The organism is Blautia caccae, from assembly GCF_040095955.1.
Lineage (GTDB): Bacteria > Bacillota > Clostridia > Lachnospirales > Lachnospiraceae > Blautia > Blautia celeris.
Genome location: NZ_JBBMFP010000022.1, coordinates 1 through 98,513, shown reverse-complemented (window position 1 = coordinate 98,513; position 98,513 = coordinate 1). Strand labels below are relative to the sequence as shown.

At 47.9% G+C, this 98,513-nt stretch carries 78 protein-coding genes and 1 pseudogene; 47 read left to right on the top strand and 32 right to left on the bottom strand.

The window, feature by feature from the left end; all coding sequences use genetic code 11:
- Positions 1-77: 77 nt before the first annotated feature.
- From WMO65_RS20390 to WMO65_RS20325, 14 genes and pseudogenes are all read right to left on the bottom strand, one after another.
- Positions 78-872: pseudogene (locus tag WMO65_RS20390) on the bottom strand (carbohydrate ABC transporter permease); the annotation flags it as partial.
- 20 nt (positions 873-892) lie between these two features.
- Positions 893-2,188: an ABC transporter substrate-binding protein gene (locus tag WMO65_RS20385; protein ID WP_148393283.1), complete on the bottom strand. Its 1,296-nt coding sequence runs from the start codon at positions 2,186-2,188 to the stop codon at positions 893-895.
- Positions 2,189-2,213: 25 nt separating this feature from the next.
- A complete protein-coding gene (locus WMO65_RS20380) occupies positions 2,214-3,878 on the bottom strand; it encodes a glycoside hydrolase family 32 protein (RefSeq protein ID WP_148393284.1) in 1,665 nt (554 codons plus the stop codon).
- A gap of 313 nt (positions 3,879-4,191) precedes the next feature.
- Positions 4,192-5,169 (bottom strand): LacI family DNA-binding transcriptional regulator, encoded by a 978-nt coding sequence (locus WMO65_RS20375; RefSeq protein WP_033139296.1) that lies wholly within the window; start codon positions 5,167-5,169, stop codon positions 4,192-4,194.
- 93 nt (positions 5,170-5,262) lie between these two features.
- Entirely contained in the window at positions 5,263-6,657 is a 1,395-nt protein-coding gene (locus WMO65_RS20370) for a glycine--tRNA ligase (RefSeq protein ID WP_033139295.1), read from the bottom strand.
- 238 nt (positions 6,658-6,895) lie between these two features.
- A complete protein-coding gene (gene recO / locus WMO65_RS20365; protein WP_148393285.1) occupies positions 6,896-7,651 on the bottom strand; it encodes a DNA repair protein RecO in 756 nt (251 codons plus the stop codon).
- The gene (gene era, locus WMO65_RS20360) at positions 7,648-8,553 is read right to left on the bottom strand and encodes a GTPase Era (protein WP_148393286.1); all 906 of its coding nucleotides are present in this window, start codon (positions 8,551-8,553) and stop codon (positions 7,648-7,650) included. The genes recO and era overlap by 4 nt, the downstream gene beginning before the upstream one ends.
- 13 nt (positions 8,554-8,566) lie before the next feature.
- Positions 8,567-11,485, bottom strand: a complete 2,919-nt coding sequence (locus WMO65_RS20355) for an insulinase family protein (RefSeq protein WP_148393287.1) — start codon at positions 11,483-11,485, stop codon at positions 8,567-8,569.
- A gap of 203 nt (positions 11,486-11,688) precedes the next feature.
- Positions 11,689-12,570 (bottom strand): hypothetical protein, encoded by an 882-nt coding sequence (locus tag WMO65_RS20350; RefSeq protein ID WP_148393288.1) that lies wholly within the window; start codon positions 12,568-12,570, stop codon positions 11,689-11,691.
- A gap of 12 nt (positions 12,571-12,582) precedes the next feature.
- Entirely contained in the window at positions 12,583-13,224 is a 642-nt protein-coding gene (locus tag WMO65_RS20345; RefSeq protein WP_148393331.1) for a phosphoribosyltransferase, read from the bottom strand.
- A gap of 164 nt (positions 13,225-13,388) precedes the next feature.
- The gene (locus tag WMO65_RS20340) at positions 13,389-14,105 is read right to left on the bottom strand and encodes a glycerophosphodiester phosphodiesterase (RefSeq protein WP_148393289.1); all 717 of its coding nucleotides are present in this window, start codon (positions 14,103-14,105) and stop codon (positions 13,389-13,391) included.
- A gap of 21 nt (positions 14,106-14,126) precedes the next feature.
- Complete coding sequence (locus WMO65_RS20335) at positions 14,127-14,519, bottom strand: PH domain-containing protein (RefSeq protein ID WP_033144042.1); 393 nt, start codon at positions 14,517-14,519, stop codon at positions 14,127-14,129.
- Between the two features lie 226 nt (positions 14,520-14,745).
- Positions 14,746-18,276 carry a pyruvate:ferredoxin (flavodoxin) oxidoreductase gene (gene nifJ / locus WMO65_RS20330; protein ID WP_033144041.1) on the bottom strand — a complete coding sequence of 1,177 codons (3,531 nt, stop codon included), beginning with the start codon at positions 18,274-18,276 and terminating at the stop codon, positions 14,746-14,748.
- Positions 18,277-18,420: 144 nt separating this feature from the next.
- Complete coding sequence (locus tag WMO65_RS20325) at positions 18,421-18,825, bottom strand: RrF2 family transcriptional regulator (RefSeq protein WP_033144040.1); 405 nt, start codon at positions 18,823-18,825, stop codon at positions 18,421-18,423.
- A gap of 304 nt (positions 18,826-19,129) precedes the next feature.
- Between WMO65_RS20325 and WMO65_RS20320 the strand changes: the two genes are divergently transcribed.
- The gene (locus WMO65_RS20320; RefSeq protein ID WP_033144039.1) at positions 19,130-20,761 is read left to right on the top strand and encodes an ABC-F family ATP-binding cassette domain-containing protein; all 1,632 of its coding nucleotides are present in this window, start codon (positions 19,130-19,132) and stop codon (positions 20,759-20,761) included.
- Between the two features lie 66 nt (positions 20,762-20,827).
- On the opposite strand, the gene lysA is transcribed toward WMO65_RS20320, so the two are convergent.
- Positions 20,828-22,078, bottom strand: a complete 1,251-nt coding sequence (gene lysA / locus WMO65_RS20315; protein WP_033144038.1) for a diaminopimelate decarboxylase — start codon at positions 22,076-22,078, stop codon at positions 20,828-20,830.
- Between the two features lie 121 nt (positions 22,079-22,199).
- Here lysA and WMO65_RS20310 point away from each other — a divergent pair, with 121 nt between their 5' ends.
- Positions 22,200-23,039: a LysR family transcriptional regulator gene (locus WMO65_RS20310; protein ID WP_033144037.1), complete on the top strand. Its 840-nt coding sequence runs from the start codon at positions 22,200-22,202 to the stop codon at positions 23,037-23,039.
- A gap of 32 nt (positions 23,040-23,071) precedes the next feature.
- Here the strand turns inward: WMO65_RS20310 and WMO65_RS20305 are convergent, their stop codons facing one another.
- Positions 23,072-23,683, bottom strand: coding sequence for a hypothetical protein (locus tag WMO65_RS20305; protein WP_148393290.1), 612 nt, complete (start codon positions 23,681-23,683; stop codon positions 23,072-23,074).
- A 398-nt stretch (positions 23,684-24,081) separates the two neighbouring features.
- Positions 24,082-24,873 carry a GNAT family N-acetyltransferase gene (locus WMO65_RS20300; RefSeq protein WP_148393291.1) on the bottom strand — a complete coding sequence of 264 codons (792 nt, stop codon included), beginning with the start codon at positions 24,871-24,873 and terminating at the stop codon, positions 24,082-24,084.
- Between the two features lie 270 nt (positions 24,874-25,143).
- On the opposite strand from WMO65_RS20300, the gene WMO65_RS20295 reads away from it, so the two are divergent.
- A complete protein-coding gene (locus tag WMO65_RS20295) occupies positions 25,144-25,569 on the top strand; it encodes a MarR family winged helix-turn-helix transcriptional regulator (RefSeq protein ID WP_148393292.1) in 426 nt (141 codons plus the stop codon).
- A complete protein-coding gene (locus tag WMO65_RS20290) occupies positions 25,570-26,925 on the top strand; it encodes an MATE family efflux transporter (RefSeq protein ID WP_033144034.1) in 1,356 nt (451 codons plus the stop codon).
- A gap of 70 nt (positions 26,926-26,995) precedes the next feature.
- Here WMO65_RS20290 and WMO65_RS20285 read toward each other — a convergent pair whose 3' ends face one another.
- From WMO65_RS20285 to metA, 8 genes are all read right to left on the bottom strand, one after another.
- Complete coding sequence (locus WMO65_RS20285) at positions 26,996-27,973, bottom strand: ROK family protein (RefSeq protein WP_148393293.1); 978 nt, start codon at positions 27,971-27,973, stop codon at positions 26,996-26,998.
- 265 nt (positions 27,974-28,238) lie between these two features.
- Positions 28,239-29,282 carry a ribonucleotide-diphosphate reductase subunit beta gene (locus WMO65_RS20280; protein ID WP_033144044.1) on the bottom strand — a complete coding sequence of 348 codons (1,044 nt, stop codon included), beginning with the start codon at positions 29,280-29,282 and terminating at the stop codon, positions 28,239-28,241.
- Complete coding sequence (locus WMO65_RS20275; protein ID WP_148393294.1) at positions 29,279-31,813, bottom strand: ribonucleoside-diphosphate reductase subunit alpha; 2,535 nt, start codon at positions 31,811-31,813, stop codon at positions 29,279-29,281. The genes WMO65_RS20280 and WMO65_RS20275 overlap by 4 nt, the downstream gene beginning before the upstream one ends.
- A gap of 251 nt (positions 31,814-32,064) precedes the next feature.
- On the bottom strand, positions 32,065-35,511 hold the full coding sequence (locus WMO65_RS20270) for a pyruvate carboxylase (RefSeq protein ID WP_103731960.1): 3,447 nt from the start codon (positions 35,509-35,511) through the stop codon (positions 32,065-32,067).
- Positions 35,512-35,738: 227 nt separating this feature from the next.
- Positions 35,739-37,247 carry a catalase gene (locus tag WMO65_RS20265; protein ID WP_033143771.1) on the bottom strand — a complete coding sequence of 503 codons (1,509 nt, stop codon included), beginning with the start codon at positions 37,245-37,247 and terminating at the stop codon, positions 35,739-35,741.
- 300 nt (positions 37,248-37,547) lie between these two features.
- A complete protein-coding gene (locus tag WMO65_RS20260) occupies positions 37,548-37,967 on the bottom strand; it encodes a YjdF family protein (RefSeq protein ID WP_118593799.1) in 420 nt (139 codons plus the stop codon).
- A 305-nt stretch (positions 37,968-38,272) separates the two neighbouring features.
- Positions 38,273-39,991: a DUF4091 domain-containing protein gene (locus tag WMO65_RS20255; RefSeq protein WP_148393295.1), complete on the bottom strand. Its 1,719-nt coding sequence runs from the start codon at positions 39,989-39,991 to the stop codon at positions 38,273-38,275.
- Positions 39,992-40,021: 30 nt separating this feature from the next.
- Positions 40,022-40,942: a homoserine O-acetyltransferase MetA gene (gene metA, locus WMO65_RS20250; protein ID WP_148393296.1), complete on the bottom strand. Its 921-nt coding sequence runs from the start codon at positions 40,940-40,942 to the stop codon at positions 40,022-40,024.
- A 213-nt stretch (positions 40,943-41,155) separates the two neighbouring features.
- Between metA and WMO65_RS20245 the strand changes: the two genes are divergently transcribed.
- Positions 41,156-42,028 carry a class II fructose-bisphosphate aldolase gene (locus WMO65_RS20245; protein WP_033143087.1) on the top strand — a complete coding sequence of 291 codons (873 nt, stop codon included), beginning with the start codon at positions 41,156-41,158 and terminating at the stop codon, positions 42,026-42,028.
- 106 nt (positions 42,029-42,134) lie between these two features.
- On the top strand, positions 42,135-43,382 hold the full coding sequence (locus WMO65_RS20240) for an MFS transporter (protein WP_148392401.1): 1,248 nt from the start codon (positions 42,135-42,137) through the stop codon (positions 43,380-43,382).
- Positions 43,383-43,405: 23 nt separating this feature from the next.
- Here the strand turns inward: WMO65_RS20240 and WMO65_RS20235 are convergent, their stop codons facing one another.
- Positions 43,406-44,299 carry an AraC family transcriptional regulator gene (locus WMO65_RS20235; RefSeq protein ID WP_033143089.1) on the bottom strand — a complete coding sequence of 298 codons (894 nt, stop codon included), beginning with the start codon at positions 44,297-44,299 and terminating at the stop codon, positions 43,406-43,408.
- A gap of 273 nt (positions 44,300-44,572) precedes the next feature.
- Here WMO65_RS20235 and WMO65_RS20230 point away from each other — a divergent pair, with 273 nt between their 5' ends.
- The 5 genes from WMO65_RS20230 to WMO65_RS20210 are packed head-to-tail and all read left to right on the top strand — an operon-like array spanning position 44,573 to position 51,125.
- Positions 44,573-45,868, top strand: coding sequence for an ABC transporter substrate-binding protein (locus WMO65_RS20230; protein WP_148392399.1), 1,296 nt, complete (start codon positions 44,573-44,575; stop codon positions 45,866-45,868).
- Positions 45,869-45,921: 53 nt separating this feature from the next.
- Positions 45,922-46,803, top strand: a complete 882-nt coding sequence (locus tag WMO65_RS20225) for a carbohydrate ABC transporter permease (protein ID WP_033143091.1) — start codon at positions 45,922-45,924, stop codon at positions 46,801-46,803.
- A gap of 10 nt (positions 46,804-46,813) precedes the next feature.
- Positions 46,814-47,638: a carbohydrate ABC transporter permease gene (locus WMO65_RS20220; protein WP_103731813.1), complete on the top strand. Its 825-nt coding sequence runs from the start codon at positions 46,814-46,816 to the stop codon at positions 47,636-47,638.
- A 22-nt stretch (positions 47,639-47,660) separates the two neighbouring features.
- Positions 47,661-49,577: a beta-L-arabinofuranosidase domain-containing protein gene (locus WMO65_RS20215; protein WP_148392397.1), complete on the top strand. Its 1,917-nt coding sequence runs from the start codon at positions 47,661-47,663 to the stop codon at positions 49,575-49,577.
- A complete protein-coding gene (locus WMO65_RS20210; protein WP_052099661.1) occupies positions 49,578-51,125 on the top strand; it encodes an MGH1-like glycoside hydrolase domain-containing protein in 1,548 nt (515 codons plus the stop codon). It begins immediately after the preceding gene.
- 59 nt (positions 51,126-51,184) lie between these two features.
- Here WMO65_RS20210 and WMO65_RS20205 read toward each other — a convergent pair whose 3' ends face one another.
- Entirely contained in the window at positions 51,185-51,589 is a 405-nt protein-coding gene (locus WMO65_RS20205; protein ID WP_052099662.1) for a DUF3783 domain-containing protein, read from the bottom strand.
- Positions 51,590-51,787: 198 nt separating this feature from the next.
- Here WMO65_RS20205 and WMO65_RS20200 point away from each other — a divergent pair, with 198 nt between their 5' ends.
- The 6 genes from WMO65_RS20200 to rd all read left to right on the top strand — a co-directional run bounded on the left by WMO65_RS20200 (position 51,788) and on the right by rd (position 59,907).
- Positions 51,788-52,450: a Crp/Fnr family transcriptional regulator gene (locus WMO65_RS20200; RefSeq protein WP_148392395.1), complete on the top strand. Its 663-nt coding sequence runs from the start codon at positions 51,788-51,790 to the stop codon at positions 52,448-52,450.
- A gap of 312 nt (positions 52,451-52,762) precedes the next feature.
- On the top strand, positions 52,763-55,627 hold the full coding sequence (locus WMO65_RS20195; RefSeq protein ID WP_148392393.1) for an ATP-binding protein: 2,865 nt from the start codon (positions 52,763-52,765) through the stop codon (positions 55,625-55,627).
- A gap of 218 nt (positions 55,628-55,845) precedes the next feature.
- Positions 55,846-57,381, top strand: coding sequence for a histidine ammonia-lyase (gene hutH, locus WMO65_RS20190; RefSeq protein WP_033143094.1), 1,536 nt, complete (start codon positions 55,846-55,848; stop codon positions 57,379-57,381).
- Positions 57,382-57,433: 52 nt separating this feature from the next.
- Positions 57,434-58,972 carry a Na+/H+ antiporter NhaC gene (gene nhaC / locus WMO65_RS20185; protein ID WP_148392391.1) on the top strand — a complete coding sequence of 513 codons (1,539 nt, stop codon included), beginning with the start codon at positions 57,434-57,436 and terminating at the stop codon, positions 58,970-58,972.
- A gap of 32 nt (positions 58,973-59,004) precedes the next feature.
- Positions 59,005-59,487, top strand: coding sequence for a hypothetical protein (locus WMO65_RS20180; RefSeq protein ID WP_033143096.1), 483 nt, complete (start codon positions 59,005-59,007; stop codon positions 59,485-59,487).
- A gap of 261 nt (positions 59,488-59,748) precedes the next feature.
- Positions 59,749-59,907, top strand: a complete 159-nt coding sequence (gene rd / locus WMO65_RS20175) for a rubredoxin (RefSeq protein ID WP_148392389.1) — start codon at positions 59,749-59,751, stop codon at positions 59,905-59,907.
- Between the two features lie 41 nt (positions 59,908-59,948).
- Here rd and WMO65_RS20170 read toward each other — a convergent pair whose 3' ends face one another.
- A complete protein-coding gene (locus WMO65_RS20170; RefSeq protein WP_033143098.1) occupies positions 59,949-60,872 on the bottom strand; it encodes a LysR family transcriptional regulator in 924 nt (307 codons plus the stop codon).
- A 195-nt stretch (positions 60,873-61,067) separates the two neighbouring features.
- On the opposite strand from WMO65_RS20170, the gene WMO65_RS20165 reads away from it, so the two are divergent.
- The 14 genes from WMO65_RS20165 to WMO65_RS20100 all read left to right on the top strand — a co-directional run bounded on the left by WMO65_RS20165 (position 61,068) and on the right by WMO65_RS20100 (position 77,367).
- Positions 61,068-62,702, top strand: a complete 1,635-nt coding sequence (locus WMO65_RS20165) for an FAD-dependent oxidoreductase (RefSeq protein WP_148392388.1) — start codon at positions 61,068-61,070, stop codon at positions 62,700-62,702.
- 79 nt (positions 62,703-62,781) lie between these two features.
- Entirely contained in the window at positions 62,782-63,735 is a 954-nt protein-coding gene (locus WMO65_RS20160; RefSeq protein WP_033143100.1) for a ferredoxin-like domain-containing protein, read from the top strand.
- A 208-nt stretch (positions 63,736-63,943) separates the two neighbouring features.
- Entirely contained in the window at positions 63,944-64,777 is an 834-nt protein-coding gene (gene dapF, locus WMO65_RS20155; protein ID WP_033143121.1) for a diaminopimelate epimerase, read from the top strand.
- Positions 64,774-66,132: an MATE family efflux transporter gene (locus tag WMO65_RS20150; RefSeq protein ID WP_148392386.1), complete on the top strand. Its 1,359-nt coding sequence runs from the start codon at positions 64,774-64,776 to the stop codon at positions 66,130-66,132. Before dapF ends, WMO65_RS20150 begins: the two co-directional genes overlap by 4 nt.
- Positions 66,133-66,314: 182 nt before the next feature.
- Positions 66,315-68,450 carry an anaerobic ribonucleoside-triphosphate reductase gene (gene nrdD / locus WMO65_RS20145; RefSeq protein WP_103731633.1) on the top strand — a complete coding sequence of 712 codons (2,136 nt, stop codon included), beginning with the start codon at positions 66,315-66,317 and terminating at the stop codon, positions 68,448-68,450.
- A gap of 165 nt (positions 68,451-68,615) precedes the next feature.
- Positions 68,616-69,908, top strand: a complete 1,293-nt coding sequence (locus WMO65_RS20140; protein ID WP_033143103.1) for a cation:proton antiporter — start codon at positions 68,616-68,618, stop codon at positions 69,906-69,908.
- 21 nt (positions 69,909-69,929) lie between these two features.
- Positions 69,930-70,157 (top strand): FeoA family protein, encoded by a 228-nt coding sequence (locus WMO65_RS20135; protein WP_033143104.1) that lies wholly within the window; start codon positions 69,930-69,932, stop codon positions 70,155-70,157.
- Positions 70,154-72,142, top strand: coding sequence for a ferrous iron transport protein B (feoB, locus tag WMO65_RS20130; RefSeq protein WP_103731632.1), 1,989 nt, complete (start codon positions 70,154-70,156; stop codon positions 72,140-72,142). Before WMO65_RS20135 ends, feoB begins: the two co-directional genes overlap by 4 nt.
- A gap of 105 nt (positions 72,143-72,247) precedes the next feature.
- On the top strand, positions 72,248-72,415 hold the full coding sequence (locus WMO65_RS20125; RefSeq protein WP_103731636.1) for a FeoB-associated Cys-rich membrane protein: 168 nt from the start codon (positions 72,248-72,250) through the stop codon (positions 72,413-72,415).
- The gene (locus tag WMO65_RS20120) at positions 72,412-74,205 is read left to right on the top strand and encodes a B12-binding domain-containing radical SAM protein (RefSeq protein ID WP_148392383.1); all 1,794 of its coding nucleotides are present in this window, start codon (positions 72,412-72,414) and stop codon (positions 74,203-74,205) included. The genes WMO65_RS20125 and WMO65_RS20120 overlap by 4 nt, the downstream gene beginning before the upstream one ends.
- The gene (gene nth / locus WMO65_RS20115) at positions 74,177-74,824 is read left to right on the top strand and encodes an endonuclease III (RefSeq protein ID WP_033143107.1); all 648 of its coding nucleotides are present in this window, start codon (positions 74,177-74,179) and stop codon (positions 74,822-74,824) included. Before WMO65_RS20120 ends, nth begins: the two co-directional genes overlap by 29 nt.
- A 5-nt stretch (positions 74,825-74,829) precedes the next feature.
- The gene (locus tag WMO65_RS20110; RefSeq protein ID WP_033143108.1) at positions 74,830-75,540 is read left to right on the top strand and encodes a 3'-5' exonuclease; all 711 of its coding nucleotides are present in this window, start codon (positions 74,830-74,832) and stop codon (positions 75,538-75,540) included.
- 135 nt (positions 75,541-75,675) lie between these two features.
- Entirely contained in the window at positions 75,676-76,665 is a 990-nt protein-coding gene (locus WMO65_RS20105; protein WP_033143109.1) for an AIR synthase family protein, read from the top strand.
- Positions 76,666-76,866: 201 nt separating this feature from the next.
- Entirely contained in the window at positions 76,867-77,367 is a 501-nt protein-coding gene (locus WMO65_RS20100; protein ID WP_033143110.1) for a tRNA (cytidine(34)-2'-O)-methyltransferase, read from the top strand.
- Positions 77,368-77,457: 90 nt separating this feature from the next.
- Here the strand turns inward: WMO65_RS20100 and WMO65_RS20095 are convergent, their stop codons facing one another.
- Genes WMO65_RS20095 through WMO65_RS20085 form a run of 3 tightly spaced genes read right to left on the bottom strand, consistent with a single transcriptional unit; the run spans position 77,458 to position 81,976 of the window.
- Positions 77,458-78,879: a sensor histidine kinase gene (locus WMO65_RS20095; protein ID WP_103732984.1), complete on the bottom strand. Its 1,422-nt coding sequence runs from the start codon at positions 78,877-78,879 to the stop codon at positions 77,458-77,460.
- Positions 78,876-79,580 (bottom strand): response regulator, encoded by a 705-nt coding sequence (locus tag WMO65_RS20090; protein WP_018592951.1) that lies wholly within the window; start codon positions 79,578-79,580, stop codon positions 78,876-78,878. The genes WMO65_RS20095 and WMO65_RS20090 overlap by 4 nt, the downstream gene beginning before the upstream one ends.
- Positions 79,581-79,597: 17 nt before the next feature.
- A complete protein-coding gene (locus tag WMO65_RS20085) occupies positions 79,598-81,976 on the bottom strand; it encodes an endonuclease MutS2 (protein WP_148392381.1) in 2,379 nt (792 codons plus the stop codon).
- 224 nt (positions 81,977-82,200) lie between these two features.
- Here WMO65_RS20085 and WMO65_RS20080 point away from each other — a divergent pair, with 224 nt between their 5' ends.
- The 9 genes from WMO65_RS20080 (at position 82,201) to zwf (ending at position 91,894) form a co-directional block, all read left to right on the top strand.
- Positions 82,201-83,544 carry a S1C family serine protease gene (locus tag WMO65_RS20080; protein WP_187370574.1) on the top strand — a complete coding sequence of 448 codons (1,344 nt, stop codon included), beginning with the start codon at positions 82,201-82,203 and terminating at the stop codon, positions 83,542-83,544.
- A gap of 75 nt (positions 83,545-83,619) precedes the next feature.
- Positions 83,620-84,570 carry a 3'-5' exoribonuclease YhaM family protein gene (locus tag WMO65_RS20075; protein WP_148392379.1) on the top strand — a complete coding sequence of 317 codons (951 nt, stop codon included), beginning with the start codon at positions 83,620-83,622 and terminating at the stop codon, positions 84,568-84,570.
- A gap of 117 nt (positions 84,571-84,687) precedes the next feature.
- A complete protein-coding gene (gene rlmD / locus WMO65_RS20070) occupies positions 84,688-86,055 on the top strand; it encodes a 23S rRNA (uracil(1939)-C(5))-methyltransferase RlmD (protein ID WP_148392378.1) in 1,368 nt (455 codons plus the stop codon).
- Positions 86,056-86,101: 46 nt separating this feature from the next.
- On the top strand, positions 86,102-86,458 hold the full coding sequence (locus WMO65_RS26585; RefSeq protein ID WP_353964001.1) for an FtsX-like permease family protein: 357 nt from the start codon (positions 86,102-86,104) through the stop codon (positions 86,456-86,458).
- Positions 86,459-86,668: 210 nt separating this feature from the next.
- The gene (locus WMO65_RS20065) at positions 86,669-87,025 is read left to right on the top strand and encodes a molecular chaperone Hsp90 (RefSeq protein WP_148392374.1); all 357 of its coding nucleotides are present in this window, start codon (positions 86,669-86,671) and stop codon (positions 87,023-87,025) included.
- A gap of 334 nt (positions 87,026-87,359) precedes the next feature.
- Positions 87,360-88,055 (top strand): ribose-5-phosphate isomerase RpiA, encoded by a 696-nt coding sequence (gene rpiA, locus WMO65_RS20060; RefSeq protein WP_148392372.1) that lies wholly within the window; start codon positions 87,360-87,362, stop codon positions 88,053-88,055.
- A 29-nt stretch (positions 88,056-88,084) separates the two neighbouring features.
- Complete coding sequence (locus tag WMO65_RS20055) at positions 88,085-89,062, top strand: beta-propeller fold lactonase family protein (RefSeq protein WP_148392370.1); 978 nt, start codon at positions 88,085-88,087, stop codon at positions 89,060-89,062.
- A gap of 11 nt (positions 89,063-89,073) precedes the next feature.
- Complete coding sequence (gnd, locus tag WMO65_RS20050) at positions 89,074-90,504, top strand: NADP-dependent phosphogluconate dehydrogenase (protein ID WP_148392368.1); 1,431 nt, start codon at positions 89,074-89,076, stop codon at positions 90,502-90,504.
- A complete protein-coding gene (gene zwf / locus WMO65_RS20045; protein ID WP_103732586.1) occupies positions 90,497-91,894 on the top strand; it encodes a glucose-6-phosphate dehydrogenase in 1,398 nt (465 codons plus the stop codon). The genes gnd and zwf overlap by 8 nt, the downstream gene beginning before the upstream one ends.
- A gap of 64 nt (positions 91,895-91,958) precedes the next feature.
- Here zwf and WMO65_RS20040 read toward each other — a convergent pair whose 3' ends face one another.
- Positions 91,959-93,704, bottom strand: a complete 1,746-nt coding sequence (locus tag WMO65_RS20040; RefSeq protein ID WP_148392366.1) for an FUSC family protein — start codon at positions 93,702-93,704, stop codon at positions 91,959-91,961.
- Between the two features lie 154 nt (positions 93,705-93,858).
- Between WMO65_RS20040 and WMO65_RS20035 the strand changes: the two genes are divergently transcribed.
- The 7 genes from WMO65_RS20035 (at position 93,859) to WMO65_RS20005 (ending at position 98,440) form a co-directional block, all read left to right on the top strand.
- Positions 93,859-94,305 carry a MarR family winged helix-turn-helix transcriptional regulator gene (locus tag WMO65_RS20035; protein WP_033140747.1) on the top strand — a complete coding sequence of 149 codons (447 nt, stop codon included), beginning with the start codon at positions 93,859-93,861 and terminating at the stop codon, positions 94,303-94,305.
- A gap of 279 nt (positions 94,306-94,584) precedes the next feature.
- Positions 94,585-95,094 carry an RNA polymerase sigma factor gene (locus tag WMO65_RS20030; RefSeq protein ID WP_033140749.1) on the top strand — a complete coding sequence of 170 codons (510 nt, stop codon included), beginning with the start codon at positions 94,585-94,587 and terminating at the stop codon, positions 95,092-95,094.
- Positions 95,084-95,752: a signal peptidase I gene (gene lepB / locus WMO65_RS20025; RefSeq protein ID WP_187370572.1), complete on the top strand. Its 669-nt coding sequence runs from the start codon at positions 95,084-95,086 to the stop codon at positions 95,750-95,752. The genes WMO65_RS20030 and lepB overlap by 11 nt, the downstream gene beginning before the upstream one ends.
- A gap of 9 nt (positions 95,753-95,761) precedes the next feature.
- A complete protein-coding gene (locus tag WMO65_RS20020) occupies positions 95,762-96,586 on the top strand; it encodes an ATP-binding cassette domain-containing protein (protein ID WP_148392363.1) in 825 nt (274 codons plus the stop codon).
- Positions 96,573-97,301 carry a hypothetical protein gene (locus WMO65_RS20015; RefSeq protein WP_148392361.1) on the top strand — a complete coding sequence of 243 codons (729 nt, stop codon included), beginning with the start codon at positions 96,573-96,575 and terminating at the stop codon, positions 97,299-97,301. Before WMO65_RS20020 ends, WMO65_RS20015 begins: the two co-directional genes overlap by 14 nt.
- A gap of 20 nt (positions 97,302-97,321) precedes the next feature.
- Positions 97,322-97,852: a dihydrofolate reductase family protein gene (locus WMO65_RS20010; RefSeq protein ID WP_148392359.1), complete on the top strand. Its 531-nt coding sequence runs from the start codon at positions 97,322-97,324 to the stop codon at positions 97,850-97,852.
- A 27-nt stretch (positions 97,853-97,879) separates the two neighbouring features.
- The gene (locus WMO65_RS20005) at positions 97,880-98,440 is read left to right on the top strand and encodes a DUF3795 domain-containing protein (protein WP_148392357.1); all 561 of its coding nucleotides are present in this window, start codon (positions 97,880-97,882) and stop codon (positions 98,438-98,440) included.
- Positions 98,441-98,513: the final 73 nt, after the last annotated feature.

Below are 98,513 nucleotides of genomic sequence, written 5' to 3'. Positions count from 1 at the left end.
ATTTGATTTCTCAAAGTAATAGTTCTAAACAGCACTTGCTGTCTGCCTAGCCTTTTCAGCTAGGAACGTTTCACACAGTTACGCTTCTGGAAGCCCTGTTCATACACGTAATATACCATGGTCCTGGTAGAATTCTGGGGGCCGCCTTTTGTCATGACATATGGCTGTGTGAACAGTTTCATTGCCTGGATGACTGTGATCATGATCACGTATTTGATCACATTTTTCAGACCCGGCAGGGTGACATAGAGGAAGCTTTTTAATCTGCCTGCACCGTCAATGGAGGCTGCCTCATACTGTTCTTTCGGAATCCCCTGAAGCCCGGCTAAAAAGATCATCATCTGGTAACCGGCTCCCTGCCATGCTGACATGAAGATAATGGAGTTCATGGATGTCTTTGGATCATTCAGGAATCCGCAGGGCTCCATTCCCAGTTTTACCAACAGCGCATTTAAAAGTCCGCTGTCCGGGTTAGAGTTGTAGAGCACGGTCCAGAGAATCGCCACAACAACCATGGAGGTGACCTGAGGACTGAAATATGCTGCCCGGAAAATGGAGACACCTTTTCTTTTGGACGATATGAGCATGGCCAGCGCCAGTGCCAGAACCGTCTGAAAGGGTACGACCAGCGCGGTAAAATAAAGAGTATTGGTAACCGCCTTCCAGAAATCCCCGTCCCCAAACAGCTCTGTAAAGTTGTTAAATCCACAGAACTTAATATGGTCGGGCCTCATAATATTGTAATCGGTAAAGGCATATCTGACTGTCTGCAGTGCAGGATATATCAGAAATGCCGCCAGCAGGATCACTGCCGGAATGACAAACAGGTATGCTGCTTTCTTTTCACTGCGTTTGTTAATGGCTTTTTCCATCTTTCTCCTCCTCCCCGGAATCAATCTTCATCCGCATAATACTTGTTGTAATCCTTATCCGTATCTTCCGCCACCTTATCAAGCGCTTCTTTCGGGTCCACACCTGTGAAAATGTTCACCATGGCCTCTGAAAATCCTGCGGAGAGCACACTGTAGGAAGGCGTTCTCGGCCTTGGATGTCCTGTCTCCATAAGCTGCTCTTTAAAAAGAGAGCGTGGGTATTCGTTATACTCTGTGAGCACTTCATAGCTTGACTGTCTTGTGGGCGGTTTCGAGATTGCCTTGGCGTAGGTGGTCACATTGTCCTCTGAGAACAGGTAATTCATAACCTCCTGCACTGCCTCTCTGTTCTGTGTATCCCTGGTCACGGCTGCTGCCCAGTCACCTGTGGGAGAAGTAGGTGTTCCGCCGTTGTCCGCAACGGGGAAATAAGTAACTCCCCAATTCAGATCCGGATAATCCTTTTCCAGTGTAGCGACTTCCCAGGAGCCTCCCAGCATTGTGGCTGCCCTTCCGTTGTGGAATTCCTTCTGGATGGGGTCCAGATTGGCATATCCGTTCTGAATCAGTTCATTCAGAAACGTGGCTGCCTCCACACCGGCCTGGCTGTTGATATAGCCATCCGCTTTGCTGCCGTCCTCACTGACAAAATCCGTGCCGTTGGAGATCCAGAACTGCTCCAGCACATAAGGAAGACCTTCCCCTTTATCCATAATGATGTTGGTGCCCATCACACCGTCTTTTGTAAGCTTCCCGGCTACATCCGCAAACTCGGACCAGGTCCAGGCATCCTCCAGCTTATCCGGTGCCTTAATCCCTGCCTCGTCAAGCATATCCCGGTTGTAATAGAGGGCTACGGAACTTTCTGTTGCGCCGATGGCGTAGATTTTCCCATCGTAAGTACCCTGATTTTTAGTGGAATCCAGAAAGTCATCCCAGTCCTCTTTTGCAAACATATCATCCAAGGGGATAATAATATCATTGGCCGCGTATACGGAAACCGTCGGTCCGTCCACATACAGGATATCCGGCAGGTCCTTTGAGGTAATCGCCGCGTTTACCTTGTCCTCATAAGCATAGGAATCCGCACGAACAATAGCTTCCCTTTTCAGATGGATCTCTCCCTTGTGCTCCGCATTAAAAGCATTGATTTTTTCTTCCCACCACTCTTCAATGGCCGGTTCGTCACTGGGACTCCAGATGGTGATCACAGACTCTCCGTCTTTATTCACCCGTTCCTTTGCATTTCCACAGCCGGATATCATAGTAGATACCACTGTCGCTGCAAGAAGTATGGCAACTGCCCGTTTTTTCATTTCCCTCTCTCCCTTCTCACTGCTGTTACTGCCAGACTGACTGCATCTTTGTAACTTCTGCCCGTGTTACTGCCTCAGGTCTCTCCGCTTCCAGTACAAAACACCCTTCTGTGCCGGAGTTGTAAAACAGCTTGGTGCCTGCTGCCTCCCCGCCGTTTATAAAGATTTCCACTGCTCTTCTGTCCACAAATATCTCCATATCCCTTACCATATCCACGTCTGCGGGAAACGAGATTCCCTCACTTTTCACACCGGATGTGCAGATTCCCGCAAAGTCTTTTTCTTTTATAAAACGTATCTCTTTCTTCCCATCCCTGCCCAGCAGCAGGTTAAAATCCGTATTCTCCGAAAAGGTGATCTCCGAATAAAAACTGTTTCCCGCTATGTGTTCCAGATGGATATTTTCCTTTTCTCCCGTATAGAGCCGCTCACTCTTCAGCGTATAGATCTCCTCCGCCGGAGTCATATAAAGCCTGTCATTCTTTACATGCAGCACTCTTGGAATGGTCATGCTCCCATAGGCGCCGTTCTCCACTTCCACATGTTCGCCGTAAAAATCTGAGATCCAACCAATGGCGATTCTTCTTCCCTCGTGCTCAAAGCTCTGCATGGCATAGCAGTTGCTCCCGAAATCAAACCATCCTGTGCTCTTCACGGTAAAATTCTCATCCCTGAATTCTCCTATGTAATAACGGGACATCTGATATCTGCCGTACACATCCCTGTGGCACATAAGTGCTCCCCACGCAGTAAAACTTCCATCCAGAGGGAAAAAGTCAGGGCATTCAAAGCAGCGCACACCTTCTTCCGGCTCCGTAACCAGGGGTTTCACGTAATCCCAGTGCTCCATATCTTCAGACCGGTACAGCAGTATGGCTGCCTGCCCATCCACAGCACTTGCCAGGACCATGTACCACACATCACCGACTTTTAATACCTTAGGGTCCCTGAAATCAAAGGATGCTCCCACGGGATGCTCCCCGATCACCAGCTTCTCCGGTTCAAATTCCAGCATATCCCGGCTTCTGGTCATCCACTGCTGCTGCACGGTCTCCTCTCCGTCCTCCATGGGTCCCAGATGTCTGGTCAGATAGAAAACCGTTTCATCGTCCAGCACCACCGCACTTCCGGAAAATGCTCCCCCTTTTCGTATATCTGCCTGTTCCAACACCTCCTTCTGTGGCTCCAGAACAACGGGAAGATGTGTCCAGTGGACCAGGTCCGGGCTGGCTGCGTGCCCCCAGTACATGTTGGACCATTCCTGACCATGGGGGTTGTACTGATAATACATATGATAATATCCCTGATACCAGCAAAGGCCATTGGGGTCATTCATCCAGTTCTTCCACGGCGCAAAGTGATATTGTTCCCGATAGGGTGTGTCATAATAGGCTGCCGCTTCCCGGCTGCTCAGACTAATTCCCCCGTCTGCAGGTTCTATGAAGCAGATCCCCTTTTCCAGGATATTTTCACAGCCGCTTAAATACGCCAGTGATATTTCCGCATCCCGGCTTGTCAGTTCGTAACTGCTCTGTCTTTCCACAGGGATTTTCAGCCACTGATAATACTTCTTCCCTGCCTCATATCTGTTCTCTCTGCCCTCTTTGTCTCTCAGAACCACATATCCTTTTTTTCCTTCCACTGTTCTGGTCATGATCTCCAGACATGTATACTCACCTGTTTGTATCATATTTTCGCCTCCTGTATGGCACTTTATAAAACCGGTTCTATAATTCTTTCCCTTAATGTATAGCATTTTTCGCCTATTTATATAGGTATTATTGGAACATTTTATGGAACCCGTTCCATGTATATGAGTATAGGACGGTTTGACGGTTTTGTCAAGTGCTTTTCTGTACGAATCCATAAGACACAAAAAAAGGCCCCCGTTTTTATTGTGCAACATGCACAAACGAAGGTCTCTTCCCATTTTTTATATGAAATTTATCCAAAACCCAAAAGTCGTTTTTATGAGTTATCCGCAACACCAATTCAGAACTTTGTCACAGTGTCGTCCCGCCGAACTGCATTTCCACATCCAAAACCTGTCTGTGAGGCACGCCTTTCCTCTCCTCCACCAGATCGAGAAGGGTATTCACACAGAGCTCCGCTAATAATTGTACATTCTGCCGAACAGCTGTCAGTCTTGGATATACCATGCGTGTCACATCCATGCCGTCAAATCCTATGATTTTTATATCCTCCGGCACCCGGATCCCCTTCTGCAGCACTGCGTTCATACAGGCAATGGCAGCCATATCCCCGCCGAACACACCGTCAATGTCAGGGTGTTCCTCCAGAAACTTTTCCATTCCCGTATAATGGGCGTTCCAGTCAAACACATTCCAGTCCATAACCATGTTAAGTATCTCCACGCCCTGTTTCTGCATGACTTCTTTAAAGACACTGTGGCGCTCCTGGGCGGCAACGCCCGGGGCAACACCGGATATCTGCAGCACTTTCCTGCATCCGTTCTTTAAAAGCAGTTCTGCCGCCATGCGCCCTCCCATGGCATGATCACTGCCGATAAGAGGGATACCGGGGCCAAATTCCCGGTCTACGGAGACAATGGGTTTCTTCCGCTTCAGGTATTCCTCCTCGTCCAGGGAATGGGCTGCTGTGATGATGCCGTCCACAATATTCCTGTCCAGCATATCCAGGTAATCCTTCTCTCTGTCGCTGATGCCTATAGTATTGCAGATCATGGTCTTATACCCCTGGCGGTAAAGCTCCATCTCTATATGTTTTGCCAGGCAGGAGAAAAAAGGATGGTCCAGGTCAGGGACCATGACTCCTACAATGCCGGTCCGGTTCCTGTACAGATTTCTCGCAAGCTCATTGGGCGTATACCCCAGCTTCTCGGCTGCCTTTTCAATTTTCTTTTTCGTATCCGGCGATACGTAACCGGTTCCATTCAAGGCCCGGGAAACAGTTCCCACGCCCACACCGGCCTGTTTTGCCACGTCTCTGATACTGGCCATTTTTTCTGCACCTCTTTCCCCGTATATAACAGAAGCTGCTGTACCGCCCGTCACCGGCCGGATACAGCAGCATATCTATTCTTTCAGCAATCGTTAAAAGGCCATTTTTTCCTCAAAATAAGCTTTCAGGTCTTCGATCTTTACTCTCTCCTGCTCCATGGTGTCACGGTCACGCACAGTAACCGCTCCGTCTGTCTCAGATTCAAAGTCATATGTCACGCAGAACGGTGTACCGATCTCATCCTGACGGCGGTAACGTTTGCCGATATTACCCCTGTCATCGTATTCACAGTTATACAGTTTGGACAGCTCCTGATAGATTTTGGTTGCGCCCTCGTTCAGCTTTTTGGACAGAGGCAGAACACCAATCTTCACAGGTGCCAGGGCCGGATGGAAGTGCAGCACGGTACGCACATCATTTCTCTCTGCATCCAGAACTTCCTCATCGTATGCACTGCACAAGAATGCCAGAACCATACGGTCCGCTCCCAATGACGGCTCAATCACATAAGGAATATATTTTTCATTTGTCTCATCATCAAAATATGTCATATCCTGGCCGGATACATTCTGATGCTGTGTCAGGTCATAGTCTGTTCTGTCCGCAATACCCCACAGCTCGCCCCATCCGAAGGGGAACAGGAATTCCACGTCTGTGGTAGCCTTGCTGTAGAAGCTCAGTTCCTCTTTGTCATGGTCGCGGTAGCGCACTTCCTCATCCTTCAGGCCCAGGCTGTGCAGCCAGTCAAGGCAGAACTGTTTCCAGTAAGCAAACCACTCCAGGTCTGTATCAGGCTTACAGAAAAATTCCAGCTCCATCTGCTCAAATTCACGGGTACGGAAGGTAAAGTTTCCCGGTGTGATCTCGTTACGGAAGGATTTTCCCACCTGACCGATACCAAACGGCAGTTTCTTTCTGGAGGTTCTCTGTACATTCTTAAAGTTTACGAAAATACCCTGTGCAGTCTCAGGTCTTAAATATACTGTATTCTTTGCATCCTCTGTAACGCCCTGGAAGGTCTTAAACATCAGGTTGAACTGACGGATATCTGTAAAATTGTGCTTGCCGCAGGTAGGACATGGAATCTGGTGTTCCTCAATGAACTCCATCATCTTCTCCTGGCTCCAGGCATCCACGCTGCCCTCAATGGCGATCCCTTTTTCGGCACAGAAGTCCTCAATGATCTTATCCGCGCGGAAACGCTCATGACACTCTTTACAGTCCATCAGCGGATCGGAAAAACCGCCCAGATGACCGGAGGCCACCCATGTCTGCGGGTTCATCAAGATCGCGCAGTCCACACCTACATTGTAGGGGCTTTCCATAATAAACTTTTTCCACCAGGCCTTTTTCACATTATTCTTCAGCTCCACGCCAAGGTTGCCGTAATCCCAGGTGTTGGCAAGTCCGCCGTAAATTTCAGAACCCGGATATACGAATCCTCTGGATTTGGCAAGTGCTACGATTTTTTCCATGGTCTTTTCCATCGTGTTATCTCCTCGACTTTCATCTATTTCTGCTGCCTCTGCTCTCAGGCATGGTCAGCAGTTACCTATTTCTTTTCGATTCAAGGCTGTCCGCCTGCCATAGTCTTATAAACTGTATTATGGCGCTGCGGTTCACGGGCTGTCTCATACAGCGCTGCGAATAGTAACATTATAACCGTAATATTCCTTCTTTTCAACCTCTATCTGCCTGAAAATGTGTTAAAATAGGGATTTCTTGCTATATTCCCTCCATCACTTCCAGTACCTGCAGGCTTTTCATCTTTTTGTCTATGTATTTTCCTGTGTATTCCCGCATGACCTTCTGCATGGTTTTCAGTACCTCCGGCCTCACCGTGAAGGTATAGAGTCTGGAAATCTCAGATGCCGCAATAAACTGCAGGGCATACAGAGAGGATGCATCCAGGCGGATACTCTTATATCTGTCCTTCTGGTCTATGCAGTTATCGCAGAAGACACCTGATCTTTCTGTCGAAAACCAGTAAATCTCCTCTTTCTTTCCGCATTTCATGCACTCAAACAGGTTGGGATATTCTCCGTTGATCACCATTGCCTTCAGTTCAAAAATGCAGCGTATGAGTTTATTGTCAATCTTCCCGCTGACCAGAGCCTTTAACGTAACATAGAGCAGATTCAGCATTTCCTTCTCATCGATATATTCTCTGGCATAGTAATCCGCAAATTCCAGAAAGTAAAATCCATAATAGACCCCCGGCTGCCTGGAAGCCAGCTCCGTGAAGTAATGCAGCACAGAGGCTGATTTCATCTGATAACTGGTCCTCCCCTCATAGACAGAGAAGGTGCCGAATACAAAGGGATTTGCCACGGCAAGAAGGGAGCTGTTCTGCCGCCTCGCTCCCTTTGCAAATACCGTTATTTTTCCGCGTTCTCTTGTGAGAAGCACCAGCCTTTTATCAAAATCCCCCACCGGCATGGAGGATAACACCATGCCGGTCACCTGCACTGTATCTGTCATATCTCTTTTTTATCGTATCCGAAATTCTTGATCAGATAGTCACTGTCTCTCCAGTCTTTTTTCACTTTTACCCAGAGCTTCAGGTTCACCTTCTGCTCCAGCATCCGTTCAATCTCAAAGCGTGCCGCGCTGCCGATTTTCTTCAGCATAACCCCCTGCTTGCCAATGATGATTCCCTTGTGGGATTCCCGCTCACAGATGATGGTTGCTTCTATATCCACCAGATTCCCGCCCGGACGTTCCTTCATAGTATCAATGGTAACAGCGATCCCGTGAGGAATCTCCTCCTCCAGCGTCCGCAGCGCTTTCTCCCGGATCATCTCAGCCACGATCTGCCGCTGAGGCTGGTCTGTAACAGTGTCTTCATCATAGAACTGCGGCCCGTAAGGCAGATATTTAAAAATACTCCGGATCACGGTTTCCAGGTTCTGCCCTCTCAGTGCAGAAGCGGGTATGATCTCCGCAAAATCCATGATCTTCCGGTATGCGTCGATAAAACTCAGCACTTCCTCTTTCTTTACGGTGTCCACCTTGTTGATAACCAGGATCACCGGCAGTTTACAGTTTTTCAGCTGCTCTGCAATGTGGCGCTCCCCGGCTCCGATAAAAGTGGTGGGCTCTACCAGCCAGAGAATCACATCCGCGTCCTTGAAGGTGCGCTCCGCCACATTTACCATATATTCACCCAGCTTGTTTTTTGCCTTGTGGATTCCCGGGGTATCCAAAAAGACGATCTGGCCCTCCTCACAGGTGTAAACAGTCTGGATCTTATTTCTGGTTGTCTGAGGTTTCCTGGATGTGATGGCAATCTTCTGTCCGATCAGATGGTTCATCAGTGTGGATTTACCCACGTTTGGCCGTCCGATGATCGCCGCAAATCCTGATTTGTAGTCTGTTTTCATATATTCTCCTTCGTTACAGCAGGTGTTTCACTTCCAGAAACAGTTCTTTTTCCTGCTCGATTTTCTCTTCACTTCCGATAACACAGATACGGTTCTGATCCAGCACACACGCTACCACGTCCCCCAGTGCACGGATATCCTCCGGCTGGGCGTTCAGGATCTGCATCCGCTCTTTTTTCAGATCCTCCTCCGTGATGCCGCTGAACCATGCTTCCAGGGACAGTACACCTTTTGAGGATGGGGTCATGGGCGTATCCAGTTCGCTGACCGTACCGATGATATATTTTGTCATCTCTCTCTCATCTGCTTCAAAACCGCGGATAAAGTCCGGGGTATTGCGGAACACTTCCAGTGTTTTGGATAAGTTCGGGTCCCTGTAGGAAACCAGGAAGCTGTCACCGCTCCTTCTGAAATTGCTCATGCAGCCATAGGCGCCGCCTTTCACGCGCACATTCATCCAGAGATACTCATAACTGAGGATCACCTTTAAAATACGCAGACAGCCTGTGTATTCAAAGCCGCCCTCCCGGAAATTGCCTGCTGCTGCCACGTACTGCACCTGGCCTGATGTTTTAAAGCCTTCATTCTTCACCTGATAATCCGGCTTTTCTTCTGCCAGTTCCACCTTCTCGGTGTGCAGCATTTCTTTCAGACCGCGTACCTCTGTCTCAAGACCTTTATAACCCTCCCGGTCCGCCGTATAGCTGACTGTCAGATTTTCAGGACGGAAGATCATCTTCATAAGAAGCTTCAGGTTTTCTATTACTTTTCCCTTTTCCTCCTCAAAATGGCTTTCAATTTTGTCAATGAACTGGTAAAAGTCGATTCCCGCAATCTTCTCCTGGAAATACGCGTTTCCTGAGAAATAGGACGTAGCGCGCATTACTGCCGTGCTGTGTCCGGCGCTGGTCATGCTCATCTGAAGCCTGGATTTCATTTTTGCAATGATCTCATAGAGACGCTTGGTGTCATCCATTTTCGATGTGCAGATAATCTCTTTGATCATGGAGAAGACAAAGGGCAGTCCGCTGTACAGTGTTTTTGCCTTGATTCCCAGCATCTGTCTGGTATTCTGATTATTCTTGGAATCTCCGAATACCTGCAGGCCAAATAAAATCCCGCCGCTGTTGGCATTGATCTCATTAAACAGGTCTGCATAGCTGTAGCTTTCCGTGTCCACATATCCCAGTACGGACTTCAGGATTCCCATATAGGGGATCAGCTCCTCCGGTACTTTTTTCACATCAAAGAGCAGTGTCAGATAACCGATTCCATTGGTGTACAGGTCATGGTGCAGAACCAGTGTGTCATCCACATATCCCGGTTGATTGTGTATCTTAACCGTCTCGGTTCCTATATCTGAGCGCTCCAGCATGGGGATACTCTTGAGAGCCTCTTCCGTCTCCGGTTCATCCTGGTATTCTTTCAAATGTTTTGTGTCTGCCGCAATCTTTTCCACTGCTTCCGCAGGCAGAGATGCCTTATAAGCGGCAAGCTTTTCTTCCAGCTCTTTATCCCTTTGGGCGGCAAGTCCACGTTTCGGGTTGACTACCACAACAGACGCGTGGGGATTGTCCAGCAGATACTCTTCTATCAGCGTTTCAAAATATCCCTCTTTTGCCTTCTGCTTCAGACTCTCAAAGATATCCAGTTTCTTCAGATGGTCAAAAGGCATATCATCATCATACAGCCAGCTGTCAAACACATCAATGCCATACATAAGCCCCTTGGGGAAGGAAGAAAAATCCGCCTCACGGAAACGAAATTCCAGGAAATTGATTCCCGCGGCAATGGCTTTTTTGTCAATTCCTTCTTTTACGATCTTTCTGAGTGTATCCTGAATGAGATTTACAAAAGCCTCCTTATTTTCCGGTTTCGCATTCTTCGCCACAATGGAGAAAAACGGCTGGTAAATCCCGTCATCGTAAGAGCCAAGGATATCTTTTCCCATACCTGCATCCAGAAGCGCCTGCTTCAGCGGTGCTCCCGGTGCTGAGAGCAGGGTATAATCCAGGATTTCAAATGCAGTGCACTGTTCCACATCCAGACTGTCCCCCACTACCACATTGTAGGAAAGATAAGAATTTTCCTCCACAGGCTCATTTTCAGAGATGGGGTACTCCATGATGATTTCCTTTGCCTGATCAAAGGGCTTTTGTCTCGGGATCGCTGAATTGACGGGAATCTCATCGTATTTAGACAGATACTCCCTGTCCATCCAGTTCATCCGCTCCTCCATATCCATATTTCCATACAGATAAATATAACTGTTAGCCGGATGGTAATAGCGGCTGTGAAAAGAAAGAAACTCGGAATACTTCAGTTCCGGGATCACAGACGGGTCTCCGCCTGACTCCACACCGTAAGGTGTATCGGGAAACAGGGAATTGAAAATCTCCCGGTCCAGCACTTCCTCCGGTGAGGAGAATGCCCCCTTCATCTCATTATAAACAACGCCGTTTAATTTAAGAGGTCCGTCCACATCCTCCAGCTCATAATGCCAGCCTTCCTGTCGGAAGATTTCTTCTCTCTCATAGATATTCGGGAAAAAGACAGCGTCCAGATATACATGCATCAGATTCTTAAAATCCGCATCATTGCAGCTTGCCACCGGATACATGGTCTTGTCCGGATAAGTCATAGCATTTAAAAAAGTGTTCAGAGAGCCTTTCACCAGTTCAACAAAAGGGTCTTTTAAGGGGAATTTCTGGGAACCGCACAGGACACTGTGCTCCAGAATATGGGCCACACCGGTACTGTCAGCAGGCGGCGTGCGGAAAGCTATATTGAACACTTTGTTTTCATCATCATTTTCCAGCACCATAACTCTGGCACCGCTTTTTTTATGTCTCCATAGTGAACCTTTGGAGTGAATATCCGGAATGTCCTGGCAGGAAACCAGTTCGTATGCCGGCACATTTTCTTTTTTCATGGTCAACCTCCTTGATGGGTTATATTTACTGCCTATTTACGGCAGTGTACGTTCTATTGTTTATATTACCACATTTATTGAAATTATAAAACGGAAAAAGAACAAAGATTGCAGCTATTCCAACTGAGTGTGATAAAAGCAGCAAAAAGAAGCTGCTGTCAATGCCTCTGCATTCTGACAACAGCTTCTGTCCTGATTCCCAGTCACGCCGCATCCAGCGCTTCCTGAGGTATTTCCACTTCCACCGCTTCGCCACGTGATTTTACGGTAACAGCCAGCTCAAATTTATCAATGTTCATTGTCTGGCCTGTACCTGCCTCGGCAGTTAGATCTGACATCATCTTTTCCATAAGCTGTTTCATATCAATTCTGGTCCGGATGATTTCTTTATCTTTCTTGTCAACATATAAATCCAGATTTACTTTTTCATCATTCACCTGGAAATCTCCCAACACATCTTCCTGACCCGGAACCTGACTGGCCATATCAAACAGACTGTTCAGCACCTCACCGCCTATGGATGCGTGGATCACATAGCACTCAGTGGAATTTTCAGTGTCCAGCTCCAGCGTCTCCTCGGTCATGGACAGAGACTCCTCCTGGATTCCCTGATAGAGTTCCTGGCCGGTGAACACAAGAGCACCCATATTACCGCTGGAAGCATCCATCTCCGTCTTCTGCCATTCCTCCCCGTTTTTTGTATACGTGATGTATTTGTCTTCACTCTTCACCGTATAACTCTCAATGGGGACCGGAATCTGCATGGACATGATCTGCATATTCAATTCTCCGTCCATGCGCATACGCTCTTCCTGGAACTCCATATCTGCATCCATATCCATCTGAAGAGCAGACTCCTGCACGTCACCAAGCAGCTCCTGCGCCTCCTCAAGAGGCACTGCAGCCTTAAAGTTCATGGTCATGTGAAGTTTCCCTGATTTGAACTGTTTCTGATTGGAAATCACTTCTTTCAGAAGTTCTTCCGGGGACTGCTCCTTTGCCTGCTCTTTGCCCTGCCCGCATCCTGCCAAAAGCAGAAGCGGTATCAGCACAGCCAGACATAGCTTTCTGAATTTTCCTTTCAAATTTTTCCCCCTTTACAATTTAGAATAACCGTACCCGTTTACAATGGCATCCAGTTTCTGGCCTGTTTTACACATGGGGCATTCACTGGCTTTTTGCGTCTGATAATTCGGAACATCTTTTTTATAGAACACAGCATTGATATCCAGCCCTGCTACTTTATTCACTGCGCTGAAGATTGCAGACACACCCTGAATGGTACCGCCGTAATAGAGAATACTCTCCATACATTTCCGCAGTGTCTCACCGGTTGTAATAGATCCCATCAGGATCACAACATTCCTGTTCCGTACCATATGCTGAATATTGTCGCGGAACATTAGCTGTCCGTTACCGTTAAATTCCGGGGTTACAATATAAATAGTTTTGTGCGCATTCATGGACAGAACACCGGCCTTTGCCAGCTCCTCCGCCAGAAATGCACCCACCACCTCCAGCCCGTCCAGACAGATGATCGAGTCCACAGGTGTGGAAGTCTCATATTTGGTGGAAAGATATTTTGCAATCCTGGAAGCCTCCGCACATCGTGTTTTCATTGTCGTCATCTCCAGATAATGACTGATGTGGGACTGCGGGGTTGCAAAATGTCCCGGAATCACCTTTAACTGAATTTTCTCATCACCGGATGCATATACCTTAAACATTCTTTCTTCCATTTCCATAAATCATACCTCCTCTTATGAATCCCCAATTACTTTTTTTATATGCTTATTATACCATACTCCTTTTGAGGAAAAAAGAGAAGATTTCTGAAAATAGGTATTTTTTAACAAAATTGTGACTGTTCATTTCGCCTTCCATAACGCTTTTCGCCACACAATTACCAGTATGGTATATCCGGAAAATTGGTGATCACAACATCCACGCCGGCTTTCTGCATCTGCCGGAAGCGTTCTTTTGTATTCACGGTCCACACATGCAGAGGCAGCTTCTCCTCCCTGCACTGTTCCAGAAAACCGGGATGCTGCAAATGCGCATATATAGGATGAAGCGCATCCACACCCAGACGTTTCCCATAAGCAGGTGCATCCACGATTCCATCCTCAAAAAGCATTCCTGTGCGCGTTCCGGGATTTTTCTTTTTTATCTCCAGCAGCGTATAGTGGTTAAAGGAAGAATATAAAACCTTTTCCTCCATCCCCATACGTGCCGCAAGGTCCAGCACCTTATCCACCAGACCCTCATAAAATACAATACTGGTTTTCAGCTCCACATTCACAAGCATATCTTCTTTTTTCATAAGTTCATACACTTCTTTCAGTGTAGGAATCCTGGCACTTCCCTGTTCCGGAAAAGTCTTATTAAAGTTCAGCTTCCGCAGTTCTTTCAGTGTATAGTCCTTCACCCATCCTGTACCATTGCTGACCCTTTCCAGCTTCTCATCGTGAATCACCACGATCTCTCCGTCTTTGGTAAGCTGCACATCCAGCTCAATACCATCTGCTTTACGCCGCACCGCTTCGGAAAACGCCTCCATGGTATTTTCCGGTGCATACCCTGATGCCCCTCTGTGCGCCCAGATTTTCATTTTCTTCATAGCCTTCCCCTTGATTTTAAATTAATATTCGTCTTCCTCATCCACATTCTCATCCGCATAGGAGTGTTCCCCATAAAATTCTCTGCCCACCACATTTTTCCTCTGTCTGCTGTCCTCCACCAGTTCAGAGAGCAGGGAACGCACCTTCTTAGGCTCAGAAATATTCTTCAGCACAATCTCAGGATTGCTGTCCACCTTGGTCTTCACGATCAAATCCCCGGTCCCAAAGATTTTACCTGTCAGAGTCTGTACCATCGTCACATCCACGATCCTATACAAAAGAGTTTCATCCAGGGTAGTTTTCAAAAGTCCGGCTTCTATCATCAGTCTCTCATTCTCTATATAATATTTCGTAAATGACCATGGAAACCACATAAAATGCTTCCGGTCTTCCCATATCAGATTATCACCCATTGTGTGACCTCCTTATTATTTATACGTTTCAGTATAATATGAATCCAAAAGAATGACAAGGGATTGTTTCGGTTGGGATAGGGACGGGAAGAGGCAGGGAGAGGGAAGGGAATTACACACCCCCATCCCCCACCACCCACTTCCTTCCGTCCGCCCTAAATAAACAACAAAAAAAGCAGGCACCACCACCGTGATGCCCGCCATTTATTTCCCAAGAAACTATCAATTAGTTCTCTGCATCTCCATACAGAGTAACCAGTTTCTTCAGATATTCATATCTTTCCTTAGCCTGTTTCTCATTCAAAGCGAAGAGTTTAGCAGCCTTTTCAGGATTGGAACGTTTCAGAGAATTGTAACGAACCTCTCCATCCAGGAATGCCTGGTAATCTTCTGTCGGCTCTTTGGAATCCAGAGTGAATTTGCTTTCTGCTTCCGGATTGAAGCGGAAGTTGTGCCAGTATCCGGATTTAACAGCCAGTTCTTCCTCTGTCTGTGCTTTGCTCATGCCTTTCTTGATACCGTGGTTGATACACGGAGCGTAAGCGATGATCAGGGATGGTCCCGGATATGCCTCAGCCTCAGCAATTGCTTTTACAGTCTGGTTGAAGTCTGCGCCCATGGAAATCTGAGCAACATATACATAACCATAGCTCATAGCAATGGAAGCAAGGTCTTTCTTCTTCACTTCTTTACCGCCTGCAGCGAACTGTGCAATAGCACCTGTCGGAGTAGCTTTAGAAGACTGTCCGCCAGTGTTGGAATAAACCTCTGTATCGAATACCATAATGTTGATGTCTTTTCCACTTGCTAATACGTGGTCAACACCGCCGAATCCGATATCGTAAGCCCATCCGTCACCACCGAATACCCACTGGGATTTCTTAGCCAGGAAGTCTTTTTTCTTAACGATATCTTTGCAGGTATCGCAGTCGATTCCTTCCAGAGCTGCAACCAGTTTGTCAGTAGCTGCACCGTTAGTAGCACCGCAGTTGTAGGTATCTAACCATTCTTTGCATGCTGCTTTTACTTCTTCAGAAGCTTCTGCACTTGCCATTACAGATTCTACTTTTTCTTTTAAGCCGCCGCGGATCGCGTTCTGAGCCAGTAACATACCGTAACCAAACTCTGCGTTGTCCTCGAATAAGGAGTTATCCCATGCAGGACCCTGTCCTTTTGCGTTTACAGTGTACGGTGTAGACGGTGAGGAGTTACCCCAGATAGAGGAACATCCTGTTGCGTTTGCAATGTACATTCTGTCACCAAACAGCTGAGTAATCAGTTTTGCGTATGGTGTCTCACCACAACCTGCACAAGCGCCTGAGAACTCAAGCAGAGGCTGTTTGAACTGAGAACCTTTTACAGTTGTCTCTTTGAATTTTGCAACAACATCTTCTTTGACCGGAAGAGATACTGCGTAATCAAAGAATTTCTGAGATTCCACATTTGCTTCCATGTTCTCCATAACAAGGGCTTTTGCACCTTTCTTGCCTGGGCAGACATTTGCACAGGAACCGCATCCGGTACAGTCAAGAGCGGATACTGCGATAGCAAATTTATATTCTTTCATACCAGTCATGTCAAGAGCTGCCGGAGCATTTGCTGCCTCAGCTTCTGTCATAGCAACCGGACGGATAGATGCATGCGGGCAAACGTATGCACAACGGTTACACTGGATACAGTTTTCCGGCTGCCATACCGGGATATTTACTGCAATACCACGTTTCTCGTAAGCAGATGTTCCGGATGGAGTAGTACCGTCAACATATTCTGTAAATGCAGATACCGGCAGGGAGTTACCTTCCTGAGCTGTAACTTTAGCCTGAACGTTATTAACGAAGTCTACAACTTCTTTTCTTCCGTTCTCAGCATGAGTCAGGTCAAGACCTTCGTCTGCTGCAGATTTCCAGCTTTCCGGAACCTGAACTTCAACGATCTGTTTTGCACCTTCATCGATAGCTGCCCAGTTCTTAGCAACTACGTCATCTCCTTTACGTCCGTATGTAGCTTTTGCAGCAGCTTTCATTAAGTCGATAGCCTGAGCTTCCGGAATGATGTCTGCCAGTTTAAAGAATGCGGACTGCAGGATTGTATTGATACGAGTCGGGCCCATGCCTGTCTCAATACCGATCTTAACACCGTCGATCACATAGAATTTGATGTTGTGGTTAGCGATGAAAGCTTTTACCTGTCCCGGTAAATGCTTTTCCAGACCTTCCATGTCCCAAGGACAGTTCAGCAGGAATGTACCGCCGTCTACCAGTTCCTGAACCATGTTGTATTTTCTTACATAGGACGGATTATGGCATGCAACGAAGTTTGCTTTCTTGATCAGGTATGTAGATTTAATCGGCTTTTTACCAAAACGCAGGTGAGACATTGTAACACCGCCGGATTTCTTTGAATCATAGTCAAAGTAAGCCTGTGCGTACATATCTGTGTTATCACCGATGATTTTAATGGAGTTCTTGTTAGCACCTACTGTACCGTCAGCGCCCAGACCCCAGAATTTACAGTTGATGGTTCCTTCCGGTGTTGTAACGATAGGAGTACCAACTTCCAGAGACAGATTTGTAACGTCATCCACGATACCGACTGTGAATTTTTTCTTCTCTGTGTTCTCATATACAGCAACAATCTGAGCCGGTGTAGTGTCTTTGGAACCTAAACCGTAACGTCCTGTCATAATCGGAACTGCATCGAATTTGCTTCCTTTTAATGCAGCAACAACGTCTAAGTATAAAGGCTCACCCAGAGATCCCGGTTCTTTTGTCCTGTCTAAAACAGTGATCTGTTTTACAGTTTCCGGAATAGCTTCGATCAATGCGTCAGCACAGAACGGTCTGTACAGGCGAACTTTTACAACACCGACTTTTTTGCCGGCTGCCAGTAAGTAATCGATTGTCTCTTCAATTGTATCGTTTACAGAACCCATAGCAACGATTACGTGCTCAGCGTCTGCTGCTCCGTAGTAGTTGAACAGTTTGTAGTCTGTACCGATCTTAGCGTTTACTTTGTCCATGTATTCCTGAACGATTGCCGGTAAAGCATCGTAGTACGGATTACATGCTTCTCTTGCCTGGAAGAAAATGTCAGGGTTCTGAGCAGAACCTCTCTGGCACGGATGGTTAGGATTCAGTGCGCGTGCGCGGAATTCATCAACAGCGTCCATGTCTACCATCTCTTTTAAGTCTTCGTAATCCCATGTCTCGATCTTCTGAATCTCATGAGAAGTACGGAAACCGTCAAAGAAGTTGATAAACGGAACTTTACCTTTGATAGATGCCATATGAGCAACCGGTGTTAAGTCCATAACTTCCTGTACGGAAGATTCACAGAGCATAGCACATCCTGTCTGACGACATGCGTATACATCGGAATGGTCACCGAAAATTGACAGTGCGTGGCTTGCCAGTGCACGAGCAGATACGTTGAATACACCCGGTAACTGCTCACCAGCGATTTTATAAAGATTAGGGATCATTAACAGAAGACCCTGTGATGCGGTATATGTAGTAGTCAGGGCACCTGCTGCCAGGGATCCATGCACAGCACCTGCTGCACCAGCCTCAGACTGCATCTCAGTAACCTGTACTTCTTGTCCGAAAATGTTCTTTCTTCCCTGTGTTGCCCATTCGTCTGTAGCTTCTGCCATTACAGATGACGGGGTAATCGGGTAAATCGCTGCAACATCGGAAAATGCGTAAGACGCATGAGCCGCTGCATGATTACCATCCATGGTTTTCATCTTTCTAGCCATTTGTTTTTTTCCTCCTTGAAAATTGTTATAAACAATGTTCCACTTCGCTCCCCGAAGTCTATCAAAATTATATCACGATTCGCGAAGCATGTCCATTTTTTAACGAAAATAAGTCGAATGTTTTTCCAAAAAAACAAATCCTGACTACTCTTCTTCCATAATTTCTCGGATTGACCTTGAACCGAGCTCTTTCAGCAGGTTTTTCTGAATTCTGCACAGCTCTTTGTGTACCTTGCAGCCCTCCTCGTCCTGGTTTCTCACACAGGGTTTATCGGGATTCATACACTCGATCATGTAAAATTCAGGCTCAACCGCAAGGTAGATATCCAGCAGGGTGATCTGACCGATATCTTTTTTCAGAGCATACCCTCCGTTGCTCCCGCGGTAGCTCTTCACCAAATCTCCCTTTTCCAGTTTTTTGAGAATTTTATATACAAATGCAGGAGTCAGTTCCTCCTTTTCACATACCTGGTTCACGCAGAGTTTTTCTCCTCCGGCAAGTGCCCGGACGATCCGCACCGCGTAGTCGCATTCTCTTGTAATCAGCATTTTCCTGTGCTCCTTTCCTGTGCTCTCTGTGGTATTAACTCGCCATGCAAAGAGGCATAGCCGTCAGACACCAAGGTCTGCGGCAGTCATATCTGCCTGTTGTTTACTGTTCTCTTACTTATATTGCCAAACCGGCACCGGGCCGGGATTGCCCACTTTTTTCTTAACGCTGTTCATTATACCTTTGTATACTTAATTTATCAAGTATTTTAAAAGAAATGCTTGCAAATTCCACATTTTACTGTAAAATAGGAAGAGATTACGCAAAGAAAATTGTGAAATTTTTATAAAGTGAGGGATTAACATGATTGCAGCAAATAATGTTACTTTACGAATCGGTAAAAAAGCACTGTTTGAAGACGTCAATATCAAATTTACGGAAGGAAACTGCTATGGTTTGATCGGTGCCAATGGTGCCGGCAAGTCTACATTTTTAAAGATCCTTTCCGGTCAGCTGGAGACAACCAGCGGTGATATCACCATAACACCGGGACAGCGTCTCTCCTTCCTTCAGCAGGACCACTTCAAATATGATGCTTATCCGGTACTTGACACAGTTATCATGGGCAACAAACGTCTGTATGACATCATGAAAGAAAAAGAGGCGATCTACGCCAAAGAGGATTTTTCCGATGAAGACGGAATCCGTGCCAGCGAGCTGGAAGGTGAGTTTGCCGAGATGAATGGCTGGGAAGCGGAATCTGACGCGGCACAGCTCTTAAACGGCCTTGGCATTGAGACAGACCTCCACTATTCCATCATGGGAGATCTGACCGGAAGCCAGAAAGTAAAAATTCTTCTTGCACAGGCTCTGTTCGGCAATCCTGATATTCTTCTTCTGGATGAGCCTACCAACCATCTGGACCTGGATGCCATCGAATGGCTGGAGGAGTTCCTGATCAACTTTGAGAATACCGTCATTGTAGTGTCCCATGACCGTTACTTTTTAAATAAGGTATGTACACATACCGCAGATATCGATTACGGTAAGATCCAGCTCTATGCCGGTAACTATGATTTCTGGTATGAGTCCAGCCAGCTTCTCATCAAACAGATGAAAGAAGCTAACCGAAAAAAAGAAGAAAAGATCAAAGAATTACAGGAGTTCATTTCAAGGTTCTCCGCCAATGCCTCCAAATCAAAACAGGCCACTTCCAGAAAACGTGCTCTGGAAAAAATCCAGCTGGATGAGATGCGTCCTTCCAGTCGAAAATACCCCTATATTGATTTCCGTCCCAACCGTGAAATCGGAAATGAAGTGTTAATGGTAGATGGTCTGTCAAAAACGATTGACGGCGTAAAAGTTTTGGACAACATATCTTTTACACTCGGTCATGACGACAAGGTTGCCTTTGTCGGTGGAAACGAGCAGGCGAAAACCGTACTCTTCAGAATCCTTATGGGTGAAATGGAACCGGATGAAGGAACCTATAAATGGGGCGTTACCACATCCCAGACCTATTTCCCGAAGGATAATACAGCAGAATTTGATAATGATTTGACAATTGCTGATTGGCTGACACAGTATTCTGAAATCAAAGATGCCACTTATGTACGCGGTTTCCTTGGACGTATGCTGTTTCCCGGTGAGGACGGCGTGAAGAAAGTCCGCATTCTTTCCGGAGGTGAAAAGGTAAGATGCCTTTTGTCCAAAATGATGATCTCCGGTGCCAATGTGCTGATCTTCGATGAGCCTACCAACCACCTGGATATGGAATCCATAACAGCACTGAATAATGGAATGATCAAGTTCCCCGGCGTTATTCTGTTTGCTTCCCACGATCACCAAATCGTACAGACCACAGCAAACCGTATTATGGAAATCCTTCCGAATGGCGTACTGATCGATAAGATCACAACTTATGATGAATATCTGGCAAGCGATGAAATGGCAAGAAAACGTCAGGTCTATACCATGACAGAAGAAGACAATTAAATCAATAAGAAAAGGAGGATTCCACTCTGCCCTTCAGAGAGAAATCCTCCTTTTTCTATAAACCGTTTATGGCAGCAAAACATAATTTCCCGCCAAATCTTCAAACGTATCCCGTTTTCTGATAAGACAGACCTCCCCGTCCTCTTTTACCAGAACCTCTGCCGGTCTAAGCCTTCCATTATAATTAGAACTCATAACATGACCGTAGGCGCCTGCATCCAATACACCGATAACATCTTTTTCCCTCATAGAGGGAAGCATTCTATCCTTTGCCAGAATGTCTCCACTCTCACAGATATTTCCTACAACAGTAACCCTCTCCTTCTTCCCAGACATTTCCACGCTTTTTCCATATACCTCAATCTCATGATATGAATCATATAATACAGGACGCATAAGAACATTAAACCCAATATCTGTACCGATATATTTATTCTCATGATTGTTTTTTACTGCAGTTACAGTCCCCAAAAGAACAGAGGATTCTGCCGTCACATAACGGCCGGGTTCCGCTCTGAATATGATCTCTCTTCCATATTCTTCTGCAAAACGGTACATGATCTCATCCAGCTCTTTTCCCAAATCCTTTAAATCCAGCCTCTTTTTCTTATCCTCTTTATGATAAGAGATACCGAATCCCCCGCCAAAATCCACAAATTCCAAATCAGGGAACTCCTTTGCGCAGTTCAGAATAGAATCTACACTCTTCAAATACTGCTCTTTATCCAGAAACAGAGAACCAATATGCTGATTCAGACCAATCAGAGCGAGGTTATGGCGGGCAAGTATCTCCTTCACTTCATGCAGCATTTCCGCATCAATTCCGAATTTCGTCTCCTTGCCTGCTGTCACAACTTTCTGGTGGTGTCCTGCACCGTGTCCCGGATTCAGACGAATGGCAACCTTTCCACCCGGATTCAGCCTGCCATACTGCTCCAGCTGAGACAGGGAATCCACACTGGTAGTCACCCCTGCCTCTATGGCATAGCACATCTCCTCCTCAGACACATTATTACAGATATAAAAAATCTGGTTCGGCTCATAACCTGCCATTTTTGCCAGATATATTTCTCCCGGTGACATGACATCCACCTCAAGGCCTTCTTCCTTGACAATCTGCAGAAGGGCCGGGTTAAAATTTGCCTTTATAGAATAATCAATTACAAAATGCGGATATGTCACCATTTGTTTCAATTCCCTGCACCGGGAACGCAAAATACCTTCATTATATACATAAACCGGACTGCCGTATTTGGCAGTCATCTGTTCTGGCTCCATAGTTCCAAAGAAGCCTGCTTCTCTCAGGTTGTGCTCCATAATCGCTTCTCCTTTTTACACTTTTCCATGCTTAATTCTTGACAAATTATATCCTATTCTTTATAATTTGTAAAATAAATTAATTGCATAGATATGATTCGTTTTTTCGATAGGAGTTCTTATGAATACAACGTCCCTTGAAACTTTTTTAGTGCTCAGTAAAATACGTAATTTCACAAAAGCTTCCGAAGCGCTTTTCGTAGCCCAGTCAACTGTCACAAACAGAATTGCCGAGTTGGAAAAAGAACTGGGACAGCCATTATTTATCCGCAGCTCAAGGAGCCTGAAACTGACAGAGGCCGGTATCAAATTTACAGATTACGCCAACCGTATAATCGCACTGGAGAAATCGGCTGTGGCTGCGCTGAACACCCAGGACTTTTCCGAGGAGAGCCTGCATATCGGTACCACCAACACCATTTATGAATGCCATCTGCGGACACCTCTGCTTGACTATATGCAGGAACACAGGAAAGTAAATGCAAAGGTCACCATATCACATTCCATGGAACTTCTCCATGCACTTCAGGATGATCTGCTGGATTTTGCCTTTACTTATATCCCGCTGAAAAAGCAGGGATTTAACTGCCAGTGTTTCAAAAAAGATGAGCTGGTTCTTGTCTGCCGCTGCAGTGACACAACATACCAGAAGGGTATCACCAGGAAAGAGCTACCAAAACTGAACTACCTATTCTGCAATTTTGCCCTGCAGGAGGTAGGACTCTTTATCCGCCAACTCTTTCCTGACAATTACCAGTTTCCCTTTGAGATAGACAACAGTACAAAGCTTCTGGACTTTGTTCTGGCAGGACTGGGGTATAGTTTTCTTCCCCTGAGTCTTGTAAAAAAGGAGATTGAAGCCAACAGGCTCCGCGCTGTGCCCCTGCTGGATTTTGACTCACCTAAAATAAATAATTATCTCACCATGAAAGAGACTCTGAAGTTTCCCTTTGCACTTTAAACGCATCTGTCCGGTCATCTGAACAGTTGCCTCTATACCACTTTTTTCTGCTGCTGTGCCAGACTGTCAAACTTATTTTCCAGCAGTACCAGTCTGGTCTCCAGTTGATTCACTTTCAGATGGTACAGCTCATTCGTCTGTGAAACACTCAGTGCCTCTGTAAATTTGCGGCTCAGATCCACATGATTCTCCGCAACGATTTTAATGTTGCGCTGAATTTCATTTTCTATGATACACTTGGTCTGCTCCAGATCACTCTTTACAATGGCAAGATCTTTTTCAAGATTATCAAGCCGTGTTTCAACCTTATTGAGCTGTACTTTTATTCCTCTTATGGATTCTTCTACCTGTTCAAATCTTTTATCAATCTGTCTGAACTTTTCATCTATCTGCTCGAACCGCTTATCAATCTGTTCAAACCTCTTATCAATCTGTTCAAACCTCTTATCCATCTGTTCAAATCTCTTATCGATCTGTTCAAATCTCTTATCGATCTGTTCAAACCGCGCTTCCGTTCTCTCTGTACTCTCGTCCAGACGTTTATTTACCTGTTCAAATCTTTCATTTACCTGCACATATAATGGCTGCAGCTTATTGTCAAACAACCTTTCCAGTGTATTGATATCTTCAGATGTAAATCCCATATCATATCCCCTTTCCAACGCGCATTCGCTGTCTTACCGGCATCCAGATCTTACTTACTGTCTGCCGCTGTGGACAGCCGGCTTTCATCCACAGACTGCGAAGTATCCGTAAGACCTGACTGCTTTACTTGTTATGCTGTATAGCTTATCATACAAGAGTGCAAATTTCTATTGACATTTTGCATATTTGCATTTTTTGTAGACAGTGCGAAAATTTGCCCCTTTTCATTTTCTTAAATTTGTATCTATCTGCTGAAAATTTATTTTTGGGGGACATTTTTACATCTCTCTTCCGATTTTCTCTATTTTATGTCCATTCATCATTATATATTTTCACTATAAATTACCGAATACGCAGTGAGCGCAGTAAATGTGCAGGCCTGACTGACAGTTACAAATCACGTTTCATCGTTCCCGGTAAACCCGTACACCTCATAGGCTGTATACTCTTTATCAAAATGATACCCCAGTTTTTCCGCCAGCGCTGCCGAGGCAGGATTCTGGGCATCCCAGCTTGGATACATGCCTCTCTCCAGACAGTCAAGAATCAACTGTGCGGCACAGCACAGTGCCAGTCCCTTCCTTCTGTAATCCTGACGGGTATCCACCTCTATCTCAATCCCCTGCTTATATACGGTATAGGAGGATGCACCTGCCGCAAGAATATGCCGGTCCATGGCGGCGACCCCAAGCCCCCGCCTCCTGTAATCCTCATAATCCCTAAACTGTGAACACAGGTCCGCAGACCAGGATTCACCCATAACACGCCTGTAGATTTCGCCGTCTATTCTGTGTAGCGAAAATCCTTCCGGACAGTTCTTTACTATTTCCTCAAGTTTCTTTTTATCAAATACGTCCGGTTCTTTCCTGATCGCATAGCGTATCACTTTCTTGGAACATCCCCGGTAGACATCCTCTATCATATCCTCCCAATCTGCAGAAGGCGGTACCATAATGACAAACTCAGATTCCCTGTCATCCGGTTTATTCCGCACAAGCCGCGCAGAGGGATTTCCCGCAAAGAAACAAAAATCCCCGACTACAATCTGTGCAGACTGCGGATCCTCCTCTGTATCTGCATAAGCTCTTCCCATACAGTCCTGAAGACAGGACCAGATCAAAGTCTCCTCCCAGCCTGCAAATAAATCCGCAATTTTACTTTTATCCAAAATCTCCACTGCTTTTTCCATACATCTCTCTTTCCCACGCAGTATCTCTGCCTATTCCAGTCAAATCCGTCTCCGCCGCATAAAGTTATCTACCCATATATAAATACCGTGAACGGCAGAACACACACTCCCGCCGGGTCATCTGATTCACTGGCGTGAACAACAGTTTTTACAGCTACCAGTACAACACATTCATAAATTTCATGTTGACATTTTCGACTCACCTGAATATAATAAATAGTTGTTTCTCACAACAGTTGTAATTTACAACTATTTTAAGGAGGCCGTTTTATGAATAACCATTTTGTCAGCATCATCAGGCGCTGTGAATTGTCATATGTAAGAGCCGAAATGGAAAAATACGGGTTGATTCCTCTGGAAGGCAGACTGATCCGTATCCTCAAAGACAAGAGCTGCAGCCAGGAGGAAATGGCCGAATATCTGAATCTGGATAAGGGCAGAATCGCCAAAAACCTGGCATCCCTGGAAGAAAAGGGGCTTATATGCCGCAGAATCAATGAAAATGACAGGCGCCAGAAATTTGTATCCCTGACGGAGAAGGGAACGGAAATCTATGAACATATCCGGGATATTTACAGATCCTGGGATGAAATCTGTTATACCGGCTTTTCCCAGGAGGAACAGCAAATACATCAGGACCACATCAAACGAATTGCAGCCAATGCAGTTGCATACAGAAAAAAAGGAGGAAGATAAATGGTAAAAAATCTGACGGAGGGAAAGCCTCTCAAGCTGCTTTTTTTCTTTGCCCTGCCCATGGTTATCGGAAACTTTTTCCAGCAGCTTTATAATATGGTAGATTCCATGGTAGTGGGAAAATTTGTAGGTGAGGATGCACTGGCCGCTGTAGGCTCCTCCTTCCCTGTTGTCTTTCTGGCTGTAGCCATCGCCGCGGGACTTTCCATGGGATGTACGGTTGTCATCTCCCAGCTCTTTGGGGCAGGTCAGATCCGGGAAATGAAGACAACCATTTCTACTGCTCTGATCGCATTGGGTGTGATCGGACTGGCTATTATGGCAGCCGGTGAGCTGGCAGCCGGTCCGCTTCTGAAGCTTCTGGGGACGGACGCTGATATCATGGCGGATTCTCTCACCTATCTGCGGATTTATTTTGGCGGAGCTGTCTTCCTCTTTCTTTACAATACTTTGAACGGTATCTACAATGCCCTTGGGGACAGCAATACTCCCCTTAAATTTCTAATGGTGTCAGCCCTTACAAACATTGGGCTTGATCTGCTGTTCGTGATCCGCTTCCATATGGGCGTGGCTGGTGTTGCCTGGGCGACCCTGATCGCGCAGGGCCTGTGTGCTGTAGTCTCCTTCTTTGTTCTGATCAAACGGATGAAGGATATGGAAAGTGAACCTGCTGCCGCGGATAAAAAGTTTGCTTTCTTTGAGGCAAATGCAGCCCGCAGAATTGCCCGTGTGGGTGTCCCCTCCATGCTGCAGCAGTCCATTGTGTCCCTGAGCATGATGTTCATGCAGGGACTGGTCAACTCTTACGGAAAGGTATTTGTAGCAGGCTATACGGCAGCCACAAAAATTGATACGCTTGCCATGATGCCCAACATGAACTTTTCAAATGCCATGTCAAGTTATACAGCACAAAATATCGGAGCAGGAAAAGACAAACGGGTTGTTCAGGGTTATAAAGCCTGTCTGCTCATGGTCCTGATATTTTCCCTTATCATCACCGGTATTATTTATCTCTTCGGACCGCAGCTTCTCAGTCTGTTCCTGAACAGCGGTTCTGAGGGCAGCGCTATGGGATACGGACTGAGATATATGAAGACCGTCTCTGTATTTTATGTATTAATGGGACTTATGTTTGTAGGCAACGGCCTTTTACGAGGTGCCGGAGATATGGGCGCCTTTATGTTAAGCTCCATGTCCAACCTGTTTTCCAGAGTTGCCATTGCATACCTGCTGGCCCATTTCATCGGTTCCAGCGCAATCTGGTGGTCTATTCCCATTGGCTGGGGAATCGGCGCCATCTTCTCCTTTATCCGCGTACAGAGCGGAAAATGGAAACTGAAAAAACTGGTGGACTGATCCTGTAAAAGCCGCAAACAAATCTCCGGTTCCCGCAGAAAGATTTTCTCTGCCGAAACCGGAGATTTTATTAAACCACCAATCTGTTCTCTGTTTTTATCGAAGCGGCTTTCGCTGCCCCCAGCATTCCTGATGCATCGCCAAGCGATGCTGTAACGATCGTACACGCTTTTCTGGAAATCTCCAGTGCATGGGTATCCACAACTTCTCTCGCCTTTGACAGCAGGCGTTCTCCTGCCGCTGACATACCGCCTCCGATAATCACACACTCGGGATTATATAAATTTATCACATTTACAAGGCCGAATCCCAGAATCTCACCAGTCTCCTCCATGGCCTCCCTTGCAAGCTGATCCCCTTCATCAAAGGCTCTGGACACCATTTCTGCCGTGATCTCTTCCGGGTCCTTCACCCAGTCTGTAAGCACTGTCTTCTCTTTTGCCTCAATCTTTTCCTTTACCGTCCGCAGAAGCCCCAAAGCCGACACATAACGCCCCAGACAGCCCGAGCTTTTACAGCGGCATGGTCTGCCCTCCCGATACATATTCATATGGCCAATTTCACCCATGCTGCCGGTTGCACCGTACAAAATATGTCCGTCTATCATCACTCCTGCCCCTAAACCTGTCCCCAGTGTCAGAAGTACCACATTCTTTTTCCCCTTCCCCGCACCGAAGTAACATTCCCCGTACAGATTTACGCGGACATCATTGTCAATAAATACCGGTATACCCAACCGTTCTTTAAACCATCCGGCAATGGGAACATTTTCCCATTGGGGAAAATTAGGTGAAAACAGGGAGATTCCCTTTTCTATATCCAAAAGCCCGGGAACCCCCATTCCCATGACCTCCACTTCCTCTGCCGCTGCCCCTGCTTTTAAGAGCAGCTCCCTGATATTATCTGCCATTCGCTGCAAAACGCCCTCAGAGCCCAGACTGACCATGGTCGGTGTCCTCTGTTCGGCCACCACAGAAAAATCTTTTGTGAACAGAGAGGTCTTGATATTCGTTCCTCCCAGATCCATACCAATTATATATTTTTTCATTCTATGTCCTTTCCGGCAATTCCCCGGCTGCCTCCGGCCGCAGCCCGTATTTCTGCAGAGCACAGTCTGCGCAGCACCACCTGCTATACATCTGATTATACATAACATACAGATCAAAAACAATACTCCCACAGCAGATAAACCAATCGCTCTGGTACCTCGGGACTTTCATGCCTTTGCCCTGAAAACACCTCGCGGGACAGCGGAACATGAACAATTACCGAAAAAGCCGCCGCCAAAATTTCCGGCAGCGGCAGATATATTTCTACAGATCATCCACCAGCGCACTGCTCTTTGCATAAGCTGTACTTCTGGCTTCAAAGAAGTCTGTCTTGATCAGATTCGCATTGCTGTACTGTCCCACCCAGCGCATGCTCTCCGGCTCCGTGTCATGGCCATCATAAATCCCTTCAAAGCCCAGACTGAAACAACGGAGGTTTCCCAGATATTTTATATAATCCCTGACCATCTCGCCGCTCAGTCCGGCAATATCCTCTCCGATCACATACGCTCCCCAGGCCATTTCCTCTTCACAGCCCTCTCTTATCATCTCCCGGTATATTTCCACTTTATCTGCCGTGAACATTTCCGGCTCCTCTTTTTTCAGTTCCATAAGGATATTCCGGAACAGCCACAGATGTGTGTTTTCGTCACGGTTGATATAACGGATCACCTGCGCAGTGCCCGGCATTTTGTGGTTTCTTCCCAGATTATAGAAAAACATAAAGCCGCTGTAGAAATAAATACCTTCCAGGATGTAATTGGCAACAATGGTCTTCATAAAAGTAAACATATCTTTTTTCTGCTGGAAATCGTTGTACAGGCTGCCGATAAAAGTATTTCTTTTCAGAAGATGTGCATCATCCCTCCACTGATACAGAACCTCCGTGCGTTTTTGAGGTTCACAGATCGTATCCAGCATATAGCTGTAGCTCTGGCTGTGCACAGCCTCCTGAAAAGCCTGGATGGACAGACACAGATTCACCTCATTGGCTGTGACATATTCACTGACAGCCGGCAGATTGGCTGTCTGGATGCTGTCCAGAAAGACAAGGAAGGAGAGGATCTTGTCATAGGCCCGCCTCTCTTTTTGTGACAGTCCCGGATAGTCTCTCACATCCACATTCAAATTGATTTCTTCCGGAATCCAGAAATTGTTCATGGCCTGCCGGTACCAGTCACTGACCCAGGTATATTTCATGTTATTGAAATCATTTAAATTCGTTGTATTGCCGCCTACCATTCTGCGGTTCTGTATTTCCCAGTCACCCTGCGGATTGAACAGGGGTTTTTTCTTCATTTCCATCAGCTTGCACACACCTCGCATTCTTCTACTTCCAAACTCCTGGACCGGATATAATATATGGTCTTGACCCCCTTCTCCCAGGCAAGCAGATACAGGTTCAGCACCTGGCGGAAGGTATAGTCATTGGTGATATACAGGTTCATACTCTGTGCCTGGTCTATATGGCGCTGCCGGACCCCGCAGGCGCGGACAGACCATTCCTGTTCGATGTGATGAGCATTCTTGTAATACCAGTACGTGTCAGGATTCAGCTCCGGCGCCACGCGGGGCACAAGGCCGTTCTTTTTCTCCTCCAAGAAATACCGGTTCATCACAGGGTCCACACCGGCTGTCGTTCCAGCGATCATGCTGGTACTGCTTGTGGGGGCAACCGCCAGAAGATAGCCGTTGCGCATCCCTCCGTTTTTTACCTGATCTTCCAGATAACGCCAACGCTCTGAGACATAGGCCCGCTTTTCAAAATATGCACCGCTTTCCCACTCACTGCCCTGAAAATAAGCATAGCTGCCCTTTTCCCGGGCATTTTCACAGCTTGCTTTCACTGCCGCAAAATTGATATCCTCAAATATCCGGTCTACCAGTTTCAAATGATCCTCACATTCCCAGAGAACCCCCTTCTTAGCCAGCATATGGTGATATCCGCTGACGCCCAGGCCAACCGGACGGTATTTCATATTATTGATCCTCGCGTAGGGAACCGGGAAGAAATTCAGGTCAATAACATTGTCCAGTGCCCTCATGGCACTTGCTGTGATCTCCTCTATCTCCTGTCTGTTATCTACATCAATTCTTCCCAGGGAAAGGCTTGCCAGATTACACACTACAAATTCTCCCGGCCGTGTGACCGTCACAACCACCGTCTCCCCGTCTACGACCTCCGTCCGCTGCTCCACCTGTTCAATGGGGCTCATATTCTGGGCGATCTCTGTGCAGAGGTTACTGCAGTAAATCACACCTTTGTGGCTGTTTGGATTTGCCTTATTGACCGTATCCCTGTTGAAGGTAAACGGGGTCCCTGTCTCCGCCGCGCTTCGGATGATCAGACGGATCAGTTCCTTAATGGGAATCACCCGTTTTTTTATCCTGCTGTCAGCCACACACTCCATGTATTTCCTTTCCCATTCCTGACCGAAAGCGTCCTCCAGGGCATACCCTTTCACCGTAAGGATCTCGTGAGGGCACATGAGATACCAGTCTCCCTCTATGTTTTCCTTTGCTGTCTTCCAGAACAGATCCGGATAGCAGACCGCCGGAAATACATCATGGGCTTTCATCCTGTCATCCCCGTTGTTTGTACGCAGATTCAGAAACTCCGGAAGGTCTCTGTGCCACGCGTCCAGATACACTGCCACCGCTCCCTGCCGTACCCCAAGCTGGTCCACCGCGACTGCGGTATCATTTGCCAGCTTGATCCACCGGATCACACCCCCTGCTGCCCCTTCAAAACCGCGGATGTCGCTGCCTGCTGCCCGCACTTTTCCAAAATACAGTCCCATACCGCCGCCGAATTTGCTGACCTTTGCAAAATTGTCAATGCTGCGGTAAATCCCGTCCAGACTATCCGGCACTGTATCAATAAAGCAGGAAGAAAGCTGGTGATAGGGCCTTCTCGCATTGGAAAGCGTTGGCGTTGCCATAGTCACCTTAAGTGTGCTGAGCATATCATAGAACCGTAAAACCCACATATCCCTGTTCTTCTCTTCCGGCATGGCCAGATGCATGGCAATGCCGAGAAACATCTCCTGCACCGTTTCCAGCGGTACATTCTGACGGCTCCTTATCACATAGCGGTTTATCAGAAGCTCCAGACCGGAATAGTTGAACAAGTGGTTTCTGTCCTCCTGCATGTAAGCTTCGTACCTGAGAATCTCTTCCTTTGAATAATTTTCCAGGATGTAGCTGCCATACAGGCCCATCTTGGTGAGACAATGGATCTTTTCGTAAAAATTGTGTATCCGGTAGTTTTCCAGTTCTCTCTCCAAACGGCGGGTAAACTGCAGATGCAGAATCCGTGCAGCAGCAAATTCCCAGAGAGGTGCCTCCTGGGTGGTCAGCTCTACTGCTGCTCTTTTCAGCAGATCCAAACGTTCCTCCACCTGGATGCCTTCCCGGTAAAAAGTCAGAAATTTGGCAAGCAGATGCTCCAGATGATAAACATGGTCCGTATATTCTCTCTGGATCTCCCTCAGAACCGTATCCAGTTCCTCCGCCTGTTCAAAATATTCCATGATCTTTCTTCTGGCTTCCCGCTTTTTGGCCCTCTCGTTTCTATATAATATGAAGCTTTTCAGCACCTCATAATAATTGAGCTCTGTGAGAGAGCGCTCCACGATGTCCTGGATCTGTTCCACCTGCAGCCGGCTGGACTGAAGGGGACAGTATTTTTTAATCTTATACTCCACCAGCTCCGTGACTTTTTCTATCTCTTCCTCTTTATATACCTGCCCCACACTTTTAAATGCCAGCAGGACCGCATTCTTTATTTTCTGTATATCATAGGGTTCTGCCTGTCCATTTCTTTTTATGATGATCATATTTTTCTTCTGCCTCCTCTTCCCTATTCTGTCCACTGTGTTTTATTCTCATCCTGTCAGGGTATGAATCAGCGCGGCAAATGCACAGACCTGACCGAACAGTGACGAATTATTGATATTGTAACACAGAGAAGGTATATACTCAACCTTTTTACTCCAGTTTGATTCTGGATATTATTACTTCTACAGCCCGCACAACAAAGGGATAAGAGCTCCTCTGTACCCCAGAGCAGCGCTTATCCCTTTATGAATCATTCTTTTACTGTCTTAACTGTCATAAGCAGTTCTCCTGCCTTGATCTCTTTCCCCTCTTTTACAAGGATTTGATCCATCTCTCCATCCATGAGTGCGATTACATTTGTCTCCATTTTCATTGCCTCAACTACTGCCAGAACCTGGTTTCTTTTGACTTTTTCTCCCGGTTTTACAAGTATCTTACTCACAAGTCCGGGTATGGAAGCACCCACATGGCTCAGATTATTGGGGTCAGCCATTGGTATGGATTCCACAGTCACCTTGGCGCTCTTATCCTGCACGGAAACTTCCCTGCGAATGCCGTTCAGTTCAAAGAATACATTTCTGGTCCCGTCCGGGTTCAATTCGCTCTTGCCCAGATATTTTATGACAAGTGTTTTTCCGTCTTCTATCTCCACACGGTTTGTCTCCCCCTCGGCAAGTCCGTGAAAATACACATGGCTGCCCAGGCGGGTGATATAACCGTATTCTCTGCGGCTCTTTAAAAAGTCCTCTACAACCTTAGGATAAAAGCACCAGCTTATGACCATTCTCCAGTCCGGTTTCGGAACAAATTGTTTCAGTCTCTCTCTTGCCGCATCGAAATCCATGGGCAAAAGCAGTTCACCCGGACGGCATGTGATGGGTGTCTCTCCCTTCAGAACCACTCTCTGCAGTTCTTTTGGGAATCCCCAGCGTGGCTGCCCCATCATTCCCTTGAAATAGCTCACTGCAGAATCCGGGAAAGTCAGGTTTTCTCCGCGCTCCACAATATTTTCCGGTGTCAGATCATTCTGGACCATAAAAATTGCCATATCACCTACCATTTTTGAGGACGGCGTTACTTTTACAAGACCTCCCAGCATCTCATTGACCGTGCGGTACATCTCTTTTACTTCCTCAAACCTGTGTCCCAGGCCAAGGCTCTCCACCTGTGGTTTCAGATTGGTGTATTGGCCGCCGGGTATTTCATAGCGGTAAATATCTGTTGCGGGATATTTGATTCCTCCTTCAAAGGAGCGGTATCTCTCCCTCACGTCACTCCAGTAATCGGTCAGCTCCTGCAGACGTTCCAGAGACAGGCCGGTGTCTCTTTCCTGACCCCAAAGAGCTGCCACCAGGGAATTCATGGAAGGCTGGCTGGTGAGGGATGACATGCTGGAAACAGCCGTATCCACAATGTCCGCCCCGGCCTCCGCAGCCATGAGCAGCGCCGCGATCTGGTTTCCGCTGGTGTCATGGGTGTGGAGATGGATGGGGAGACCCGTCTCCTCTTTCAGTGCTTTCACCAGCTTATGTGCAGCATAAGGCTTCAGAAGTCCTGACATATCCTTGATACAGAGAATATGGGCACCCCGCCGCTCCAGTTCTTTTGCCATCTCCGTATAGTATCCCAATGTGTATTTATCCTCTTTCGGGTCAGAGACATCCCCTGTATAACACAGTGTTGCCTCTGCGATCTTATTCTGGTTCAGCACTTCATCCATAGCGATTTCCATTCCCGGGATCCAGTTCAGGGAGTCAAAGATTCGGAATACATCTATTCCGCTTCTTGCTGCCTCTTTTACAAATTCCCGGATCAGGTTGTCGGGATAGTTGGTATATCCCACCGCATTTGCACCGCGCAGCAGCATCTGGAAGGGAATATTGGGTATTTTTTCCCTGAGCAGGTCAAGGCGTTCCCACGGAGATTCCTTCAGAAAACGGTAGGCCACATCAAAGGTGGCACCGCCCCACATTTCCAATGAAAAAGCATCTGCCAGTATCTCTGCAGTCCCCTCCGCGCCTTTTACCATATCGCGTGTTCTCACTCTGGTGGCAAGAAGGGACTGGTGTGCGTCCCGCATAGTGGTATCTGTAATAAGCAGCTTTTTCTGATCCAGCACCCACTGCTTTACCGCTTCGGGTCCCCGAGCATCCAGGATCTGTTTCAGACCGTCTTTCCTCGTTCCCGTTACCTTTGGAAAACGCGGCGGCTCATAGCGGTATTTTCCGGCTGTCGGGTCATTGACTACAATGTTGCCTATGTATTTCAGCATTTTTGTGGCCCGGTCCTGGGAACTCTTGATGGAGAACAGTTCCGGTGTCTCGTCAATGAATTTTGTATGGCATTTTCCTGTGCGGAACATGGGATGCATTAAGATATTTTCAATAAATCCGATATTGGTCTTCACACCGCGCACCCGTGTCTCGCTCAAAGCCCTGAGAGATTTGTTGCAGGCACCTTCAAAGGTATTGTCATGTGTGGTAACTTTTACGAGAAGACTGTCATAGTAGGGGGATATCTCTGCACCTGCGTAGGTATTTCCGCCGTCCAGACGTACACCGAATCCGCCTCCGGTCCGATATGCGGTCACCTTTCCGGTATCAGGGGCAAAATTGTTCTGCGGGTCCTCTGTGGTTACCCGGCATTGGATGGCATATCCATGCCGTTTTACATCCTCCTGCTTTTCAATCCCGATCTCCGGAGCTGCCAAGGTCTTTCCCTCAGCAATGAGTACCTGAGCACGGACAATATCAATATCTGTGACCATCTCTGTGACTGTGTGTTCCACCTGAATCCTGGGATTCATCTCGATAAAATAATATCCGCCCTTCCGGTCCACCAGAAACTCTACCGTCCCCGCATTTACATACCCAACTTCTTTTGCTATTTTCACTGCGTCTTCACAGATTTTTTCCCGTATATCCTGTGAAATGGCAAATGCAGGCGTAAATTCCACCACCTTCTGATAACGCCGCTGCAGAGAGCAGTCTCTCTCAAAAAGATGGACAATATTGCCGTACTGGTCTGCCAATATCTGTACTTCAATATGCTTTGGCTCCTCCAAAAATTTTTCTATGAAAATATCACCGCATCCAAAAGCCTTTAAAGCTTCACTCTGCACCAGCGGGAAGGTATCTCTCACTTCCTGTTCATCTGCGCACCGCCGCATGCCTCTTCCGCCGCCTCCTGCAGAAGCCTTCAGTATCACCGGAAAACCGTAAGATACTGCAAGCTCCACCGCCTCTTGGGCATCACGGATGGGCACTGTGGACCCCGGAACAGTAGGAACACCGCAGCGCTTTGCAATTTCCTTTGCGCTCAGCTTATCCCCCATCTGTTCCAGCACATGGGACGGCGGGCCGATAAAGGCAATGCCGCTCTCCTCACAGGCCCTGGCAAAGTCCGCATTCTCTGAGAGGAAACCATAGCCCGGATGAATGGCATCCACCTTATGCTTTTTGGCAATATCTATGATCATGCCGATATCCAGATATGCACCTAAAGGACTCTTATTCTCTCCTATCATGTAAGACTCGTCTGCTTTTGTCCGAAAGACGTTGTACTCATCTTCCTTAGAATAAATCGCAACGGTACTGCGCCCCAAATCGCAGCACGCCCTGAAAATACGGATGGCGATCTCTCCCCTGTTAGCTGCCATCACTTTCTTAAAGTTTTTGCCGCACCTTTCTTTTTCCATACCTTTCCTCCTGTTTTTTGACCATAACGTGATTTGTTTCCGGCTTTGTCTTTCTATAAAAGTCATTTGTCTGTTTCCGAAAGACAAAAAATATTTATTTCCACTATACTCTATTTAAAATGAAAAAGCAAGAAAAAAATAATCTTTTTATACACGTAAAAACAGGAGGCACAGACAGATTTCTCTGTGTGCCTCCTGTATAAGATTGGCTGCCGCAGCCTTTATTTTTACTTTAAAGTAGCTCGGATCAGGCTGTTATGGTCTCCTTTTGCAAGTTCTTTTACCCTGTCAAAGTCCAAATGCATAGCCTCTGTGATGCGTTCTCCGTATTCCGGGTCTGCCCAGAAGCAGTGTACTGCATGGCGATACTTGATATTATCAGTCACCGGCGCAATATTTCTCGCCGTATTTTCTATCAGAAGGACCTTCTTGTCCTCCTCAAGGATACGCCACAGATCTCCGCCTGCCCGGAAGCAGTCATCCGTAGGATCATCCGTAGGATCATAGGCATACATAGCACCTGACAGATCAAGAGGCGGCTCCATGACCTCCGGCTGTGACGACCATACGCCTGCGCTGTTTGGTGAATAGGAAGGCGCCCTCCCGTAATTTCCATCCACACGCATAGCGCCGTCCCGGTGATAGTCGCTGACCTGGCATTTTGCCCTGTTTACCGGAATCTCATTGTAATTGACTCCCAGACGGTATCTGTGGGCATCTCCGTATACAAACAAGCGGCCCTGCAGAAACTTATCCGGTGAAAATCCAATGCCCGGCACTACATGGGCAGGTGTAAATGCTGCCTGTTCAACCTCCGCAAAATAATTTTCGGGGTTTCTGTTCAGTTCCAGCACCCCCACCTCTATCAGCGGATATTCTCTGTGTCTCCAAATTTTCGTAATATCAAACGGATTCTCATAATGGTTTCTCGCCTGTTCTTCTGTCATGATCTGCACATACATGGTCCACTTGGGATAATCGCCCCGCTCAATGGATTCAAAAAGGTCACGTCCATGGCTCTCCCGATCCATGCCGCATATTTTCTCTGCCTCCTCATCCGTCAGATTTTTGATTCCCTGCTGTGTGTGGAAATGGAATTTACACCAGAACCGTTCATTCTTTTCATTATAAAATGAATAGGTATGTTCACCATAGAAGTGCATGTTCCTGAAGGATGCCGGTATTCCCCGGTCTGACATTACAATGGTGGTCTGATGAAAGGTCTCAGGAAGCAGTGTCCAGAAATCCCAGTTGTTCTGAGCGGAACGCATGCCTGTCCTTGGATCACGTTTTACAGCCCGGTTCAAATCCGGGAAATTATGTACATCGCGGAGGAAAAATGTGGGCGTGTTATTTCCCACCAGGTCCCAGTTTCCCTCTTCCGTATAAAATTTTACAGCCACACCGCGGATATCACGCTCCGCATCCGCGGCCCCCCGCTCCCCGGCAACCGTGGAGAAACGGATAAAAAGCTCTGTCTCTGCACCGGGCTGCAGGACCTTCGCTTTTGTATATTGGGAAATATCATGGGTAACCGTAAGTTTTCCGTAGGCTCCCCATCCTTTGGCATGCATTCTGCGCTCCGGTATCACTTCACGGTCAAAATGCGCCAGTTTTTCCATCAGCCACACATCCTGCATGAGTACCGGGCCTCTCGGACCTGCTGTCAGGGAATGTTCATTTTCTGCCACAGGTGCACCGGCTTCATTCGTAAGTTTCCATTTGTTTTCTTCCATGCTTTAATCTCCTTTTTTTCAGACACCTCCGTGACAAATGAGGTAACTCGTGCTCCATGAAAATATTCTTATTCTGCCGCCAGTTACTGCATGTTATTTATATATTTATAACATATATAAATTTATTTTTCTGTGACTATATCACATATCATCTTTTTTTTATCATATCATCATTCAGCACAATATACATCATTCTTCTAAAATTATTTTTGTTTTTATGCATTCTTTATACTTTCTTAAGAACTTACAAAAAAACCCGGAACAAATGAACATTCCGAGTCTTTTTGTAATACCCAGAGGCTATCTTCCTCTGTGCTTTTCCTTTCTTTTCTGCTGCCTTAAGGCAAATTTTCTCTGCTCCTCCTCTTCCCTTTTCTCTTTGGAAAGGGATCTGCGCATTTCCTTATTTTCCTCATGCTGGAGCTTCAGAGCCTGCTGGGATTTCGTGCCGATGCCCGTCCGGTTCATCTGCTTTTTTACCTGGCGCAGCATCCTTTTAGGATTTTTATGCTCTGTTCTTCTCACAGCTTCAGCAACAGCCGGACTGAAACTCAGACGATACCAGTTCTGACTGATAAATTCCTGTACCTCATACTCTTTTGGCTCCGGTCCGAATGTGATCTTACACACAGAACATCCTCTGCTGTCCGTTCTCTCACACAGGCCAATCCAAAAGGGGTCCTGAAAAAACACCTTCACTGTTATCGAAATCCTGTCCATAATCGTTCCTCCTTGAAATGTTTTTATGGACTGTGAGGGTTATCCATCCGAATACCACTGCACATGTCCTGCAAAGAAGGGACGACCTAAGGAGGAAGGTTACTTACAGACCGGAATATCTGCACATCCGGTCTGCGCCCGGACTACCTACCGGGTCTGTGTGGCCCTGCCGCACGTTGTGTTTTTATCTTTGCATATATATTATAGCGCATTTGAGGAGAATGTGCCACCCGGTCTGCTGCCTTCTTTCTGTTTTGTGATATGTAAAAAGGCTCCCGGGTCGATTTCCCCGGAAGCCCATCTCTTTATTTTCCCACAGCCTTTTTCATCTCTGCTGCCACTTTATTCCTCAGTCTGTAAAGATACTCCGCATCCTGCGGATAGTTCTCAAACGTGATCTTTCCTTCTACACCCTCATATATAATTTCCACTACCCTCTCCCTGCCAACACTTTTTTCCAGTTCCTCCAAAGCCCGCATATCGTCAAGCCCCTCCCGCTGTACCTCTGCCCGGATGGAAGACCATGGTTCCCCGTCCGCGCCGGGATACACCAGAAATGTGTCTCCGGATGGAAACGCAAAACCTGCATGCGTGTCAAAAAAGGGATCGATATGCTCTATGGAAAACATAGAATTATAGAAGTTATATCCCCAGTGCAAAAAACCCTCTATCCTATACAGATACATCAGCACACCCATAATCCGGTTTCTGGCACTTGGCATGGCCAAAAAGCGGTTTGGCACTTTATTATTCTGCGCACAGCAGTAATATACCCAGAGATGCTCCACCCCGTGATCTATAAAAGCCTGGATATGGTCATTGGATGGAATTGGATTTTCCACGATCCCTTTTTCATAGAACACGTAATCACTCAGGGCATCCATCACCTTCCACCCTTTCAACAGATCCTCCACTGCTGCCTTAGCCTGTATATAACTGTCCAGATTCTCCCTTGACGGTTCGTCAGAGATATGAAAATAAACATGCTCTCTGTCAAACCCAAACGCTTCCAGCTTCTCCTGAAGCGCCGGAAGAAAGGCTTCCAGAAATCTTCTGTATTCTCTGCTCACAGCCGGTACATGCCACCCGAATTTCTGTGTCTTAAGGCCATTCTCTGTGACATATATCTTCGGCGTCGCCTTTGCCCCCCACTGGGTGAAGAGATGGGCAATCTCAAGATTCTCAATCCCTGACCGTCTGCAGATATCACACCACCTTTTCAGCTTTGTAAAATCAAAAAGGTAACCGTCCTCTTTCAATTCTGCCTCAACCAATTGAACCGTTGTGCGCTCTCCTCCGATTGCAGTGTCCAGGGGCGGTGTAAACACAGGCGTCAAGATCATATTGACCCCCAGCTCTCTCCCTGCAAGGGCAATCTGCTTTTCTATGACTTTCCAGTGCATTTCGCTGAATACTTCCGTCCGATAGAAATCTGCCAGGCAGTCCGCATGAAACCACTCTGTATGTATGAGAGACTGCGGTCTCCACTGCGCCTCCGCCACTTCCAGCTCAAAAGGAAACACCGCTCTTTCACATTCCATGTGTTCCGGCTTTTTAAGTGTACCATCTCCCATGTATACTTCCGGCAGCATGGTCAGCTCAACCGCCGCCTGATATACCCCGGCATCCAGCGTTTTTGTATCCGGAAGATCAATCCACAATGCCCGAAACTGCCCGGGCATTGGCGTGATAATATTCTCTTTTTTGGGTTTCAGCAGGTCCGGAAACAGCCCCGGCCGGGTTGTCAGATAATTCTCATCCGTAACCTCATAACAGGGAAAGGCGGATGGCACCAACTCCACATCACGGAAGCGCGCGCTGGCCGGTATTCCTGTCACTTTACATTGAAAACGGTATTTATATGGAAGGTTCTCCCCACCGCATTTTCTCCTGTAGGCAATCTGTACCGCAGGCATTTCTCCTCTCAGAATTGAGATTCTGTGTGCCTCGCCCATTGCCTTTGGCTCAGTATCCGGAAATATTTTTTCCAGACTGCCGGTCAAATAAAATTCAAACTCTGGCATACTTCTCCTTTCAAAATGGCATTCGCATAATCAGAATGGTGTCCCATCCAAATCATAAGGAGTAGCCTGATAAACGTAATAATTGAGCCAGTTCGTATACAGATTATTCGCATGTGCCCTCCACAGCAGAAGCGGCTTATTATCCGGATCATTCTCAGGATAGTAATTCTCGGGAAGCTTGATATCCAGCCCTTTCCCTTTATCTCTCTTATACTCTCCGTCCAAAGTCACACGATCATACTCCGGATGTCCCATGACAAAGATCTGGCGGCCGTCCATAGCCATGCATAAAAATACTCCGGCTTCCTCTGATTCCGCCAGGATCGTCAGCGCATCACAGGCATGGATGTCCTCTGCTGCTACCTCTGTATGACGGGAATGGGGCGCTAAAAATTCATCGTCGAATCCGCGCACAAGGGGCACCCTGCGGTTTTTTACCCTGTGGCGGAAGAGGCCGAACACCTTGTGGTCCATCATTTTCTTCTTCAGGCCATAGTGATAGTAAAGCCCCGCCTGGGCAGCCCAGCACAGGTAAATGGTGGAGGTCACATTTGTCTTTGTCCACTCCATGATTTCCTGTAACTCTTCCCAGTAATCCACTTCCTCAAATTCCATCTGCTCCACCGGTGCGCCTGTAATGATCATTCCGTCATACTTATGGGCTTTTACCTGGTCAAAGGTCTCATAGAATTTGTTCAAATGGCTGGTCGCCGTATTTTTTGACTCGTGGGTCGCAACCATCATGAAAGATACGTCCACCTGCAGAGGAGTATTGGACAGTGAGCGCAGAAGCTGCAGCTCTGTCTCTTCTTTGAGCGGCATAAGATTCAGGATCAGGATACGGATCGGCCGGATATCCTGATGGACCGCACGCCCCTCATCCATGACAAATATATTTTCTTTTTCCAGTATTTCCTTAACAGGCAGGTCACTTTGTATTTTAATCGGCATGTACTATTCCTTCTTTCCTTATGTATTGTTTTTGGTAACTATTCAGCCAGCTGAATAGTTACGGGTATTCGCCCATTAAAAATCGCTTCGCGATGGGGCGAATACCTGCCGCCACTACTCTTTTGCACGGTCAGCGCAGTAAATGCGCAGACCTGACTGAACAGTTACCTGAACCGATACAAATAAAGAATGAGATAAAGGAGAAAAATCATTATGGCACTGGTAAAAATGAAAACATTACTGGAAAACGCAGCAAAAAACAACAGGGGATGCGGTGCATTCAGTGTAGGCAATATGGAAATGGTAAAAGGAGCCATCCGGGCAGCAGAGGAGCTTGATACTCCTATCATCTTACAGATCGCAGAAGTGCGTCTGAAACATTCCCCCCTTGACCTGATGGGCCCTATGATGGTGCAGGCGGCAAAATCAGCTAAGGTGGATGTGGCAGTGCATCTGGACCACGGCCTTACTTTTGAGACGGTTCAGAGAGCGCTGGAGCTTGGTTTTACATCCGTAATGCTGGATGCCTCCACACTTCCTTTTGAAGAAAACATTGCAAATACCAGAAAAGTTGTGGAACTGGCAGCAGAGTACGGCGCTACAGTGGAGGCCGAACTGGGCCTGGTAGGCGGCAGTGAGGACGGAAGCTGTGACCATGGTATCCGCTGTACTGACCCGGATGACGCCAAAGTATTTGCAGAGAAGACAGGCATTGACGCCCTTGCCGTGGCGATCGGCAACGCGCATGGAAATTATCCGGTGGCTCCGAAGCTGGCCTTTGATGTGCTGGAGCAGATACATAATAAAGTGGATATTCCCCTGGTGCTTCACGGCGGCAGCGGCATCACGGATTCTGATTTCCAGAGAGCAATCTCCCTTGGTATCAGGAAAGTAAACATTGCGACTGCAAGCTTTAACTGCCTGACAAAGAAAGTGGAGGAGTACATTGCCTCAGAGGGAAAACACAATTACTTTGACCTGAACGAGGCTATGGTGCAGGGGACATATGAGAATGTAAAACGTCATATTCTGGTATTCAACACACCATACGAATGCCTGTCTGAAAATTCATTCCGGGCACAGTAAGAACAATGACCGGACAGCAGTGTACGCTGCTGTCCGGTATTTTAAAACAAAAATAGGGGAATAGTGGTTTACATAAAGCAGTAACAAAGGGAGCGAGGGAGAGATTATGAGAGAGAATAAAACCAGTGCAAAGACAAAATATCTGATACTGATCTTCGGTGCCTTTGCCATATTTTTTACAGGGTATCCGCATATATGGTCCATATACCAGCCCTACGCCATGGAGCTGACAGGCTGGAGCCAGAGTCAGGCCAGTATGGGATTCTATTTAAGCTTTCTGGCATTTGTGCCGGGAAATATTATCGGGGGAAGGATTCAGGACAGATCAAACCCCGGGATCGTGGTGGCTGTGGGAGGCGGGATATTCGCAGCGGGGATTCTGATGTCCGCTTTTTCCATGCGGCAGTCACCGGTTATGCTGTATCTGACATATGGGATCATGCAGGGATTTGGGCAGGGCATGATATATACCACCATTATATCCACAGCCCAGAAATGGTTTCCTGACAGGACAGGCTTTGCGTCAGGGGTTATCGTGACAGCAAACGGCCTCTGCGGATTTTTTCTGGCTCCGCTTTCCAGAGTGCTGCTGGCAGAGCGGGGCATTCAGTTTACCCTGTTGACGATCGGTTCCGTACTGGCGCTGGCCTGGATACTGGCAAGCATTTTTATCAGAAATCCGGAGAAACGGGATCTTGGATCTGGCGGAGGAAAAGAGTCTGCTGCTGCGCTCTATGAGGGACGCCAGTATTCATCAGGGGAGATGCTGCGGACAAAGAAATTCTATTATTTGCTGGCAGTCATGCTGTTTGGGCTGATCCCCTATCTGATTCTTTCGCCTCTGTCCCAGACCGTCCAGATGGACAGGGGCATAGCCTCAGGCATAGCCGTCACTTCGGTCATGGCGGGTTCCGTCTGCAACGCAGCTGCCAGGCTTCTTCTGCCTACTGCCGCAGATAAGGTGGGGCGTACCATCTGTCTGAAAGGGGTATTGGCTTTCATAGTCCTTGCCATGGTCCTTCTGATCACAGCTCCGGCACCGATGACTACGGTGTGCGTGGTGCTGATGTATGCCTGCTACGGCGGCATTATGGGAAGTTTTCCCTCCCTGGCAAGTTCTATTTTCGGTATGAAGCATTCCGGGGAGAATTACGGGTATGTCATGTTTGGAATTATTGTGGCAACCTTAAGCGCCCCTGCTGTCACCAATTCCGTGCTGGGTGCAGGCATGGATATCAATGTGGTATTTGCCATAGGTGCGCTGTGCGGGGCTGCGGCTCTTGGATTTTTACTGCTTCTTGAGAGAGAGTTAAAGAAAGAGACAGCTGTGCAGATACAGCCGGAAATAGAATAAAGACAGAGTGAAAAAGGTCCGGTTTATATTCCGGGCCTTTTCTGTGTTCTGTATTCCTTGGGGGTCATGCCTGTATATTCCCGAAAGACCTTGTTAAAATAAGAGGGGGAGGAGAAACCCACAAATTCAGAAATTTTATTGATGCTCAGATTGGAGGTGATGAGCATCTTTTTTGCGTTGTCAATCCTGATCTGTATGATGGCCTTGTTTGGGGTGATTCCGTATTCCCTTTTCAGGCACCGTATGATATGTACCGGATGAAAATTAAAATAATCTGCTATACTTTCCAGGGTAAGCTGTGTGTGGAAATTCTGAAGGATGTATTCCATAATATTAGCAGCCAGAAGTTCTGAGGAGTTACGCTGGGGCTGAAACACCTGTACAAAGCTCAGAAGCCGGAAAAACAGCTCCTGGCATTCCAGAGGTGATAAAAGTGCCTGGTCCTGGGTCTCTTTCTGTTGGTATTTGTCTATGTTGGCAGATATTAATTTCGAGAATATGGATGTAAATTCACTGCTCTCCAGCGGTGTCATTTTTTTATAAAGGGGGAGTGTAAGTGTGCTCTTCCGATCCGTATATGTACTCAGTGATTTCCGCTCTTCTTTCACCAGATGAAATTCTTCGGAGTAATGATATTCTCCCACACTTCTGAAATGAAGCCAGTCAAATTTTGTTTTCTCCGTCACCTTTTTGTGTCCGTAATGGGTGGAATCCGGTTTTAAAATAATCAGTTCGTTTTCCCTGAGATGATACGAGGCGTCTCCGTCTGTAATATAAAGTTCTCCGTATTCGATAAAGATCAGGTCAAAGATCCCGATATTGCTGCGTCTCCCGTGTGCGTCCCCGGGGCGGTAGAGGGCAGACCCTGCAATGATGAAGTGCGGGTAAGGGGGAGTAGAAAAGTTCACATATTCCATGACGGCCTCCTGTCTTATATGTTTATATTTTAATATGATTATAAACGGATATTTGCTGTAAATCAACTAAAAATTAGAAAATATATTTCGTTATATGTTAAATTATTACAATTTTATGCTGTTAATATTTTACTATTTTAGGTAAAGAATATGAATTTACTTATAGAAAGAGTTTTTGTATAATATACCCAAGATATCGGCCCGATACCACGTAAAACATATCAAAATGCATAATGATGCAGAAGTTGAGGTCTGCGTCCAAGGAGGAAAATTATGAAAACAGGAAACATGAAGAAATGGGCAGCCCTTTCCATGACATCTCTTATGGCAGTTTCCATGCTGGCAGGCTGCGGCGGTGACAGGAATTCCGGTGAGAAAAAAGACAAGGAGACAGCTTCCGAAAAGTCGGAGATCGTTGTGTGGACACGTGATTCCACAGTAGCGGCTGTAAAAAGCGCTGCAGAAAAATACAATGAGCAGAACGAAAACGTGGAAGTGAAAGTAGTGGAGCAGCCCGCATCCCAGATGGCAGACCAGCTCTCCCTGGCGCTGTCCTCAGGAGAGGCGCCGGATATCGTCTCCCTGGACTGCACAAAGGTTCCCTACTTTGCATCTATAGGAGCCTTTGCTGATATTTCTGATAAGTACGAGGCTCTGGATTATAAGGATACCTTCAGTGAAGGTATGATAAAGTCAGGACAGCTTGAAGGCAAGACTTATGCAGTGCCCTTTGCGCCGGACGTTTCCGTACTTCTGTACAACAAAGACCATTATCAGGAGGCCGGTCTTGACCCGGAAACACCGCCCAAGACCTGGGATGAGCTGATCGCTGATTCCCAGAAACTGACCACAGCGGACCGATACGGCTATGTCTATGCCGGAGGTGACGCGGGGGGCCATATGTTTACCTTCATGCCCTATGTATGGAACAACGGAGGGGAAGTGCTCTCAGAAGACGGGAAGACATGTGAGCTGGATTCCGAAAATGCAGTCGCAGCCCTTTCCATGTTCAATGATCTGACAAATACCTATAAAGTAACGCCTCCCAGTGTTACCACATACTCCTGGAATGAGGCACAGGATGCATTCCTCACAGGAAAAGCCAGCCAGGTAGTGCTGGGCAGTGCAGCTATTTATTCTTTCATAAGCGGTGAACACAATGATATGAACTGGGGCGCCTGCCTTCTTCCAAAGGGACCGGAGGGCACAGAGTATGCGTCTTTCTCCGGCGGGGATTCCATCGGCATTACCTCCCAGTGCAAAGATGTGGACGCAGCCTGGGAATTCATACAGTTTGGCCTGTCAAAGGAAGTACAGGTGGACGAGCTGGCAAAAGGCGGTCTGCTCCCTGCAAGAAGCGATTTCTTTGACAACGAATATTTCAATGATACACCGGAATACCAGGTGCTGAAAGAGGCGCTGGAGGTAGGACATACCCCGGTATCTTTGAAATACGATGAGATGTATGTGCCCATTCTGGAGGCTATGCAGACCTGTCTGAACGGGGAGAAGACACCGGAACAGGCATTTGGGGATGCTGCGGAGGCTATCAATAAAATTATGCAGTGACAACAAGAGGGGGCCTGCCTGCAGGCACCCCTCCATAAAGTAAGGAGAAACTGATGAAGAGAAGACATAAAAAGAAAATACCGCTGGTATCCTATTTGTTCATACTCCCGGCACTGATATTGAATCTCATGTTTTTTGTATTTCCATTTCTCCAGTCACTGCTCATGTCATTTTACGACTGGCCGGTGCTGGGGGAGAAAACGTTTGTCTTTCTGGATAATTATATAAAACTGTTTCAGGATGCCCAGTTTTGGAATTCATTGCTGTTCACCATGAAATACGCGGTCTTTGTGACCCCGTGCCTGTTTATTCTGGCTTTTATCCTGGCACTTCTGATCAATGGGGCATTTAAGGGTGTGAATTTGTTCCGTTCCCTGTACTTTGCTCCGGTGGTCATATCCATGACATGCTGCAGTATGGTATGGCTCTGGATCTATAATGATCTGTACGGTGTGCTGAATTACCTTCTCCAGACACTGGGGATCATACAGGACCCTATCCTGTGGATGAATTCGGCTAAGACATCCCTGCCCGCCGTGATATTTATGGTCACCTGGAAGATGGCGGGATTTTCCATGCTGATCATTCTGGCGGCATTCCAGTCCGTAGATGAACAGATCTACGAGGCTGCAAGTGTGGATGGGGCCAATAAAGTAAAGCAGTTTTTCAGGATCACTCTGCCGATCATCAAGCCGCATGCGGCTCTGGCACTGATTTTGTCGGTCATCGGCTCCGTACTGGCATTTGAGCAGTTCCTGATCATGACAAAAGGCGGTCCTGCGCAGGATACCACAACCATTGTCCATTACATATACAATACGTCATTTAAGTATTTTAAGATGGGATATGGATCTGCCATGACAATGATTCTGCTGCTTGTGCTCGGTGTTCTGAGTTATTTTGAAAATAAGGTCCTGCAGGACCCCACGAAATAGAGGAGAAAGTATGAAGAGAGTGACGAAAAAAACTTGGATGAATACAGTTCTGGCAGTCATCTTTTTCCTGCCGCTGTACTGGACGGTGGTGACGTCTCTGAAGGACAAGACAGAGATATACGGAACACCGCCCACATTGATTCCAAAGCATCCGACCCTGGCTAATTATATCAAGATATTTACCCTGGATGATGGTCTGTACAGAGGATATCTGCTGAATTCCTTTGTCATTACCGCGATCACGATTTTACTGGTGGTCTTTGTCAGCGTGCTGGCCGGGTATGGGTTCTCAAAGCTGCAGTTAAAGGGAAAGGGTCTTTTCATGGCCTGTATTCTGGCGGCGATCATGATCCCTTTCCAGGCACTGCTGAATCCGCTGTACTCCATCATGTCAAAGCTGCATCTTTTAAATACGATTCCGAGTATGGTGCTGATCTACGCCACCTTCCAGTCACCGTTCTGTATTTATATGATGAAAAACGCCTTTGACATGGTGCCGGACAGTCTGCTGGAGTCTGCAAAACTGGACGGTGCGGGGGCGTTCTCCGTGTTTTCCAACATATGTCTGCCGCTGACCTGGTCATCTGTGGCGACCATTGCCGTTTATGCGGCGTATACCACATGGAACGACTATCTGATCGCGCTGGTATTTGCCAACAGCAATTCCATTAAGACGTTCAATGTGGGACTTACCAATCTGGCGATCGGCCAGTACGGTACGGACTGGGGACTTCTGACATCCAGTTCCATTATAGGCCTGATGCCTATCCTGATCCTGTTCGTATTCCTGCAGAAATATTTTATCAAGGGAATGCTGAGCGGAGCACTAAAATAAAAGGCACCCTGGAGGAACTATTATGAGCAATAAAAATGAGAAAAGATTACATACATTTTCCATCCCGGAAGTGAAACCGGAGGGATGGCTGAAACGACAGCTGGAAATTCAGATGCAGGGACTTACGGGAAAACTGTTTGACATCTGGGACAGTGTGGGCAGTTATTCCGGCTGGCTGGGCGGTACAGGAGAAAATTGGGAGAGAGCGCCTTACTACCTGGACGGGCTTCTGCCGCTCTCCTGTTATCTGGAGGACAAAGAACACTGGGACATTGCCTGCAGGTTTGTGGAATGGACTCTGGGCAGCCAGGATGAGGAGGGAAACTTCGGTCCTGTAGCCAGTAAGGAGGACTACTGGTCCAGATTTGTCATGCTGAAGGTCCTGATCCAATACTATGAGATTAAAAAAGACAGCAGGGTACTTCCGTTTTTTGACAGGTATTTTCAGTATCTATATAAAAAGATACCCCAGGTGCCTATGAAACAGTGGTCAAGCGCCAGAATAGGGGATTTGCTGTACTGTATCCAGTGGTACTGCGAACGGGAAGAGAGAAGCTATATTCCGGCGCTTGTGGAAATGCTCAGGAAACAGGCTCTTGACTGGGTGGATATTTTTGCTGATTTTCCTTTTACAAGGCCTGCGGGTTATTATTATGACTGGAATAAGGAATACAGCCATTTTTCATGGGAAGATTATCATGACACTATGAAATACCACGCAAACCATATCGTAAATGTGACCATGGGATTTAAATACCCTGCAATGCTGTCCTATTTCTTCGATGACCTGGACTATGAGGCAGTTTCACTGGCAGGGATGGAGAGTGCTGATAAATATCACGGGGTCGCAAGCGGTGCCGTCAACGGGGATGAGCATTTAAGCGGAAACAATCCCTCCCAGGGAGCAGAACTCTGCTCAATAGTGGAATATATGTTCAGCCTGCAGACCATGCTGGAGGCCTTCGGACTTCCCTGTTTTGCGGATAAAATGGAGCGTCTTGCCTACAATGCGCTGCCGGCTACCATTACAGAGGATTTCATGGCACATCAGTATGTGCAGCAGGCAAATCAGGTGCTTGTGAGCAAAGCAAAGCGGAACTGGTTCAATAACAATGAGGAATCCAATATGTTCGGTCTGGAACCCAATTTCGGCTGCTGTACAGCGAACATGCATCAGGGATGGCCGAAATTCGTGAAGAGCCTGTGGTACAGGGAAAGTGACTCGGAAGTGGTCTCTATGGTATTTGCCCCCTGCAGGCTGGAGACGGAGGCTGAGGGAAAGAAACTGTGTATCAGGGAGGAGACAGAGTATCCTTTTAAAGAAAAAATCACGTACCATGTGGAGGAGGCTTCCCATGACGGGCTGGAATTTAAGATCAGAATCCCGGGATGGTGCAGTGCCTGTAAAATATACAAGAACGGAATCTGTGTCAAAGAAGTGAAGAACAGAGAAAAGACAGGAGATGTGGTATCTGTCTGCAGAGGAATCCGTACAGGGGACAAGATCGAAGCGGAGTTTTCCATGGAGATTGAAACATCTCATTGGTTCCATAACAGCGTGGCAGTTGAGAGAGGCCCCCTGGTGTATGCGCTGGACATGAAGGAGAGATGGGAGGCAGTCAGAGAAGTGGCAGGTGTCAGAGATTATGAGGTCTACCCTGAAAGTGACTGGAATTATGCACTGGAAGAGAATCCTTCCTTTGAAATGCAGGCAGGCCGTGTGGGAGTGGTCCCGTTTTCCAAGGAGCACCCTCCAATCCGCCTGAAGACCAGGGGACGCAGACTTGACTCCTGGAAATTGGAGGATAACAGCGCAGGGACGCTTCCCGTCAGTCCGATCAGTCCGGACGGGACAGAGGAGGAAATCACCCTGATTCCTTATGGCTGTACCAAGCTGAGGGTCACACAATTTCCATGGTACAAAAAAGAGGATAAGTAAATGCACCTCAGAGAGAAACTGAAATTCTACGCAGAGAAATTTTCCGCCCGGGATGATGAGCCTCATGGACAGGAAATTGACAACAAACACGCCGCGGTCTGGATGGGGGAGCACATCCCCCTGCTGGACTGTCAGGACCCGGTCCTTGAGGAAATCTATTATTTCCGCTGGTGGGTCTACCGGAAACATATCAAAAAGACCCCGGAAGGCTATATCCTCACAGAATTTCTTCCCCAAGTCCCCTGGTCAGGGCCCTATAACGGCATATCCTGCGCGGCAGGCCATCATCTTATGGAAGGGCGCTGGCTACGGGGCAGTGATACATATCTGAGGGATTACTGTGTGTACTGGTTCCTGGGAAGCGGCAGGGAGCATGAACAGGATTACAGCAACTGGCTGATCCACGCTGTTTACCGGTTCACCAGGACAACCGGAAATTATGATCTGGCATCAGAGCTGTTTCCCTATATGGAAGACAGTTATAAAAGGTGGAAGATAAGAAGTCTGCACAGATGCGGATTGTTCTGGTCTTCAGACAACAGGGACGGTATGGAATATTCAGCAGGCGGGAACGGCATTCGGCTCACCTTAAATTCCTATATGGCAGCAGCAGCCTCTGCCCTCTCTCGGATAGCAGGGTGGAAGGGGGACAAATCCGCTGAGGAAAGATATCAGCGAGAGGCAGAATCCATCTGGCGCAGAATGCAGACCATGCTCTGGAGGCCGGAACTGAACTTCTACAGGGGAATCCGTGTGCAGGAGAAAACAGGGACGCCGGGAGAGATGGCGGAGATGGACGAGATAACTGGCTATCTCCCCTGGTATTTTGGGCTGCCTTTTCAGTTTGAGGGGGATGCGCAGGTAAAGCGCATGGGGGCGGCTTTTTCCAGGCTTTTTGACCGGGAATGCTTTTATGCACCCTATGGGCCGTCCACCTGCAGCCGGTATCCCGGGTTCCTGGAAAAAAAGGCTGTGCATCCCTGTCTGTGGAATGGCTGGTCCTGGCCTTTTTCTACATCGCAGACTTTGACGGCAGCAGCGGAGTATCTGCAGAAGAACCGGGAGAAAAGAGGAAATACCGAATTTGGAAGAAGAGAATACGGGGAACTGCTCCTTTTGTATGCCGGTTCCCATTACAGAACAGACAGGTACGGCAGAAAGTCCTGCTGGATCGATGAAAATCTCCATCCCGACACCGGAGAGTGGGAGGCGCGCAGGTTTTTGAAGGAACAGGGATTTCCGCAGGAAGCAGGGGGATACGAGAGGGGAAAGGATTACAATCATTCAACCTTCTGTGACCTGATCATCAGCGGTGCGGCGGGGATCCATATGTATGAGGACGGGAGGCTTACGGTGACACCTCTTTTGGACCATAGATGGAAGTATTTCAAACTGGAGGATGTTCCGGCAGGCGGTCATCTTGTGACGGTCCAATATGATAAAACGGGGGAGCGATATGGCAGCGGGCCGGGGTTTCAGATATACGCGGACGGCAGACTGCAGGCGGGATTTGATTCTGTACCGGAATCTGTTACCTGCATTTTATAATAGAAAATAATGGAAGGAAAATAAGGCGGAAGGAACGCATCACCTGCGTTCCTTCCGCCTTATTTTTCCTCTTCTTCTCTCTCCATAAAATCTCTGTGTTCTTCCTCCAGCTCTTTTACAAGATGTGCGAATGTCCAGAAGCAGTTCTGGGATGTGAGGACTGCTTTTAAGGCAACGGATGGAAGTTCCCCGTTCTTCATCATGCGAAGAAGGTGGTTCAGGTTATCGTCAGTGAAATTGCACATAACCATAACATCCACAGGAATAGAAGGAAGGTTTTCCAGCACGGATATTTTCCGCTGCGGAAAGCCTTTGATTTTGGCCAGATATCCCACAGTCTGAAGCACATTCTGCGGGAGAATGGGAGTAAAGTCGAATCCCATTCGGCGTGCTGCTTTTTCCAACACTTTTCCTTTTTCCGTCTGCCCATTGTTATAGTATAAGATATTGGGTCTGCGAATCATAACAATCCCTCCAGGCAGTTTTCATATTTTCATCATATACTATAAGTTATGAATTTTCAACGGGGTTCTTACATCTTTTGTAAATATTAAGGAAGCAGATAAAAGGATCTGTTTGAGGGAATCATAAGCATCAATTTACGAAAACATAAGAAGATGATAGAATAAGAGGAGTAAAAAAAGAGGAGGGAGAGATGCCAAATGAATGGACTGGAGAAGTATGAAAAAATCCTGAAACAGAGCTGTCTGTTCCGGCAAAAGGACGCAGAGGAGCTGCAGGAACTGGGCAGGCTTCTTGGGGGAAAGATACAGGATTACGGAAAAGGGCAGCAGTTACTGCATGAGGGAGACACGATCGGACAGCTCGGAATCGTGCTGGAGGGGGAAGTGCGGATCGTCCGGATCGATATGGATGGAAATGAAAGGCTTTTTCAGAAGCTGATTCCCTCCTATATGCTGGGGGCTGATATTGTCTGCACGCCCAGCCGTCAAAGCCCATATTCCGCTTACTGCAGCCAGGATGCGAAAGTGTGGTTTTTTGACTGGATGCCGGGACATAAAAAATGGGAGGAGGAGCTGGAACGGAGACTGATGGAATTTATAGCCAACGAAAACGTCAGAAAATTTTACAGGATTGATATCCTCTCCACAAAAAGTGTGCGCAGAAGGGTACTGAAATACCTGCGCATACAATGCCGGAAGACAGGGAGTAATACGGTGGAGATTCCCTATTCCAGGGAGGAACTGGCAAATTATCTGTGTGTAAACCGCAGCGTGCTCTCCGACGAACTGGGCAGAATGCAGGAGGAGGGAATCATCACCTTCCGCAAAAACCGTTTTACACTCTGCAAAGGGGGGTCGTGACGCCCGGTTAACGGAATCCCTGCCGCCGCTGCCTTTCGGCACGGTCGGCGCAGGAGTTTCTTCCTATAATAAGCAGGTGAGAAAGCAAACTGTGAAAATATATAAGAAACAGGGAAGAAATACGGCTGTATCCGTAAAAATGGCCGAGAAAAACCACATATAACAATTTTGCATGGTAAAGTAGTAACAAGAAAGAACTTTAAATTTCCATAATTTGGGGAAGTATTGACAGTTGTGTCTGCATTAGAGTATACTTAATACAATACATTTTGTTACTTTGGGACTGTAAATTGAGAATATGAGGGATAAATTGTGGCGAACATCAGTGTACATCTTTTGGGAAGACCTTATGTTGAGGTGGACGGAGAGCGTGTGAATTTTCCATACAAGAAAGCAGAGGGATTTTTCTATTATCTCTGTGTGAAGAAGACAGCTACAAGGGAAGAAATCATATACGTGCTCTGGGGGGCAGACAATGAAAATGTGGGAAGAAAGAACCTGAGGGAAGCAGTCTACCAGATCAAAAAGCTGCTTGGCAAGGAAATCCTGGTGACAGCAGGCCATACCAGCATCTCTCTGAATCCGGAGTGTATGCCGGATATTGACTGGGACCATATCAGTGAAGAGAATATTCTGGAGAACGAGGAAGAAGGGTTTCTCTCCCATTTTATGATAAAGAACAGTTATGAATATGAAGAGTGGATCACCTCCATGCAGGAGCAGTATAACCAGGCATTTATCAAATGTGCCAGGGAAAAGCTGTACGACGCGGATGCCACAAAGGATGTGGATCTGATTCAGAAATACAGCAACATTCTGTTAAAGCATGATCCCTATAATGAGAAGCTCTACTATGAGATCATGGATATCTATGCGGTGAATGGAAACTATAATATGGCGATCAAGCTGTATTACGATTTGGAGAAGGTTCTGGCAGATGAGCTGGGCGTGGAGCCGTCCCCGGAGATCAAGGAACTGTTTCACCGTATTTTCAATGTTAAGGGAAACACCACGGCGGAGTCTGCTGCCTGGAACGCGCCGTTTTTGGGCCGTACCGCTGAAATATACCAGGTCAGTGAGTGTATTGTGGGAACCGGCAAGAGCCGCCATCCCCAATGTGTGGCCATCAGCGGGGAGGACGGAGTAGGCAAATCAGCGCTTCTGGACAAGGCAAAACAGATGGTGCGGGGCTATCAGATGATTCCATTGTATGCTGCCTGCTACCGGGAGGAGTCGGAATTTTTCCTGCGCCCCTGGAATGACATATTCTGGGAGGTGGAGCAGTGTGTGGAGAACGGACTGCTGGAGCGCTCCATCACAGAGGAGGAGCAGGCACAGCTTGACCGTTTCTTTAAGGGAAGCATCCTGGGGGATGAGAAGCCGCTGGGCAGGCTGACATATCAGCTTATGGAAAAAGCCATCCTGGACATGTTCCGCAAAATCGTGGAAAAGCACAAGGTAGTGCTGTTCTTTGACGATATCCAGTGGATGGATGCCATGAGCTTCCAGCTTCTGAACAGGATTCTCCTGACGCTGGGCACAGAGAGGATCCTTCTCATGTGTACTTATAACCAGAACAATGATGTGGAGGTTATGGAATCCCTGGAGAAACTCATGAAGAAAGATTATCTCCATGTTATTTCTCTGAATCCCTTTACGGAGGAGGAGACCATGGAGCTGCTCCACAAATATCTGCCGGAGCTTAACGGGGATGAGCAGAAGCTCAGGAGTATATTCCAGATGACTGACGGAAATGCATTTTTCCTGATGGAGCTGGTGAATCTGATAAAGGAAAAGGGATATACCCTGGAAAAATCCCAGAAGACCAACAATGTGATCAAAGCAAGGCTTGCAGGCCTGCCGGAGACGGAAAATGAAGTGCTGGACTGCATGAGCATGTTTCCTGAGAAGATCAGCATTGAGGAGATAGAGCTGCTGCTTCCGAAGATGGACAGGCTGACCCTGGTCCGTATTCTTGAAAAGCTGCAGGAGCGTCATCTGATCAAGGAAATACTTGTCGGCTGGAATGTGTACTATAAATTTGAGCATCAGGTCTTCCGCCAGTTCATATACGAGCGCCAGAGTGAGGGAAAGAAGCGCATGTACCATCAGATGCTGGCAGAGTATTATGAGTCAAAGGCTGAGGGGAAGAAAAATTTTGGGTATCTTCCAATGACGATTCACCACTATGAGAAGTGCCATAACATGGTGAAAGCGTATCAATATAAGATTAAATATCTGAAAGAGTATTATACGATTGTCAATGAGAACTTTCCTGTACTTCATTGGGAGATGGAATATGGCGACGACAATTACGGAGTAACCTTTGAGGCCAATGAACTTCTTGAATTAGCTCAGAAGGTGATCCAGTTTGACGAGGATTCTCATCAGCTGCAGGAAATGAAAAAGGAAATGTACTATGTCAAGGGCCGTTTTGACATCGCTGTGGGAGATTACGCATCCGGTATCCGCAATATTGAGGAGAGCATGAAGCTGGCTGAGATGCTGGAGGATAAGAAATCTCTCCTGAATAATTTCAAGCAGATGATTTTCTACGGGATTCAAGTGGAAGACCTGGAGCTGGTGAAAAAATATGTGGACGAGGGCCTGTCCCTGATCAATGTGCAGGAACCGGACGAGAGAGGTGCTTTCATGAGGCTGAGAGGCTGGTATCTGCTCCATGAGGGCAGATATGAGGAGGCCCGCCAGACGCTCACAGAGGCCCGCCAGATATTTGAGGATTACAGCGGAAGAGATTCCCGCTATATTATGAGCATTGCGGCGTGTTATAATTATATCGGGGATGCCTGCCGTGCCACCGGTGATTACCAGTCAGCACTTTCCTACTATAAAATAGCCATCGAAAAGGGAACCGGCAAGGTGGTGACCAACGGACTTGGACAGTTCTATTCCAACGCGGGGCAGATCTATTACCTTCTCGGAAAGATCAAACTGGCCCAGGAGTATCTGGAACAGGCAGTGGCATGTTTTGAACGCCATGGATATTACTGGGGACTGGAACGTGCGGAAGCGTACATGGCTTTAGTCCTTTTGGAAAAGGGAGAGGCAGAGGAAGCCAGAAAGCATTATAAAAAGGGCGTACAGCTCTCAGAAAAAATGAATAATCCGACCACTGTGAAGGTTTTAAAGGAGATCAAGAATAAGGCGGGATTCTGAGAAAAGGTTCCCGCCTTAAAAAAATATTTTAATTTAGCCTGATAACACGAAAAAATATTGTTCGCCAATGACGGAATAATGACCGTGACACGAGGAATTTGACGATGAAAGATAATTGTCAGACAATTGCGTTTGTGGATTTTGACATTTATTGACGCTTTTTTGACACGGAGGTGTGTATAATTGCACTATAAAATATAAGGAAAAGAGGGTGCGATATGAGCAATATTGTAATTACTGGTAAAGACCTCACACTGGAACAGATTGCTTTAATTTGTCGTGAGAATGTAAAAATCGAGTTAGCCGAGGAGGCAAAACAGAACATTATCGAATCAAGAAAAGTGGTTGATGACCTTGTTGCGGAAGAGAAGGTCGTTTATGGAATCACAACAGGATTTGGTAAATTCAGCGACGTTGTAATTTCTCAGGACCAGTGCAAGGCTCTTCAGAAAAACCTGATCATCACTCATGCGGTAGGTGCTGGTGATCCGTTCCCCATTGATGTTGCAAGAGGTGTGATGCTGCTTAGAATCAACAACCTGGTAAAAGGATTTTCAGGCATTCGTCTGGAGACTGTTCAGACCATGATCGATATGCTGAATAAAGGTGTGACTGCGTTTATCCCGGAGAAAGGTTCCCTTGGAGCATCCGGAGACCTGGCACCGTTATCCCATATGGTTCTGCCGATGCTGGGCCTTGGTATGGCTTATTACGAAGGAGAACTTCTTCCCGGTGCAGAGGCTATGAAGCGTGCGGGAATTCCTACGATTGAACTGTCCGCAAAAGAAGGACTGGCTCTGAACAACGGAACACAGGCAATGACAAGCGCCGGCTCCCTGGCACTGTACGATGCGCTGCAGCTTCTGAAGGTTGCAGATATCGCTGACTCTCTGTGCTTTGAGGCGCAGAACGGTGTCGTGAGTGCTCTGGATCACCGTCTGCATGACGTGCGTCCTCATTCAGGACAGCTTGCAACAGCCAGAAACCTGTTAAGACTTCTGGAAGGCAGCAAGAACACTACGGTTCAGGGTGAGATTCGTGTACAGGATGCATATTCCCTGCGCTGTTCACCGCAGATTCACGGCGCCAGCAAGGATGCAGTGAATTATGTACTGGATCATGTAAATATTGAAATTAACTCTGTAACAGACAACCCGATCATCTTCAAAGAAGATAAGAATGGTATCTCCGGCGGCAACTTCCATGGACAGCCTATGGCACTGAGCTTTGACTTCCTGGGAATCGCAGTTTCCGAGCTGGCTAACGTATCTGAGAGACGTATTGAGCGTCTGGTCAACCCGGCATACAGTGACCTGCCTGCATTCCTGACACCGCACGGCGGCGTTTGCTCCGGATTCATGATCGTTCAGTATTCCGCAGCAGCATTAGTATCTGAGAACAAAGTTCTTGCACATCCGGCTTCTGTTGACAGTATCCCGTCATCCGCTGGTCAGGAAGACCACGTATCCATGGGTACCATCGCTGCCAGAAAAGCAGGAGAGATCGCTAAGAACGTAAGACGTGTTCTGGCTATGGAACTTATGGTTGCATGCCAGGGTATCGATATGCGCGGCAATAAAGGCCTGGGCAAAGGAACACAGGCTGCTTATGACTTAGTCCGCAAAGCAGTAGCCACATTAGATGAGGACCGCGAATTATACGGTGATATCAACTATTGTGAAGAAATTATTAAGGATGGCTCTCTCGTCAAAGCGGTAGAGGAGGCCCTTGGCGGAGCTATAGAAACAAAATAAATTCTTAAACTGTCCTGCAAAAAATAATTTGAGAAAAGAGGGGTAAGTCTTAATGGGAAAGAACGAAAAGAAAGAACGTACAGTTCGTCTTCCGAATTTTTTTGAAGCTATTATTCCAATTGTTGTCATGATGGCACTGATGCTTTATGGCTTCGTAGGAGGAAGCGGATACAGTGATGCCCACATGCCGTTACTGGTATCTATCGTAGTGGCCTGTATCATCGGCTGTCTCTGCGGACACAGCTTTTCCGACATGCTGGCTGGTATGTTGGACAGGCTGAGTGCTACAATGGAAGCGATACTGATTCTTTGTACAGTCGGTATCCTCGTGGCATCTTTCATTATGTCCGGTACAATTCCGGCCCTGATCTATTACGGCCTGGATTTACTGACACCTAAGCTTTTCCTGCCAATCGGCTGTATTATGTGTGCGGTTGTTGGTCTGGCATGCGGTTCTTCCTGGACTGCTACTGCTACCATTGGTATCGCCTTTTTAGGAATCGGTGCCGGCCTGGGAATCAATCCTGCTATCACTGCAGGTATGATCATCTCCGGCGCTTATGTTGGTGATAAATTCTCACCGCTTTCCGATACTACAAACCTGGCGGCAGCAGTTTCCGAAACCGGCTTGTTTGACCACGTTACGGCAATGGTTTCCACCACAGGCCCAACGTTTATAATTGCTTTGATCTTATACACGATCATGGGTCTGAATATTGATACATCAGGATTTGACGCCTCTGTGGCAACAGATTTACAGGCAGCTTTGGCAGAAGGCTTTAACTTAAGCCCGATTCTGCTGCTTCCGATCGTTGTTATCGTGGTGGTTTGTATTATGAAAGTACCGGGACTTGTCGGTATTTCAATCTCTGTGGGATGCGGCGTTCTGTTTGCTGCAGTTTTCCAGGGTATGCACAGCTTAGGAGAACTGTTCGACGTTCTGCATTATGGTACAACATTTGAATCCACTAATGATTTAGCGAACGACCTGCTGAGCCGAGGCGGTATGGACCATCAGATGTGGACCATTAACCTGATTCTGCTGGCAGTTGCCTACGGCGGTGCGCTGGAGCGCTGCGGATGTGTAGATACACTGTTCGGAGGCCTGAAGAAGAGACTCCACTCTGTGGGAAGTCTGATTCTGGCAACACTTCTGACATCCTTATTCTGCGATGCTACCATGTGTGACCAGTTCCTGGGAATTGGTGTACCGGCTCCGCTGTATGTTGACAAATATGACGAGATGGGTCTGGGACGTAATATGCTGTCCAGGACTTTGGAGGACTGCGGTACTCTGTGGGCAGTTATGTTCCCGTGGACGGGCTGCGGCGCTTACCAGATGGGTGTTCTGGGAGTGCATCCGTTCGCATACTTCCCATTTGCGTTCGTTAACCTGCTGAACCCGATCCTGGCTGCAATCCTTGCGTTCCTGGGTCGTAACATCTTCTGGGCTGACGGTGCTTATACGAATATTTTCGGCAAAACGACAATGCGTAAACCGGCCGCTGCTCCTGCAGACAAGCACGAGCTTGCAGTGAAGAATCTGGAAGCTATGCGCGCAGCCGGCAGGGCACCCAAAGCACAGGCATAAATTATCCGTTGTTGACTGAAAGGAGTATCATTTTGAGTGTTGAGCATCTTCCCTGGGACTCTTTAGAAGGACCGATTTATCATGCAAGGGAGCTGAAACCCCGTAAGCAGTGGGTAACATACGGCTGCTGGATCTTGTCCGCAGCTCTGATCATTGGAGGTATTGTGACGCCTTACCGCGTAGCCGCCGTATTTGGTGTGCTGTACATACTGACGCTGTTGATGAAAAAGGATACAGTTATTACCGAGAGGGGACTGGAGATTTTTTATCAGATGAGGATTACCACACATTATGACTTCTGGAGCTGGAAGGAGATTGTTTCCGTGATTCGGGAAGACAGAAAGCATCCGGAACTGGTGGCGCTCCATTTTGGCAGGGGCAACAGAAGTAAACGCCTGTTTTTCACAAAGGCGGATGCGAAACAGATAATGGTGCTTGCAAGAAAGAAAAACTCCAGAGCCGTGGTGTCAGATGCTGATCCGCGGCAGATGGCCGGATACAAAAAGAAGAAGTAGATATTTGTGAATATGTCCAGGAAATCTGTTTTATCAACAGGTCTCCGAATTATAGGGAAGGGAAAGTAAACTCCTCTTACTTTCCCCGGACGAGAGGCTGCACACTTATGAATAACATAAGTGTGCAGTCTTTTTAAAAGAGATTTTTAACAAATTTTTAAATTGGACAAAAAAAGACTAGATTTATAGGAGAATATGTGATAGAATCAGTGTAATTCAGGTGATAACTGGAGAAGCTATATACAGGAGGTATAAAATATTATGAAAAAATATGTATGCGAACCATGCGGATATGAATATGACCCTGAGGTAGGAGATCCGGAAAACGGAATTGCTCCGGGAACCTCATTTGATGACCTTCCGGAAGACTGGGTATGCCCAATCTGCGGTATGGGAAAAGATGTATTTATTGAGGCTTAATAAAAAAGGCTGCCGCGTATAACGGCAGCTTTTTTGCGGACTTAACTGTCCACCAGTTTTCCGCCGGGCAGCTTCCGGATCTCCTCCACATCATTGTAGCTGCTCACGATCTCTTTCAGCCGGAGAATGGAGTCTGTCAGGTATTTGTCCTTGTGGTACACAAAGGAGAAGTGCCGGTTCCATTCCTTGTGAGGACCTGTGAATACATACATCTCACCGTTCTGGATCTCCTTTTCCAGAAGGCGGATGGAGATGACTGCCATACAGTTGTTGATCTGTATGGCATTTTTTATGGAATCAGGGGTGCTCTCCTCAAATACGGTATGGATGTCAAGGCCATGGCGCACAATGAAATTCTCAAACAGTTCCCTGGTACCGCTGCCGGGTTCTCTTTTTACAAAGTCATGTCCGTTCAGTTCATTGATGAATAAAGTGTGGCGGCCGAAAAAGAGGTGGTTCTGTCCGCATGCCAGCACAAGCATGTCGTCAATGAGGGGAATGGATACCAGATCCCGGCTCTTGACACGGCCTTCCACGATACCCACATCCAGCTCCATATTCAGAAGTTTTTGTTCTATGATCTGGGTATTGTTCATATAAGAATAGATATCAAGGTCGGGCTGCTCTGCACGCAGGTCCCGCACCACCCTGGAGAGGATTCCGCTGCCAAGGGTAATCGTGCCGCCGATACGGAGCTTCTCCCGGCGGTTTTCCTTCTGCATGCTCTCCTCCAGGCTTTCAAACTGGGTGACGAGCTGTTTGGCAGTGACATAGAGCTTTTTTCCATCCTCTGTGATGTAGAGCTTTTTTGACAGGCGCTCAAAGAGCAGTGTCTGGTAGTGCTCCTCCAGTTCCCGGATCGCCTGGCTGACGGAGGGCTGGGTGATGAAGAGCTGTTCCGCTGCCAGACTCATTTTACCGGATTCTGCCACAGCCAGAAATATTTTCAGATGTCTGATGGTCATAAGACGTCTCCTTTATCATAGGTAAATCCTATTAATTATATAAAATTATATTACTTTTCTTATACATGTGCAAGTGTTATACTAATCATAAACCAAAGAGAGCAAGTTGTAACTGTTCAAATCAGGTCTGTGTATTGACTGCGTTGACCGTGCATAAGAGTAGTTACGCAAATTTGAGAAAAGAAGGTATGGGCTATGAAAGTATTGGTTATCGGCGGCGTGGCCGCAGGCACAAAGGTTGCGGCAAAGTTAAAAAGAGAGAGCAGAGAGACAGAGGTATTGATTCTTACCAAGAGTGAGGATATTTCTTATGCGGGCTGCGGACTTCCTTATTATGTAGGTGATGTGATTCATGAGAGAAGCCAGTTGATCGTCAACACACCTGAGAAATTTGCAAAACTGACCGGAGCGGAAGTTGAGACAGGTATTGAGGTGACGGGTCTTGACCGTGAAGGCAGAAAAGTGACTGCCAAAGACCTGAAATCAGGTGAGACAAAAGAATATACATATGATAAACTGGTAATAGCAACCGGTGCATCTCCAGTTGTACCGCCCCTTCCGGGACTTGATATGAAGAATGTATTTATGATGAGAACGCCTGATGACGCGGAGGCCCTCAGAAAAGCAGCGGAATCCGGCACGATCAAGCGTGCAGTGATCGCGGGCGGTGGATTTATCGGTCTGGAAGTTGCGGAGAATCTTCAGAGCCGCGGCATCCGCACCACAGTTCTGGATATGCTCCCGCACATTATGCCGGGATTTGATCCGGAGATGGCAGAGTTTGTGGAGGACCATCTGGCAGACCAGGGAATCATGACACTTCTGGATACGAAGCTGGAAGGTGTGGAAGGTGACGGGACTGTTGAGAAGGTTAAGACATCCAGAAGAGCGATCAAGGCAGATGCCCTGGTACTCTCCCTTGGTATCCGTGCAAATACAGCATTCCTGGCAGATACGGGAATTGAGCTTGCGCCAAACAGAACGGTTCTGGTAGATGACCATATGAGAACCAATGACGAGAATATTTATGCTCTCGGTGACTGCTCCATGATCACCAACCGTATGACACATGCAAGAGCATGGTCACCCATGGGTTCCTCTGCAAACATTGAGGGCAGGATCGCAGCACAGAATATTGCCGGTGCTGATGTTTCCTATCCGGGCGTTCTGGGAACAGGCGTGGTAAAACTGCCGGGACTGAACGCAGGCCGTACAGGACTTACAGAGCAGGTGGCTAAGGAAGCGGGACATGATGTGGTTTCCGTTGTAGCTGTTGTAGATGACAAGGCACATTATTATCCGGGTGCAGACTCCTTCCTGGTCAAGATGATCGCAGATAAAACGACCGGTGAATTCCTGGGAATCCAGGTATTGGGAAAGGGCGCTGTGGATAAGATGGTGGATATCGCTGTAGTGGCACTGAGCATGAAGGCCACTGTGCAGCAGCTGGAGCATCTGGATTTTGCATATGCGCCGCCGTTCTCAACAGCGATTCATCCCTTTGCGCACTGCATCAATATCCTTCTGAACAAAATGTCCGGTTCTTTAGATACCTTTACGCCGGTTGAGTTCGCAGAAGGCAAGGCAGAGGGCTACAAAGTGATTGACGCATCCCTGAAACCGACTCTGGAAGGTGTGGAATTTATGAATCTGGAGGAGATTGACGGTGAAGTGGAAGGTCATCCGAAGGATGAGAAGATGCTTCTTGTATGCGCAAAAGGTAAGAGGGCATATATGCTGCAGAACCGTCTGAGATATTACGGATACACCAATACCAAGGTTCTGGAGGGCGGAAGCACATTCAATGGAGAAGATCTGACAGAAGACTGAAGAATGATGTAAAACATAACGGCAGGAACGCACAAGACAGGCAAGACCAGAAAAGATAAAAAGTTGGAGGAAAGTAGAAATGGCAACATTAACAGTGAGCAAAGAAGATGAGAAAAGAGTAAAGGCCCTGGGCTTTTTGAACAACAAGGGAACGGATAATTTTTCCGCCAGGATCATAACCAAGAACGGAAAAATTACAGCAGAACAGCAGATATGTATTGGTGAGGCAGCAAAACTGTTCGGCAACGGCGGGGTGACATACACCACACGTCTTACCGTGGAAGTTCAGGGAGTCCCATATGAGAAAATTGATGAATTTCGTGCCTATATCCAGAAATGCGGGCTGGACACAGGCGGTACCGGTTCTAAAGTGCGCCCTGTAGTATCATGTAAAGGAACCACCTGTCAGTATGGCCTTCTGGATTCCTTTGGACTTTCCGAAGAGATTCATGATGAGTTTTATGTAAACTGGCATGATGTAAAACTGCCTCACAAATTTAAAATCGCAGTGGGCGGATGTCCAAACAACTGTGTGAAACCGAACCTGAATGATCTGGGTATTGTCGGTCAGCTCATTCCAAACTTTGATCAGGATATGTGCAGCGGATGTAAGAAGTGCAGCGTTGTGAAAATCTGTCCCATTGATGCTGTGAAACTTGTGGACGGGGTCATGGAGCTTGACCGGGAAAAATGTATCAACTGCGGACGTTGTATCGGCACCTGTCATTTTGACGCCATTGAGGACGGCACCTACGGATATAAGATCTATCTGGGCGGAAGATGGGGAAAGAAGATCGCCATCGGAAAGCCTATGAGCAAGATCTTTACAACCAAGGAAGAGCTTATGAGTGTAATTGAGAAAACCCTTCTTCTGTACAGGGAACAGGGAAAGACAGGAGAACGTTTCTCTGATACGATTGAGCGTCTTGGATTTGAGAATGTGGAGGCACAGCTTCTCTCCGATGAGATCCTGGAGAGGAAAGAGGAAATCCTGTCTGCCAAACTGCACGAGGTGGGCGGAGCTACCTGCTAAGATGCCTTACCGGCTGCATAATGACAGCTATGAAAAATGTCTTTCTGCATTGACAAAAGAATTATGGATTGCTATGATTAATAGCAAAGAAACGAAGAGGGTATCTTTTACAGACACCCTCTTTTTTCTCTGCGGGCAGGTGCGGGAATGCGCTGCCCGGGGAAAAGAAAATGAAGACACAGGATACAGAGCAAAGGAGGCAGCAGCGATGAAATTTACAAAGATGCAGGGAATCGGCAATGATTATGTGTATGTGAATTGTTTTCAGGAGACAGTGGAAAATCCGTCGGAAGCGGCAAAGAAGGTCAGTGACCGGCATTTCGGCATTGGGTCTGACGGGCTGATCCTGATCAAACCCTCAGAAAAAGCGGATTTTGAGATGGAAATGTACAATGCGGACGGCAGCCAGGGCGCCATGTGCGGCAACGGCATCCGTTGTGTGGCAAAATATGTGTATGATTACGGCCTCACAGACAAGACAAGGATCAGTGTGGATACGAAAAGCGGCATCAAGTACCTGGATCTGACTGTGAAAAACGGCAGAGTGGCTCTGGTGAAAGTGAATATGGGAAAGCCGGAATTCCATACGGAGAACATTCCCATGAAGCACAGAAAAGAAAAGGTCATCCGTGAGCCGTTGGCTGTGAAGCAGCAGGTCTATGAGGTGACGGCAGTATCCATGGGAAATCCCCATGCGGTGGTGTTCATGGAGGATGTGAAAGGACTGGATATTAAGGAGATTGGTCCTTATTTTGAGAAACACGAGGCATTTCCGGAGGGTGTCAACACAGAATTTGTCCGTGTTTTAGATGAGAAGACTGTGGAGATGCGGGTCTGGGAAAGAGGCAGCGGGGAGACCCTGGCCTGCGGGACAGGAGCCTGTGCTGTGGCGGCAGCCTGCGTGATGAACGGATATACAGAGGAGGAGGTAACGGTAAAACTGCTGGGCGGTGACCTGAAGATTTTCTGGGACAGAAAAGAGGACACCATCTACATGACAGGTCCTGCGGAAGTGGTTTTTGACGGTACGATCGAACTATGAGATTTCGTATGACAACAGAGGACAAGCGCTTCTACGGAAATGTGATGCGGCTTGTCATGCCTATGGCACTTCAGAACCTGATCAACGTGGGGGTTACCTCCACGGACGTGATTATGCTGGGAAGAGTGGGAGAGACAGCGCTTTCCGGCGTTTCCCTGGCGAACCAGGTATATTTTATCCTGTCCCTGATCTTCTTCGGACTGACCTCAGGGGCCTGTGTGCTGACTGCCCAGTATTGGGGAAAGCAGGATACCCGGACCATTGAGAAGGTCATGGGCATGTCCTTCCGCATAGCGATCCTGTCCGCTGCGGTATTCACGGCGCTGGCGCTGTGCATGCCGGATCTGCTGATGCGGATCTTCACCTCAGACGAGGCGATCATTGCGGAGGGTGTGAGCTATCTTCGGATCGTGGCGTTTTCCTACATACTTGCAGCGTTTACCAATGTATATCTGAATATTATCAGGAGTATTGAGCGTGTAGTGATCGCGACGGTGGTGTATGCCACATCCCTGTCCGTCAATATTATCCTCAATGCGGTTTTTATTTTCGGTCTTCTGGGCGCTCCCGCCCTGGGGGCTGCAGGTGCGGCTATCGGCACGCTGTGCGCGAGAGCTGTTGAGGTCATTATTGTCGTATATTATGCCCGGAAGAAAAATGATGTAGTGCGCATCCGCATAAAGGATATGTTCAAAAGATACAAATGGCTGGAAAAAGACTTTTTCGTGTATGCCTTCCCTGTGCTTCTCAATGAGTTTGCCTGGGGCGCAGGCATGGCTGCCATCTCGTCCATTGTGGGGCATCTGGGCAGCGCGTCTGTGGCTGCTCATTCCGTGGCACAGGTGTGCAGACAGTTGTCCATGGTCATTGCATTCGGTATCTCCAACGCCACTGCCATCATGATAGGCAAGGCGATCGGGGAGAAGAAAGAGGCGCTTGCCAGGGATTACGGCAGCCGGTTTGCAAAGCTTTCCCTTCTGTTCGGAGCAGCGGGCGGTATCCTGATCCTTGTGATCTCACCCTTTGTGTGCAATATGCTGAAACTGACGCCTCTGGCGAAATCCTATCTCCAGGTTATGATGGTGATCATGTCCTACTATGTGGTGGGACAGTCCTTCAACTCCACTTTGGTGGTAGGCGTGTTCAGAGCCGGGGGAGACACTATGTTCGGGCTGTTCCTGGACGTGGGAATCATGTGGCTGTGCTCCATTTTCGCTGCAGCTGTGGCGGCCTTTGTGATACACGTACCCATGCCATGGGTTTACATAATCCTGTGCAGCGATGAGGTGATCAAAGTGCCGTTTTCCTGGAAGCGATATAAAAGTTATAAATGGCTGAATAATATTACGAGATAAAAAATATTGAAGCCTCAAGGCTTTCGTGGGGATATTGGATTAAATTCATCTGGATTTTGTGCAATATTCCCACTTCCCTTTCAGAAAGAAACATGATATACTTTGTGATACAAAATCTGGTAATAACAAAAGAATAAAATAATAAGTGACACAAGATGTAGTGCTGCAATGAGGTGAAGGCAATGATTTATGTAATTAAGAAAGATGGAACAAAAGAAGAATTTGACGTTCAGAAAATAGTCAGGGCAGTCAATAAATCCGCGGAAAGGATCATGTACAGTTTTACGGAGAAGGAGATTGACTTCCTGTGCAGATATGCCACAGACAAGGCGGAGTCCCTGGGGAAGAAAGAAATTACGATCCAGGAAATGCACAATATTGTGGAGGGGGCTTTGGAGCAGGTAAACCCTGCGGTTGCCAAGAGTTACCGGGATTACAGAAATTATAAGCATGATTTTATCCACATGATGGACGAGGTCTATACCAAGAGCCAGTCTATCCGCTATATCGGGGACAAGAGCAATGCAAACACAGACAGTGCGCTGGTTGCAACCAAGAGAAGCCTGATATTCAATGAACTGAACAAGGAACTTTACCGGAAATTCTTTATGAACCGCAATGAGCTGCAGGCATGCAAGGACGGCTATATTTATATTCATGACCAGTCTGCAAGGCTGGATACCATGAACTGCTGTCTCTTTGACGTGGCAAATGTGTTAAAGGGCGGATTTGAGATGGGCAATGTCTGGTACAACGAGCCGAAGACACTGGACACTGCATTTGACGTTATGGGGGATATTATCCTGAGCACCGCTGCCCAGCAGTACGGCGGTTTCACGGTGCCGGAGGTGGATAAGATTCTGGCCCCTTATGCAGAGAAAAGCTACAGAAAATATAAAGAAGAATTTTTGAAATATGTGGACCCGGAGTGGGAGCATGCACAGGACAGGGCTGAAAAGTACGCGTATGACAAGGTACACCGCGACTTTGACCAGGGCTGGCAGGGGATTGAGTACAAGCTCAATACCGTCGGTTCCTCCAGAGGAGATTATCCTTTTGTGACTGTGACGCTGGGGCTTGGAACAGAACGTTTTGAGAAGATGTGCAGCATTTCCCTCCTCAATGTGCATAAAGAGGGGCAGGGAAAAGCGGGACACAAAAAGCCGGTACTGTTTCCGAAAATCGTCTTTCTCTATGATGAGGAAATTCACGGAGAGGGCGGCGTAAGCGAGGATGTGTTTGAGGCCGGCATTGCGTGTTCGGCAAAGACCATGTATCCGGACTGGCTGTCTATGAGCGGGGACGGCTATATTTCCAGTATGTACAAAAAGTATAAAAGGGTGATCAGCCCCATGGGATGCCGTGCCTTTTTAAGCCCCTGGTATGAGCGCGGCGGCATGACACCTGCGGATGACAAGGATGTGCCTGTATTCGTGGGAAGGTTCAATGTGGGTGCAGTCAGCCTGCATCTGCCCATGATCCTGGCAAAGGCAAGAGCGGAGAACCGTGATTTTTACGAGGTGCTTGATTTCTATCTGGAAATGATACGCCAGCTTCATATCAGAACCTATGACTATCTGGGAGAGATGAAGGCATCCACCAATCCCCTGGCCTACTGTGAAGGCGGCTTTTACGGCGGGAATCTGAAACCCTCAGACAAGATCAAACCGCTTCTGAAGCCCATGACAGCTTCCTTCGGCATCACGGCCCTTAACGAGCTGCAGGAGCTGTACAACGGAAAATCCATTCGGGAGGACGGGGCCTTTGCCCTGGAAGTACTTCAGTATATCAACAGCAAGGTGACGCAGTTTAAGGAGGAGGACGGAAATCTGTATGCCATCTACGGTACCCCGGCAGAGAGTCTCTGCGGTCTGCAGGTGGAGCAGTTCAGGAAAATGTACGGTATCGTGGAGGGTGTATCCGACCGTCCCTATGTAAGCAACAGTTTCCACTGTCATGTGACGGAGGAAATGACCCCGATTGAGAAGCAGGACTGTGAGGGCCGTTTCTGGGAACTGTGCAACGGCGGCAAGATCCAGTATGTGCGTTATCCCATAGGGTATAACACGGATGCGATCCGTGCTTTGGTGAGAAGGGCAATGGCGCTGGGATATTATGAGGGTGTGAATCTCTCTCTGGCCTACTGTGATGACTGCGGACATGAAGAGCTGGAGATGGATGTCTGCCCGGTCTGCGGTTCCACCAACCTGACGAAGATAGACAGGATGAACGGGTATCTGTCATACAGCCGCGTACATGGCGATACCAGACTGAACACTGCCAAGATGGCGGAAATTGCGGAGCGTAAATCCATGTAATGATGGCTGCCCTTTTTGGGGCAGCCTTTTTGCGCGGAATTTTGAGGTTTTGTGACGTTTTTCCATTTCCTTTTTTTTAGAATTGTGGTACGATTAATTGGATTTCGTTTTGTGCGGAAAATGGGAAAAGAGTAAGACACAGGGGAGAGAAAGGACGGAAAAACTATGAACTCTTATACTTATTTACTGGACCTGGCGCTTATACTGCTGAGCACCAAGGTCTTCGGACTGCTTACCAGAAAAGTGAGGATGCCCCAGGTGGTGGGTGCGCTGCTTGCGGGACTGCTGCTGGGACCGGCCTGTTTCGGGATACTGAAGCAGACAGAGTTTATCCATGAGGTGTCGGAGATCGGCGTGATCGTGCTGATGTTCTGCGCAGGCCTGGAGACAGATATTGATGAACTGAAAAGGAGCGGCAAGGCATCCTTTGTCATTGCGCTGTTAGGTGTGCTGGTACCGCTTGCGGGAGGTCTTGGAGTGGCCTGGTTCTTCAACAGGCCGGGCATGATAGAATCCAATGCTTCGGCAAGTATCATGCTGCAGAATATTTTTATCGGTGTTATCCTTACCGCTACCAGTGTGAGTATCTCAGTGGAGACCCTGAAAGAGATGGGCAAGCTGAACACCAAGGCCGGAAATGCCATTCTGGGTGCAGCCATTATTGACGATGTGCTGGGGATTATCGCGCTGACAATCATCACAAGCCTGGCGGATTCCAGTGTAAATGTGGTGGTTGTGTTTGCGAAGATCGTGGGATTTTTCGTGTTCGTCGGTGTGGGAGGCTATCTGCTTCACGTTATTTTTAAAAAGTGGGTGAAGGGTTACGAGAGGGATCTGCAGCGGTTTGTCATTATCTCATTTGTGATCTGTCTGCTCTTTTCCTATTGTGCAGAGAAGTTCTTCGGAGTTGCGGACATTACAGGTGCATTTTTCGCAGGTCTGATCATTACCAAGACAACGCATACCAATTATATTGCAAGGCGGTTTGGGATTTTATCCTATATTCTGCTGTCTCCGGTATTCTTTGCCAGCATCGGTATTCAGGTGGAGCTTCCTGATATGAGTCCCATGATCCTTGTCTTTGCAGTGGTTCTGGTCATCGTGGCAGTGCTCACGAAGATCGTGGGATGCGGAATAGGAGCCAAAGTCTGTCAGTATAAGAACAAGGACTGTATCCGCATCGGTATGGGCATGGTGTCCAGGGGTGAGGTGGCGCTGATCGTGGCAGCAAAGGGCAACGCAGTGGGTCTGATGTCCTCCTCTCTTCTGGGGCCAGTTGTTGTGGTGGTGGTCATCACAACCATCATTTCACCTATTTTACTTAAGCTGAGCTTCAGTGAGAAGAGCGGCAAGGTGGAATATGAGCAAAATGAATATGCAAGGCTTATGGAAGAGGCTGAGGCGGCCGGAAAAAGTGATGCATCCCGTTATGTGGGCGGAAAGCAGCAGGCAAAATAGAGACGGAAGGAAGTACGACAGATGAAGCTGAATCAGGCGGATATATTGCAGAATTACCGCATAACCAGCGTTCAGGAACAGGAAAAAATCCAGCGGCGCCTGGAGGCGCTGGGAATCCTGGAGGGTACAAAGGTAGTGGTTCTGAACCGAAAGCGTAACGGTTCCACTATTATCAAGGTGAGAGGGAGCAGATGGGCGCTTGGCAATGAGATCGCGGAAGGGATAGAAGTGGAGGAGCTGAAAGGATGAAAGAGGAGATTCGTGTAGGCTTTGCAGGAAATCCTAACTGCGGCAAGACCACTTTGTTCAATGCATATACAGGCGCCAACCTGAAGGTAGCCAACTGGCCGGGTGTTACGGTGGAGAAAAAGGAAGGGGAGACATCCTATAAGGGGCAGAAGATGAGGCTCATCGACCTGCCCGGAATCTACAGCCTTACCTCTTATTCCATGGAGGAGATGGTATCCAGAAAGGTCATTCTGGGCGGAGAGGTGGATGTGATCGTAAATGTTGTGGATGCCTCAGCCCTGGAGAGGAACCTGTACCTCACGCTGCAGCTTCTGGAGCTTGGCAAACCGGTGATCCTGGCTCTTAACATGATGGATATTGTGGAGGAGCGGGGGATGGAGCTGGATCTCCACAGGCTTCCCGAGATGCTGGGCAATATTCCTGTGGTTCCGGTATCCGCCAGGAAGAGAAGCGGCCTGGATGTACTTCTCCATGCAGTAAAGCATCATTATGAGGAGCAGGTGGCTGACCCGGTTGTCACCTATAAACCGAATATTGAAATGAAGATCCAGGAGGTTTCCAGGCGTATCGCAGTGGAACATCCGGACAGCGAGAACATCCGCTGGCACAGTATTAAGATATTGGAAAATGATGAGCAGATATTTAAGGACCATCCCATTGATGTGTCCGATCTGCTTGACAGGGATTATGAAAAGCAGATCATCAATCAGAAGTATGAGTATATTGAGACTGTTTTAGAGGAGTGTGTCTTCTATAAAGGCAACAGGGAGTCCCTGACAGAGAAGGCAGACAGGGTCCTGACCCATCCCCTATGGGGTGTTCCCGTCTTCCTGGGAATCATGGCCATGGTGTTTTTCCTCACGTTTACCGTAGGGGACATAGTCAAGGGGCTGTTTGAATCCTGGATGGACCTGGCGTTTACGGTGGCGAGGAGTACATTGGTGAATCTGGGAACCGCAGACTGGCTGGTCTCCCTGATCGTGGATGGTATCATGACGGGTGTGGGCGGAATCCTGACTTTCCTGCCGAACATTTTCATATTGTTTCTGGCTCTTGCTTTTCTGGAGGACAGTGGTTATATGGCCCGCGTGGCCTATGTTATGGACGGGATCATGGGTAAGGTGGGATTGTCCGGCAAGGCGTTTCTTCCCATGGTGCTGGGATTTGGATGTACGGTTCCCGCTGTCATGGCGTCACGCACATTGGAAAACCAGGAGGACAGGAAGAAGACCATTCTTCTGACGCCGTTTATGTCGTGTTCCGCCAGGCTTCCCATTTACGTTCTGTTTGCAGATATGTTTTTTGGAAAGCACGCCATGATGGCGGCATTTTCCCTCTACGCGCTGGGACTTCTCATGGCTATAGCCATAGCACTTGTCATAGGAAAGTTGTGGAAAAGCAGTGAGAAGGCAACCCTGCTCATTGAGCTGCCTGATTATAAGGTGCCAAATGCCAGGACCATCAGGATTTATGTGTGGGAAAAGGTAAAGGATTACCTGACGAAAGCAGGTACTACGATCTTTGTGGCCTCCATTGTCATCTGGTTTATTTTAAACTATGGTATCCATGGCATGACCGCGGATGTGACGCAGAGCTTCGGCGCCCAGATCGGCAAAGTGCTGGCGCCCCTTTTAGTGCCTGCAGGACTGGGAACATGGCAGATCGTGGTGGCCCTGATCTCCGGTCTGTCGGCCAAGGAAGTGGTAATATCCAGCTTCTCCGTGCTCTATGGAGTCAACAATGTAAACTCCGTACAGGGCATGGCTGTGCTCAGTGCATCCCTGGGGTCTGTGGGATTCGGAGCCCTGAACGCCTATTCTCTGATGGTATTCTGCCTGCTGTATACACCGTGTGTGGCAACACTGGCGACCATTAAGAGAGAGACGCGTTCCTGGGGATGGACGCTGAAGATGGTATTCTTCCAGCTTCTTCTGGCCTATGCCGCCTCTGTGGTGGTTTTCCAGGCAGGAAGGCTGCTGTCCTGAAGTTTCCTAATGACAACTTTGTAAAAATAATATATAGTAGGGGTGCGGTACCGGGCTTCGCAGGAGGCTTAAGTGTGCGGCACCTCTTTTGGAACAGGAGGAAATATGGCAGTGACCATAATACTCGCCGCTGCGGTGGCAGTCTATGCCGGGTTTGTGATCCGGAAAAAAGTCAAAGATATAAAAAACGGGAAATTCTGCGGCTGCGGCGGAAACTGCAGGGAGTGCGGCAGGGGCTGCGGCGGGCAGAAGAAGAACGGAGATGAGAAATGAAGATTTTATTGATGGCAGTCAATGCCAAATATATACATTCCAATCTGGCTGTGTACAGCCTGCAGTCCTATGCTGCCCGGCATGGTATCCGGGCGGAGATTGCGGAGTATACCATCAATCAGCAGAAGGATGAGATCCTGCGGGGTGTGTACAGGCAGAAGCCGGAGGTGCTGTGTGTCTCCTGCTATATCTGGAATATCTCCTTTGTGGAAGACATTATGGGAGATATCAGGAAAATACTTCCGGAGACAGATATCTGGGTGGGCGGACCTGAGGTCTCCTACGACGCGGAGGCATTTTTAGAGCGCTGTCCCTGGGCCTGCGGTGTCATGTGCGGGGAAGGGGAGGAGACCTTTCTGGAACTGGCCTCTTACTACGAAAAGAGAACAGAGAGGGAAAGCAGCGGGCCTGCTGCCATCCGGGGGCTTGTCTGCAGACAGGAAGGGCAAATCGTGCGAACGCCTTCCAGACCCATTATGGATATGGACAGGCTGGTATTTCCCTATGGGGATATGGCTCTGTTCTCACACAAGATCATTTACTATGAGAGCAGCAGAGGGTGTCCCTTTTCCTGCAGCTACTGCCTGTCATCCATTGACAAGAAACTGCGGTTCAGAAGCCTGGACCTGGTACTTGATGAGCTGCAGTTTTTCCTGGATGAAAAGGTGCCGCAGGTGAAGTTCGTGGACCGGACATTTAACTGCAAAAAAGAGCATGCAATGGCAATCTGGACATATATCAGGGACCATGACAACGGCGTGACGAATTTTCATTTTGAGATCGCCGCCGATTTATTGACGGAGGAGGAGATCAGCCTGATCGCCTCCATGCGGCCGGGTCTGATTCAGTTGGAAATCGGAGTGCAGTCTACCAATGAGAGAACAATCAGGGAGATTAGGAGAAAAACCAGCTTTGACAAGATAGCGGAAACGGTCAGGGAGGTGCAGAAGGGCGGAAATGTACACCAGCATCTGGACCTGATCGCGGGTCTTCCCTATGAAGATTATGAGAGCTTCCGCCGTTCCTTTGGGCAGGTCTACAGCCTCAGACCCCAGCAGCTTCAGCTTGGATTTCTGAAGGTGCTGAAAGGGTCTTATATGCATGAGATGGCAGAGGCCTATGGATGTGTCTACCAGGAGGCAGAACCCTATGAGGTCCTTAAGACAAACTGGATTTCCTACGGGGATGTGCTGAGGCTGAAGGGTGTGGAAGAGATGGTGGAGGTCTATTACAACAGCGGTCAGTTTATCCGCACGGTAAAAGCCATGGAAGAACTGTTTCAGGATGCATTTTCCATGTATGAAGCGCTGGCAGATTTTTACAATGAGAAGGGATACCAGGGAATCTCTCATACACGGATACGGAGGTATGAAATCCTGCTGGAATATCTGGAGGAGAGGCAGCAGGCGGATACGGAGTATTTCCGGGAACTGATGCTGTTTGATCTGTATGCAAGGGAGAATTTGAAGACCAGGCCGTCCTGGGCCTGTGATATGGCACCATATAAGAAGCGGCTGCAGGCGTTTTACAGAGAAGAGGAAGAAAATCCCGTGCTGCTTGCTGACTACAAGGGGTATCAGGCCAGGCAGACTATGAAAATGACACATTTGGAAGTGTTTCACTATGATATACTGGGCGGTGAAAAGAAGAGAGGGGAATTCCCGGTACTTTTTGACTACCGGAGACGGAACCCGCTGACGTATGACGCCGCCATGTGTGCTGTGAATCTGGAATCAGGAATTGACTGTCAGGGAGAAGATTATGACAAAAAGGACAAAAGAGATACTTGATAAACTGGATGAAGTCTATACAACAGAATATAAATGTTATCTGAACCATGAAAATCCGGGCCAGCTTCTGATCGCCACCATGCTCAGTGCCCAGTGCACAGATGCCAGGGTGAATATAGTGACCAGGGATTTATTTGTAAAATACCCCAATATGCAGGCGTTTGCCGATGCGGATCTGAAGGAACTGGAGCAGGATATTAAGCCTACGGGATTCTATCACAACAAGGCAAAGAATATTATAGGATGTGCGCAGATGATCTGTGAAAAGTATGGGGGAGAAGTGCCCAGTGCGCTGGAGGATCTGGTACAGCTTCCGGGAGTGGGGCGCAAGACGGCCAATGTGATCCGGGGAAATATTTTCCACGAACCCAGCGTAGTGGTGGATACTCATGTAAAACGTATTTCCAAACGTCTGGGATTCACAAAAGAGGAAGACCCGGAGAAGATTGAGATGGAGCTTATGAAGGTTCTGCCAAAGGACCACTGGATTCTCTACAATATACAGATCATCACCTTCGGACGGCAGATATGCTTTGCCAGGAATCCAAAGTGTGAGGAATGCTTTCTGACAGATTACTGCAGGGAATACAGGGAGCGGCAAAAAAAGAAAAGGAAATAGACGATATGGATGCATATATAGCTCTGGATTTGGAGACCACAGGCCTGTCCCCAAAATCGGACAGAATACTGGAAATAGGTGCCGCCAGGGTGGTAAACGGAGTGGTTGTGGACAGTTACAGCACCCTCATTGATCCGGAAAGGGTGATTCCCGGGAGGATCACAGAGCTGACCGGAATCACGCAGGATATGGTAAAGGGCATGCCGAAGATAAAGGACGCGGTCCCGGGGCTTGTGGCATTCTGCGGGGAGCTGCCGCTTCTGGGCCATAATATTATGTTTGACTACAGCTTTATAAAACACAGCGCAGTCAATAACGGATTTACTTTTGAAAAAGAGGGAATTGATACTCTGAAGATTTCCAGGGCGCTGCTTGCAGATCTTCCGAGCCGCAGTCTCCAAAGCCTCCGGCTCCACTATGAAATACCACAGGAAAATGCCCACAGGGCTCTGGATGACGCGCTGACGGCACATCTTCTCTACCGGAGACTGAAAAGCGAATACGGTGAGGAGAATTCGGAGCTTTTTGCGCCGAAAATACTGAATTATAAGGTGAAAAAGCAGGGGCCGGCCACACCGGCACAAAAACGCCACTTGCAGGAATTAGTAAAATATCATAGAATAGAGCTTAGCACAGAAGTGGAGAGCCTGACTAAAAATGAAGCCTCCCGACTGATAGATACCATTTTAGGGTCTTATGGAAAGATTATGAGGTGATATGACAATGATGAATATGAACAATAATAAGGTAAAGCGCGTGGTAGCAGGCATTGTGGCGGGAATTCTGGTTCTGGCTATGGTACTTCCCATGGCATTGTCCTTTTTAAGCTGACAGACAGAGAGGACAGAAACATGAAGATAGGAAAATTACCGGAACCGGTGCTGATCCGTTCCGTTTTAAAAGAAGTACAACATAGAAGGCCGGAGGTCCTGGTTGGTCCTGCGGTTGGCCAGGACTGCGCAGTCCTGGAGCCGGCCAAAGGGGATGTGCTGGTATTCTCCTCCGACCCCATCACCGGTACCATCAAGGATATGGGCAGCCACAGCGTGCATGTCACAGCCAATGACCTGGCAGCTTCAGGGGCAGAGCCTCTGGGGATCATGGTGACCATTCTTCTGACTCCCGAGACAGAGGAGGCACAGTTAAAAGAGATGATGCGCGGCCTGGAGTCAGCCTGTGAAGAGCTGAATATCGAGGTTATGGGGGGACACACAGAGATCACGGATGTGGTGAAGCAGCCGCTCATTTCCATCACAGGTGTGGGCAGGATAAAAAAAGAGGAGGTTCTTACAACCTCCGCCGCCAAACCGGGACAGGATGTTGTCATAACGAAATGGATCGGTCTGGAGGGCACATCCATTGCGGCAAAAGAGAAAGAGAAGAAGCTGCTGGAGCGCTTTGCACCTTCTTTTGTGGAGACAGCAAAGAGGTTTGACCGGTATCTCTCCGTGGTACCGGAGGCAAAAATTGCTAAGGCATGGGGTGTATCAGCCATGCATGATATTACGGAGGGCGGCGTGTTCGGCGCACTCTGGGAGATGGGCAGCGGCTCAGGCACAGGTCTTGATATTGATCTGAAGAAGATACCCATCCGGCAGGAAACTGTGGAGGTGTGTGAGGTACTGGGTCTGAATCCCTATATACTCATGTCCAGCGGTTCTATGCTGATCACAACAGATGACGGATTCGGTCTGGTCAGAAAGCTGGAACAGGCGGGAATCCACGCTGCAGTTGTGGGAAAAGTCACAGACAGCAATGATAGGATCCTCAGAAACGGCGAGGATACCAGATACCTGGACAAACCCCAGAGCGATGAGCTCTATAAAATATATCTTGGATAAAAATCCGCAGGCCGGCTGAAATAAGGTTACTGTTCACTGCGTGCCCAGCAACACGCTTCGCGATGCACAGATATAGAGCATTATGCTCTATATCGCGCTGGCTGCCTCGGGATTTTCATGCCTTCGGCCTGAAAACACCTCCCGGGACAGTGGCTGTGAACAGTAACGAAATAAGGTTCTGGAAAAAAGAGGCGTAATGATATGGCAAAATTAAACATTGTACTTTTTGAGCCGGAGATCCCGGCAAATACAGGGAATATCGGAAGAACCTGTGTGGCCACAGGCACCAGGCTGCATCTGATCGAGCCTTTGGGATTTAAATTGAATGAGAAGGCAATCAGACGTGCGGGAATGGATTACTGGAAGGACCTGGATGTGACCACTTATATTAACTATCAGGACTTTCTGGAGCGCAATCCCGGGGCGAAAATTTACATGGCTACAACAAAAGGCCCTCAGACGTATGTGGATGTCCGTTATGAGGAGGACTGTTACATTATGTTCGGCAAGGAAAGTGCCGGTATTCCGGAGGAGATTCTTCTGGATAACCAGGAGACAGCAATCCGTATCCCTATGATCGGCAATATCCGTTCCCTGAATCTGGCCAATTCTGTTGCCATTGTGCTGTATGAGGCGCTGCGGCAGAATCACTTTGACCATATGCAGTTAGAAGGGCATCTGACAAAGTATGACTGGAAGTAAATAGAATATTCCGTGAAAAACGGTGAGAAAACAGAAGACGGCAGACAGACGGTACCGGCCAAAAACCCGGTTCCGGCTGTCTGCCGTTTTTTAATTTTTATTTTCTGTCCCTTTGGAGAGGGTGAAGATAAATTCCGTACCCACACCTTCTGTGCTTATGACATTGATGTGCTGGTTGTGGGAGTTGATGATCTCCTTCACAATGGAGAGCCCAAGACCGGTGCCTTTTCTGTCTTTTCCTCTTGAAGGATCTGTCTTGTAGAAACGGTCCCAGATTTTTGGGAGGCTGCTTTTGGGTATGCCGCAGCCCGAGTCCTTGACAGAGACAAATACGGTCTCATGCTTTATGGTGGTCTCCACCTTGATGATGGAATCCGGCGGGCTGAATTTGCTGGCATTGTCAATCAGGTTGTAGAGAACCTGCTGTATTTTACCCATATCCGCGGATACATACAGGGTCTGCCCGGTGAGCAGCAGTTCAATGGAAATGCGTTTTTCACGGCAGATGCCCTCAAAGGCGGCGGCGGTAGTCTTGATGGTATTGTTGATATCAAAGTTTGTATATTCCAGCATTCTGCCCTTTTCGTCCATGTCGTTCAGGGTGAGGAGGCTCTGGGTCAGTTTGTACAGGCGGTCTGTCTCGTACACCACGATGTTCAGATATTTATTCTGAAGCTCAGGCGGAATCGTGCCGTCCAGGATGGCTTCCGTGTAACCTTTGATGGAAGTCAGGGGGGAGCGGAAGTCATGGGATACATTGGAGACAAATTTTCGCTGGTATTCCCCTGTCTTGTCAAGCTCATCGGACATGTAATTCAGGGTCAGAGCCAGATAGCCCATCTCATCCCTTGTGTACACCGGGATATTGTGCTTCAGGTTACCGGAGGCAAACTGATCAGCTCCTGCGATGATCTTCTTCAGCGGGCGGTAGACCATGAAGGAAAATACAGCCAGCATGAGCAGCATGATCAGAAGTAGGATCAGGATCAGAAGATAGATAATATTCATCACATCGTTCTCCTGCTCCTGCAGAATGGACATGGGAAGATGCATGGCCACATATCCCTGAATGGACATTTTCCAGGTGACAGGTACCATGACACTCAGATGATCCTCTGCAAACTGGTCGTAAAAACAGCCGATCTGGTAGTAGGAGCCGCTGGAGTGCCCGGGATTAAAATGCTCTATGGTCCTGGTCTCATCCTCAGAAAAATCATCGGATGTACTCAGGAGAATCTCACCCTGGGGACTGATCAGCCAAATCTCCGCATCCTGATAGATGGACAGGGTTTTCAGGTTCATGGCAACGCTGTCCAGAGTCGCCTGTTCCTGATAGTATTTGGAGGCTCTGTTCTCTGCGATGGAGGAAGCCTCCCGGTATAAATCTCCGCTGTAGACATCCTCCAGATGGTTCTCCACCATGGAGGGGCCTATCATGGAAACTGTGAAGAAACCGATAAACCCCAGAATCAGGAAGAATGCCACAAACTTGATATAAAGCGATTTTTTCATCCGTTTTTGACCTCGAATTTATAGCCGATACCCCATACGGTGCTGATGGACCAGGCGGGGTGGTCCTTTATTTTTTCCCTCAGACGTTTGATATGTACGTCCACGGTTCTTGTGTCCCCGATATACTCATATCCCCAGATATGGTCCAGGAGCTGTTCCCTTGTAAAGACCTGATTGGGGGAGGCAGCCAGGAAATACAGAAGCTCCAGTTCTTTTGGCGGCATATCCACCTGTTTTCCGTAATATACAACAGAATAGTTGGTCAGGTTGATAGCCAGGTCAGGATACTCCACGTATTTGCCTGAGGGCTGGTTTCCCGGAGCCACAGTGGGCTGGTAGCGGCGGAGGACAGCCTTCACCCTTGCAACCAGTTCCTTGGAGTCAAAGGGTTTGATCATATAGTCATCCGCGCCCAGTTCCAGTCCCAGGACCTTGTCGAAAATCTCCCCTTTTGCGGAGAGCATAATGATAGGAACATTGGATTTGTGGCGGATTTCCCGGCAGACCTGATAGCCATCCATTCCGGGAAGCATTAAATCCAGTAAAATGAGGTTAGGGCCGAAGGAGGCAAATGCCTTCAGCGCCTCCTCACCGTCATTGACAATCATGGTGTCAAAGCATTCCTTGGTGAGGTACAGAGAGATAAGCTCTGCAATGTTGTTGTCGTCGTCAACGATCAGTATTTTCTGTTTCGCAGCCATGATATACCCCCTATGGTTTATTTCTTGAATTCTACGATGGTGACTCCGGCGTCCCCTTCGCCGAATTCAGCCAGATGATAGTCCTTTACATATTTCAGGCGTTTGAGGTAGTTGTGGATGCCTTTCCGCAGGGCGCCTGTGCCCTTGCCGTGGACAACGCGGACACTGTTTAAATGTGCCAGGTATGCGTCATCCAGGTATTTGTCCAGCTCAGCCACAGCTTCGTCCACGGTCTTGCCGAGCAGATTGATCTCTGTGCTGACTGAGGCGGATTTGTTCATCTTTATCTTGCCGGCGCCTGTTCTTGAAAGTGCCGGGCCGGTGATGACCGGTTCGTCCAGAAGCTGCAGATCGGAAATGTGTACCCTGGAGCGCAGGATGCCCATCTGTACAAAGAGCATGCCCTTGGCATCGGGCTTGGAGCTTACGGTTCCCTTTACATTCATACTCAGAACCTTGACGGAATCGCCCAGGGACAGATCCTGGGGGCGGAGCGTGGATGCTTTTTTGGGAGGTGTCTTAAGCGCCACCTTTTTGCCTGCGGAATCCATTTTTTTACGCAGTTCGGAGCGTCTCTGTTCCAGTTCTTTTGCGGAGAGGGTTTCCTTTCCGGCTTTATTGAAGACTTTCATAGTCTGGTCAGCGTATTCCTTGGCTTCCCGAAGAACACGGTGTGCCTCCTCATTGGCATCCGCCAGGATGCGCTCTTTCCGCTGTTCCAGTTTATCCTGTTTTTCCTCCAACTGGGCTTTGAGGGCCTTGATCTCCTCTTTGTAGGAGGCGATCTCTTCCCGCTCAGTCTCAATGGTGATGCGGCTCTGTTCCAGGCTGGTCAGTACATCCTCAAAGGATTCGTCCTCCTGGCTGATCTGTTCTCTGGCGCGGTCAATGATATATTCCGGCAGTCCCAGCTTGCCTGAAATGGCAAATGCGTTGCTCTTTCCGGGAACGCCGATGAGCAGGCGGTAAGTGGGACGCAGGGTCTCCACATCAAATTCACAGGAAGCATTCTCCACGCCGGGGGTGGAGAGGGCATAGACCTTTAATTCACTGTAGTGGGTGGTTGCCATAACGCGCACACCGCGGTCATGGAGGGAGGAGAGAATGGCAATTGCCAGAGCCGCGCCCTCTGTGGGGTCTGTGCCGGCGCCCAGCTCATCAAAGAGCACCAGGGAATCTTTATCCGCTTTTTCAATAAAATGCACCACATTGGTCATGTGGGAGGAGAAGGTACTGAGGCTCTGTTCAATGCTCTGTTCATCCCCGATATCCGCGTAAACTTCCTTGAAAACGCTGAGACGGGAATTATCAAAGGCAGGTATATGAAGGCCTGACTGTCCCATCAGGGTCAATAATCCGACGGTCTTTAAGGAGACGGTTTTACCACCCGTGTTTGGACCTGTGACTACCAGCAGATCAAAGGATTCGCCCAGGCGCACATCGATGGGAACCACCTGATGCTTTTCGATAAGCGGGTGGCGGGCCTTCTTGATATCAATGATTCCCTCCCGGTTAAATACCGGTTCTGAGGCATTTTGGGATTTGGCCAACAGGGCGCGGGCAAAGATGAAATCCAGTTCCACCATAATTTTCAGGTTGTCATCTATAAGTTCCAGATTTCCGGCAGCCAGTTCGCTTAAGTTTGACAGCACGATCTCAATTTCCTGCTGTTCTTTTATTTCCAGTTCCCTCAGGTCGTTGTTCAGCTTTACAACCGCCATGGGTTCCACGAAAATGGTGGAGCCGGTGGAGGACTGGTCATGGATCATGCCGGGCACCTGGCCTTTGTGCTCTGCCTTTACAGGAATACAGTAGCGGCCGTTGCGCATGGTGATCACCGCATCCTGGAGATAGGAGCGGGAACCGCCGTTTACAATGGAATTTAACTGGCTGTGGATCTTGTCATTGGTATTTTTCATGGAGCGGCGCACCTGGCGCAGTCCGGGACTTGCGTCATCAGCAATCTCCTCCTCGGAGAGAATACAGCGCCGGATCTCTGCAGACAGAGGAGTCAGGGGCTGTAAAACCTCAAACATGCCGTCCAGGGAGTCTGTGCGCTCGTCCTCATTCTCTTTTCTGGAGTAGGCTTTGGCACGGTTTGTATTTTCCAGAAGAGAGCAGATGGCCAGCAGTTCGCCGGCGCCTAAGGTACTTCCCACCTCCAGGCGTTTCAGAGAGCCGCGGACATCCTTCACTCCGCCGAAAGACAGGCTGCCCTTCTGATAGATACGGGCCAGAGCATCTGCGGTTTCCTGCTGCATGACCTCAATCTTACCGATCTCATCCAGAGGAGTCAGTTCCCGGCAGAGTGCCTTCCCCATGGAACAGGTGGCAAAGCTCTCCAGCTGTTCTATGATTTTATAATATTCCAGAGTTCGTAATGCTTTTTCATTCATAAAATTCACCTTTTTAAGTATCTGATTAATATGTCCGGTTCTGTCACGGCATAATTTCGCCATGATACAGATACCCTTATTCTAACGCATATCGGGCGGAAAGAAAAGGGACTTTTTGAGGGCAGCAGGAAATAATTTTCGCCTTCTTCATAAATTGTTCACATATATCTGGTAAAATAATTAAAAGTTTATGGCATCTTTTACAGAGCGGCAGGAGATGTGTTATGGATGATGAAAAAAAAGAAGATTTAAGGCACGAGGATGAAAAGCAGGAACAGGACACCGGAGCAGATAATTACGAGTTCCTGAAAGAGACAATCAAAGAGCGCCCTATTGATAAAAAAAAGCTGGCCAGGCACGCCGGCTTTCTTGCAGCCGGAGGGGTTCTTTTCGGCCTTGCGGCTGCGCTGACATTTGCCTATGTGGAACCCAAGATAGAGAAAAACGTACAGAGCAAAGAGGTTCCCTATGTAAACATTCCGGGAGACGAAGAGCCGGGAACCCAGGAGGAGCAGAATCCCCAGGACAATGGGCAGTCAGAGCAGCAGGCAGCAGATGAATCCGCTGAGGACAGCCAGGCAGCTCATGCGGAATCCAGGGAGATCACACTGGATGATTACAAGAACCTGTACACTGAGATTCTGAAGCAGGCGGAAGAGCCAAAGAAGGCCATGGTGACGGTGATCGGCAGCAAGAAGGATGAGGACTGGTTTCAGACACCTTATGAAAACCAGATATCAGGTCTGATCGTTGCGGATAACGGGCAGGAGATGTTTATACTCACAGAGTACAGAATCGTGGAAAATGTGGACCGGATACAGGTGGTATTCTGCGATGGGAGCGTGGTGGATGCCAGGTTCCAGAAAGCGGATAAGAATACGGGATTTGCCATCCTGAAGGTTCCCGTGTCCGACATCTCAGCAGAGACAAAGGAAAAGATCATAACAGCGCCTCTGGGCAATTCATACGGATTAAATCAGGGAGAACCTGTTATTGCAATTGGAAGCCCGATGGGGTATAGTGATTCTATAGCTTATGGAGTGGTGACTTCGACCACCAATTCGGTGTCTAAAGTGGACGCGGAGTACGGCATTCTCACAACCGATATAGTGGGGAGCGGAGACGGAAGCGGGATTCTTGTGAATCTGAAAGGGGAAGTTGTGGGTGTGATAGCCCAGTCTTTCGCCAAGGCCGACACAAAGAATATCATCACCGGTCTGTCCATATCCCAGACAAAGGATCTGATTGAAAATCTGTCCAACAATAAGGATATCGTTTATATGGGAGTCACCGGGCAGACGATCACCTCAGAGATTTCCGAGAAGAAAGGCATCCCCAAAGGTGTCTTCGTAGAAGGTGTGGAGATAGATTCACCGGCCATGCAGGCCGATATCCGCAATGCGGATGTGATCGTGGAGGTCAACAAAGAAAAGGTGGAGACAGTAAAAGGCTATCAGCAGCAGCTAAAATCCTGCAAAGCCGGTTCTGTCATAGAAGTCAAGGCAATGCGCCAGGGAACCGAAGGCTATGTGGAAGTTACTTTTGAAGTGACTTTGGGGGCATTATAAAAAGAAAGGATTCTGTGTGAAACAGACACACAGAACCGGCAGCGGCATGCATTTTACCGCGCCGGTGGTTGAAATATGAGATTTATCAATGAACTGCACGAAGGCGAAAAGTTAGCGGGAATTTATCTGTGCAAACATAAGCAGCCGGCAGTCACAAAAAACGGAAAACCCTATGAAAATGTGATTTTACAGGACAAGACAGGCACGATAGACGCAAAGATCTGGGACCCTAATTCGCTGGGGATTGATGATTTTGATACCTTGGACTACGTGGATGTTGTGGGAGATGTGACCAGCTTCCAGGGATCTCTGCAGGTGAGCATCAAGCGGGCCCGCAAGGCATCTGAGGGAGAATACGAGCCGGGAAATTATCTTCCGGTCAGTGATAAAAGCGTGGAGGCCATGTATGGCGAGCTTCTGAATTTCGTAAGCCGGGTGAAGAATATTTATCTTTCCCGTCTTCTGCACAGCTTTTTTGCGGAAGATGAGGCGTTTATCAGGGCATTCAAGGGGAATTCCGCTGCAAAAACCGTGCATCATGGATTTATCGGTGGACTTTTGGAGCATACTCTGAGTGTAGTGAAGCTCTGCAGCTATTACTGCAGTACATATCCCATTCTCAATGAAGACCTGCTGATCACAGCAGCCATGCTTCATGATATCGGCAAGACCAAGGAACTCAGCCCGTTTCCCATGAATGACTATACGGATGACGGACAGCTTCTGGGACATATTATGATCGGGGCGGAGATGCTCCACGATAAGGCCCGGGAAATCCCGGGATTTCCAGAGAAGCTGGAGAGCGAGCTGAAACACTGTATTCTGGCCCATCACGGCGAACTGGAATACGGATCACCGAAAAAACCTGCGCTTGCAGAGGCAGTGGCACTGAACCTTGCGGATAATACGGATGCCAAGATGGAGACATTGACGGAAATCTTCCGTGCAGCAGGGGAAAATAAGGAATGGCTGGGATATAACCGGCTGTTTGAGTCCAATTTGAGAAAAAGCGGCTGTGAAGAATAACAGGAACAGAATATTTAGGTAGAAAAAGGGGAGCGGCAGTCAGCCATAAGGCAGAAGCCACTCCCTTTTTGGACGAAAGCAGACAGTGAAAAGTTTTCGGATGGAAGGAAGAGAGAGATGGAATTTAAGAAGAATGATATGGTCACAGTGAAAATAGAAGACATGAGCCATGACGGTTCCGGCATTGGAAAAGCGGACGGGTATACCCTTTTTATCAAAGACGCAGTGATCGGTGACGAGGTGGAAGCCAAGATCATGAAGACAAAAAAGAATTATGGATTTGCCCGCCTCATGAACGTCCTGGTCCCATCCCCTGACCGCACCGAACCAAAATGCCCGAAGGCCAGGGCATGCGGGGGATGTCAGCTTCAGTTTCTCAGCTATGAAAAACAGTTGGAATTCAAGAAAAACAAGGTGGAAGGCAACCTGCGCCGTATCGGAGGCTTCCGGGATTTTTCCATAGAAAAGGTAATGGGAATGGAGAATCCCTGGAGATATAGGAATAAGGCCCAGTTTCCCTTTGGAAAAGACAAAGACGGCAACATTGTGACAGGATTCTACGCAGGCAGGACCCATGCGATTATCCCAAACAGAAACTGTTATCTGGGAGTGGAGGAAAATGAGGAGATATTAAACCTTATCATCGAATACATGGAAGAGAACCATGTGGAGCCTTACCATGAGGAGACCGGGAAAGGCCTTGTCCGCCATGCACTGATCCGTTACGGTTTTACCACAAAGGAGATCATGGTATGTCTGATCATCAACGGGGACAGCCTTCCGAAAAAGGACAGACTCATTGAGCGGCTTGTAAAAATTCCGGGAATGACCAGCATTACGGCCAATGTGAACAAGAAGCGCAGCAATGTGATCTTAGGGGAGAAGATACTTCCGCTGTGGGGACAGGGATATATTACGGACTACATCGGTAATGTAAAATACCAGATTTCCCCCCTCTCCTTTTACCAGGTCAATCCGGTGCAGACTGTGAAGCTGTATGAGACAGCGCTTGCATACGCAGGCCTTACGGGAAATGAGACAGTCTGGGATCTGTACTGCGGGATTGGGACCATTTCCCTTTTTCTGGCACAGAAGGCTAAGCAGGTGTACGGTGTGGAGATCGTTCCGGCGGCCATAGAGGATGCAGAGAAAAATGCAGAGTTGAACGGAATTGAAAATGCAGAGTTTTATGTGGGGAAAGCAGAGGAGGTTCTGCCTAGGGAATATAAAGAGAAGGGGATTTATGCGGATGTTATCGTGGTGGACCCTCCAAGGAAAGGCTGCGATGAGGAACTGCTGTCAACCATGCTGGCTATGAGACCGGAGCGGATCGTGTATGTGAGCTGCGATTCCTCTACACTGGCAAGGGATCTGAAGATTTTGTGCAGTGAGGAGTATCGGCTTGAGAGGGTGGCGGTTTGTGATATGTTTCCGGCTTCCGTGCATGTGGAAACCGTTTGTTTGCTTTCGCGGAAATCCAGCTGAATTAAAGGCTTTCGGCGTTTACCAGCAGATATAGAATTGTGTTTTTCTGTTCGAATGGACAGATATATATTCCCTTGTATCGATCATCAGCCGCATCCGTAAAAAATTTGCTCTTATGCGCTCCGTAGGAATGTCGCAGAAGCAGCTTACAAGGATGATATGCTGCGAAGAACTGATCGTTGTTGCGGCCGGATTGGTTTTATCCATTTTGGCAGGCGGTGGTATGGGATTTATTTTGTGCGGATTTTTGAAGCAGGAATTGATGACGTATTTAAAGTATCAATTTCCGGTTGGCATTCTTTTGATCTATTGTATCGTTGTCCTTTTATGCTCACTGGCAATCACTAAAGGAGTATTAAGACGCCAGAGGATATCCCCACAGATAGATCTTTTAAGAGGATGAGGGAGAGGGGCACCAGTTTACGGATGAACCACAGGCAATCTGGATAGTAAGACCAGCGCCGGTGTATTGGGACTGATTCAGAGAACAGGCCATAGGCCACAGCAGTAAGGACAGAGTATAAAATAAATATTAAATATTCCCCATACCTTCTATTTGCATCACCTTTATGGTAAAATATAGATATTCCAAAAGAAAGAAGGTATGTCAATTATGGAAAAAGAAGTATTGGATTTTGTTGTTGGGAAAACACACGATTTAATGAATGCGGCATCATGCAGCAGTGAGGCAAAGACAGCAGCTCAGGCCTGGCTGGATGCACTCGGAACGGAAAATGAGGCAGAAGAAACGAAAAAATACATTGCTGAGCTGGAAGCCGATATTATGCCCATTGACGGCTTGATCGCTTTTGCAGAATCAGATGCCGGAGCACAGGTTTTCGGAGCTGATGCTGCGAAGAACGTTGCAGCACACGCGAAGGAGATCAAAGCAGCCGGAGCAAAATACTGTGACTGCCCGGCATGTGCAGCCGCTGAAGCGATTCTCGAAAAGAAGGATATGATGCTTTAAGCAGTGACCGCATTTCACAGAATTACCGAAGGCGGGCAACACAGCCGGGAATATCAGATTGACAGCCAATACATTTTTGACAGCCAATAATTTCAAAGAGCATCAGTCGGAGGCGATTGATGCTCTGATTTTTTGTATTTATCCCGTGGAGCCATGTCCCTGTAAATGGACAATATCATTTACAGGGGCATGGCTCTGTCTATATAAACATAAAAATACATTGACAAATATAACTGTAACAAATATAATTACATTAACAACATGAATTTATCTAACCTCAAAAGCAGCAGAGTGAGATTCATCCATTTGGGGAATAACAAAAAGGGGTGGGAAAATGGATCATAAAAAAGAGCAGCAAAAGCAGCAGGCAGCCCGGGCCGCGGCTGATTACATCAAAGAGGGCATGACGATCGGACTTGGTTCAGGTACGACCTCCCGTTATCTGATCCGGGAAGCAGGGAAAAGGTATGGGCAGGGACTTCACTTTTACGGAATCGCCACATCAAGGGATTCCGAGCAGCTGGCAGCGTCCCTTGGGATACCGCTTCTTGAACCGGAGCAGGCAGGGAAGATCCATCTGGCAATTGACGGCGTGGATGAGATAGACCGGGAGTTCAGAGCGGTCAAAGGAGGCGGCGGTGCTCTTTTGAGGGAGAAGATCATTGCCTCCTGGGCAGAGGAAGTCATCTGGATCATGGATGAGAGCAAGCTGGTGGAACGACTGGGAGCGTTTCCGTTTCCTGTGGAGACCGTTCCTTTTGGTATGCCCTTTGTAAAACGCAGAATCGCAGATATGGGAGCAGTCCCCATCCTGCGCATGGGAGATGGAAAATCGTATTTGACGGACAGCGGAAATTTTATACTGGATGTGCAGTTTGCCGAAAATACGGATATTTCCCAGGCGGCAGAGCAGATCCGCGATATGCCGGGAGTTGTGGAGACCGGGTACTTTGGACAGATGTGCAGCCGTATTGCGGCAGGTACTTCATCAGGGGTCAAAGTCATGGAAAACCCGCATAGAGCAGTTTAGGAAGAACAGCAGGTCAGGAGGCGGAAGACATGGGAATCACAAATGGATTTATAGGCACATATGCTTCTGAAAACAGCAGGGGCGTATACCGGTTTACATTCGACACAGACAGCGGGGCGTTAGGACAGCCGGAACTGTTCTATGAGGCAGGGGATGCGAAATGGGTTTCTCTGTACAAGAACACCATGGCAGTTCCCGTGGCAAAGGATAAGGCAGCAGGCACCTGTCTTTTAGACATATCAGAGGGGAAAGCGAAGGTTCTGGGAGAGGTTTTGGGGGAGACGCATACGCCCTGCTATATCCTTCAGGATGAAACTTACGTGTATACCGCAAACTATCATGAGGGTCTTGTCATGATATATGAAAAAAGGTTCGGGGAAAAGGATGCACTGTGTCCGGTAAAGAAGATTGCCATAGCACCCTTGGCAGGCTGCCATCAGATTTTATTTCATGGGCCGCTTATGCTTGTTTCCTGTCTGACACAAAACAGAATCCTGTACTTTGACAGAAAAAGGAATTTTGAAAAGGCCGGAGAGCTGCTTTTCCCGGAAAAGAGCGGACCCAGGCACGGGATATTTAACAGGACCCACAGTAGATTCTGGGTCGTCGGCGAGTGGAGCAATGAAGTATATTCCTTTGCGGTGAGGGAAGACAAGTTTCAGCTCCTGGAGGCGTTTCCCCTTCTTAAGAAGGAGGCAGGTGCGGCTGCGGCTGTCCGCTTATCTGGCGATGAACGTTTTCTGTATATCTCCCTGCGGGGAACCAATCAGATTGCTGTATTGTATGTGGGCGGGGAACGTATGGAACTGGTGGAGCGCGTTTCCAGCCAGGGAGAACATCCCCGAGATTTTATCCTCAGTGAGGACGGACAGTTTCTACTGGCAGTAAACAGGAACCGGGGTGGTCTTGTCAGTATGAAAAGGGACCTGAAAAGCGGAAAAATTGTAAAAATAACAGGACAGGCGGAAATTCCGGAAGGGGTTTCTGTAATACTGGAGGAAATATAAGGAGGCACACCATGCGGAAAACAGATATAGGAATCATAGGCCTGGCAGTGATGGGCAGAAGCCTGGCGCTGAACATGGCGGATCACGGCTTTCAGGTAGGAGGCTATAACAGAAGTAAAGAGGTGACGGAAGCTGTCATAAAGGAACATCCCCATAAAAATCTCATCCCATTTTATACTCTGAAAGATCTGGTGGGATCACAGGAACGCCCCAGAAAATTCATGATGATGGTAAAAGCGGGCAGACCTGTGGACGCAGTGATCGCCCAGTTGGAGCCTCTTCTGGAAGAAGGGGATATTCTCATTGACGGTGGAAATTCTTTTTTTGAAGACACCAGAAGACGAACAGAAGCACTTGGAAAAAAGGGCATCCACTATTTCGGCGTTGGTGTTTCCGGCGGGGAAAAGGGGGCGCGTTTCGGTCCGTCCATTATGCCGGGGGGGAATGCCCGGGCTTACCGGGAGATCGCGCCCATTCTGGAGGCGATCGCCGCAAAGGCCCAGGGTGAGCCCTGCTGCGCATACATGGGACCGGACGGTGCAGGCCATTATGTGAAAATGGTGCACAACGGAATCGAGTACGCGGATATGCAGCTCATCGCAGAGGCTTACCTGCTCTTAAAATACGCAGGCGGGTTTAACAATCAGGAGCTGGCAGAGGAATTTTCAAAATGGAATAAAGGAGAATTAAAAAGTTTCCTTATCGGCATTACAGCGGGCATCTTCGGGGAGGCAGACGATTTTTCAGAGGGACAGCTTGTGGATTACATTGTGGACAGTGCCGGGCAGAAAGGCACCGGAAGGTGGACAAGTCTGGAATCCCTGAAACAGGGCGTGAATGTGTCCATGATCACCGCGGCCTGCAATGCAAGGATTATGTCAAACCGGCTGGAACAGCGCGCCGAGGCGAAAAAAGTCATCCCGGGTCCCCAAATTACGGAGGCGGTGCCAAAAACAGACTCCCGGAAGGAGGCATTTGCAAATCTGGTCAGGGAAGGGCTTTATGCGGCCAAGATCGTGGCCTATGCACAGGGATTTGACCTGCTCTTTCATGCCTCCGCGGAATACGGATGGAATCTGGATTTCGGAAGGATCGCGGCTATATTCCGCGCCGGCTGTATTATCCAGGCAGAGTTTTTAAATGACATCACAAGAGCATTTGAGAAGAATCCGAAACTTAACAACCTGATCCTGGATGAATTTTTCCTGGATAAGATCAGCAGAAACCAGGATAGCCTGCGAAAAGTGCTTTCCTGCGGTATCCTGTCAGGCATTCCCATGCCGGCCATGAGCCAGGCCGCTGCTTATCTGGATGCATTCCGGGGAATGCCCGTGGGGGCCAATCTGATTCAGGCACAGAGGGACTGTTTTGGTGCCCATACCTATGAGCGGACTGACAGGGAAGGCACTTTCCACCATGAATGGGGGCAGGGATATGAATAAAAAACTTACGTTTACTATTTTCGGAGGGACCGGTGATCTGACGTTTCGAAAATTGCTTCCGGCACTCTACAATATGTCGGTTTCCAATAAAACAGAATCCGTGGGACAGGTGATCATCATCGGCAGAAGGGACTATACCAGTGAGCAGTACCGGATGATCGCCAGGGACTGGGTGGAAAAGTTTGCCCGCCTTCCCTACACGGAGCAGGATTATGACAGGCTGGCAGCAGGGATTTTCTACTATAAAATGGACTTTACAGATGAGGAGGCCTATGCACAGCTCAATGCATTTTATAAAGAGATGGAGGCAGGCAGCCATATTTTCTATTTTGCAGTAGCACCCAGATTTTTCTCTTCCATTGTGACAGGGCTTGTCCATGTGGAGCATGCCTGCCGGGGAAAAGTGGTGCTGGAGAAGCCCTTCGGTGAAAATCTGGCGGCAGCAAAAGAGCTGAACGAGAAAATGGAGCATTTCTTCCATCCGGATCATATTTACCGGATCGATCATTATCTGGGAAAGGAAATGGTGCGGAATATACAGACCATACGGTTTGCCAACCCTATTTTTTCAGGTGTGTGGGATGCAGAGCACATAGAATGCATACAGATTTCAGCCCTGGAGGAAGTGGGCGTGGAGACCAGGGGCGGATACTATGACCACAGCGGAGCCATGAAGGATATGGTGCAGAATCATCTGTTTCAGATACTTTCCATTGTAGCCATGGAACAGCCCGGGGAACTGATGCTGGCAGGAGAGGAGATGCACAGGGAACAGATCCGTGTGCTGTCCTCCCTGCATACGCCGGAAAATATTGAGGACAGTCTGGTCCTGGGGCAGTACAGGGGATACCGGGAAGAGAAAGCGGTGGCAGAGGATTCCGTGACCGAGACCTATGCTGCCCTGAAGGTCTTTCTGGATAATGACAGATGGAGGGGCATGCCTTTTTACATTCGTACCGGAAAGAAGCTGGGACATCGGGAGATGCAGGTCCTTGTGGTATTTAAATCCGCCGCGCCTCAGGTGGAGTCTAATATTTTGAACATTAAGATACAGCCCACAGAGGGCGTTTATCTGCAGTTCAATATTAAAAAGCCCGGCGAGGAGGATGAGATTGCCCAGGCAAAAATGGATTTCTGCCAGAGCTGTTCCTTCATCAACCAGATGAACACACCGGAAGCATATGAGAGGCTGCTGGGTGCCTGTGTCAGAGGAGAGCGGTTCTGGTTCTCCCAGTGGGATCAGATCGAGGCGAGCTGGAAATATGTAGATGACATACGGAAGAGGTATCATGAAAAGAATCTTCCCGTCTATGAATATGAACCGGGGACTTATGGTCCTGGCGCAGCGGAAAAAATGCTGGAGATGTCAGGGGATTTCTGGCTGGATTGAGAAGTGTCTTTGGAAGCAGGTCTATCCAATATATGATTGGGATATTCATATGTAAAGGCGGCACCTAACTAAGGTGTCCGCCTTCAAATACAGGGGCATTTGTCCGCCCCGCGATCAGTTTTCTGTGAGCCTTTCGTATCTTTTCCTGATAAATGGTCAGAAGTCCGGGAAATTCTTTCCACTTTTCCAAATCCGCGTTTTGAGATAATTTTTCTTCCAGCAGATAGGCCTGGATGACCAGATGGTAATAGAGCTGGGAGTCCATGGATTCGGAGCGGCATATTTTATCCAGAAGTTCCGTGACGGATTTATATTTTTTCCATAACTGCCTCGTTGCTTTGGCGCGGCTGTAAGGGAGGATAATGCAGTTCAATATATAGGCCGCGGCTGCTCCTGCCAGAATGTAGCCAAGCCGGATCAGGAACATACTGCCCACAGCCTGAAAACCGAAACTGCCCATAAAGACAGCGCCTCCCAGGGCACCTATGGTGGAGCAGGCGAAGGTTTCCCTGTAATCCGTAAAATAAAAGGACAGGTATCCCGAGAGCATCATGGCAGCCGTCCGTCCGGCTGGGGACGGGATCAGAGAATAGATCACAACAGATAAGATACCGCCGGTTATGGTGGCGAGTATACGCTTTTTCATTTTGGCGGGAACATCGTCTGCGTAGGGCAGGGAGACAGAGGCCAGGGTAAACAGAAGCCATTTGCCGTGAGGCAGGCCGAGATACTGTACAAGCAGGGTGGCGCAGGACAAAACAAGCGCGGTACGGAAGGCATAGACGGCTCTTACAGGGCTCAGATCAAGCGCTGCCTGCAGACGCACCTTAAAGGAGAGGGCGGTTTTCCTGTAATGTGTTTTGTTCAGCGGGTCAGTCATGTGCAGGAGTCTGTCCTGTGTATACTGCAGGGTGCTGCGGAACAGACGGTCTGTTTTACTGTCTCCGCTGTCAGGAAAATCAGAGAAAACGGGGAGAGGAAGTTTTACGGTATCCCTCTGCAGAAAGGCGCGGAAGGATTTAAGCTGGTCAGAGGTGTACAGCAGAATCGCCGTTTCCCGGTCAGACAGTTTCTCCGGCAGTTCATGGACCAGCATCAGCAGGTGTTCCAGTCCACGTCCCGCGGCGATCATGGAGAAGCTGGCGTCGGACACACACATGACTTTTTTCCTGCGCTCGTATACGGTTCTGCCGAGACGGCAGAGCTTGCTGCGAATATCCGCAGGATTCGGTTCCTCCTCTGTCTCGCCCAGCCGATTGGCAATGAGTAGAGAGATGTCATCGATCATTTCAGTCAGCACATCTTTTGCAGTCTCCACCACTCTTTTTCTTCCCATGATCCACTGATACAGCATAATAGACACAGCGCCGGCTGCCATACCCAGCATTCTTTTCGGAAGCTGCGGTGCATTTACCGGAGAAATAAATATAAGGAATAAATAAGATAAAATATAAGGAAAATATATATGATTTGAATATTCATATGTAAAAGCATACAAAATTACCAATAATGTGATAAAATTAATGACAAAGGACAGAGGAGCGGGTAATGTGCTGACCCAGAATGCGGCAGCCGCCATCCAGACAAGTACCAGCGCCTGAATGAAAAGATGCCGGAAGGGTGTGGCAGTCAGGTCACGCACCATGGAGGCTGACATCATGATGGTAAAGATGACACCCACAATGGAGTTTTCGGGGCCGAATAAAATTTGAAATATGTTCACATAGAAAATGATGAAGATAAAACTCAGTGTGCTGAAACGAAAGTTATCTTTTATCACATTCGTTATGTTCCGTTTACTTTTTGACATATATGTCTGCGTCTCCTTTTCTGATTCTTTTAACGTGTAAAAACTGCTGTTACAAAATCAATATATATTGTAATATAAATATGATAGTCATATTTTGTTTACTAATTTATTAGAATAGCACGATTCCATATATTTGTCAACGGGGAGAAAAAGGATGAAGACTGAAAAGATATCGGAACAATTTGTTCAAAATCTGCTGCTTGTGATGCCTAACTGGCATGCCAAGCTGATCAAACCATTTAAGGACACACTGAACCGGGAGATGAGCCTGGAAACCTATTACTGTCTGGAAACCGTGAAGAGGTGCGGTGCCATTACCATGACAAATCTGGCCCGGGAACTGAAAGTGCCCAAGCAGCAGGTCACCAAGCTGATCGACAAGCTGAGTGAATATCAGTTCGTGGAGCGTGTGAGCAATGAGAGGGACAGAAGGTCTGTCCGGATTCAGCTTACGCCGAAGGCCTCCGCTTATCTGGATGAGTATTATCTGAAAAACAGGGTCTTTATACAGATGCTGGAGGAGCAGCTTACAGAAGAGGAGCTGCAGCGGCTGAATGAAGCCGCTCGGGTTCTGAATGAGATACTTCCTAAGTTGAAATAACGGCATTTCCCCTAAATGCAACCGCCGGATGCGGGATTATACACAGGGATTGCTGGCACGCAACTGCCGTTTATGATACTGGCGGTGGCCACAGCCGCTGCGATCATGGTCTGTCTGCGCCACAGAAACAGGCACGGCGCCGATTCACGGCAGTGATCATTAAGGGATATTTTTACGGGCAGGTTCTGCGGTTCTAACCGAATCGGCAAAACCTGCCTTTTGTGATTTTTTGTAACCATTTTGGAAGAACAGGTACTAATTAGAAGAGGGGGTGGGAATATGCAGGAATTTCAGGAACTGTACGAAAAATATAGCCGGTATGTCTACCACTTTTTGCTGAAACTCACCAACTCCAATGCGGACCTGGCAGATGAACTGACCCAGGAGACCTTTTTTCAGGTATACCTTTCACTTCCGAAATACAAAGGAGATTCCGGTATTCTCACCTGGATCTGCGGAATTGCGAAAAATGTCTGCCGCAGATATTATAAGAAGAATCCTGTCACAGTGGAGTTTTCGGGGATTGAATCTGAGCTTTTAAAGGGTGGTGGATTTCCGGGCATGGAGGAGAAAGCGGAACAGAGGGAGCTGTATACCCGTGCGGTGCAGGAAATCATGGAAATGAAAGGAAAATACAGGGAGGTACTGATTTACCGCCTGTTTTTTGATATGTCCTTTCACGAGATTGCTGAGATCATGGGGATAAAGGAAAATTCAGCGAAAGTGATTTATCACCGGGGGAAAAATATGATCCGCGGTAGAATGGAGGAATATGGGGATGACAGATAAAAGTTTTTGTCCGGCGGTTAAGGATTTGCTGCCCCTCTATGAAGACGGGGCTTTGAGCCGGGAGACAGAGGAACTGGTCAGCGGACATTTGAGGCAGTGCGGGGCGTGCAGGGCGTATTATGAAGAGATGAAGGGAGTGGAGCCCGACCGGGAGGAGGAAACTGAAGAGAGGATGCGGTACCGAAAGATTGCAAAGCGCATCCATCACAGACGCTTAGGGGCCGCAGGTCTTGTCCTTTTGTTATGTATGGGTATTTTTATTGTAACAACCAGCATGTTTCAGAGAGCTATTGTCTCAGGGGACTGCATGGCGCCCACAGTCAGAGACCGGGAGACTTATATCATGAATAAATGGGCGTACAAAACGGGTGCACCATGCCGCAGGGATATCCTTGTATACGAGAGAGACGGAGTTTTCTATATCACCAGAGTGATCGGGCTTCCGGGAGAGCAGGTGGAGTTAAAACAGGGCAGCGTGTACATAGACGGCCGGTTATATGAGGAATCCGGAACGTATCCCGGGGACTGTTCCATGGAGCTGACAGAGCTTGGAGAAAATGAATATTTTGTGCTGGAGGATAATCGGCAGGCGGCAGACGGGAAAAATCATATAATCAGGAAAAGTGACATTGCCGGCAAAGTGATGGTCACACATTGAGGAGGGCAGATGAGAGAGATCATCAAATTGAATCAAATTTCAAAGGTATATAACCATAAACAGATCCTGGATCAGGTCGACCTGTCCATATACGAAGGGCAGTCCATTGCGTTTACGGGGCATAACGGCAGCGGAAAAAGCACCATGCTCAAAATTATCGCCGGGCTTGTAAGACCTTCCGGCGGGAAGGTGGTTTACAGGGAAAAACTGCTGTTTCACTACGTGCCGGAACGTTTTCCGAAGATGAATCTAACGGCATGGCAGTATCTGAAGAGAATGGGGGAGATAGACGGGATACCCGGGAAGGTTCTGGCGGACAGATGCGAAAAATTGTTTGCTGATTTTTTCCTGACGGAGATGGTACATACCTCCATGAAAGATCTGTCAAAGGGTACCTTGCAGAAGATTGGTGTAATACAGGCTCTTCTGCGGAGACCACAGGTGCTGCTGTTGGATGAGCCGCTGTCGGGACAGGATATGGATTCCCAGATGGTATTTATTCAGAAAATGAATGCCCTCAGAGCGGAAAAGGTAACGCTTCTCATGTCCTGCCATGAAAAATATCTGGTTGAAAGTCTGTCGGATACAGTAATGGCTGTGGGACACGGGCAGGTGAATGAGGTTGACATAACTGCAGGGCTTTTCGCCAAAGAATACATCCTGTGGTTTGAAAGACAGGAAAATGCTTCTTGGCCGGAAGAATACCGGCCGTATATCCAGATAGCGGGAAAGGGCTGCAGAGCAAGGATTCCGGAGCATGAGAGCAGCCGGATGATAGTGGAGATGATTCGGCACGGATGGAAACTGAGGGGGATGAGTGATGCGCAGGTTTAGCGGATTAGTAAAATATCAGATGCAGCAGTATTTCAGCACAAGCAGGTTTGCCATGCCCTTTGCTGTACTTATGATCTTACTGTACAGTATCTATTCCTCCAGACCTGTGGGGGTGGTGGACAGTCTGATGGTTTCCTGCGTATTTTTATTCCTGCTCATGGTGTGGATCGGGGTTACGGCCTGTGACATGGAACATGAGGTTTCAGAACAGATATTGATCCTGCGGGTACAGAGTGCCTGGAAATATTATAGCAGCCATGCATGTTTCCTGTTTCTGATTGGAATGATAAGCAGTGCCATAGCCATTCTCTTTCCTGTGATCATGGATCTGTGCAGCCGGGGGCAGCTTTTTGAACGGCCGCTTAAGGCGGCTGACCTGCTGTACGGTTTCCCGCTTATGTCCGTAAGTGCCTTTTTGGGAGGCGCGATGGGAGAAATCTCACATCCCGGATTGAACAGGAACAGGAAAACAGCCATCCTATTTACATTTCTGCTGGCAGTCACAGCGGTAACCAAGGCGGCCATACTGAAAAATGTTCCGGTGCTGGCTGTTCTTTTATGGGTGGTTCCTCCCATATCGGATGTGACGGCAATGTTCGCGGGGGAATCTTGTTTTTCTGTAAATAAATGCAGTACGGCATTTATTATTCTGCTCATATCTGGTATGATTTGGACAGCAGTAAAAATCATGGGACTGAAGAAAAAAGGATTTTAGGCGGCAGAAAGGAGAGCACTTTGAGGAAAACAGTATTATATATTGCGGAAAGTCTTGATGGGTTCATCGCGGCGCCGGACGGAGGTGTGGGCTGGCTGACAGAGCAGCATCCGGACGGCCTGGAGGAGGGCAGTTACCCGGAATTTATCAGGACCGTGGACACGGTGCTCATGGGATATACAACGTATCACCAGATCGTTACTGAGCTTTCACCGGACAAATGGGCCTATGAGGGGATGCATACCTGTGTGTTTACCCATAAGGAGATTCCGGATAAGCCGGGAATCTCTTTCACGGATGAAGCCCCCGAGGATCTTGTGGAGCGCCTGAAGGAGCAGCCGGGAAAGGATATCTGGATCTGCGGAGGAGCAGAGACAGCCGGTCAGTTGATTCGGAAGGACCGAATTGACTGTTACTGGATCACAGTGATTCCCGTGATTTTGGGAAAAGGCATCCGTCTGTTTGACGGGGAGAATCCGGAGCTGCAGCTTCGTTTTATTTCCGCTGAGAGTTATAACGGCATGACGGATCTGGTATACCGGAGGAGATAGGAAGAGGGCAAAAGAGGAGGATATAAGATGAAGGGATTTCAAAGGGAGGACAGGATGTTTTCCCTGTGCGGGCTGAACTGTATGCTGTGTCCGATGCAGATTGGCGGGTACTGCCCCGGCTGCGGAGGCGGCGAAGGAAATCAGTCCTGTGCCATTGCCAGATGCAGTCTGGAGCATGACAAAGTAGAATACTGTCACCAGTGCGGGGAATACCCCTGCAGCAGATATGACGGGATTGACGAATACGACAGTTTTATCACACACCGCCACATGAAAAGAGATATGCAGAAGGCAGAGGAGGCGGGAAGCAGGGCATACGGGGAAGAGCAGGCAGAGAAAGCGGAGATTTTAAGATATCTTTTGGAGCATTATAATGACGGAAGAAAGAAAAATTTTTACTGTGTGGCAGTGAATCTTCTGGAACTGCAGGATATCAGAAATGTGATGAAGGAAATTGCAGGTATAGAAGGCCTGGATGAGCTTTCGGAAAAAGAGAGAGCTTCCTTTGCGGCAAAACTTTTCCAGGCAGCAGCCGCCAAACAGGGGATAGAATTGAAACTGAAGAAAAAGCCGGCAAAGAAGAAGTGATATGATACCTCTTAAGTAGACAATGGAAATAACCAAAAGCTACTTAGGAGGTATTTTTATGTCCAAATCACCA

Excerpts from the sequence above, each read along its gene's own strand:
- WMO65_RS20385 (WP_148393283.1), bottom strand. The coding sequence starts at position 2,188 with ATGAAAAAACGGGCAGTTGCCATACTTCTTGCAGCGACAGTGGTATCT.
- WMO65_RS20380 (WP_148393284.1), bottom strand. The coding sequence starts at position 3,878 with ATGATACAAACAGGTGAGTATACATGTCTGGAGATCATGACCAGAACA.
- WMO65_RS20375 (WP_033139296.1), bottom strand. The coding sequence starts at position 5,169 with ATGGCCAGTATCAGAGACGTGGCAAAACAGGCCGGTGTGGGCGTGGGA.
- WMO65_RS20370 (WP_033139295.1), bottom strand. The coding sequence starts at position 6,657 with ATGGAAAAGACCATGGAAAAAATCGTAGCACTTGCCAAATCCAGAGGA.
- recO (WP_148393285.1), bottom strand. The coding sequence starts at position 7,651 with ATGACAGATACAGTGCAGGTGACCGGCATGGTGTTATCCTCCATGCCG.
- era (WP_148393286.1), bottom strand. The coding sequence starts at position 8,553 with ATGAAAACAGACTACAAATCAGGATTTGCGGCGATCATCGGACGGCCA.
- WMO65_RS20355 (WP_148393287.1), bottom strand. The coding sequence starts at position 11,485 with ATGAAAAAAGAAAATGTGCCGGCATACGAACTGGTTTCCTGCCAGGAC.
- WMO65_RS20345 (WP_148393331.1), bottom strand. The coding sequence starts at position 13,224 with ATGGAAGAAAGAATGTTTAAGGTATATGCATCCGGTGATGAGAAAATT.
- WMO65_RS20340 (WP_148393289.1), bottom strand. The coding sequence starts at position 14,105 with ATGAAGAAAATGAAAATCTGGGCGCACAGAGGGGCATCAGGGTATGCA.
- WMO65_RS20335 (WP_033144042.1), bottom strand. The coding sequence starts at position 14,519 with ATGGGTGATAATCTGATATGGGAAGACCGGAAGCATTTTATGTGGTTT.
- nifJ (WP_033144041.1), bottom strand. The coding sequence starts at position 18,276 with ATGGCTAGAAAGATGAAAACCATGGATGGTAATCATGCAGCGGCTCAT.
- WMO65_RS20325 (WP_033144040.1), bottom strand. The coding sequence starts at position 18,825 with ATGCTGATTACAAGAGAATGCGACTACGCGGTGCGGATCGTCCGGGCA.
- WMO65_RS20320 (WP_033144039.1), top strand. The coding sequence starts at position 19,130 with ATGATTGCAGCAAATAATGTTACTTTACGAATCGGTAAAAAAGCACTG.
- lysA (WP_033144038.1), bottom strand. The coding sequence starts at position 22,078 with ATGGAGCACAACCTGAGAGAAGCAGGCTTCTTTGGAACTATGGAGCCA.
- WMO65_RS20310 (WP_033144037.1), top strand. The coding sequence starts at position 22,200 with ATGAATACAACGTCCCTTGAAACTTTTTTAGTGCTCAGTAAAATACGT.
- WMO65_RS20305 (WP_148393290.1), bottom strand. The coding sequence starts at position 23,683 with ATGGGATTTACATCTGAAGATATCAATACACTGGAAAGGTTGTTTGAC.
- WMO65_RS20300 (WP_148393291.1), bottom strand. The coding sequence starts at position 24,873 with ATGGAAAAAGCAGTGGAGATTTTGGATAAAAGTAAAATTGCGGATTTA.
- WMO65_RS20295 (WP_148393292.1), top strand. The coding sequence starts at position 25,144 with ATGAATAACCATTTTGTCAGCATCATCAGGCGCTGTGAATTGTCATAT.
- WMO65_RS20290 (WP_033144034.1), top strand. The coding sequence starts at position 25,570 with ATGGTAAAAAATCTGACGGAGGGAAAGCCTCTCAAGCTGCTTTTTTTC.
- WMO65_RS20285 (WP_148393293.1), bottom strand. The coding sequence starts at position 27,973 with ATGAAAAAATATATAATTGGTATGGATCTGGGAGGAACGAATATCAAG.
- WMO65_RS20275 (WP_148393294.1), bottom strand. The coding sequence starts at position 31,813 with ATGATCATCATAAAAAGAAATGGACAGGCAGAACCCTATGATATACAG.
- WMO65_RS20270 (WP_103731960.1), bottom strand. The coding sequence starts at position 35,511 with ATGGAAAAAGAAAGGTGCGGCAAAAACTTTAAGAAAGTGATGGCAGCT.
- WMO65_RS20265 (WP_033143771.1), bottom strand. The coding sequence starts at position 37,247 with ATGGAAGAAAACAAATGGAAACTTACGAATGAAGCCGGTGCACCTGTG.
- WMO65_RS20260 (WP_118593799.1), bottom strand. The coding sequence starts at position 37,967 with ATGGACAGGATTTCGATAACAGTGAAGGTGTTTTTTCAGGACCCCTTT.
- WMO65_RS20255 (WP_148393295.1), bottom strand. The coding sequence starts at position 39,991 with ATGCCAGAGTTTGAATTTTATTTGACCGGCAGTCTGGAAAAAATATTT.
- metA (WP_148393296.1), bottom strand. The coding sequence starts at position 40,942 with ATGCCGATTAAAATACAAAGTGACCTGCCTGTTAAGGAAATACTGGAA.
- WMO65_RS20245 (WP_033143087.1), top strand. The coding sequence starts at position 41,156 with ATGGCACTGGTAAAAATGAAAACATTACTGGAAAACGCAGCAAAAAAC.
- WMO65_RS20240 (WP_148392401.1), top strand. The coding sequence starts at position 42,135 with ATGAGAGAGAATAAAACCAGTGCAAAGACAAAATATCTGATACTGATC.
- WMO65_RS20235 (WP_033143089.1), bottom strand. The coding sequence starts at position 44,299 with ATGGAATATGTGAACTTTTCTACTCCCCCTTACCCGCACTTCATCATT.
- WMO65_RS20230 (WP_148392399.1), top strand. The coding sequence starts at position 44,573 with ATGAAAACAGGAAACATGAAGAAATGGGCAGCCCTTTCCATGACATCT.
- WMO65_RS20225 (WP_033143091.1), top strand. The coding sequence starts at position 45,922 with ATGAAGAGAAGACATAAAAAGAAAATACCGCTGGTATCCTATTTGTTC.
- WMO65_RS20220 (WP_103731813.1), top strand. The coding sequence starts at position 46,814 with ATGAAGAGAGTGACGAAAAAAACTTGGATGAATACAGTTCTGGCAGTC.
- WMO65_RS20215 (WP_148392397.1), top strand. The coding sequence starts at position 47,661 with ATGAGCAATAAAAATGAGAAAAGATTACATACATTTTCCATCCCGGAA.
- WMO65_RS20210 (WP_052099661.1), top strand. The coding sequence starts at position 49,578 with ATGCACCTCAGAGAGAAACTGAAATTCTACGCAGAGAAATTTTCCGCC.
- WMO65_RS20205 (WP_052099662.1), bottom strand. The coding sequence starts at position 51,589 with ATGATTCGCAGACCCAATATCTTATACTATAACAATGGGCAGACGGAA.
- WMO65_RS20200 (WP_148392395.1), top strand. The coding sequence starts at position 51,788 with ATGAATGGACTGGAGAAGTATGAAAAAATCCTGAAACAGAGCTGTCTG.
- hutH (WP_033143094.1), top strand. The coding sequence starts at position 55,846 with ATGAGCAATATTGTAATTACTGGTAAAGACCTCACACTGGAACAGATT.
- nhaC (WP_148392391.1), top strand. The coding sequence starts at position 57,434 with ATGGGAAAGAACGAAAAGAAAGAACGTACAGTTCGTCTTCCGAATTTT.
- rd (WP_148392389.1), top strand. The coding sequence starts at position 59,749 with ATGAAAAAATATGTATGCGAACCATGCGGATATGAATATGACCCTGAG.
- WMO65_RS20170 (WP_033143098.1), bottom strand. The coding sequence starts at position 60,872 with ATGACCATCAGACATCTGAAAATATTTCTGGCTGTGGCAGAATCCGGT.
- WMO65_RS20165 (WP_148392388.1), top strand. The coding sequence starts at position 61,068 with ATGAAAGTATTGGTTATCGGCGGCGTGGCCGCAGGCACAAAGGTTGCG.
- WMO65_RS20160 (WP_033143100.1), top strand. The coding sequence starts at position 62,782 with ATGGCAACATTAACAGTGAGCAAAGAAGATGAGAAAAGAGTAAAGGCC.
- dapF (WP_033143121.1), top strand. The coding sequence starts at position 63,944 with ATGAAATTTACAAAGATGCAGGGAATCGGCAATGATTATGTGTATGTG.
- WMO65_RS20150 (WP_148392386.1), top strand. The coding sequence starts at position 64,774 with ATGAGATTTCGTATGACAACAGAGGACAAGCGCTTCTACGGAAATGTG.
- nrdD (WP_103731633.1), top strand. The coding sequence starts at position 66,315 with ATGATTTATGTAATTAAGAAAGATGGAACAAAAGAAGAATTTGACGTT.
- WMO65_RS20140 (WP_033143103.1), top strand. The coding sequence starts at position 68,616 with ATGAACTCTTATACTTATTTACTGGACCTGGCGCTTATACTGCTGAGC.
- WMO65_RS20135 (WP_033143104.1), top strand. The coding sequence starts at position 69,930 with ATGAAGCTGAATCAGGCGGATATATTGCAGAATTACCGCATAACCAGC.
- feoB (WP_103731632.1), top strand. The coding sequence starts at position 70,154 with ATGAAAGAGGAGATTCGTGTAGGCTTTGCAGGAAATCCTAACTGCGGC.
- WMO65_RS20125 (WP_103731636.1), top strand. The coding sequence starts at position 72,248 with ATGGCAGTGACCATAATACTCGCCGCTGCGGTGGCAGTCTATGCCGGG.
- WMO65_RS20120 (WP_148392383.1), top strand. The coding sequence starts at position 72,412 with ATGAAGATTTTATTGATGGCAGTCAATGCCAAATATATACATTCCAAT.
- nth (WP_033143107.1), top strand. The coding sequence starts at position 74,177 with ATGACAAAAAGGACAAAAGAGATACTTGATAAACTGGATGAAGTCTAT.
- WMO65_RS20110 (WP_033143108.1), top strand. The coding sequence starts at position 74,830 with ATGGATGCATATATAGCTCTGGATTTGGAGACCACAGGCCTGTCCCCA.
- WMO65_RS20105 (WP_033143109.1), top strand. The coding sequence starts at position 75,676 with ATGAAGATAGGAAAATTACCGGAACCGGTGCTGATCCGTTCCGTTTTA.
- WMO65_RS20100 (WP_033143110.1), top strand. The coding sequence starts at position 76,867 with ATGGCAAAATTAAACATTGTACTTTTTGAGCCGGAGATCCCGGCAAAT.
- WMO65_RS20095 (WP_103732984.1), bottom strand. The coding sequence starts at position 78,879 with ATGAAAAAATCGCTTTATATCAAGTTTGTGGCATTCTTCCTGATTCTG.
- WMO65_RS20090 (WP_018592951.1), bottom strand. The coding sequence starts at position 79,580 with ATGGCTGCGAAACAGAAAATACTGATCGTTGACGACGACAACAACATT.
- WMO65_RS20085 (WP_148392381.1), bottom strand. The coding sequence starts at position 81,976 with ATGAATGAAAAAGCATTACGAACTCTGGAATATTATAAAATCATAGAA.
- WMO65_RS20080 (WP_187370574.1), top strand. The coding sequence starts at position 82,201 with ATGGATGATGAAAAAAAAGAAGATTTAAGGCACGAGGATGAAAAGCAG.
- WMO65_RS20075 (WP_148392379.1), top strand. The coding sequence starts at position 83,620 with ATGAGATTTATCAATGAACTGCACGAAGGCGAAAAGTTAGCGGGAATT.
- rlmD (WP_148392378.1), top strand. The coding sequence starts at position 84,688 with ATGGAATTTAAGAAGAATGATATGGTCACAGTGAAAATAGAAGACATG.
- WMO65_RS20065 (WP_148392374.1), top strand. The coding sequence starts at position 86,669 with ATGGAAAAAGAAGTATTGGATTTTGTTGTTGGGAAAACACACGATTTA.
- rpiA (WP_148392372.1), top strand. The coding sequence starts at position 87,360 with ATGGATCATAAAAAAGAGCAGCAAAAGCAGCAGGCAGCCCGGGCCGCG.
- WMO65_RS20055 (WP_148392370.1), top strand. The coding sequence starts at position 88,085 with ATGGGAATCACAAATGGATTTATAGGCACATATGCTTCTGAAAACAGC.
- gnd (WP_148392368.1), top strand. The coding sequence starts at position 89,074 with ATGCGGAAAACAGATATAGGAATCATAGGCCTGGCAGTGATGGGCAGA.
- zwf (WP_103732586.1), top strand. The coding sequence starts at position 90,497 with ATGAATAAAAAACTTACGTTTACTATTTTCGGAGGGACCGGTGATCTG.
- WMO65_RS20040 (WP_148392366.1), bottom strand. The coding sequence starts at position 93,704 with ATGTCAAAAAGTAAACGGAACATAACGAATGTGATAAAAGATAACTTT.
- WMO65_RS20035 (WP_033140747.1), top strand. The coding sequence starts at position 93,859 with ATGAAGACTGAAAAGATATCGGAACAATTTGTTCAAAATCTGCTGCTT.
- WMO65_RS20030 (WP_033140749.1), top strand. The coding sequence starts at position 94,585 with ATGCAGGAATTTCAGGAACTGTACGAAAAATATAGCCGGTATGTCTAC.
- lepB (WP_187370572.1), top strand. The coding sequence starts at position 95,084 with ATGACAGATAAAAGTTTTTGTCCGGCGGTTAAGGATTTGCTGCCCCTC.
- WMO65_RS20020 (WP_148392363.1), top strand. The coding sequence starts at position 95,762 with ATGAGAGAGATCATCAAATTGAATCAAATTTCAAAGGTATATAACCAT.
- WMO65_RS20015 (WP_148392361.1), top strand. The coding sequence starts at position 96,573 with ATGCGCAGGTTTAGCGGATTAGTAAAATATCAGATGCAGCAGTATTTC.
- WMO65_RS20005 (WP_148392357.1), top strand. The coding sequence starts at position 97,880 with ATGAAGGGATTTCAAAGGGAGGACAGGATGTTTTCCCTGTGCGGGCTG.